General features: G+C 62.2%; 102 protein-coding genes and 19 pseudogenes (2 of these 121 cut by a window edge). 47 read left to right on the top strand and 74 right to left on the bottom strand.

What is annotated here, in order from left to right; all coding sequences use genetic code 11:
* Positions 1-68, top strand: a pseudogene (locus tag ACD578_RS29885) (transposase); its annotated part reaches 307 nt to the left of the window's first position; the annotation flags it as partial.
* 587 nt (positions 69-655) lie between these two features.
* Here the strand turns inward: ACD578_RS29885 and ACD578_RS29890 are convergent.
* From ACD578_RS29890 to ACD578_RS29930, 9 genes and pseudogenes are all read right to left on the bottom strand, one after another.
* Positions 656-996 (bottom strand): annotated as a pseudogene (locus ACD578_RS29890) (IS6 family transposase); the annotation flags it as partial.
* A 61-nt stretch (positions 997-1,057) separates the two neighbouring features.
* Positions 1,058-2,479 (bottom strand): mannose-1-phosphate guanylyltransferase/mannose-6-phosphate isomerase, encoded by a 1,422-nt coding sequence (locus ACD578_RS29895; RefSeq protein WP_404294579.1) that lies wholly within the window; start codon positions 2,477-2,479, stop codon positions 1,058-1,060.
* A 102-nt stretch (positions 2,480-2,581) separates the two neighbouring features.
* Positions 2,582-3,535 carry a GDP-L-fucose synthase family protein gene (locus ACD578_RS29900; RefSeq protein WP_404294581.1) on the bottom strand — a complete coding sequence of 318 codons (954 nt, stop codon included), beginning with the start codon at positions 3,533-3,535 and terminating at the stop codon, positions 2,582-2,584.
* Between the two features lie 62 nt (positions 3,536-3,597).
* Positions 3,598-4,722, bottom strand: a complete 1,125-nt coding sequence (nolL, locus tag ACD578_RS29905) for a nodulation factor fucose acetyltransferase NolL (RefSeq protein WP_404294583.1) — start codon at positions 4,720-4,722, stop codon at positions 3,598-3,600.
* A 171-nt stretch (positions 4,723-4,893) separates the two neighbouring features.
* Complete coding sequence (gene nodU, locus ACD578_RS29910; protein ID WP_404294584.1) at positions 4,894-6,624, bottom strand: nodulation protein NodU; 1,731 nt, start codon at positions 6,622-6,624, stop codon at positions 4,894-4,896.
* Between the two features lie 23 nt (positions 6,625-6,647).
* Positions 6,648-7,274, bottom strand: a complete 627-nt coding sequence (gene nodS, locus ACD578_RS29915; protein ID WP_404294586.1) for a nodulation methyltransferase NodS — start codon at positions 7,272-7,274, stop codon at positions 6,648-6,650.
* Positions 7,275-7,294: 20 nt separating this feature from the next.
* Positions 7,295-8,650 carry a chitooligosaccharide synthase NodC gene (gene nodC / locus ACD578_RS29920; protein ID WP_404294588.1) on the bottom strand — a complete coding sequence of 452 codons (1,356 nt, stop codon included), beginning with the start codon at positions 8,648-8,650 and terminating at the stop codon, positions 7,295-7,297.
* A 15-nt stretch (positions 8,651-8,665) separates the two neighbouring features.
* Entirely contained in the window at positions 8,666-9,325 is a 660-nt protein-coding gene (gene nodB / locus ACD578_RS29925) for a chitooligosaccharide deacetylase NodB (protein ID WP_404294589.1), read from the bottom strand.
* On the bottom strand, positions 9,322-9,912 hold the full coding sequence (locus ACD578_RS29930) for a NodA family N-acyltransferase (RefSeq protein ID WP_404294590.1): 591 nt from the start codon (positions 9,910-9,912) through the stop codon (positions 9,322-9,324). The genes nodB and ACD578_RS29930 overlap by 4 nt, the downstream gene beginning before the upstream one ends.
* 1,272 nt (positions 9,913-11,184) lie before the next feature.
* Between ACD578_RS29930 and ACD578_RS29935 the strand changes: the two genes are divergently transcribed.
* From ACD578_RS29935 to ACD578_RS29965, 7 genes are all read left to right on the top strand, one after another.
* Positions 11,185-11,649: a group II intron maturase-specific domain-containing protein gene (locus ACD578_RS29935; protein WP_404295555.1), complete on the top strand. Its 465-nt coding sequence runs from the start codon at positions 11,185-11,187 to the stop codon at positions 11,647-11,649.
* Between the two features lie 315 nt (positions 11,650-11,964).
* A complete protein-coding gene (locus tag ACD578_RS29940; RefSeq protein WP_404294591.1) occupies positions 11,965-12,231 on the top strand; it encodes a hypothetical protein in 267 nt (88 codons plus the stop codon).
* A 270-nt stretch (positions 12,232-12,501) separates the two neighbouring features.
* Positions 12,502-12,660: a hypothetical protein gene (locus ACD578_RS29945; RefSeq protein WP_404294592.1), complete on the top strand. Its 159-nt coding sequence runs from the start codon at positions 12,502-12,504 to the stop codon at positions 12,658-12,660.
* Between the two features lie 47 nt (positions 12,661-12,707).
* Positions 12,708-12,938 carry a hypothetical protein gene (locus ACD578_RS29950; RefSeq protein ID WP_404294594.1) on the top strand — a complete coding sequence of 77 codons (231 nt, stop codon included), beginning with the start codon at positions 12,708-12,710 and terminating at the stop codon, positions 12,936-12,938.
* Between the two features lie 18 nt (positions 12,939-12,956).
* Positions 12,957-13,619 carry a DUF6766 family protein gene (locus ACD578_RS29955; protein ID WP_404294595.1) on the top strand — a complete coding sequence of 221 codons (663 nt, stop codon included), beginning with the start codon at positions 12,957-12,959 and terminating at the stop codon, positions 13,617-13,619.
* A gap of 313 nt (positions 13,620-13,932) precedes the next feature.
* Positions 13,933-14,943, top strand: coding sequence for a patatin-like phospholipase family protein (locus ACD578_RS29960; protein WP_404294597.1), 1,011 nt, complete (start codon positions 13,933-13,935; stop codon positions 14,941-14,943).
* 282 nt (positions 14,944-15,225) lie between these two features.
* A complete protein-coding gene (locus ACD578_RS29965; protein WP_404294599.1) occupies positions 15,226-15,489 on the top strand; it encodes a hypothetical protein in 264 nt (87 codons plus the stop codon).
* A gap of 87 nt (positions 15,490-15,576) precedes the next feature.
* On the opposite strand, the gene ACD578_RS29970 is transcribed toward ACD578_RS29965, so the two are convergent.
* Complete coding sequence (locus tag ACD578_RS29970; protein WP_404294600.1) at positions 15,577-17,487, bottom strand: potassium transporter Kup; 1,911 nt, start codon at positions 17,485-17,487, stop codon at positions 15,577-15,579.
* A 346-nt stretch (positions 17,488-17,833) separates the two neighbouring features.
* On the opposite strand from ACD578_RS29970, the gene ACD578_RS29975 reads away from it, so the two are divergent.
* The 5 genes from ACD578_RS29975 to ACD578_RS29995 all read left to right on the top strand — a co-directional run bounded on the left by ACD578_RS29975 (position 17,834) and on the right by ACD578_RS29995 (position 22,532).
* Positions 17,834-18,349, top strand: coding sequence for a DUF4118 domain-containing protein (locus tag ACD578_RS29975; RefSeq protein ID WP_404295557.1), 516 nt, complete (start codon positions 17,834-17,836; stop codon positions 18,347-18,349).
* 10 nt (positions 18,350-18,359) lie between these two features.
* Entirely contained in the window at positions 18,360-19,319 is a 960-nt protein-coding gene (locus tag ACD578_RS29980; RefSeq protein WP_404295560.1) for an ATP-binding protein, read from the top strand.
* Positions 19,316-20,008 carry a response regulator gene (locus ACD578_RS29985; RefSeq protein ID WP_404294601.1) on the top strand — a complete coding sequence of 231 codons (693 nt, stop codon included), beginning with the start codon at positions 19,316-19,318 and terminating at the stop codon, positions 20,006-20,008. Before ACD578_RS29980 ends, ACD578_RS29985 begins: the two co-directional genes overlap by 4 nt.
* 81 nt (positions 20,009-20,089) lie before the next feature.
* Positions 20,090-20,611, top strand: a complete 522-nt coding sequence (locus ACD578_RS29990; RefSeq protein WP_404294603.1) for a hypothetical protein — start codon at positions 20,090-20,092, stop codon at positions 20,609-20,611.
* Between the two features lies 1 nt (position 20,612).
* Positions 20,613-22,532 (top strand): potassium transporter Kup, encoded by a 1,920-nt coding sequence (locus tag ACD578_RS29995; RefSeq protein WP_404294605.1) that lies wholly within the window; start codon positions 20,613-20,615, stop codon positions 22,530-22,532.
* A gap of 27 nt (positions 22,533-22,559) precedes the next feature.
* Here ACD578_RS29995 and ACD578_RS30000 read toward each other — a convergent pair whose 3' ends face one another.
* Complete coding sequence (locus ACD578_RS30000; RefSeq protein ID WP_404294607.1) at positions 22,560-22,751, bottom strand: hypothetical protein; 192 nt, start codon at positions 22,749-22,751, stop codon at positions 22,560-22,562.
* Positions 22,752-22,920: 169 nt separating this feature from the next.
* Here ACD578_RS30000 and ACD578_RS30005 point away from each other — a divergent pair, with 169 nt between their 5' ends.
* The 4 genes from ACD578_RS30005 to ACD578_RS30020 all read left to right on the top strand — a co-directional run bounded on the left by ACD578_RS30005 (position 22,921) and on the right by ACD578_RS30020 (position 26,299).
* Positions 22,921-23,934: a magnesium and cobalt transport protein CorA gene (locus ACD578_RS30005; RefSeq protein ID WP_404294608.1), complete on the top strand. Its 1,014-nt coding sequence runs from the start codon at positions 22,921-22,923 to the stop codon at positions 23,932-23,934.
* A 388-nt stretch (positions 23,935-24,322) separates the two neighbouring features.
* The gene (locus ACD578_RS30010; RefSeq protein WP_404294242.1) at positions 24,323-25,402 is read left to right on the top strand and encodes an IS630 family transposase; all 1,080 of its coding nucleotides are present in this window, start codon (positions 24,323-24,325) and stop codon (positions 25,400-25,402) included.
* Complete coding sequence (locus ACD578_RS30015; RefSeq protein ID WP_404294610.1) at positions 25,402-25,974, top strand: PRC-barrel domain-containing protein; 573 nt, start codon at positions 25,402-25,404, stop codon at positions 25,972-25,974. The genes ACD578_RS30010 and ACD578_RS30015 overlap by 1 nt, the downstream gene beginning before the upstream one ends.
* Before the next feature lie 112 nt (positions 25,975-26,086).
* Positions 26,087-26,299 (top strand): hypothetical protein, encoded by a 213-nt coding sequence (locus tag ACD578_RS30020; protein WP_404294612.1) that lies wholly within the window; start codon positions 26,087-26,089, stop codon positions 26,297-26,299.
* Here ACD578_RS30020 and ACD578_RS30025 read toward each other — a convergent pair.
* The 3 genes from ACD578_RS30025 to ACD578_RS30035 are packed head-to-tail and all read right to left on the bottom strand — an operon-like array spanning position 26,277 to position 31,140.
* Positions 26,277-27,074 (bottom strand): TerC family protein, encoded by a 798-nt coding sequence (locus tag ACD578_RS30025; RefSeq protein WP_404294613.1) that lies wholly within the window; start codon positions 27,072-27,074, stop codon positions 26,277-26,279. The two genes, ACD578_RS30020 and ACD578_RS30025, sit on opposite strands and share 23 nt — an antisense overlap.
* A 36-nt stretch (positions 27,075-27,110) precedes the next feature.
* A complete protein-coding gene (locus ACD578_RS30030) occupies positions 27,111-29,813 on the bottom strand; it encodes a CoA-binding protein (RefSeq protein WP_404294615.1) in 2,703 nt (900 codons plus the stop codon).
* A gap of 40 nt (positions 29,814-29,853) precedes the next feature.
* Complete coding sequence (locus ACD578_RS30035) at positions 29,854-31,140, bottom strand: ATP citrate lyase citrate-binding domain-containing protein (RefSeq protein ID WP_404294617.1); 1,287 nt, start codon at positions 31,138-31,140, stop codon at positions 29,854-29,856.
* A 221-nt stretch (positions 31,141-31,361) separates the two neighbouring features.
* On the opposite strand from ACD578_RS30035, the gene ACD578_RS30040 reads away from it, so the two are divergent.
* Genes ACD578_RS30040 through ACD578_RS30050 form a run of 3 tightly spaced genes read left to right on the top strand, consistent with a single transcriptional unit; the run spans position 31,362 to position 34,512 of the window.
* Positions 31,362-32,027, top strand: a complete 666-nt coding sequence (locus ACD578_RS30040) for a response regulator (protein WP_404294619.1) — start codon at positions 31,362-31,364, stop codon at positions 32,025-32,027.
* Positions 32,024-33,424 (top strand): sensor histidine kinase, encoded by a 1,401-nt coding sequence (locus ACD578_RS30045; protein ID WP_404294621.1) that lies wholly within the window; start codon positions 32,024-32,026, stop codon positions 33,422-33,424. Before ACD578_RS30040 ends, ACD578_RS30045 begins: the two co-directional genes overlap by 4 nt.
* On the top strand, positions 33,421-34,512 hold the full coding sequence (locus tag ACD578_RS30050) for an ABC transporter substrate-binding protein (protein WP_404294622.1): 1,092 nt from the start codon (positions 33,421-33,423) through the stop codon (positions 34,510-34,512). Before ACD578_RS30045 ends, ACD578_RS30050 begins: the two co-directional genes overlap by 4 nt.
* A gap of 19 nt (positions 34,513-34,531) precedes the next feature.
* On the opposite strand, the gene ACD578_RS30055 is transcribed toward ACD578_RS30050, so the two are convergent.
* From ACD578_RS30055 to ACD578_RS30075, 5 genes are all read right to left on the bottom strand, one after another.
* Positions 34,532-34,936 carry an acyl-CoA thioesterase gene (locus ACD578_RS30055; RefSeq protein ID WP_404294623.1) on the bottom strand — a complete coding sequence of 135 codons (405 nt, stop codon included), beginning with the start codon at positions 34,934-34,936 and terminating at the stop codon, positions 34,532-34,534.
* An 85-nt stretch (positions 34,937-35,021) separates the two neighbouring features.
* Positions 35,022-36,521 (bottom strand): tripartite tricarboxylate transporter permease, encoded by a 1,500-nt coding sequence (locus ACD578_RS30060; protein WP_404294624.1) that lies wholly within the window; start codon positions 36,519-36,521, stop codon positions 35,022-35,024.
* A gap of 10 nt (positions 36,522-36,531) precedes the next feature.
* Entirely contained in the window at positions 36,532-37,032 is a 501-nt protein-coding gene (locus tag ACD578_RS30065; RefSeq protein ID WP_404294625.1) for a tripartite tricarboxylate transporter TctB family protein, read from the bottom strand.
* A 63-nt stretch (positions 37,033-37,095) separates the two neighbouring features.
* On the bottom strand, positions 37,096-38,064 hold the full coding sequence (locus ACD578_RS30070; protein ID WP_404294626.1) for a Bug family tripartite tricarboxylate transporter substrate binding protein: 969 nt from the start codon (positions 38,062-38,064) through the stop codon (positions 37,096-37,098).
* Positions 38,065-38,299: 235 nt separating this feature from the next.
* Positions 38,300-38,566, bottom strand: a complete 267-nt coding sequence (locus ACD578_RS30075) for a hypothetical protein (protein WP_404294627.1) — start codon at positions 38,564-38,566, stop codon at positions 38,300-38,302.
* A gap of 334 nt (positions 38,567-38,900) precedes the next feature.
* On the opposite strand from ACD578_RS30075, the gene ACD578_RS30080 reads away from it, so the two are divergent.
* A complete protein-coding gene (locus tag ACD578_RS30080) occupies positions 38,901-39,227 on the top strand; it encodes a DUF1476 domain-containing protein (RefSeq protein ID WP_404294628.1) in 327 nt (108 codons plus the stop codon).
* A gap of 71 nt (positions 39,228-39,298) precedes the next feature.
* Here the strand turns inward: ACD578_RS30080 and ACD578_RS30085 are convergent, their stop codons facing one another.
* The 8 genes from ACD578_RS30085 to ACD578_RS30120 all read right to left on the bottom strand — a co-directional run bounded on the left by ACD578_RS30085 (position 39,299) and on the right by ACD578_RS30120 (position 46,109).
* On the bottom strand, positions 39,299-39,754 hold the full coding sequence (locus ACD578_RS30085) for a 4-aminobutyrate aminotransferase (protein ID WP_404294629.1): 456 nt from the start codon (positions 39,752-39,754) through the stop codon (positions 39,299-39,301).
* A gap of 71 nt (positions 39,755-39,825) precedes the next feature.
* A complete protein-coding gene (locus ACD578_RS30090) occupies positions 39,826-40,518 on the bottom strand; it encodes a TerC family protein (protein ID WP_404295563.1) in 693 nt (230 codons plus the stop codon).
* A 295-nt stretch (positions 40,519-40,813) separates the two neighbouring features.
* Positions 40,814-41,383, bottom strand: coding sequence for a DUF2076 domain-containing protein (locus ACD578_RS30095; protein ID WP_404294630.1), 570 nt, complete (start codon positions 41,381-41,383; stop codon positions 40,814-40,816).
* A gap of 42 nt (positions 41,384-41,425) precedes the next feature.
* On the bottom strand, positions 41,426-42,142 hold the full coding sequence (locus tag ACD578_RS30100) for a Bax inhibitor-1/YccA family protein (protein ID WP_404294631.1): 717 nt from the start codon (positions 42,140-42,142) through the stop codon (positions 41,426-41,428).
* 22 nt (positions 42,143-42,164) lie between these two features.
* Positions 42,165-42,926 (bottom strand): anti-sigma factor family protein, encoded by a 762-nt coding sequence (locus tag ACD578_RS30105; RefSeq protein ID WP_404294632.1) that lies wholly within the window; start codon positions 42,924-42,926, stop codon positions 42,165-42,167.
* Entirely contained in the window at positions 42,919-43,467 is a 549-nt protein-coding gene (locus ACD578_RS30110; RefSeq protein ID WP_404294633.1) for a sigma-70 family RNA polymerase sigma factor, read from the bottom strand. The genes ACD578_RS30105 and ACD578_RS30110 overlap by 8 nt, the downstream gene beginning before the upstream one ends.
* Before the next feature lie 620 nt (positions 43,468-44,087).
* Complete coding sequence (locus ACD578_RS30115; protein WP_404294634.1) at positions 44,088-45,368, bottom strand: hemolysin family protein; 1,281 nt, start codon at positions 45,366-45,368, stop codon at positions 44,088-44,090.
* Between the two features lie 72 nt (positions 45,369-45,440).
* Positions 45,441-46,109, bottom strand: a complete 669-nt coding sequence (locus ACD578_RS30120) for an exopolysaccharide biosynthesis protein (RefSeq protein WP_404294635.1) — start codon at positions 46,107-46,109, stop codon at positions 45,441-45,443.
* 282 nt (positions 46,110-46,391) lie between these two features.
* Here ACD578_RS30120 and ACD578_RS30125 point away from each other — a divergent pair, with 282 nt between their 5' ends.
* Positions 46,392-47,504, top strand: a complete 1,113-nt coding sequence (locus ACD578_RS30125; RefSeq protein WP_404294637.1) for an IS110 family transposase — start codon at positions 46,392-46,394, stop codon at positions 47,502-47,504.
* A 250-nt stretch (positions 47,505-47,754) separates the two neighbouring features.
* Here the strand turns inward: ACD578_RS30125 and ACD578_RS30130 are convergent, their stop codons facing one another.
* Positions 47,755-48,741 (bottom strand): transposase, encoded by a 987-nt coding sequence (locus ACD578_RS30130; protein ID WP_404294638.1) that lies wholly within the window; start codon positions 48,739-48,741, stop codon positions 47,755-47,757.
* Here ACD578_RS30130 and istA (ACD578_RS30135) point away from each other — a divergent pair.
* Both istA (ACD578_RS30135) and istB (ACD578_RS30140) read left to right on the top strand, forming a co-directional pair.
* Positions 48,711-50,000: an IS21 family transposase gene (istA, locus tag ACD578_RS30135; RefSeq protein ID WP_404294640.1), complete on the top strand. Its 1,290-nt coding sequence runs from the start codon at positions 48,711-48,713 to the stop codon at positions 49,998-50,000. The genes ACD578_RS30130 and istA (ACD578_RS30135) overlap by 31 nt on opposite strands.
* Positions 50,000-50,800, top strand: a complete 801-nt coding sequence (gene istB, locus ACD578_RS30140; protein ID WP_404292504.1) for an IS21-like element helper ATPase IstB — start codon at positions 50,000-50,002, stop codon at positions 50,798-50,800. Before istA (ACD578_RS30135) ends, istB (ACD578_RS30140) begins: the two co-directional genes overlap by 1 nt.
* Before the next feature lie 7 nt (positions 50,801-50,807).
* Here the strand turns inward: istB (ACD578_RS30140) and ACD578_RS30145 are convergent, their stop codons facing one another.
* The 5 genes from ACD578_RS30145 to ACD578_RS30165 form a co-directional block, all read right to left on the bottom strand.
* Positions 50,808-51,389, bottom strand: a complete 582-nt coding sequence (locus ACD578_RS30145) for a helix-turn-helix domain-containing protein (RefSeq protein WP_404294642.1) — start codon at positions 51,387-51,389, stop codon at positions 50,808-50,810.
* A 326-nt stretch (positions 51,390-51,715) separates the two neighbouring features.
* On the bottom strand, positions 51,716-51,895 hold the full coding sequence (locus ACD578_RS30150; protein WP_404294643.1) for a hypothetical protein: 180 nt from the start codon (positions 51,893-51,895) through the stop codon (positions 51,716-51,718).
* 54 nt (positions 51,896-51,949) lie between these two features.
* Positions 51,950-52,255 carry a hypothetical protein gene (locus ACD578_RS30155; protein ID WP_404294644.1) on the bottom strand — a complete coding sequence of 102 codons (306 nt, stop codon included), beginning with the start codon at positions 52,253-52,255 and terminating at the stop codon, positions 51,950-51,952.
* Positions 52,256-52,576: 321 nt separating this feature from the next.
* The gene (locus tag ACD578_RS30160; protein WP_404294646.1) at positions 52,577-53,605 is read right to left on the bottom strand and encodes an LLM class flavin-dependent oxidoreductase; all 1,029 of its coding nucleotides are present in this window, start codon (positions 53,603-53,605) and stop codon (positions 52,577-52,579) included.
* Positions 53,606-53,752: 147 nt separating this feature from the next.
* Positions 53,753-55,132 carry a dicarboxylate/amino acid:cation symporter gene (locus ACD578_RS30165; protein WP_404294648.1) on the bottom strand — a complete coding sequence of 460 codons (1,380 nt, stop codon included), beginning with the start codon at positions 55,130-55,132 and terminating at the stop codon, positions 53,753-53,755.
* A 230-nt stretch (positions 55,133-55,362) separates the two neighbouring features.
* On the opposite strand from ACD578_RS30165, the gene ACD578_RS30170 reads away from it, so the two are divergent.
* Positions 55,363-55,923 (top strand): hypothetical protein, encoded by a 561-nt coding sequence (locus tag ACD578_RS30170; RefSeq protein WP_404294650.1) that lies wholly within the window; start codon positions 55,363-55,365, stop codon positions 55,921-55,923.
* On the opposite strand, the gene ACD578_RS30175 is transcribed toward ACD578_RS30170, so the two are convergent.
* The 9 genes and pseudogenes from ACD578_RS30175 to ACD578_RS30215 form a co-directional block, all read right to left on the bottom strand.
* The gene (locus tag ACD578_RS30175; RefSeq protein ID WP_404295565.1) at positions 55,914-56,747 is read right to left on the bottom strand and encodes an IS4 family transposase; all 834 of its coding nucleotides are present in this window, start codon (positions 56,745-56,747) and stop codon (positions 55,914-55,916) included. The genes ACD578_RS30170 and ACD578_RS30175 overlap by 10 nt on opposite strands.
* 16 nt (positions 56,748-56,763) lie before the next feature.
* Entirely contained in the window at positions 56,764-58,443 is a 1,680-nt protein-coding gene (locus tag ACD578_RS30180; RefSeq protein ID WP_404294577.1) for an IS1182 family transposase, read from the bottom strand.
* A 55-nt stretch (positions 58,444-58,498) separates the two neighbouring features.
* Positions 58,499-58,750 (bottom strand): hypothetical protein, encoded by a 252-nt coding sequence (locus tag ACD578_RS30185; RefSeq protein ID WP_404294652.1) that lies wholly within the window; start codon positions 58,748-58,750, stop codon positions 58,499-58,501.
* A gap of 117 nt (positions 58,751-58,867) precedes the next feature.
* Positions 58,868-60,249 (bottom strand): annotated as a pseudogene (locus ACD578_RS30190) (sigma-54-dependent transcriptional regulator).
* A complete protein-coding gene (locus tag ACD578_RS30195) occupies positions 60,246-60,485 on the bottom strand; it encodes an ATP-binding protein (RefSeq protein ID WP_404295568.1) in 240 nt (79 codons plus the stop codon). Before ACD578_RS30195 ends, ACD578_RS30190 begins: the two are co-directional and overlap by 4 nt.
* Positions 60,486-60,917: 432 nt before the next feature.
* Complete coding sequence (locus ACD578_RS30200) at positions 60,918-61,877, bottom strand: LysR family transcriptional regulator (protein WP_404294654.1); 960 nt, start codon at positions 61,875-61,877, stop codon at positions 60,918-60,920.
* A gap of 13 nt (positions 61,878-61,890) precedes the next feature.
* The gene (locus tag ACD578_RS30205) at positions 61,891-62,484 is read right to left on the bottom strand and encodes a polysaccharide deacetylase family protein (protein ID WP_404294656.1); all 594 of its coding nucleotides are present in this window, start codon (positions 62,482-62,484) and stop codon (positions 61,891-61,893) included.
* Positions 62,481-63,113 carry a NodA family N-acyltransferase gene (locus ACD578_RS30210; RefSeq protein ID WP_404294657.1) on the bottom strand — a complete coding sequence of 211 codons (633 nt, stop codon included), beginning with the start codon at positions 63,111-63,113 and terminating at the stop codon, positions 62,481-62,483. Before ACD578_RS30210 ends, ACD578_RS30205 begins: the two co-directional genes overlap by 4 nt.
* A 1,042-nt stretch (positions 63,114-64,155) precedes the next feature.
* Positions 64,156-64,712 (bottom strand): annotated as a pseudogene (locus tag ACD578_RS30215) (IS5/IS1182 family transposase); the annotation flags it as partial.
* A gap of 84 nt (positions 64,713-64,796) precedes the next feature.
* Between ACD578_RS30215 and ACD578_RS30220 the strand changes: the two are divergent.
* Positions 64,797-65,744 (top strand): transposase, encoded by a 948-nt coding sequence (locus ACD578_RS30220; RefSeq protein WP_404294659.1) that lies wholly within the window; start codon positions 64,797-64,799, stop codon positions 65,742-65,744.
* A gap of 7 nt (positions 65,745-65,751) precedes the next feature.
* Here ACD578_RS30220 and ACD578_RS30225 read toward each other — a convergent pair whose 3' ends face one another.
* The 9 genes and pseudogenes from ACD578_RS30225 to nifA form a co-directional block, all read right to left on the bottom strand.
* Positions 65,752-67,125: an IS110 family transposase gene (locus ACD578_RS30225; RefSeq protein ID WP_404294661.1), complete on the bottom strand. Its 1,374-nt coding sequence runs from the start codon at positions 67,123-67,125 to the stop codon at positions 65,752-65,754.
* Positions 67,126-67,384: 259 nt separating this feature from the next.
* Positions 67,385-67,607: pseudogene (locus ACD578_RS30230) on the bottom strand (IS256 family transposase); the annotation flags it as partial.
* 200 nt (positions 67,608-67,807) lie between these two features.
* Positions 67,808-68,491, bottom strand: a complete 684-nt coding sequence (gene bluB / locus ACD578_RS30235; protein WP_404295571.1) for a 5,6-dimethylbenzimidazole synthase — start codon at positions 68,489-68,491, stop codon at positions 67,808-67,810.
* Between the two features lie 31 nt (positions 68,492-68,522).
* Positions 68,523-69,236 carry a 7-cyano-7-deazaguanine synthase QueC gene (gene queC, locus ACD578_RS30240; RefSeq protein ID WP_404294663.1) on the bottom strand — a complete coding sequence of 238 codons (714 nt, stop codon included), beginning with the start codon at positions 69,234-69,236 and terminating at the stop codon, positions 68,523-68,525.
* Positions 69,223-69,600 (bottom strand): 6-pyruvoyl trahydropterin synthase family protein, encoded by a 378-nt coding sequence (locus tag ACD578_RS30245; protein ID WP_404294665.1) that lies wholly within the window; start codon positions 69,598-69,600, stop codon positions 69,223-69,225. The genes queC and ACD578_RS30245 overlap by 14 nt, the downstream gene beginning before the upstream one ends.
* Positions 69,600-70,232, bottom strand: coding sequence for a 7-carboxy-7-deazaguanine synthase (gene queE / locus ACD578_RS30250; protein ID WP_404294667.1), 633 nt, complete (start codon positions 70,230-70,232; stop codon positions 69,600-69,602). The genes ACD578_RS30245 and queE overlap by 1 nt, the downstream gene beginning before the upstream one ends.
* A 41-nt stretch (positions 70,233-70,273) precedes the next feature.
* Positions 70,274-70,495: pseudogene (locus ACD578_RS30255) on the bottom strand (7-cyano-7-deazaguanine synthase); the annotation flags it as partial.
* Positions 70,496-70,817: 322 nt separating this feature from the next.
* A pseudogene (locus tag ACD578_RS30260) lies at positions 70,818-71,252 on the bottom strand (nitrogenase cofactor biosynthesis protein NifB); the annotation flags it as partial.
* Positions 71,253-71,494: 242 nt separating this feature from the next.
* On the bottom strand, positions 71,495-73,186 hold the full coding sequence (gene nifA / locus ACD578_RS30265) for a nif-specific transcriptional activator NifA (RefSeq protein WP_404295574.1): 1,692 nt from the start codon (positions 73,184-73,186) through the stop codon (positions 71,495-71,497).
* Positions 73,187-73,415: 229 nt separating this feature from the next.
* Between nifA and ACD578_RS30270 the strand changes: the two genes are divergently transcribed.
* Both ACD578_RS30270 and ACD578_RS30275 read left to right on the top strand, forming a co-directional pair.
* Positions 73,416-74,450, top strand: a complete 1,035-nt coding sequence (locus tag ACD578_RS30270; protein ID WP_404294668.1) for a LacI family DNA-binding transcriptional regulator — start codon at positions 73,416-73,418, stop codon at positions 74,448-74,450.
* Between the two features lie 35 nt (positions 74,451-74,485).
* Positions 74,486-74,593 (top strand): annotated as a pseudogene (locus ACD578_RS30275) (transposase); the annotation flags it as partial.
* 48 nt (positions 74,594-74,641) lie between these two features.
* Here the strand turns inward: ACD578_RS30275 and ACD578_RS30280 are convergent.
* A pseudogene (locus ACD578_RS30280) lies at positions 74,642-75,370 on the bottom strand (DDE-type integrase/transposase/recombinase); the annotation flags it as partial.
* Between ACD578_RS30280 and ACD578_RS30285 the strand changes: the two are divergent.
* Complete coding sequence (locus ACD578_RS30285; protein WP_404295577.1) at positions 75,335-76,585, top strand: IS701 family transposase; 1,251 nt, start codon at positions 75,335-75,337, stop codon at positions 76,583-76,585. The pseudogene ACD578_RS30280 and the gene ACD578_RS30285 overlap by 36 nt on opposite strands.
* Positions 76,586-76,951: 366 nt before the next feature.
* The gene (locus tag ACD578_RS30290; RefSeq protein ID WP_404294670.1) at positions 76,952-77,323 is read left to right on the top strand and encodes a response regulator transcription factor; all 372 of its coding nucleotides are present in this window, start codon (positions 76,952-76,954) and stop codon (positions 77,321-77,323) included.
* Positions 77,324-78,114: 791 nt separating this feature from the next.
* On the opposite strand, the gene ACD578_RS30295 is transcribed toward ACD578_RS30290, so the two are convergent.
* Together ACD578_RS30295 and ACD578_RS30300 are read right to left on the bottom strand one after the other, a co-directional pair.
* The gene (locus tag ACD578_RS30295) at positions 78,115-79,146 is read right to left on the bottom strand and encodes an IS110 family transposase (RefSeq protein WP_404294519.1); all 1,032 of its coding nucleotides are present in this window, start codon (positions 79,144-79,146) and stop codon (positions 78,115-78,117) included.
* A gap of 392 nt (positions 79,147-79,538) precedes the next feature.
* Positions 79,539-80,570 (bottom strand): IS110 family transposase, encoded by a 1,032-nt coding sequence (locus tag ACD578_RS30300; protein ID WP_404294519.1) that lies wholly within the window; start codon positions 80,568-80,570, stop codon positions 79,539-79,541.
* A 115-nt stretch (positions 80,571-80,685) separates the two neighbouring features.
* Between ACD578_RS30300 and ACD578_RS30305 the strand changes: the two genes are divergently transcribed.
* From ACD578_RS30305 to ACD578_RS30330, 6 genes and pseudogenes are all read left to right on the top strand, one after another.
* Positions 80,686-81,756: an IS110 family transposase gene (locus ACD578_RS30305; RefSeq protein ID WP_404295580.1), complete on the top strand. Its 1,071-nt coding sequence runs from the start codon at positions 80,686-80,688 to the stop codon at positions 81,754-81,756.
* A 322-nt stretch (positions 81,757-82,078) separates the two neighbouring features.
* Positions 82,079-83,109: pseudogene (locus ACD578_RS30310) on the top strand (IS3 family transposase); the annotation flags it as partial.
* Between the two features lie 153 nt (positions 83,110-83,262).
* On the top strand, positions 83,263-84,261 hold the full coding sequence (locus ACD578_RS30315; RefSeq protein ID WP_404295583.1) for an IS630 family transposase: 999 nt from the start codon (positions 83,263-83,265) through the stop codon (positions 84,259-84,261).
* 60 nt (positions 84,262-84,321) lie between these two features.
* Complete coding sequence (locus ACD578_RS30320; RefSeq protein WP_404294671.1) at positions 84,322-84,480, top strand: hypothetical protein; 159 nt, start codon at positions 84,322-84,324, stop codon at positions 84,478-84,480.
* 101 nt (positions 84,481-84,581) lie between these two features.
* Entirely contained in the window at positions 84,582-84,983 is a 402-nt protein-coding gene (locus ACD578_RS30325) for a helix-turn-helix domain-containing protein (protein ID WP_404287080.1), read from the top strand.
* Positions 84,967-85,542 carry an IS630 family transposase gene (locus tag ACD578_RS30330; protein ID WP_404293928.1) on the top strand — a complete coding sequence of 192 codons (576 nt, stop codon included), beginning with the start codon at positions 84,967-84,969 and terminating at the stop codon, positions 85,540-85,542. Before ACD578_RS30325 ends, ACD578_RS30330 begins: the two co-directional genes overlap by 17 nt.
* A gap of 290 nt (positions 85,543-85,832) precedes the next feature.
* Here ACD578_RS30330 and ACD578_RS30335 read toward each other — a convergent pair whose 3' ends face one another.
* Complete coding sequence (locus ACD578_RS30335; protein ID WP_404294673.1) at positions 85,833-86,597, bottom strand: IclR family transcriptional regulator; 765 nt, start codon at positions 86,595-86,597, stop codon at positions 85,833-85,835.
* 213 nt (positions 86,598-86,810) lie between these two features.
* On the opposite strand from ACD578_RS30335, the gene ACD578_RS30340 reads away from it, so the two are divergent.
* From ACD578_RS30340 to ACD578_RS30385, 10 genes and pseudogenes are all read left to right on the top strand, one after another.
* Entirely contained in the window at positions 86,811-87,791 is a 981-nt protein-coding gene (locus ACD578_RS30340) for a Bug family tripartite tricarboxylate transporter substrate binding protein (RefSeq protein WP_404294674.1), read from the top strand.
* A gap of 40 nt (positions 87,792-87,831) precedes the next feature.
* On the top strand, positions 87,832-88,341 hold the full coding sequence (locus ACD578_RS30345) for a tripartite tricarboxylate transporter TctB family protein (RefSeq protein WP_404294676.1): 510 nt from the start codon (positions 87,832-87,834) through the stop codon (positions 88,339-88,341).
* 3 nt (positions 88,342-88,344) lie between these two features.
* Positions 88,345-88,866, top strand: a pseudogene (locus ACD578_RS30350) (tripartite tricarboxylate transporter permease); the annotation flags it as partial.
* A 198-nt stretch (positions 88,867-89,064) separates the two neighbouring features.
* A pseudogene (locus ACD578_RS30355) lies at positions 89,065-89,130 on the top strand (transposase); the annotation flags it as partial.
* A gap of 106 nt (positions 89,131-89,236) precedes the next feature.
* Positions 89,237-89,419 carry a winged helix-turn-helix domain-containing protein gene (locus tag ACD578_RS30360; RefSeq protein WP_404294822.1) on the top strand — a complete coding sequence of 61 codons (183 nt, stop codon included), beginning with the start codon at positions 89,237-89,239 and terminating at the stop codon, positions 89,417-89,419.
* Between the two features lie 38 nt (positions 89,420-89,457).
* Positions 89,458-90,597 (top strand): IS110 family transposase, encoded by a 1,140-nt coding sequence (locus ACD578_RS30365; protein ID WP_404294966.1) that lies wholly within the window; start codon positions 89,458-89,460, stop codon positions 90,595-90,597.
* A gap of 282 nt (positions 90,598-90,879) precedes the next feature.
* Complete coding sequence (locus ACD578_RS30370) at positions 90,880-91,479, top strand: transposase (protein ID WP_404294678.1); 600 nt, start codon at positions 90,880-90,882, stop codon at positions 91,477-91,479.
* Positions 91,479-92,477 (top strand): annotated as a pseudogene (locus ACD578_RS30375) (tripartite tricarboxylate transporter permease); the annotation flags it as partial. The gene ACD578_RS30370 and the pseudogene ACD578_RS30375, both read left to right, overlap by 1 nt.
* A gap of 15 nt (positions 92,478-92,492) precedes the next feature.
* Positions 92,493-93,680: a CaiB/BaiF CoA transferase family protein gene (locus ACD578_RS30380; protein WP_404294679.1), complete on the top strand. Its 1,188-nt coding sequence runs from the start codon at positions 92,493-92,495 to the stop codon at positions 93,678-93,680.
* Positions 93,677-94,540, top strand: a complete 864-nt coding sequence (locus ACD578_RS30385) for a citryl-CoA lyase (protein WP_404294681.1) — start codon at positions 93,677-93,679, stop codon at positions 94,538-94,540. Before ACD578_RS30380 ends, ACD578_RS30385 begins: the two co-directional genes overlap by 4 nt.
* A 222-nt stretch (positions 94,541-94,762) precedes the next feature.
* Here the strand turns inward: ACD578_RS30385 and ACD578_RS30390 are convergent, their stop codons facing one another.
* From ACD578_RS30390 to ACD578_RS30465, 16 genes and pseudogenes are all read right to left on the bottom strand, one after another.
* Positions 94,763-94,906 (bottom strand): hypothetical protein, encoded by a 144-nt coding sequence (locus tag ACD578_RS30390; RefSeq protein WP_404294683.1) that lies wholly within the window; start codon positions 94,904-94,906, stop codon positions 94,763-94,765.
* 256 nt (positions 94,907-95,162) lie between these two features.
* Positions 95,163-95,906 carry an IS21-like element helper ATPase IstB gene (gene istB, locus ACD578_RS30395; protein WP_404294685.1) on the bottom strand — a complete coding sequence of 248 codons (744 nt, stop codon included), beginning with the start codon at positions 95,904-95,906 and terminating at the stop codon, positions 95,163-95,165.
* Positions 95,907-95,919: 13 nt separating this feature from the next.
* The gene (gene istA / locus ACD578_RS30400) at positions 95,920-97,458 is read right to left on the bottom strand and encodes an IS21 family transposase (RefSeq protein ID WP_404294687.1); all 1,539 of its coding nucleotides are present in this window, start codon (positions 97,456-97,458) and stop codon (positions 95,920-95,922) included.
* 269 nt (positions 97,459-97,727) lie between these two features.
* Positions 97,728-97,954 (bottom strand): annotated as a pseudogene (locus tag ACD578_RS30405) (hypothetical protein); the annotation flags it as partial.
* A gap of 13 nt (positions 97,955-97,967) precedes the next feature.
* Positions 97,968-98,210, bottom strand: coding sequence for a transposase (locus ACD578_RS30410; RefSeq protein ID WP_404295586.1), 243 nt, complete (start codon positions 98,208-98,210; stop codon positions 97,968-97,970).
* Between the two features lie 409 nt (positions 98,211-98,619).
* A pseudogene (locus ACD578_RS30415) lies at positions 98,620-99,768 on the bottom strand (recombinase family protein); the annotation flags it as partial.
* A complete protein-coding gene (locus ACD578_RS30420; RefSeq protein ID WP_404294688.1) occupies positions 99,761-99,955 on the bottom strand; it encodes a hypothetical protein in 195 nt (64 codons plus the stop codon). The pseudogene ACD578_RS30415 and the gene ACD578_RS30420, both read right to left, overlap by 8 nt.
* Positions 99,956-100,003: 48 nt before the next feature.
* Positions 100,004-100,801 (bottom strand): IS5 family transposase, encoded by a 798-nt coding sequence (locus ACD578_RS30425; protein ID WP_404294689.1) that lies wholly within the window; start codon positions 100,799-100,801, stop codon positions 100,004-100,006.
* A 90-nt stretch (positions 100,802-100,891) separates the two neighbouring features.
* Positions 100,892-101,222 (bottom strand): annotated as a pseudogene (locus ACD578_RS30430) (DDE-type integrase/transposase/recombinase); the annotation flags it as partial.
* A gap of 545 nt (positions 101,223-101,767) precedes the next feature.
* Positions 101,768-102,781, bottom strand: coding sequence for a nodulation protein NodZ (locus ACD578_RS30435; RefSeq protein ID WP_404294690.1), 1,014 nt, complete (start codon positions 102,779-102,781; stop codon positions 101,768-101,770).
* Positions 102,782-103,151: 370 nt separating this feature from the next.
* Positions 103,152-105,195 (bottom strand): annotated as a pseudogene (locus ACD578_RS30440) (carbamoyltransferase).
* 130 nt (positions 105,196-105,325) lie between these two features.
* Positions 105,326-106,114 (bottom strand): ABC transporter permease, encoded by a 789-nt coding sequence (locus ACD578_RS30445; RefSeq protein ID WP_404295589.1) that lies wholly within the window; start codon positions 106,112-106,114, stop codon positions 105,326-105,328.
* 5 nt (positions 106,115-106,119) lie between these two features.
* Positions 106,120-107,172, bottom strand: a complete 1,053-nt coding sequence (nodI, locus tag ACD578_RS30450; RefSeq protein WP_404294692.1) for a nodulation factor ABC transporter ATP-binding protein NodI — start codon at positions 107,170-107,172, stop codon at positions 106,120-106,122.
* Positions 107,173-107,192: 20 nt separating this feature from the next.
* Positions 107,193-108,548, bottom strand: coding sequence for a chitooligosaccharide synthase NodC (gene nodC, locus ACD578_RS30455; protein WP_404294588.1), 1,356 nt, complete (start codon positions 108,546-108,548; stop codon positions 107,193-107,195).
* A gap of 137 nt (positions 108,549-108,685) precedes the next feature.
* Entirely contained in the window at positions 108,686-108,991 is a 306-nt protein-coding gene (locus ACD578_RS30460) for a hypothetical protein (RefSeq protein ID WP_404294693.1), read from the bottom strand.
* Positions 108,991-109,071 (bottom strand): annotated as a pseudogene (locus tag ACD578_RS30465) (acyltransferase); the annotation flags it as partial. The pseudogene ACD578_RS30465 and the gene ACD578_RS30460, both read right to left, overlap by 1 nt.
* 419 nt (positions 109,072-109,490) lie before the next feature.
* Between ACD578_RS30465 and ACD578_RS30470 the strand changes: the two are divergent.
* Positions 109,491-111,170, top strand: a complete 1,680-nt coding sequence (locus tag ACD578_RS30470) for an IS1182 family transposase (protein WP_404294568.1) — start codon at positions 109,491-109,493, stop codon at positions 111,168-111,170.
* 7 nt (positions 111,171-111,177) lie between these two features.
* Here ACD578_RS30470 and ACD578_RS30475 read toward each other — a convergent pair whose 3' ends face one another.
* From ACD578_RS30475 to ACD578_RS30485, 3 genes and pseudogenes are all read right to left on the bottom strand, one after another.
* Positions 111,178-112,551, bottom strand: a complete 1,374-nt coding sequence (locus tag ACD578_RS30475; protein ID WP_404294694.1) for an IS110 family transposase — start codon at positions 112,549-112,551, stop codon at positions 111,178-111,180.
* A gap of 260 nt (positions 112,552-112,811) precedes the next feature.
* A pseudogene (locus ACD578_RS30480) lies at positions 112,812-113,306 on the bottom strand (transposase); the annotation flags it as partial.
* A gap of 370 nt (positions 113,307-113,676) precedes the next feature.
* A protein-coding gene (locus ACD578_RS30485) for an IS630 family transposase (protein ID WP_404295583.1) crosses the window boundary here: on the bottom strand, positions 113,677-114,161 show its final stretch. It continues 514 nt past the right edge of the window; 485 of the gene's 999 nt are visible here — the last part of the coding sequence; its start codon lies off the right edge, out of view; the stop codon is at positions 113,677-113,679.

Genomic DNA, 114,161 nt, shown 5'->3' on the forward strand with positions numbered 1-114,161 from the left:
CCAATGCGATCGAGCGGCTGCACGAGGAGTTCAAGCGGCGGATCAAGACCCAAACGGTGCTGCCCTCGGACCCGGCTGACCGTGTCCTTACCGACGGCTCCACCGAGAAAGGCGGCCAGCGCCCGGCGCACCCACCCGGGTGTTGGTGCCCGACGGATCAGCGGATGCGGCAGGGTATCGGCGGCTTGGGTGCGGCGCTGATAAGCCCGAAGGATTGCACTCCTCCTGGTGCGGCCATCCTCGGTATGCAGGCGGGCCCGTGGCACGGCGATCCTCGGTTGCGCCGAAGGTGCCGGTGAGCGTGCGTGACGGGCGGCCATGGCGATAGCCCCGCGCAGACCGCGGGCTCGTCGCCCGCCGCACGGCCCCATAGCGGGGCGGCCGAGGGCGGCATTCAGTTTGGCCTTGATGAGGGCCTCGACCCAGTCGCGGACCCGCTCGCGCACTCCGGTTTCGATCGGGTCGATCCAGTTGTCGAAAAGCCGGGCTTCAGGCTGCCCGGTTGGATGCACAGAATGTGACTTGCTGATAAGGTCCGTCATGGCGTGGTCTCCCGCTGGACCGCGGCGTTCCACCCCCGGATTCCGGTGTGTGGGTTGCAACACCCGGAGACTACGCCACCCTCTCAAAAGTCCACCACATCCCAGACGGCACCAAAGCGCTTGGCTGGAGCCAGATTGCGCCACGGACTGAACCAGAACTCGACCGTGTCGCCGGTGCTGTCGATGGCACGATACAGGGACATCCACCGCCTACGGACCTTCCAATACGTCTCATTCATATGCCATTTGCCCGTGCAGGCCGCTTGTGCCAGTTGACCCGCTCCAGCAGGAGCGGTGCGTAATGCACAGTCCAGCGGTGAACTGTGGTATGGTCGACCGAGATGCCTCGCTCGGCCATCATCCCCTCTCACGCTCGAAGGCTGAGATTGTAGGCGAGATACCACCACACGCCGAGCAGGATCACCGATTGATCAAAATGCCTGCCCTTGAACACGCCGCCCTCCGCCCACAGACGCAACGGCTAGCGAGGCACCAAGGGAGAATCGCCAACAAACTCAGCGGCCATACGAGTCCTCAAGCCGTACGATGTCGTCCTCCCCGGTGTAGCTACCCACTTGCACTTCGATGATTTCCAGCGGAATCCGGCCCGGATTGGCAAGCCGGTGCACTGAGCCAATCGGAATCTGAGCCGCCGCGTTCTCATGCAGAACCAGCACCTTTTCGTCGACAGTTACCTCGGCGGTTCCCTTCACGACGATCCAGTGTTCAGCCCGGTGGTAATGCTTCTGCAACGATAAGCATCCGCCGGGTTTGACGTAGATGCGCTTTACTTGAAAGCGCGGTCCAAAATCAATGCGTTGATACCAGCCCCACGGGCGATACATGCGGATGTGGTTGTCCGCTTCCGGCTGCTTCTTGGTTCGAAGCAGGGCAACAAGGTCCTTGACCTGCTCGGACTTCTCTCTGGAGGCCACCAGCACCGCATCTTGCTGAGCGATGACCACCACGTCGTCCAGACCAACGACCGCAGTCAACATCCCTTCGCTATGGACGACGCTGTTGCTGGCCTCGAGTATTTCAACGCGGCCTCGGAGCACATTCCCATCCACGTCCTTCTTGGCGGCCTGCCACAGGAGATCCCAGTTACCAACATCGGACCAAGCGAACGCAACCGGCAGTACACCTGCTTTGGATGTCCGTTCCATAACAGCATAATCGATTGACGTCTTTGGCGCTTGCTGGAAAGCCCCCATGTCGAGCCGCACAAAGTCGAGGTCAGTCTTTGCTCTCGCGAGGGCCGCACGGGCAGCCTCAACAATGTCAGGCTCGTATGTTTCGAGTTCTGCCAGCATCGCATCGGGTTGGAAGGCAATGTAACCGCTGTTCCAAAGATATCCTTCGTTAAGGTAGGTCACGGCAGTCTCCGCATCCGGCTTTTCGACAAAGCGGTCAAGACGAAAGGCATCGGTGCCTTGAATACACGTGCCCGCCTTGATGTAGCCGTAGCTGGTTGCCGGATGAGTCGGGCGAATCCCAATCGTCATGATTGCACCCGTTCGGGCAACTTCACCTGCCTTTTGGCACGCTTGCACAAACCCAAACTGGTCCTCAATGACGTGGTCGGCCGGCAACGTCACTACAACAGCATCTGGATATCGCTCAGCAGCATAACAAGCGGCAGCAGCAACTGCAGCCGCGGAATCACGCCTCACGGGTTCAAGTACAATGTGCGCCTCGACGCCGATCTCGGCTAACTGGTCGGCGACGATGAACCGAACATCGTTGCCGGCCAGGATGATCGGCCGGAGGAATACGCCTGGTGCACTCACGCGCAGGGCTGCTGCCTGGAAGGTCGACAGGTCTCCCAGCAGCTTGATGAATTGCTTGGGCATGCTCGTGCGCGACGCGGGCCAAAGCCTCGAGCCTGATCCCCCGCACATAATGACCGGGACGATGTAAGCACTCGGTGATATCATACACGCTCTCCTCGGGCTTCCTAGCCTGCCACGTCTACGGGTCCTTGACACGGAAAGTTGGGACCCTTGTCACCTGATGGTGAGCTCCCGTCCCAATTTCCTCTACCGGACACGGAGCGCCCCTAAATTGTTAAGAAACCATGTATAGGTTTGCTGAAGCCCTTCACGAAGCTTGACCTTCGGCTGCCAGCCAAGCGTGCGCAGGCGACTGATATCGGTCACCTTGCGGGGAGTACCGTCCGGCTTCGACTTGTCGAGGTCAAAGCGACCTCGGTACCCAACCACCTCGGCAATGGCCTCGGCCAGTTCAAGGATACTGATGTCGGTTCCGGTGCCCACGTTGACGTGTTGACGGTGGGAGTAGTTGTTCATTAGAAAAACCGCAGCGTCCGCAAGATCGTCCACGTGTAGAAACTCACGTCGCGGCTGGCCCGTACCCCAGATCGTTACGGCTGAGGCTCCCGCCATCTTGGCCTTATGAATGCGGCGCATTAACGCTGGCAGGACATGGCCGTTCGCGAGATCGAAGTTATCGTTGGGGCCATATAGATTGGTTGGCATGGCCGAAATGAAATCATGGCCGTGCTGGACACGATGTGCCTCTGCAAGCTTGAGCCCAGCGATCTTGGCAACGGCATACCACTCATTGGTGGGCTCTAGCGCTCCTGTAAGGAGCGCATCCTCCCTAATGGGCTGCTCCGCAAACTTGGGATAGGCACAGGTCGAACCGAGGAATAGCAGTTTCTCGACGTTGCCAATATGGGCAGCGTGGATAATGTTTGTTTCGATTGCTAGGTTGTCGTAGATAAAGTCAGCTGGATATGTCGCATTAGCCGAGATGCCACCGACCTTTGCGGCAGCCAGGATCACAGCTTGTGGACGTTTCCGCCCTACCCAATCCTCAACCTCCCTCTGGCGGCGCAAATCCACCTCGGCTCGATCGACCGTGAGAATTTCCACATCTCTCCCTGCCAGGGCTCGCACGACGGCAGATCCTACCATTCCACGATGCCCAGCAACCCAGACACGCTTATCCGCAAGCCGAAAGTTCGCCATTGATCTTCCCTCCACGCGCTAGGGCCTGCTTGACGCCTGCTCCGCTGGGCCTTCTATGACCACTACGAGTCCATAGGTAAGGATTGAGCTTTGAGCAGACCGGAGCGTGGTGGTGCTCCAAGAACAAACCGGGATATGTATTCTAGGTCGCGTACAATCCAGCGGACTGATGTCGCGATGACAACAATCGCCACGCCAAGCATACTCGCGACGGCGATTCTGGTCGTAAGATCCCAGCTTTCTCCGAACGAGATAAAATCCATGAGACGGAAGACGGTGCCCTGGAGCAGGTAGAGCAGCAGCGTGCTCTGACCCAACTCCACCGCGATAAAGCGAGTTATTCGACTTGCACAGCCCAATCTCCAGCATCGGACGACACATTCCATCGCGACTGCCGAGGTCGCTATAGAGCCAGCGAACATCAGCAATACTTGTTTAGCTGACTCTGCATCGTGAATCACAACAAGGTTGTTGTAGACATAAGTCTCCTTTCCCCAAGAAAGGAAGCATACGGAAGCTATTATAGCCAGTAAGACCAACAACGGAGGTTTGTGGCGTAGGATGATACTCGTCCACCGTTCGCGCGACTGGGCGAGCAAGAACCCCAAACAGAAGAACAGGTAGGTGTATCTTATCAAGGGTGCTATCGAAAATGTCACGGGCATGCATGCGACGCCGATTGCAGACATGCATATGATCCAATTCGATAAACGATTGCACATCGTAAGAACCTTAATGACTAGGAACGATACGAATGTTGCCCACAAGAACCAGTAAGTGCCAATGAATTCCTTCGACAAATCTATCAGTCCCGCCGTTGCACTGCTCACAGGCGAAAATACGGCCAACTTAGCGGTCTCTATAAACGTGCACCAAAACAGCATTGGAAGCAACAATTGTTTCGCACGGTCAGTGATGCTGCGAGTGAACGATTTTCGGAGGAGGGTACCCGAACAGAGATATCCGCTTATCGCCATAAAGAGAGGCATGTGAAACATGTAGATCGACTTGAAATATACTGAATACCAAAATTGGTTATCTCGGTAGATAATATATTGTAGTAGATGCCCGACGATGACCAAAATAATGAGTGTGCCCTTGGCAAAATCAAAGCTTAAGTCTCGGCTGTCTGCACCTGCTGAGTGCGAGCCGCGCCTCGTCGATGCAGTAGCTGTCTGACAGAGCATCAAAACCTCTAGACATCAATTTGCCCATACATGGCTTGCGAATGATCCGCTTCTTTGCCCGCCCCGTTCGGCCCCAGCAGGCTGAAGCACTCTCCCAGCGCGAGGGTGAGCGACAGCCCGTCAACAACGATCCTGTCGCCGTACTACTTCCTTACGCCGGCAAGGGCGATGCTACCGTGGGCATGCGCTCATCTTAGTGGTAAGGCTGCCATTGACCGCCGATCGCTCACTTGCAGGCGTTTTGGTGAACAGCCGGCCGTCGCTCCATATGTGTTCAACGCGTCCCCACTGGCCCGCCGCAGCGGCATCCGGGAAGAACCCACGTCCATGGTGGTTAGCGCTCGTATTGCAAAGCAGCGGAATGCCCGTGAGCTCTTCATATTCGACGAGAAGTTCAGCGACTTTGTGCTGAGAGGTTCTGGAAATGGTTTGCAATCGTGCAGATCCGTCGAGATGTACAACAGCGGGGATTCTGTCCCGCCACTCCGGCCGTGTCTGGTGGTCGAACAACATGTAAGGATCCGGCGTTCCAGGGCTGAATATGTCCGGCGCGCGGTCCTCAAGGCATATCGGCGCCACTGGCCGGAAGTATTCTCGAAGCTTGACGCTGTTGAGATGATCCTTCATTGCCGGCGATGTCGCAGCCGCGAGAATACTTCTACCACCCAATGCCCGTGGTCCGAGCTCGGCGCGCCCGGTGAGGAAAACCACCGGCCTGTTGCTGGCGAGGATGGTAGCAAGTTCTCGCATACTGCATGGCGCAGCCTCCCATTCGGGCGGCAGATGGCCACCATGCAGGGCCGGGCCACTGTAGACCGACCATTCCAGCGGCATGAAGCCTTTGTGCGCCGCCATTGCGCAGCAAGCGGCGCCGATTGCCGAGCCGCTGTCATTAGGAAAGGGCGGTACCCAGACAGCATCGAACAGGCCGGTTGCACGTAGTGCACTGTTCCATTTGATATTGAGACCACAGCCGCCGGTTACACATAAATTCCGCGGTCTGGGTAAATTCGAATGTCGCTGCAAAGCCATTGCCATTTTCTGGACGAGGAGCCGCTCGAGGAAAGAATGTAACGATGCAAGCACATCTTCCGGTGCCTTAGCCTTCAAGCGGAGCGCGCTGGCGTCGAAGAAGTCATGCACAGCCTCAAGCGAGGACTCCGCGCTGTTGATGTCCGCACGGTAGCGACAGGCAAATTCCGAGTCGTCCGCAAAGCGCTCCTCGTAGAGAGCCTGAAACACCGCCACGATGTCTTCGTTAATCGATCCCAGGGCGATATAGGCCATCTGCTTGCCGGCGACACCGAGATCCCAGCTGGCGCGGCTCGCCTGCTTATAGGGTCCGAAGTGATGGCCCGCGGCGGCATAAGCGTGACCTATGACGGGGAACAGGTATTCAAGAAACCGGGCGCCGTTGCGTTCTACATAGTAGAGGCGCGGAAAGATGCAACCGTCCCACACCAAGCAGAACGCGGGTTCGTCCGCCTTGGCAAAGGGGCTGGTGCAGTATGCGGAGGCCACATGGCCCGACACGTGCGGATAGCTTTTATAAGGAAAAAGCCGGCCATCGAGCATCAGGCCGGAGCCGTCGAGCGAAGCGAGAAGGCCCTCGGGATGTCGCTCAACATAAGGCGCACCTTTCAGAGTGACGGGAGCCACCCCACTGAGGACCTGAAACTTCGACTCGGCTTCACCGTCCCAGCCGTTGATAACAAATTGATCAACATCCCGCACAGTCAGACCGTGCTCCGCCAAAGCGGCGACAATTGCGTCGAGATTGTCGATGTTTTGATATCGCAGATTGTTGTCCCGCTTCTCCTGCTCAACGCAAAAGACGAGCCGTCCATCCTCGACAAGGGCGACTGCCCCGTCATGTGTCAGGTTGATGCCACAAATGCGCATAGTGTCTCCTATGTCTAAGGTCGTCAATTCGATGCCCCCGGGAGCCGAACCGGACTCCAAAAGCGGGCGATCACGCAGTCTTCGTTGACCGACTCGCCGTGGCACTGCAGGCGCTCGACCTCGACTAACATTTCGCTCAGCATGGCGATGACCGTCTCGGCACCAGCAGTGTGACCCCAGCGCTGGCAAGTGGCATCGCGCCCCGAACCGAGAATCAGATACCCCCCTGGCGCAAGCACTCGCACCAAGTTGCGGATCGCCCCGCGCATCTCGGCTATGCCCCCGACGTAGTACAGAACTTCCGCGACGACGATCAGATCGAAAATCTCGTCAGTCGAGAACTGTAGAACGTCAGAGACTATCCAGTTAATGTGCGGCGGCTCCTTCAGCCGTTGGCGCGTTCGAGTAATCGCATGCGGCACGACATCGATCACGGTGAGACGTCGACAGTGGGGCGCTAACTGTTCCGTGAATGCGCCGGCCGCGCACCCGACTTCGAGTGCATTCGCGATAGTACCTTCGGAGAGCGACAGCCGTAGCATATGCGTGTGACGCTCCTGCTCGAACGGATTGCTATCGAGCCGCCACGGATCGTCGGCGGCCAGTTCGCGATTCAACAACTGATACTTCCTGTCCTGCGTCAAAGCCATCCACCTAGGTTTCGTGACGTTCACTCGGCGCTGCAAATGCTGTCAGACGTCGCGAGCGGGGAAGACTCCGCGTGCGAACGAGCCTGCGAAACGCCGTCGCATGGCTGACGGTCCTGTGGTGCCTGATCCAGTGATCGGGCTTCGAATGCGGCTTGTTTCCCACCCGTGTTGGGTACATCGGCCACAGAACCGCGCGACAGCCAATCGCTATTGCTCAACGTGCACAACGCATAGGCTTTGACGGGGAGTAAGAGAAAGAGGTTGATGAGTGTGTGCAGAGAAAAGCCGACAAATCGCAGTTGGTGAGACCGAAACGCTGCCACGCTGCAGCGAGTGATGGTCATGGCTGCAACTACCAGGCCTGTCCACCAAGGCACTGTGGCTGTCAGGGCGAGCTGCGCGATCGCCGTTAGCACCGACAGAGCGAGTAAGAGCGGGCCAAGATTCTGGCCGATCACGTCCAACGTGAGATAGTGATTGAGGCCCGGCAGCAGACGCAGCGCAAGCAACGTGTCCCGGAAAGTGCTCCGTGCCCAGCGGAGTTGCTGGCGCAGATATGAGTCCAGCTTGTCCGGAACAACTGTTGCCGCGATGGCGTCCGGGACGTACTCGGTTCGGAAGCCTGCTTTCAGCATGAGGATCGTGAGATGGCGATCCTCACCGAAGTCACTCGGCCTTCCCCGGAACAGTTGCGTCTCGTACTGATCAAGCAGCAGAAGGAGCGCGGAACGGCGGTACATAGCACATGGGCCGCAGCAGCACATAACGGCCCCGAAACGAGCCTGCGCCGCGCGCTCCTCATTGCAAGCCAGCCAGTACTCCATGTCGATCAACCGGGTCAACCAAGTGTCGCTCCGGTTGCTCGCCGTCAACTGGCCCATGGCCGCGCCGATCATTGGATTGTTCATCTTCCGAGCAAGCTTGGTGATAACATCGGACGAAATTGTCGTGTCCGAGTCAACGTTGAGCACCAAATCTCCAGAGGAGCGGCGTATCGCGGAAATCTGCGCCTTGCGCTTTCCAATATTCTCGCGGAGCAGTATGAAGTTGAATCTCGGATCACGCGCATAGGTGGCGTGTACAGGTGAGACGGCGTCGCGATTTCCAGAACCGTCATCAACCACATAGACCCGCAGTGTTCCAGCGTATTCTTGCTGTGCAATGGAAGCCAGGCACTCCGAGAGCGTGCGCGGGTCCTCGTTAAAGCACGGGACGATGACATCCACGCTCGGCAGAAGGTCGGAGCCGACCAGCTCTTCCGACCGCAATGACACGTTTGTCGGCAGAGCATAAACGGTCTGCATGCCTTTATAAGCAGTCGAGAGCAGGGCATATGATGCGATGGCGGCTGTGCTGGCGATATCGAGCAGACTCATGGGATGTTGCTTGTCTCAGTGATGTCGAGGAAGCGAGCGGATTACAAATCCGCGCTCATGCAATGATGGAATCATGCGGCACAGTGCTGTGACGGTCTGGTCGCGCAGACCAGCGTCAGTGCCTGGTCTCAACTCGCCGGGAGGGCAGCCGTCGTGTAAAAGCACAATTGCGCCTGGCCGGACGGAGGCGAGCACCTCATCGACAATTGCGTCCTCACCGGGGCGGGACCAGTCTCGCGGGTCTACCGACCAGTGGAGGGCCGTTAATCCAGCGCTCGCTGATACAGTGAGCACTTCGTCGGTCCAGATCCCAAACGGCGCGCGCATGTGCCGCAGCGAGGCCTGGGGGCACGTCATTCTGACGACCCTATTTGCCTCAAGTATTTCACGTCGTACTTCGCTGGGGCCACAATTGGACAGATCCGGATGGGTCATCGTGTGGTTAGCGACCTCGTGCCCTTCTGTAATCATTCGTCGGATTAGTTGCGGCTGATCTAGTGCGTACGCGCCGATGACGAAGAAAGTCGCCGGCACCCGGTGTTCCGCCAGCACATCGAGGACTCCGGGTGTGCAATGCGGATTAGGGCCATCGTCAAACGTCAGATAAACGTTGCGAGTTGTGGTGCCATCAGCGCACTCACTGCGCACTTCGGATGAGAGATTGAGGTGCTTCATAGCTCCGGCCCGTTCCGCTCAATGATAGTACCGGTCGGCCAATCCGTTATCGGCCGTCCGATCGGTAAGACCACAGCGAGTACGTCCTCGACGCGCGTGGGGGGCAGCTCGAGATACACGTCTGGGAGGGTAGACCGCACGCGAACCTCCGAAATGATGGTCGCTAGACCGTTTCGGCAGAACCTCTCAACATGGTTCCGCAGCGCGTGCCGAACCGCGCCGAAAGCGAATGGAGCGCCAAGCTGATGCAGGACTGGATACATGACTCGGATCGAATGGCTGATTCCGAGCCCCTCAAGATCCGGACGTACCCCGTACAACCCTAGTTCGGCCACTAATAGGTCGACCGCGCCAACCTTGATGAAGCGGCGCAGCGCTCCAATATGAGCGGCTACACCGCTCGAGTCATAGCCGATTACACGGAGCTCCGGCCTCGCTCCGGCCCAGCTTCGGCTGCCTTCGAAAGGTTTTGCATTAAACGCCCCAGTCGGACCGTACGTCTTTCGAAAGAAGTCGGCGAGTTCGATATGGTCGGAGAGCTGCAGCTCATTTTCCCAACACAGTTTCCACCGCACCTGAGAGCGCATGTGAGGACCTCCTCTTTCCTGCGGTTATCTAAGGGACGCATCACACGGTCGAGGCGGCGCGATTGGTGCACGTCAGACGTTGTCGCCAGCGATCGTGGTGCTAGCCATGCGGTCTGATATAACCTTGGTAGCGCCGCATTCCAGAGCTGATGGGCTCTCTCACTGCTTCCTGCCCTTCCTGCGCCGTACGTAAATGCTGCCGCCGACGTCCTTGAGTTCGGGCAAGTGACACTGTCCTAATGCAGCATTCCGCAAGAGTGGTAAAATCGATTGTTTCGATGGCAGCTATCCACGTTATGGATCCAAGGGAAACATGCGGTTCAAGGGCCTTGATCTAAATCTCCTGGTCGCGCTCCACGCTCCCTGCTGGGCTGTTTGGTGGAGATCTTGCCGAAACCTGTGCGCACTACCTGCTTCTCGCTGGCACCGTCTTCCAGACGCGAGCCGAGGCCAAGGATGCAATTGGGGTTACATCGACGGCGTGCGCCATATCACCTGGCGCTGGATCCCTTTTCCAGAAAGGAGGGGTTTGGAAGAAATGACCCTTGGGCCAACGGCTTACCTGGCGGCGAAAGCCAAAGGGGACAGTAGCATGCCGATAAAGCAGACATGGTCCGAAGACGCTTACGGCCATGGTCTGCAAGGCCCGCGCGATAAGGTGAGAGCCGCATTGCTCGAACCTCAGCCTCCAGTGATGCAAATGTACATCCCTCGACACAGCGTCTGAGGTCGAGGCCATCGCGATAGAGCGATAAAGTCGTCGTCGCTCGAACCTTCCATGCGATGGGCGATGGGGAATAACCCCATTCAAGGAGACAGACGAGGCACCTACGTCGCGCTCGAGACGTCCAGCATCAAGGGAATATGGGATCGCCCGCCGCGCCGCGAGGCGCAGGGCGACGGAGCCACCGTAGTACTCCGAGGACGGGAAAGCCGTTCACATGGCGAAGGACCGCAGGTGTCTCGACGGCAATAGCTGGGAGGTAGCCGAAATGGCAACAGCCGAAACAGTGATGGCCGTCTACTCTGAAGAGCATGAGACACTGGAAAGCCGGATAAGACCGAAAGACTTATGTCCGGTTTGGAGAGAGGGATGGAGAAACCTGCCTCAGCAACGAGGCAAGGCGCTTCATCCCTACTCTACCGCACGCCCGGTTCGGGGAGGGGCGGTTGGAAAAGTGCCGGCGATGGCAACTCGCTAGCCGCCTACTCTACTTCGTCATCCTCAGCCGCGGTCGTGCGGTCGAGGCACTGACGTGGACAAAGGCCGTGATGACAAGGCTGGGACTGAGCCTCAACGAGGGCAAGACCTCGCTGAAGGATGCCCGCCAGGAGCGCTTCGACTTCCTCGGCTACTCGTTCGGGCCTCACTACTACAAAGCGAACGGCCGGCGGTATCTGGGCGCAAGCCCGTCCAAGAAGAGCGTGCACCGGCTCAAGGCGAAGGTCGCCAACTGGCTGACGCCCGGCCACACTGAACCATGGGAAGAAGTGCGCGATAGGCTGAACAGGTCCCTGCGCGGCTGGTCGAACGACTTCGCCTATGGGACATGTCGGCCGGCCTTCCGTGGGATGGACCAGTACGTCACGGAGCGCGTGCGCGCCTTCCTCGCCCGACGGCATAAGGTGCATGGGCGCGGCAACCGACAGTTCACCTTCGACGTGATCCATGGTGAACGCGGTGTGCTGGCTCTGGAGCGCTTGCCCCGAACGGCCCCGCCGTGGGCCTTGCGATGAAGCCGGTCGGAGAGCCGGATGCGGTAGCGCCGCACGTCCGGTTCGATGAGCGGGGATGGGAAACGGGGCGTTGCCGCATGGCCCAAGCTACCGCGCCCATCCTCGACTCTACCGGGGCTGACCTTAGCCGTACTTCTGCATCGCCGGGATGAGCGGACCTTCTTTCCCGCTTTAGCGGCACGCCCGAAGGCTTAGGAGTTCCTAAGCCTTGTCCCTCTCCATCCGTTTTAGTCAGCTCACACGGGCTGTGGCTGCTCAGAAACCAAAATTCGTATGTTATCTTCAGCCTGCGATCTCCCGACCTGAGGTGAGGTAATGCGGCAGCACGACATCGAAACTCTGTTTCCAAGACTCGGCCGCACCATTTACATGAACACAGCCTCGTTCGCCGTCGGCTGCGCACCGGCAGTCGATGCATTCAGATCTGCGGTCGAGACATGGAGTCAGGGCAGCTTCGATTATGTCGAAGCGGAGGCTGCCGGCGAAGAAGCAAGAGCAATCTTCTCGCGGCTGATCAATGCTCCCATTCAGAACGTTGCCCTCATTCCCACCGTGAGTGTGCGAAGCCGCACCGAAGGTTGACCCCTTGTGCGGGAGGTACAAAGCCTTGGTTTAGCGACACAAAGTGGAAATTCGGTGGGGTCACCATCGGCGCCGATGATGACCCCACCGACGCTCTGAGTTCGCCAGCAAAGTAATGCATTTAACGGCAGTCGGCTCGCGGGTGGTCATTCGATGCTGATTCACAGGGCAGGCTGCCTCCCGCCTTTGAGGTCCAAGCCCTGATCTGCTGGAAACTGGTCTTCGGTCTGTTCGTTGCCTATCGTGCGTGATTCTTGGCTTGGAGGGTTCATGATAGCCCCTAAGGATTGGTTTGCACGTTGCGGCTGCATCGCTCTCATTGTGGCCGCCTTCGCCTTCATCGGCGTCATTGTTGCCGAGCCCCTGCTGCGGCCGGTATGGTCGTCCCAGGTCACCATTGCCCAACTTGCTCCGGGAGGTTCGAGATAGGGAATTCCGCCGACGCGGAGCCGGATGGTCCGTCCCCCAAGCAAGCCTTGGAGGAGTTCGCCCGCAAAGAAAAGGTTCTCGCTTCCGAACTGGCATTGCTCGCCGCCGAGCTGGAGCGGCAGGGCCAGCCCGGGATCGCTGCCATGCTTCAACAGGCAAGCCGCCGCTACGGGATCTCCAGCGCACAGAACCGCGCCCTTGCGATGGCCTTGGATGAGGGGGCATGGCCCTCCGGAAACCAACATTCCTGTTCCGCGTTGCCGAAACGTAGCAGTTAGGAGCGTGAGGTCAGGCGAATGCGGCAGTTCGTGCGTAACAATGGGCTGTCGCTCACCTTGTTTGCCCTCTTCCTGATCTCCTTCATCGGCCAAGCCCTGACAGGCTGGAAGGCCGATGCCGAGGAGCTCCGCCTGCATGGGCTGCCCGAGATCGGGTTTCTCACCTATCTGACCAGCGGTCACTTCATCTCGGCGACCTTTGAGAACTGGGAAAGCGAATTCCTCCAGATGGCGACGTACGTGCTTCTGACGGTGTTCCTGTTCCAGAAGGGCTCGCCCGAGTCCAAGAAGCCCGATGAGGACAACCCCGAGGATGAAGCCCCGGCAACGAGGCGCCGCGAGCCGGATGCACCGGGTCCGGTTCACCGCGGCGGCCTGCTGCTGAAGCTCTACTCACACTCACTCAGCATCGCCCTGGTTGGGCTGTTTCTCGCCTCCTTCTGGCTGCACCTGGCGGGGAGCGCGCGCCGGATCAACGAGGAGGCAGTTCAGCATCATCAGCCCTCACAGACTATGATCGAGACACTCGCAGATCCGCAGTTCTGGTACGAGAGCTTCCAGAACTGGCAGAGCGAGTTCCTGTCCATCGCCGTGCTGCTGGTGCTCGGCATCTACCTGCGCGAACGTGGCTCGCCTGAGTCCAAGCCCGTGGCCGCCCCACACGCCATGACCGGGCATTGACCAAGCCAGCACCGTCGGCAGTCATGACCCTGCGGCCTCGGCCAGGACGGGCCGTGACCACGCGGGCAGTGCAAGGCTGAAGACGAGCCGTCGGGTTGCCTCCACCGACGGCACTCGATGGCCAGCGATGCAGGAAGTGTGATCAGGGACGATGCGGAACATCGGAATGTGCCTGCGAACTGCTCATTCCGAATGGGTGCAGGGCAAGGGCTTCCGCGAGGACAGACCTGCCCTGCACCGGGTTTTCGGAACGGTCACGGTGCACCCCCGTTGATGCCCGGCACCGGCATGGTGCACCGCACAACGAGGTTCCATGAAGTTCGCGCCCGACGATTACCTTGCCTTCTTCCCTCTCCACCATGAAGTCGAGGATCATTCTCCGCTTCGCCTCCAATCCCGAAGCCGGGCTGCTGCGAAGAAGAGGCGGATCTCTCTGGCTCTGCAGGGCGGCGGATCGTTCGGGGCCTTCACTTGGGGCGTGCTCGACCGCCTGCTGGAGGACGAGACCATCACCTTCGATGCCGTGAGCGGCGCCAGCGCCGGTGCCGTCAACGCCGTTCTGCTCGCCTCAGGGCTGGCGCAGGGCGGCCCCGAGGCGGCGAAGGAGTCCCTCGAACGCTTTTGGAAGCGCGCCAGCGAGGCAGCCCCCAGAGCCCACGCCGGTCTCGCCGTCGAAGTTGCTGTCCGCCATCTCTCGCCGTACCAGTTCAACCCGTTCAACCTGCATCCGCTGAAGACGCTTCTGGCCGAGGAGGTCGACTTCGAGGCCCTGCAGCAATCGAAACTCAAGTTGCTGGTCGCCACGACGCGGGTGCGCGACGGGCGCCTGCGGGTCTTTCGAGAGAAGGCCGTCACACTCGACGTGATCCTCGCCTCGACCTGCCTGCCGGTCCTGCACCATGCGGTGTCTATCGACGGCGAGGCATACTGGGACGGCGGGTACTCCGCCAACCCGCCCTTGCTCCCGCTCGTCTCCGCTTCACGGGCGACAGATGCACTGGTGGTGCAGATCATGCCCTCGGTCGGGGCCGAGATGCCAACGTCGGCGTCGGAGATCCGCAAGCGCATCGAGCAGATCACGTTCGCCAGCTCGCTGGCGCGAGACATGGACGCCTTGGCCGCCATGAAGGAACTTGCCGGTCCCCACGACCAAGGATCCCGCCTGGCCCGCAAGCTGCAAAAGCTGCGGCTCCATCACCTCTCGGCGGAGGCTGAGTATCCGGCCTTGGGCGAGGCCAGTGCGCTCAACCTGGATTGGACCTTCCTGCTGGCGCTCCGGGATGCAGGCCGCCGGGCAGCGGAGCGGTGGCTCGGCCACGGATAGTGATGCACGACGTGCCGAAGCGTGCCCCATCAACGGACGCCGCATCAGGAACAACGTCATCGAGGGTTTCCACTTCGGAACGACCTTCAGGATACCCTCGTCCTTCCACGCAAGGGGGCCTCATCTGATCCACTTCTCGGAACGGCCGACATGTTGACGCCGTCGACTGGGCCATAACCGTGCTCGCTACCGCGGGGCATTCGGCGCTCCCGGGGACTTTCCGGCGCCCGCCTGCGTTATCAGGAGGGCCGCGAGCTCAGGCTTGCCTCTCGAGGTTGCGACGTGGCGATCAAGGATTTGCAGAACCTGATGTGGAACGGAGCAATCCTCTCCGGCGGGTTGTCCGTCGTCGCTCGTGTGCATGCGAGGCAGGCATGGAAGAGGTTCGAGGCAGCCCTGGCGGATGCCCGCGCTCATGATGCAGGTAACAGGCTCTACCAGCGGGACTGGGATTTCAGGTACTGGCACGGGATCGGGCTATGGACGGCCGGGCTCTCGATCCTCTGCTCCATCCTGTGGCTCTTTTCCAGGCTGCTCTACCTGTGATCCGCCCCGTGCGGTCGGACGGGCAGGCGCACGACCGGAGTCTTGCTCGGGGCTGCGCCCTGCCGACTTGGTTCGTTCCTTCATCGGTCAGATCGTGATCCGCGAGCCCACCTCGACCGCCCGGTCCTCCGGGATGCAGAACTGGTCCGAAATGTCGCTCGCGGAGCGCGCCATCGGAATGAAGATGTAGTCCTGCCACAGCGGCAGTCCCGCCTGCGCCGACGCTTGCAGCGCCCGCCGAGACAGGAAGAACGACGCATTGTCGAGATCGAGCCCCGCCGCCCGGAGAGCCTTCGGGAGATTGGGGCTCTCCATAAAGCCGAACCGCACCGTCACCCGCGAAAACCGCTCCGAGAGCTTCTCCACCGTGACGCGGCCCTCATCCGGACGACGCGGGATCTCCTCGGTGACCACCGTCAGAATGATGTTGTGGTCATGCAGAACCTTGTTGTGCTTCATGTTGTGCAGCAGGGCAGCCGGCACATCCTGGGCGTTGCCGGTCGGGAAGATGGCCGTGCCGGGCACCCGCGGCACCGAGCTGCTTTCGGCCGTGCGCATGAACTCGGGCAGGGGTGGACGCCCCCGGTGCGAGATCTCGGCCAGCAGGCGTGTGCCTTTGCGCCAGGTCCGCATCAGGATGAACAGCCCCGTCCCGACCAGCAGCGGGAACCAGCCACCGTGTGGGATCTTGAGCGCGTTGGCACCCAGAAAGACGAGCTCAATGGCGAGGAACGGCGCAATCATCAGCCCGGCAACAGCTGGCGACCAGCGCCAGAACTTCCAGGCCACAATGAACAGCAGGGATGAGGTGATGACCATGTCGCCGGTCACAGCAAGTCCATAAGCTGCGGCCAGGGCGCTCGATGACTCGAACAGGACGACGACCAGAACCACCGCCGTGAGCAGGAGCCAGTTGATGGTGGGAACGTAGATCTGGCCCTTTTCCGTCTCGGAGGTGCGCATGACACGGAAACGCGGCAGTACCCCTAGGTTCATCGCCTGCTCCGAGATCGAGAACGCGCCGGTGATGACCGCCTGGCTGGCGATGATGGTGGCGACCGTGGCGAGGATCACCATCGGCAGCAACGCCCAGGAGGGGTAGAGCAGGAAAAACGGGTTCTCCAGCCCCTCCGGGTGCGCCAGCAGCATGGCGCCTTGGCCAAGATAGTTGAGCGCGAGCGCCGGCAGGACGAGGCCGACCCAGGCGGTGCGGATGGGCGAGCGTCCGAAGTGGCCCATGTCGGCATAGAGCGCCTCCGCCCCGGTCACGGAGAGGAACACCGCGCCCAGGGCAAGGAGACCGGCCGTGCCGTGGTTCACCAGGAAGCTGAGACCATGCACCGGGTTGATGGCGGCAAGGATGCTGAGATCGTCCCGGATGTGCATCAGGCCACCCACGGCCATGACCAGGAACCAGAAGGCCGTGATCGGGCCGAACCAGGTGGCCACGCTGGCCGTGCCGAACCGCTGGACGGCAAACAATGCGATCAGGATCGCGAGGCTGATCGGTACCACATAGGGATCGAAGGCCGGCGTGACCAGCTTGAGACCTTCGACTGCGGAAAGGACCGAGATGGCAGGGGTGATAATCGTGTCGCCGTAGAACAGGGAGGCTCCGACCATGCCGAGAACGATGGTGATCCCGGTGCTGTGGCCGAGAGCGCGCTGGGCGAGCGTCACGAGCGAGAGGGTGCCGCCCTCGCCATTGTTGTCAGCTCTCAGGACAAAGACCACGTACTTGATCGTCACGATGATGATCAGCGTCCACAGGATCAGAGAGACCACCCCGAGCACCATCTCGCGAGTGAGGACGCCCGAGCCGGCATGCCCCGTGGCGGCGGCGAGGCTTTCCTTGAGGGCGTAGAGCGGGCTGGTGCCGATGTCGCCGTAGACCACCCCGATGGTGCCAAGGGTCAGGGCCCAGAAGGAGGTCGGAGCCGCATGCCCGTGCTCGGCAGGGCTGACATCCACCCGTTCGCTGATACCGGTTGCGGCCATGAACCCTCTCACCTGTTCAGTGGGGAACAGGCTCCCCTCGGCTCAACGTGGCTGCGCGGTGGAGGGTTTCATTCTTAGCCTGCTTAGCCTGCGCCGGGAACTTCGTCCCCGACGGAATGCCGACTTGGGCGATCCCGGGACGGGGAACCCGGACCCTTGCGGCGCGTGCCGCGCCACGATCCAGGCCCTCCCGGCCTGACCCATGGCCACGGGCTGCGGCATGACATAGAACTTTCACCCGATGGTCGCTTTTGGTTTCCGCCTGCCTCGTGCCCTGCGATCCCCGTCCCGGACCGGACGCAGGGATCCCTCGACGCATGCCAGGAGCGGCCGGCGCCTTCTCGCGATGGTTGGGCCTTATCTTTGGTCCGCTGCAGCGGTGATCACCGCTGCGGGAATTGGCCTTGCACTGACGTCCCAGGTTCGCCTCCCGAACGTCTCAATGGTCTTCCTTCTGGCGGTCCTGTTTTCCGCAGCCCGGTTCGGCATCTGGCCCGCCCTGGTCTCATCGGGGCTGTCGTTCCTAGCTTACAACTTCTTCTTCATCGAGCCGCTGCATAGCTTTGGGGTCACCGAGCCTCATGAACTGCTCGCGCTGTTCGTGCTCTTGGCCGTTGCGGTCCTGACCTCGACCATCGCCGGCCATGCCCGGGAGCAGGCAAGACGCGCGGCCGAACGGGAGGTCGCATCGCGGCGCCTGTACAAGTTCGCCCGCCGTCTCTCGGCCTTGGCCGATCCCCAGTCCGTTGTGGATCACGCCGCCATCCAGGCCCATGGCGACCTGCGGTGCCCGTGCATGATCCTGCTGTCCGAGGGGGCGGGCTCGTGGTATCGGCAGCCTGGCCCCCAAAGATCAACTTGACCCGGAGGCTCTGGCGACAGCGAGCCACGCCCTCACGAGGGGAGAGGCGACCGGCATGGGGACCGCCCACTGCCCGACCGTGCCCTGGCTCTTCCTGCCCCTTCGGACACCGGAGGGGGCCGTCGGCGTCATCGGTGCCGCCCTTTCGGACGACGTCCTCGATCCGGAGGCCCGAACCCTGTTCGAGACGGTGGCCGAGCTCACGGCTACGGCTCTGGAGCGGGCGCGGCTCGGACAGGAAATTACCGCTGCGCGAACCACCGCCGAGACCGAGCGGGTCCGAAACACTCTGCTGGCCTCGGTCAGCCATGACTTCCGGACCCCGCTGGCCTCGATCTTGGGAGCCTCTACTAGCCTGATCGAATACGGCGCCCGGCTGCCGGAGCCGGCTCGGCGCGACCTGCTGGTCCAAGTGAAGGACGAGGCGGAACACCTGGATGGCATGGTCAAGAACCTGCTGGCCATGACGCGGTTGGAGGCCGGGGCACTGGAGCTCAACCGTGACTGGATCGATCTTCAGGAGATGTTCGACCGTGCCGTCGCCATGGTCAGGCGGCGCGGGGCGCCCCAGGCGTTCCGTGTTGTCGTGGAGGCGGGGCTCCCCTTCGTCTGGGCTGATCCGAACCTGCTGGATCAAGCCCTGGCGAACCTGGTCGGCAATGCCATCCAGCACACAGGCGCTGATGCCCATATCATCCTGGAAGCCAAGCGTGAGGCGGGCATGGTTGTGCTCTCAGTGACCGATGATGGGCCCGGGATCGCTCCGGATGTGTTCCCACACATCTTCGGGAAGTTCGTGCGGGCGTCAAGGTTAGGTGGCGATGCCGGAGAAGGGACCGGGCTCGGCCTCGCGATTGTCAAAGGGATCGTCGAGGCTCATGACGGGACCGTGGCTGCAGCAAGTCCTGTTGCGGGCCGGCGCGGTACGCGGATCGAGATCAGGCTGCCGCTCCCGAAGGAAGATCCATGACCCATCCACCCCGCGTCCTGGTCGTCGACGACGAACCGGCCATCCACCGCTTCCTCACGCCGGCGCTCCAGGCGAACGACTACGAGGTGCTCAGGGCGGACAAAGGCGGCGACGCCCTGCGGTGCATCGCGTCGGAAACGCCGGACCTTGTGATCCTGGACCTCGGTCTGCCCGACATGGACGGCAAGGACATCATCGCCCGGGTGCGCGAGTGGTCCGACGTGCCGATCATCGTGCTCTCCGCCCGCGACCGCGAGGCCGAGAAGGTAGCGGCCCTCGACCTTGGGGCCAATGATTTCGTCAACAAGCCCTTCGGCGTGGGCGAACTCATGGCCCGCCTGCGCACAGCCTTGCGCCATCGCATGCAGCGCCAGGGCGAGACGCCGGTCGTGAGCGTCGGCGGCCTGCTGATCGATATCCCGCGCCGACAGGTGACGTGGCAGGGCACCGAGGTGAGCCTCAGTCCAAAAGAGTTCGAGCTTCTGGCCTTCCTGGCCCGTCATGCCGGCAAGGTGGTGACCCACCGGCAGATCCTGACCGCCGTCTGGGGACCGGCCCACGAGCACGACACCCAGTACCTGCGGGTGTATGTCGGCCAGCTCCGGCAGAAGATCGAGCCGAACCCGTCCGACCCCCACTTCATCCTCACCGAACCGGGCATCGGCTATCGCCTGCTCGACATGGATTGAGGATCGGCTGGTCGGGCGTCTTTATACGGCCTTTATATCCCGCCCCGCACTTCCGCATCGAATTTTTATGCGAGCCACGTCATGTCTCACCCTGCTGGTCGGGACCCGGTCCCGACCCCCTGTGGGACAGCCGGCATGTGGTTCAAGCACAACCAGGAACGCGAACTCCGCTCGCTTCTGGCGAGGATCGAGGCAGCCGCCGAGCCTACGGGCGATTTGGTCGCGGAGCTTCTGCGCCATGCTTGTCCCCGGCTCCAGGGGGCGCACAAACCCAATGATTCCGTGCGGCGGTTCATTGAGGCGCAGGCCTGGGTTGAGCTTGGTTTCTGGCTGATCGGCTGGGAGCTGCCCGATTGGGTGATCCACCGCCTGTCCTGCGATGACAGCCGCTGGAACTGCGCGATCTGCGTCCGCGGCCTCGCCATCAACTGGGTCGAGGACGTGGCCGAGTTTCAGCACGACAACCCGGCCCTGGCGATCCTCGGCGCCCTGGTCCAGGCCCAGCTCCGTAAAATCCAGGGACCCACTCCCAGCAATGTCACGCCCTTCCGACGGATGGAGCGGGGCAAAGCTCATCACGTGAACAACGATGCAGAGAGATAACATGACAGCAACGGTTTCGGGCCAGGCTGGGCCTGCCGACCTCACGGCCCAGCCTGCGCCCCCGCATGCGTCCGGCTTCTGGACCTTGACGCTGGGCTCGCTCGGGGTCGTCTACGGCGACATCGGCACCAGCCCGCTCTACGCTCTGAAGGAGTCTCTTTCAGCCGCGGCCGCTGGCGGGACCGTTAGCCGTGAGATGGTGTTCGGGATCGTGTCGCTCATCCTGTGGGCGCTGATCTTCATCGTGACGATTAAGTACGTGCTCTTCATCCTGCGGGCCGACAACAACGGCGAGGGCGGCACGCTGACGCTGATGGCACTGGCGCAACGAGCCATGGGTCATAACGTCCTCACGATTACCCTGCTCGGCATGGTTGGGGCAGCCCTATTCTACGGCGACGCCATCATCACGCCGGCCATCTCGGTGCTGTCTGCGGTCGAAGGGCTCAAGCTGGTGACGCCGGCGTTCGATCCCTATGTGGTGCCTGTCAGCTTAGCGATCATGATTGGCCTCTTTGCTGTGCAGAGCCACGGCACGGCCCGCGTTGCGGCGTGGTTCGGCCCAATCACGGCCGTCTGGTTTGCCCTTATGGCCGTTGGCGGTCTTCGGCACATCGCCGACGATTCGAGCATCCTCGCCGCGATCAGCCCGACCTACGGGATTGCCTTTCTCGCCACGCACGGAAAGGCCGGCCTGTTGGCCCTCGGTGCCGTCTTCCTGGCGGTCACCGGCGCTGAGGCGCTCTATGCTGACATGGGTCATTTCGGGCGACGTCCGATCCAGGTTGCGTGGCTCGGTTTCGTCCTGCCGTGCCTGGCCCTGAACTATCTTGGCCAGGGCGCGCTGCTTCTCGATGATCCCGACAAGATCGAGAACCCCTTTTTCCTGCTCTATCCTGACTGGGCTCTCCTGCCGATGGTCGGGATGGCAACACTTGCCACGATTATCGCCAGCCAGGCGGTGATTACGGGGGCGTTCTCCTTGACCCAGCAGGCCATCCAGCTCGGGCTTCTGCCCCGCATGCAGATCCGCTGGACGTCTGAGACCGAGAAGGGGCAGATTTACGTGCCCCGGGTCAACTGGCTGTTGCTCGCGGCCGTCCTGTTCCTGGTCGTCATTTTCAGGAGCTCGAGCGCCCTGGCCCATGCCTACGGGATTGCCGTCACCGGCACGATGGTGGTCACAGCCGTCATGGCCTTTTTCGTGGCATGGCGATTCTGGAACTGGCCCTTCTGGCTTGCCGCGACAGTGATCACACCGTTCCTGCTGGTCGACACGATCTTCCTGGCGGCGAATGCCCTCAAGATCCCGCAGGGCGGCTGGATGCCTTTGCTGGTCGGTGCAGTGCTGGTCACCCTGATGATGACCTGGAGGCAGGGCACCCGCATCATCATCGACAAAACCCGCAAGGTCGACGTGCCGCTGTCCGAACTCGTCACCATGCTGGAAAAGAGCCCGCCGCATCGGGTCAAGGGCACGGCCGTGTTCCTGACGAGCGATCCCGAGACCGCACCGGCCGCCCTGCTGCACAACCTCAAGCACAACAAGATCCTGCACGAGCAGAACGCCGTGCTGACGGTCCAGACCGAGGATGCCCCTCGGATCAGCGATGAGGAGCGGGTCAAAATCGAGCCCATCGGCGACAGCTTCTGGCGTATCCGGCTGAGCTACGGTTACATGGAGACGCCTAACATTCCACGTGGCCTTGTCCTCCTGCGCAAGCAGGGCTTCAAGTTCGACATCATGGCAACATCGTTCTTCCTGTCGCGGCGTTCGATCCGTCCCTCTGCCCACTCAGGGATGCCGCTGTGGCAGGACAAGATCTTCATCAGCCTCGCCAAGTCCGCGGCCGATGCCACCGATTTCTTCCAGATACCAACGGGTCGGGTCGTGGAGGTCGGAACCCAGGTGACGGTCTAACAAGGCGAGAGCGAGAAACCGGGTCAGTCAGTCCGCGTCTGGCGGATCGGCGGGAACCGGGAGCCAATGAGATGGCTTCAGCACGACGCTCATGTCGATGTAGGCCAGCCATTTGCCCCGGAACCACACACCGGTGTGCCAGCCCCCCTGATCAGGGCAGAAGAGAAGGAGGGGCGTGTCATCCTCTTCCGGAGCAGTGGAGATCGGTCGAGGCGTCATGGGGCATCCTGCCGTAGCCGGACAGCCTGTGCCGTAGTCGCTCCCTCCCGGCAACACCTGGCTCAGTGCTACTGGGGATTGTCCCCAGGAGAGCGGCTGAGACACGGCGCCAAGGGCGGGTTGTTCCCCGGGCCTGACACCGGACGGGGCTGCCCTGCGTTGATCAATCATGTCGGACACTCTCAAGATCGTATCTAATCAGCCCAAGGATACCCCAGGCGTCGTCGCCTCGGCAGCTTACGCGGGTGGGCGGCGCGTGGCCGAGGTGCCCATCGAGGACGTCGGAGAGTGGTCACGCAAGCCCGGGCACGTGGTCTGGATTGGCCTGCACGAGCCCGGTCTCGACCTTCTGAGGAGGGTCCAGGCGGAGTTCGGCCTGCATGAGCTCGCCATCGAGGATGCCCTCAAGGCCCATCAGCGACCCAAGATCGAGCAATACGGCGACGCGCTGTTCGTCGTCGCCCGGACGGCTCAGATGGTGGAGGGGCGTATCGCCTTCGGCGAGACCCACCTGTTCGTCGGGCGCGGCTACGTGGTCTCCGTCCGCCATGGCGCCTCGACGACCTATACGCCGGTGCGGGAGCGCTGCGAGGCCGTGCCGAAGGCGCTCTCGGAGGGCGAGGACTTCATCCTCTATGCCATTCTCGACTTCATCGTCGACAACTACATTCCGGTCATCGAGACGATCCAGGAAGAGGTGGAGGAGATCGAGGACAGCATCCTGACCGCGAACCAGCCGCAGAGCCAGATCGTCCGGCTTTATCAGCTGCGCCGGGACCTCCTGCGCCTGCGCAACGCCGCGGTGCCGCTGGTGGAAGTGTGCCGGCGCCTCGAACAGCCGGGGATGCCGGGCGTGGACGCCGCGATGCAGCCGCTCTTCCGCGACGTCTCCGACCACATCCGCCGGGTGCAGGAGGAGATCGAGTCGCTGCGGGAGGTGCTGGCCTTTGCGTTTGAATCCAGCCTGATGACCGGCCAGTCGCAGCAGAACGAGATCACCCGCAAGCTGGCGGCCTGGGCGGCCATCCTGGCCGTGCCCACTGCGGCGGCCGGGCTCTATGGAATGAACTTCGATGTGCTGCCCGAGCTGCATTGGAAATACGGCTACCCGTTCGTGCTGACGATCATCGTGTTGACCTGTACGTGGCTGTATTGGCGGTTTCGCCAGAAGCAGTGGCTCTAGGCCGCAGTGTCAAAGCTACTCTCAACCGCTTTCGAAGGGCAGCAGCGAAGGGTTAGCCACACGGACGGATCCCAGGACTGTGGAGACCATGGAACACGGCTCACCCGAGTCGAATCCAGCTGCGGCTCCACACGCGATGACTGAGCACTGAGCCAGAAACAGGATCCTTGTCGGCGAGAGGCTTGGGGATGTTCCGCAAAGGCTCGATTGTGTCTCGCAAGATTTGCCGTTGTGGGCGCCAGATCGGACCTGAAGGGCGCGAGCCTGCGTTTCCATACTGATCATGAGGCAATGCCCCTGGGCTACCGTTCCCGATGAGAGGGAGGTGCTAATGTTCTGTCACTGACGGGTGATTCCGAAATCCAGTGCAACATGCGATCCTGCCAGGATGGGTAAGATCGAACGCATTGAGGTTCCGACGGCTGATCGGGATCGCCTGGAGAACCTGGTCCGGGATCGCAATACGCCCCAGAAGGTTGTCTGGCGGGCTCGGATTGTTCTGCTGACGGGCGAGGGCTTGCGCGCCACCGAGGTGGCCGCCCGCGTTGGCACGAGCACTCTGACCGTCCGGCGCTGGCGCCGTCGCTATGCGCAGGCTGGCGTGGAGGGGCTTCTCAAGGACGCCTCTCGCCCACCGGGGCGCAAGCCTCTTTCGACCGCTGTGATCCATCGGGTTGTCGACATGACCCTGCATGAGAAACCACCGCGAGCGACCCACTGGAGCGTGCGCTCGATGGCGGCTGCCGTGGGCCTGTCCCACACCAGCGTGCAGCGGATCTGGCACGCCCACGGCCTCAAGCCGCACTTGGTCAAGACGTTCAAGCTCTCCACTGACAAACGTTTCGTCGAGAAGGTTCAGGACGTGGTCGGCTTGTATCTCGATCCGCCGGACAGGGCCCTGGTTCTCTCGGTTGATGAGAAGTCTCAGATCCAGGCGCTTGACCGCACCCAGCCGGGCTTGCCGCTCAAGAAGGGGCGCGCCGGCACGATGACCCATGACTATAAACGGCATGGCACCACGACCTTGTTTGCCGCTCTCGATGTGGCGACCGGAACGGTCCTGGGCACCTGCATGAAGCGGCATCGCCATCAGGAGTTTCTCCGCTTCCTGCGCGTCATCCATCGCAACACCGACAAGCGCCTCGACCTGCACCTGATTGTCGATAATTACGCGACGCACAAGCACCCAAAGGTGAAAGCTTGGTTGGCGAAGCACCCTCGCTTCCACCTGCACTTCACGCCGACATCGGCCTCGTGGCTCAACCAGGTCGAGCGGTTCTTCGCCCTGATCACCCAAGAGAGCATCCGCCGCAACGCTTTCACCAGCGTTCCTGACTTGGAGGCCACGATCATGGAATACCTGGAGTACCACAATGCTGATCCGAAGCCCTTCGTCTGGACGGCTTCTGCCGCCACTATCCTCGAAAAGGTCTTTCGTGCGAAACAAGCGTTAGAGTCACAACACTAATGAGACGGACAATCTATTACGTGTTCCAATCGGCAAGTGCCCCTGACCTGCGCGGCATCACCGGCGATCCGGACGGGACAACGCTCCCTGCGAGCGGTGGACCTTGGACCTTGGAGCGGCAGATCGCGCCGGATGAGCCTTGGAATGTGGATATCAATCAAGCGGTCGTAGAGTTCGGGATCGTGGAGAATGGTTTTTACCTCTCGGGTCCGATCCTCCAGCACACCTCACCCAAGCCGGTCATCGAAAGCGATCGTGTCGAGGGCACGGCGGTGTTCGATCTCCAGGGGCATCGGATCGGCACCATCAAGCGGCTCCTGATCGAGAAGGTGAGTGGCCGAGTGACCTATGTCGATGTGACCTTCGGCGGCTTCCTGGGACTTGGGGTCCACCATCACACCGTCCCGTGGGAGAAGCTCACCTATGACACAGGGCTTCAAGGGTATCGTACCGAAATCACCGAAGAGCAGGTCCGGGGTGCTCCTGCATTCTACGGTGATGACAAAGTCTGGCCTGACAAGAAACGCGAGCAGGAGTTGTGGGACTACTGGCGTGATCGGCCCACGAGTTGAGCGTTGGTAACAGCCCTTCCTTATGCCGCCGTAGCTCGCCACAGAACGTGACGGGAAGCTAATCGGCCCGTCGGCGCTACCATCCTTGAGGAAGCATCGAAGCGGGCTGAACTTGGCCGTCCATTTGGATGCCCATGCCGACCGGGTTTTCACACTCGATGCGAAAGGCCATCCAACCAGACCAAGGATCATCCATACCGTGCTCAGCGGCTCGATACCCATGCCCGACCTCGACCGAGCTTGGGGCTATCCGTTCGGGTCGGCCCTGATCCTGGTCAGTGCCATCATTCCCCTGATCTGGTTCAAGTGGCGGGGCTGGTTCTAGCCTGCGGTTCATCACCATTCTCGACCGCAGCTTCCGGGTTGCCATAGGGATTATGAAGATGGACCACCTTTGCGGCCCGGCGCCGCGCGATCGTGTTGAGCGCCTCGACGGCAACCGAGAAGACCATCGAGACGTAGATGAAGGCGTGATTGAAATGAACGCCGAATCCGTCGGCTACAAGCGTGGTGCCGATCATCACCAGAAACGAGAGCGCCAACATCTTGGTGGTCGGATGGCGTTCAACGAACTCGCCCACCGGGCGTGCCGCCGCCATGAGCACGATCATGGACAGGATGACGGCGACCGCCATGACCCAGATCTCCGTCGCCAAACCAACCGCCGTGACAATCGAGTCGATTGAGAACACCAGATTGATGACCGCGATCTGAATCACGACCGTGGCCACCTTGCCATAAACCTTGGCCGTGGCCTCGCCTTCGACCCCTTCGAGATTGGCATGGATCTCCTGCACGGCCTTGTAGACGAGGAAGATGCCACCGGCGATCAGGATCAGGTCCTTGCCCGTGAAGCTCTGGCCAAAGGCTGAGAACAAGGGTTCGGTGAGGCTGAGAACCCACCCGATGGCAAAGAGCAGAACCAGGCGGGGCACCAGGGCCAAGGTCATTCCAAGCTTGCGGGCGAGCGGCTGCTGCGGGCTGGGCAGCTTGCCGACCAAGAGTGCGATGACCACCAAGTTGTCGACACTGAGCACCACCTCCAGGGCGGTCAGGGTGAGAAGGCTGAGCCACACCTGAGGGTCGAAGAGCGTGTTCATTGTCGTGATCTCCTCAATCGTTGAAGGCCCGCAGTTTTAAGACACAAACTGGCATTTGGACGCTGGGGTCCGCATGTCCATGTTCCGTCCACGATTGAGGTGGTCGTCGATCTCGGCGGCGCATCCGAGCATGCGGGCATAGAGGAAGATCGTGAACGCGCTCGTCTCGAGAGCCTCCTGGGTTAGAGCACCGTCGCGGTAGGGCTGCCACAGCATCTTGAGGAGCAGGGCCGCGATCACCGCATCGATGTTGACGCAGTAGACATTGCGCGACACGCCGGTCTCGTACAGCGCCCTGACGAGTTCCTGATAGTACGCATGGAAGACGTTGTATTCCTCGCGTTCCCCGAACAGCTCCCGCACGAAAACCTCACGCGGATCATGGTTCACGGGCCGGTCCTTGAAGACCGGGTGGTTCACGCCCGGGATCTTCTGGATATCGAGGCTGCCGGCCGTCTTCTTGTCCGCTTTGTACGTCGCGTACTCGGCCGCATAGTGGTGGGCCAGGGCTGGCAGGTCGATGCCGTGGTCCGGATCGCCTGGATCTGCCAGATCGATATCTTGGAGCTGCTCGATCAGGAAGGCGATGCCCTCGTAACCGTTGCCGCCATGGGCATAGCCGGAATGGGTCAGGAAGCCGATCAGTGCCTTGTTGAGCTGCACCCGCTCGGGCGTCTCGGGCCCGTCGGCCGAAACCGCGCCCTTGGCTCCTTGAGCCGAGATCGTGCCGGGCCCGTTCGAGAGCAGCAGACCGACGAGAGTCTGGAAGGAAAACAGGTTGTCGGGAGTGGGCTCGGTGCCGACCAGGGCCGCGAACGCGACTTCGGTCAAGGAGCGCGAGCCAATGACCTCCTCATTCGGAATGTCACAGAACGAGCCCTCCTGATGCCGGCTGGCGTCAGCCGACGCGCCGATCAGGACGCCGAACAGCCGTAGCCACCAGGGCAGAGTCTCGACGGTCAGCAGCGAGATGCGCTTGCGCATCAACGGCTCCCACGCCAGCGTCGCGGCTATGGCGGCCAGAACGGCATCGGCTGATGGATGACCGTTGAGGGTGCGCAGGTAGCGCACGAAGACGGACCGCACTCCACGGGCCTGCAACCCGTTCAGTAGGGCTTCTGCCTTAGCGTCGGGATGACCGGATACGAATAGGTCCGCCGCGCCATCGAACCGCAGTTGGCTCAAGTCGAAGCTCTCGTCCACGCCGCTGCGCAATCCAGCTTCCGTGAAGCCTTCCACGAGTGCGCGTACGACCCGCCGTGCCTGCTCCCCATGCCGAGGTCCGATGATGGTGCACGCCGCGGCCAGGACCGTGTTGGGGGCATTGCCTGCCTCCCGGGCCGCCTGTGCAGCGGCCAGGGCAGGCGTGCCGGACAGGTTGATCTCTGCCCCCACGGCGGCGTTAACCAGCTCCCGGTCGTTCTCGCTGCCCGGTCCTCGCAGGAGGGACAGGCAGATGTTTGACTCCACCGGGAACTGGGCCGCATCCAGCATCGACGTGCCATGCAGGGATGTGATCTGGGTCTTGGCGTCCATCTGCGAGGCGCCGGACGCATCCTTCATCGCCTGGCGCGGAAACACCGCCCCGATCTGCCGGTTCAGATGCTCGATCTGCTTGTCATATGGGCCAGCGGCAGCGACCACCGGCAGGTCGAGCTCCGGCGGCAGCACAATGCCCTGACTCGAGCCGAACCACGGCTTGAGGGCAAGGCTGCCCTCGGGTTCGAAGTCCGGACGCGCCGCATTGGCCTGCATCACCGCTGTCAGGGCCTGCGGGATGTGAGCGATGTTGGCGACCACCGCACCTTTGGGCGAAAACACGGGGTTTTCCGGCGTGAAGATGTCGTCGACCCCGAACTTGGCCATGAACCACTGTTCCTTGGCCTCGGCATCGTCATGGCCGCCGGCCATGGCGCCGGCATGGCCGACCGCCCGGGTGAGCTTCGACTTCCAGCGCCCGACGACGCAGGCCACCACCGGCTTGGTGAAGGTCGCGTCGAGTTCGTAGTAGCCACCTGGCTCCGCATAAAGAACCGCCGCCTTGGTGCGGGCGTCGTTGGCGAGCGCGAACGCGAACTCGGGGGCCGCGTAGTGGATGTACACGTCCTTGCCGCTCGAGATCAGCGTGGTCGTGCCCCAGCCCGCCATGCGGAGATACGTGGCAATGGTGGTGGTGAAGTTGCCGGAGTTCGAAAAGATGGCGATGGAGCCTTTCCGCAGGGCCTCGGCCGGATTGTCGCCCCCCAGAGCGCCGCCGATGCGGACCTGGTTCCAGGCGTCGGCCACGCCGAGGCTGTTGCCGCCAAAGATGTCGATCCCGTTCTGCTGGCCTATGGCGCGGATCTCGCGTGAGTCGTGCACGGACAGCTTCTCGGTGACGATGAAGATCTTCTTGAGCTCGGGATTGACCCGGATCAGCTCGGCGACACCGTCCCGGGCGCCGGAAGGCGGCAGGTAAACGACGCCGCAGTTGAAGCGATGCCCGGCCTCGAGACCCTCGCGGACGTTGTTGTAGACAGGAACGTTGCCAAGTGGCGTCTCCAGCACCTGGCCGCTGCGGCCGGGTGAGGTTCCGAACACCACGTTGCCGCCCGAGTAGGCATGACCTACAGGGGTGACGTCACTCGACTCACCGCCCAGGATGTTGAGCACGCAGACCCGATCTTCGCGGGTGGCAATCTGGTCGAGGGAACTGATGCCCACATGGTATTTGAAGCTGCCGACGCCCTGCTTGAACATTGTGTCTCCTCCAATCTGCTTATGGGTTTATGGGCTCGGCTCAGGCGGCGGCCGCCACCGGTATGCGGAGCTTCGCCGCGACCTCATCGCGTCCGCCCGCCTTCATCCAGGCATCGGCCGCCCGGGCGTGGTTGATGACTTCGCTCATGTCGGAGTCGAAGCCGAAGAGGCGATAGGGGACACCGAGCGCCTCGAGCGTGTCGCGCAGGACGCCCATGCCACGTATCAGATTAGGCCCGCCGCGGCCCGCCACGACGTACAGAGGCGAGGGGCCATGCTGGCCGAAGTGTTCCCGCAGGGCGTCCGCCATCGCCCGGAAGGTCTCGAAGATGTCGGTGTTGTTCGATTTGCCGCCGATGATGAACAGCACGTTCGACTGCTTGAGCCAGTGCTTGAAGCAGATGCGGGCCACTTCCTTCATCTTCGCGTAGGGCGGGTTGCCGCCGAAGTCGGAGGAGATGATCGCGTCGTCGCCCAACATCTGGGTCACCAGCGAGTTGGCGCCGCCACCGAAGGTCGGGGCCAGGATCGTGCCGTGCGGATTGATGACGTAGACATCGCTCTGTCCCTGGTAGGTGCGGAGCTGGTTGATCTCCAACTCGAAGTCCGAGTAGTCGACGGCAAACAGGTGGTTGGGCAGGTTGAGCCGCTCCCAGCGCGGATCGTCGCGGTCAAAGCCGCACTTGAAGTCGCAGGCGACCGGCGTCAGGCGCCCGTTGCGGTCCGGCCGCATGCGGATCGGGTTCAGCTCCAGGGCGGTCATGCCGAAGTTGTGGTAGAGTTCCCACAGCTTCGGGAGTTGCTGGACCAAGGGCGAGATGATCTGCTTGGGGGCGTTGAGCTCCGAGAGGGCATTGGCGACCACGAAGGCCTTGAGGCCGGTCAGCGCATCGAACGGGATCTGGGCCACGAGGTTCTTATCGATCTCCTCGATGTCCATACCGCCGTGGTGGGTAAGGGTCATGGTCGGAGCGCGAAAGCGGGTCGAGTCGGAGATCGAAAAGTAGACCTCGTGCTCGGCCGGCACCGCGCCTTCGAACGTGACCCCGTTGGCTTTGGCCACGATGTGTCCGACACGATGCTCGACGAAGTAGAGCCGTTCCTTCTCCTTCAGTGCGGTCTTCAAGTCCGACGCCCGGCCGAGCAGCCCAGCCTTGCCTTTCTTGCCGACGCCGCCCTTGAACACCGGCTTGATGAAGACGCTGCCGTGGCGGTCGATCAGCGCCCGGATCTCTTCCTCGCTGGCATCAGGGCCGAGCACCTCCGAGGTTGGGAACCCGGCGAACTGAAGCAGCTTGGCTCCGTGGAGCATGCCTGTGATCTGCATTTCATCTTCCCTTAGACGGTTGCTCTTGCTCATGGAGGGTCGTCACCGATGGGGCCGGTTCCCTCGTTAGCCTGCTACAGCCCCGCTTGATGGCTCATCGTTGGAGCACTTCGGGCGGCCTGTCGGGCGGAACGCACACGCCTCTTGGCGGCCTCATGGGAGTTGCGTACCCTGTGAACCTGTCATCAACCTGACAGCCCGGTGTTGGCGAGGGGCGAACAATGCGCATCCTGCTCGTGGAAGATACCGAGGACGTTGGGGAAGCCATCGTCGCCCGGTTCGAGCGGATCGGCCACACGGTCGACTGGGAGAAGGACGGGAGCGTGGCCGACGAGGTCCTAGAGGTCCAGGCCTACGATCTTCTGATCCTCGACGTGAACCTGCCAGCACTCGACGGCTTCTCGATCCTCAAACGCCTGAGGCGGCGAAAATCGAAAACTCCTGTTCTTGTCCTCACGGCCCGGTCACAGGTTGACGATCGGGTCGATGCTCTCGATCTCGGGGCGGACGATTACCTGGTGAAGCCGTTTGACTACCGCGAACTGGAGGCCCGAGCCCGGGCGCTGCTCCGACGCAGTGCCGGCGAATCCACCAATCAACTGGTCTGCGGGCAGATGACCATAGACCGGGGCTCACGAGCCGTGAGGATCAACGGCACTCCCATCGATTTGACCCGTCGGGAACTGACACTGCTCGAGATCCTGGCGACGCGGCCGGGCCGGATTTTCGGCAAGGACGAACTTGTCGATCAATTGTTCGGCTTCGATGACGAGCCCAGCCCGAATGCCGTGGAACAGTATGTCGCCCGACTGCGAAAGAAACTGGTGGGGTCCGGCGCCGAGATCCGGACGCTTCGGGGGCTTGGCTATCAGATCGTGTGCCCATGATCAGGCCGGGCCGCTCCCTCTACTCACGCATTATCCTGATCATTGCCATCATCTTCGGCGCCGGGTCCGTCGGTCTGGGAACGGCAGCCTGGTTCTACGCACGCATTGCCGCCGATGATGCCTATGACCGTCTTCTTGTCGGAGCTGCCCTCCAGATCGCAGAGAGCATCTATGCCCAGGAAGGGACGATATCTGTCGATCCGCCCGTCTCTGCATTCGAAACTCTCTCGCTATCGGCCAACGACCGCATCTTTTACAAGGTTGTCGACCCACGTGGGGAGGTTCTCACGGGATACAATGATCTGGCTCCTGCCGGATCCTTTGCTGAAGCCCGCGAACCCCTGATCTCTGACGGTGAATACCGCGGCTTTCCAGTGCGTGTCGCCGTCGTGGGCCGGCTCGTCTCAGATCCAGTGGCGCCTGGATGGGCCCACGTTGTCGTGGCCCAAACGCGTGAGGCTCGTACCAGTCTGGCACGGGATCTGACGCTCAAGGCCCTGCTGCTGGTGTTCGCCATGACCAGCCTTGCTTTCATGGGTGTCCTGTTCGCGGTCCGACGGGCTCTGGCTCCGCTGACCCGTGTGGAGCGTGAACTGCGGTCACGGGATCCGAAGGACCTGACCCCGCTCGATCTCGAGATCCCTCGCGAGATCCAGACGCTCGTGTCTACCATCAATCGCTTCATGGATCGCCTGTCCGGACGCATTGCCCTGATGCAACGGTTTATTGCCGATGCCGCTCACCAGATCCGGACCCCTCTGGCAGGACTGGCATCCCAGGTCGATCTCCTCACGGAGGAGTCCAGGCCGGAGCGGCGGGAGCAACAACTGACACGGGTCAGGGAGCGAACCGCCGAATTAGGACGCCTGACGAACCAGCTTCTCAACCACGCCATGATCATCCATCGGGCCGAGGTCGCGGAATTCGACACCGTCGATCTCGCCGCCCTCGCACGGCAAATCCTGATTAATGCGGTTCCCTCGCTCGCCCGTGAAGTCGACGTCGCCTTCTATGATCCGCCTGAACCTGTCCTCATGCGAGGAGATGGCGTTAGTCTGCGTGAGGCCCTGTCGAACCTGATCCACAATGCCTTGAAGCACGGGGCAAAGACACGCCTTGAGGTTCGTGTCTTTGCGGAGGATGATGCCGCCGTTGTGGAAGTCGTCGACGACGGGCCCGGGATTCCCATCTCCGAATGGCAGCGGGTACGGGAGCCGTTCCATACCCAGAGCGCCACCGGCTCCGGCCTGGGTCTTGCCATCGCGGGCGATGTTGTTCGGGCGCACGGGGGCGAACTTCGCTTTCGTGAACGCTCAGAAGAGGGATTTGCGGTCATCCTGCGCTTCAAGAGATTGCAGGAGGTTCCTGAGCTACCTGAACGTGGAGATGCGTTGTGATCCCGCAGTGGAAGGCTGCTCTGGTAGCAGCCGTCGTCCTCATGAATTGCGAGGTCACTGCAGGGATGGCTGCCGAGAAGACGGTGTTTCCAGCTCCCGGCGGGCAGCAAACAACCCTGTCGATTCATGGCGCGACGGATCTTGCTGCCATGGAGCCCTTGATCCGGGACTTTCAGGAGCTCTCGCCGACCGTGACGGTCGAATATAACGAGTACCTCACCAACGATCTATTCAATCAGGCCTCAACGGAGTGTGACGCGAAGCAGGGAACGATGGACCTGGTTCTGTCATCATCGGCCGACCATCTGGTCAAACTTGTCAACGACGGCTGTGCATTGAACTACCGGTCTGTCATGACGCATCGGCTGCCGTCCTGGACGCGATGGCGCGACGAGGTGTTCGGCTTCACATTCGAGCCTGCGGTCATCGTGTACAACCGGGATCTCGTCCCACCCGAAGACGTGCGGCGGACCCGAGCGGAACTCATCGATCTCCTTCGGACCAAGCCCGAGCAGTACAACGGAAAGATCGGCTCCTTCGATATTTCTCAATCCGGCGTCGGGTATCTCTTTGCCTCCTACGACGCGCTTGGCACGACGACGTTTGGGCGGCTTCTCGAGGCGTTCGGGCGAGCGGGCCTCGTCGCAAGTTGTTGTACGACAGATCTCGTGTCGGACCTGGCTTCCGGGCGCCTCGCCATTGGATACAACCTGATCGGATCCTACGCCGTTGGGGCGGTCAGGCGTGGCGCCCATCTGGCGATCGTTATTCCACGGGACTACACGGTTGTCCTCAGCCGCGCGGTTTTCATCCCACGGTTCTCCAGGAATCCGGTGAGTGCCTTCCGGTTTCTGGATTACCTGCTTTCAGAGCGGGGTCAGAAGAAGAGCCGCGAGGCCTCGTTCTTCTTCAGCTTCGAGGGAACGCTTCCGGAAGAGGTGGACGGTCCGCTCTGGCTCGCCTCATCGGGGCTCCTGCGGCCGATTACGATTGGGCCTGAGCTGTTGGCGGTGCAGGATCGCGCCAAGCGCCAGCGGTTCCTGAGCGAGTGGCGCCGCTCCACTCATATTGAGCCAGAGGATCGATAGACTCACGCTACCGGCCAAGTCAGCTTGGCGGAATCGGGCGCGGGCGGGCGCCGCTGTCGATCGCTACGAACGTAAAGACTGCTTCCGTCACCTTGACCTGCTCGTCCCCGTCGCGCGATCGGCGCCAAGCCTCGACCTTGAACTTCATCGAGGTGCGGCCAACCGACACCAGGTCCGCATACACGGAAACCTCGTCACCGACATGCACCGGGCTGTGGAAGGCCATGCCGTCGACCGCGACGGTGACGCAGCGGCCGCGTGCCCGTCGTGCTGCGGCGTTGCCGGCGGCAAGATCCATCTGCGACATCAGCCAGCCGCCGAAGACATCGCCGGCCGGGTTCGTGTCGGAGGGCATTGCAATCGTCCGGATCACGGCCTCGCGGACTGTCGACGTCGGATCTTCCACGGACTTGACCTCCTGCATTTCAGAGGATCGGAGGGACGGTCCCGATCTTCACACCGCTCAAACAGACCCCCGGCTCGTGGGGAGCCGAGGTGTGACGTTCAGATCAGTCTTCGACCGCCCTGAAGCGCCCGAGGCCCTTGAGCACGAAGGGGGCAATGAGGGCGATCACGGCGATGCCGAGCAGGGTCGCCGAGATCGGGCTCTGCAGCAGCACCATCGGATCGCCCAGGCTGATCGAGAGCGCCCGCCGCAGCTGGCTCTCCGCGATCGGACCGAGGATCAGGCCCACGACGACCGGGGCAATGGGGAAGTCGAAGCGCCGCATCAGGAAGCCGAGCACGCCGAACACCGTCAGCATGATGAGTTCAACCGGCGACGGATTGGCCGCGATCGTGCCCATGGTGGCGAAGACCAGGATGCCGGCATAGAGCCAGGGTTGCGGAATCGCGAGCAGCTTTACCCAGAGCCCTACGAGCGGGAGGTTCAGCACCAGCAGCATCGCGTTGGCGATGAACAGGCTGGCGATCAGGCCCCACACCAGATTGGGCTGCTCCGCAAAAAGCAGGGGGCCGGGATTGAGGCCGTATTGCTGAAAGCCCGCCAGCATCATGGCCGCGGTGGCCGAGGTCGGCAGGCCCAGGGTCAGCAGAGGCACGAGGGTGCCCGCGGCGGACGCGTTGTTGGCGGCTTCCGGACCGGCGACGCCTTCAATGGCGCCCTTGCCGAAATCCTCCGGGTACTTGGTCAGGCGCTTCTCGGTGGCGTAGGACAGGAACGTCGGAATTTCCGCGCCGCCGGCCGGAAGGGCGCCGATGGGGAACCCATAGAGCGTCCCGCGCAGCCAGGGCTTCCAGGAGCGTTTCCAGTCCTCCTTGGTCATCCAGAGGGAGCCGCGCACGGGCTCGAGCTTCTCCTCGTGGATATGCCGGCGGGATGCCACGTAGAGCGCTTCGCCGACCGCGAAGAGACCGACGGCCAGGGTTGTCACCTCGATGTTGTCGTAGAGTTCCGGGATCCCGAAGCTCAGGCGGGACTGGCCGGAGAGAATGTCGATACCGACGAGGCCGAGCAGCAGGCCGATGAACAGGCTCGTGAGGCCGCGAACCGGGGAATCACCGAAGGTGGCCGAGACCGTCACGAAAGCCACGACCATCAGGGCGAAGTAATCCTCGGGACCGAAGCTTACGGCGATTTCCACGAGATAGGGGGCCAGCAGCGTGAGCCCCAACGTGGCGATCGTGCCGGCCACGAAGGAGCCGATGGCGGAGGTCGCAAGCGCCGGGCCGCCGCGGCCCGCCTTGGCCATCAGGTTGCCTTCCAGAGCGGTCGCCATGGAGGCGCTTTCACCTGGCGTGTTGATCAGGATCGCGGTGGTCGAGCCGCCATACATGCCGCCGTAATAGATGCCGGCGAACATGATGATCGATCCCGCCGGATCGAGTTTGAAGGTGATCGGCAGGAGCAGCGCCACGGTCAGCGCCGGGCCGATGCCGGGCAGCACGCCGACCGCAGTGCCGAGAAGAACGCCGATGAGCGCAAACAGCAGGTTCATCGGCTGAATGGCGACGGCGAGGCCGCTTGCGAGAGAGGTGAAGGCTTCCATTGGCGCGGCCTCAGAACAGGTGCTCGAGCGGCCCGGCCGGCAGGGACAGGGTCAAAAGCTTGGCGAAGAGCACATAGACGAACACGGCGATGACCGCGCCGATCAGGAGATCCGTCAGGAATGCGCGGCGCCCGAAGGCTGCCGATGTGGTCGCGAACAGAATGGCCGTGCCGATCATGAAGCCGCCGCCGACAGCGATCAAGGCAATGAGGCAGGCGAGCCCGCCGAGGATCAGGATGATCGGCTTCCAGTCGAGGCTGTCACGGGCCGGGAGATCGCCGCGCAAGGCTCCGATGGCGTTGCCGATGGCGAGCAGGGTCAGGCCGACCGAGACGACGATGGGCATGACCTTCGGGCCGAGGTCATAGGGAGAGAGGATCTGGAGCTTGGTCATGTCCCACCAGACCAAGCCGGCAAAGACAAGAAGAAGGAGTGCGATGACAAGGCCTGCCACGTCGATGTGTGTGCGGGGTTGTACCCTGGACATTGGTACCGGTTGTGCGTTGGACATTGGTGTCTCCTGGATTCACGCGATCTAAGCGGGCGCACAACTGCGCCCGCCAGTGGCTGGCGATCAGGACTTCACAAGGCCGATCGAGCTGAGAACCTCATGAACCCGAGCGTTCTCCGCCTTCAGGAAAGCTGCGAACTCATCGCCTGAGAGGTAGGCGTCGTCCCAGCCCTTCTGCTTCAGCACTTCCTGCCACGCGGGGGACTTCACCATCTTGTCGATAGTCTCGGTCAGCGTCTTGCGCTGCTCCGGGCTGATGCCGGGAGGAGCCACCACAGAACGCCAGTTGGTGATCTCGAGATCAACGCCCTGATCCTTCAGGGTCGGCGTTGCCATACCCTCGCGCTGGGTTGGCGCGGTGACCGCGATCAGGCGCAGCTTGCCGGCCTTGATCTGGCTTTCGAACTCCCCAAGCCCAGAGATGCCGGCTGTGACCTTGCCGCCGAGAATGGCCGCCAGGGCTTCGCCGCCACCCGAGAAGGGAATGTAGTTGATCTTGGTCGGGTCGGCTCCGGCCGTCTTGGCGAAAAGACCCGCGGCGATGTGGTCGACGCCGCCGGCCGAACCGCCGGCCCACCGGACCTTGCTCGGGTCGGCTTTGATGGCGGCCACGAGGTCTTGGACCGACTTGATCGGCGAGCTAGGCGGAACGACGATGGCCTCGGCCTCAGCAGTGAGGCGGGCAATCGGCGTCACCTGTTCCAGGGTCACCGGCGACTTGTTGGTCAGCAGGGCGCCCATCATGACGAAGCCGTTGACCATGAGCTGGTTGCCATCGCCCTTGGAGTTGTTGACGAGCTGAGCGATGCCGATGGAGCCGCCGGCCCCCGGTACGTTGGTGACCTGCACGCTCTTGGCCATGCCGGATTGCATCAGAACCTGCTGCATCGAGCGGGCGGTCTGGTCCCAGCCGCCGCCCGGCGCCGCCGGAGCCAGGAGTTTCAGTTCCGATTGAGCAAAGGCAGAGGTGGCGAACAAGGCCGTTGCAGCAACGATCAGTGTCCGTGACAGGCTTGGGCGAAAGTGGATCATGGGTCATCCTCCCAGGATGGCTGAAGTTCTCTCCGGCTGCTTTGTGCAGTCGCAAGGAACGGCCTAAGGGATGAACCTGACAGCAACCTGACTAACTTCGGGAGTAAATACGAGTTTGGAAGCGTAGGCGAACCATGGCTTGGGAGGGCTCTTCGAGATGCTGCCCCACTGCCTAGGCAGGAGGAGTGCTCTTGCCCGGCACGATACTCAACAATGTTTATGGTCTGGTGAGGAGCTATCCGCTCCGCCGAAAGTGGCGGACAGCACGAGCGACACGTTGTAGGCTCAGATTTCTCTTCAGGAAGAAGTTGCGAGCTTCCAAGAGCTTGCCCAAGCCGAGAAGGTCAAGCTTTGATGAACCGATTAGCTTTCTGTTCTGCTGGCTTGTGGTCTCCTCGAGCCGTGCCGCGGCGACCGAGTCAAAGAAGCGTTTGATTGGGGCGGCTGTCTTCCGCCTGATATGGGCGAGGGCTTCGTCCGCCTCGTGATCGGTCTGCTTCATCGGTTCACCTGACAATTCTGGATCTGGATGGGTGCCCGAGCGCTTCCTTGATCATCCGACCCGTTGTTCGGATTCTTCTTCATGAATGACCGAGGTTCAGCTTGATCACCAAAAGCTTGGTGATCGTACCGGAGCTTTGTCTGTCGTCAGATACGACATATGCGACCTGTCACGGGACGCAAGCCTGGAAGAGTTACGTCCATGCATAGCTCACCTGCGGAAATCCCTTCCGTTTGTCAGGTTCGTGTCAGGTGAGGCGTCTACAGGCTCATCGCATGACATGCCGGTGGTCAAATCCAACAGGCTACTGCTGAACCTTTGAGGGAGAGCTTCGATGAACGTGACAGGCACAAAGACTTTCAATCAGAGTTCACCATCCTGGTGCATTGATAACGATACTCGTGACAGCGTGATCGCGCGCCGGAACGTTCTCGCCGGTCTCTGGGCTGGCCGCCTCCTCGGCCTGTCGAACGCTGACCTTTCCTCCTATGCCACCGATGTTCACCAGGCTGACTTCGAAATCGACGGCAATGATGACATGGTCGGAAAGATCACCCGTGATCTTTCGGGTTGCGGCCTGCCTTTCTCCGAACGGCAAGTCCGGGACAAACTCCGCGCCTATCACCGTGAAGCGTTCCGTCAGGTGGCAGTTACCGACTGACCATCGGGTGCGATGGCCCTTCAAGATCCCTGCGGCATGGACCGATAGAGGTCCTCGCACCTGCTTCGTCCTCACAGCTCGGTGTCGGTATCCGGGTTGGGCTTGGCGTCTGCGGCCGTCGCCTCTTTCACCGTGATCCTGACGGTGTGGTTCTCCACCTTGCCGCTGGCCGATTTGACCTCGTAGCTGACCTCGTCCGTGCCCTTGTACGTAGGGTTAGGCTTGTAGAAGACCCCCTGGGCTGTCGCCTCCAGCTTTGGACAGCGGGAGATCCGGCCAGCTTTGAGCTTCCCGCTGCGCACGTTCAGCTCGCCATGCTTGGGCGGTGTCACCACCCGGACTGTCGGCAGCGTCCCCGACGTGCAGTCCTTTTGGACGTTGCCGTAGACGCCTAAGCGATGCGGCTTGCCAGCAACCACATCCGTGCTCCTGTAGGCGCTGTTGGTCTGGGCCAATGCGGCGGTTGCAGGCAGGACAAGGGAGCACGCGATGACGAGAGCTGCGGCAGGAGGCTGCAAACGGTGCATTCTTAAATTCCTTTTTGAGTAATGAGTGCTGCGGAGGAGGAGGCACTGCCGAAGGCAACGCCTGCCTGTCGTCAATCTCTGGGATCGGCCGGAGTTGCCTTGCGCCGGGCAGCCCGCCTGGAAAGCATGTTGAGGCCTTCGATCAGGGCCGAGAACGCCATGGCGGCGTAGATGTAGCCCTTTGGAACGTGCGCCCCGAACCCTTCCGCGATCAGGGTCATACCGATCATCAGCAGGAAGCCCAAGGCCAGCATCACCACCGTCGGGTTGTTGTTGATGAACTGGGCCAGCGGATTGGCCGCGAGCAGCATGACCGTCACGGCGGCGACCACGGCGATGACCATGATCATCACGATATCGGTCATGCCGACTGCCGTGATGATGCTATCCAGCGAGAACACGAGGTCGAGCAGCAGGATCTGAGTGATGGCTGCGCCGAACGTCATTGTGGCTTTAGCGGTGTCAAAGACGTCGTCATTCGGCGTAGGATCCACATTGTGGTGGATCTCCTTGGTAGCCTTCCAGACTAGGAACAGGCCGCCGCCGATCAGGATCAGGTCGCGCCACGAGAAGGCATGCCCGAATAGGGTGAAGATCGGCTCTGTCAGGGTGACGATGATCGCGATGGTGCCGAGTAGTCCCAGGCGCAAAATCAGGGCAAGGCCAATGCCGATGCGCCGCGCCTTGGAACGTTGGTGCTCAGGGAGCTTGTTGGTCAGGATCGAGATGAAGATCAGGTTGTCGATGCCGAGCACCACCTCCATCACGACCAGGGTCGCCAACGCCACCAGGGCCTTCGGATCGGAGAGCCAGGAAAAGTCCACTCGATGTTCCTTATTTTAACCCTGACCGGGCGAGGGCACTCCCCAGGCGGCCGTCGGCAACGATGTTGATCGGCCCGGTGTTCCGTCATGGATGCTTGGGGAGGCGTGAAGATCCCGGTGAGGTCAGACGGCACCTGCGAGCCCGGGATGCGCCGGGATAGCGGCTCTCAGATCAGGTGGCTTGAGGTTGTGGGGCGGCCCTGGTCCGCACGGGCCACCCCATTGTTGATTGGACTTAGATGTCCTCTTCGAAGCTGAAGTCATCGCCGCCAGAATCCTCGGCAGTCGCTTGCTGCGACTCCGCCTGTCCGGCATCGGCGGCTTTCGCCTCGTCTCCACCCCCAAAAGCATCGGCGATCATGTTGCCGAGGAACACACCACCGGCCACCCCCATGGCGGTCTGGGCCGCGCCAGCCAGAAAGCCGCCGCCTCCACGCTGTTGAGCCATGCCACCCATGCCGGGAGCCATGTGGGGCGGCATGCCGTGCATGGGCTGCGGCTGATAGGGATGATGCGGCTGCGGACGAGACTGACCGCCGCCGAACAGGCCGGAGAGGAAACCGCCTCCGCCGGCGGGACGGCTGGCGAGTTCGTACTCCAGCTGCTGGATCCGGCCCTGGGCGGCATTCAGCGCCTGCTCCTGCACCACGACGGTCTGGGGCATGTAATACGGTGCGTTCGGCTGCCGGTTGATCTGCGAGCGGATGAAGTCCGCCGCCTGCGCGTCTGGGGTTCCGGATTGGCCCTCGACGTGCGCAATCTTACCGAAGAGCTGTTCGATGGCCTGACGATCCTGATGATCCATACAAGTCAATCCTTTCAAAGAATTGAAGTTAAGTTTCGGGGGTTACTCTTCCCGCTGCCCGGTGAGGCTCAGCAGCAGCTGGAAGAGATTGATGAAGTTCAGGTAGAGGGAGAGGGCACCAAACACGGCCATCTTGCTGTTCGCCTCATGGCCATAGCCCTCGGCATACTGCTCCTTGATCGACTGCGTGTCGTAGGCGGTGAGACCCGTGAACACGAGCACGCCGATGATCGAGATCGCGAACTGCAGGGCGCTCGATGCGAGAAAGATGTTGACCAGCGAGGCGATGATGATGCCGATCAGGCCCATGACCAGGAACGAGCCGAACTTCGAGAGATCGCGCTTGGTGGTGTAGCCGTAAAGGCTGGTGGCGCCGAACATCGCCGCGGTGATGAAGAAGGTGCGGGCGATGCTGGCGCCGGTGAACACCAGGAACACGGAGGCCAATGAGAGGCCCATCACCGCCGAGAAGGCGAAGAAGGCTGTGCGGGCGGAGGCCGCCGTCATCCGGTCCATGCGGAACGAGAAGAAGAAGATGAAGGCGAGCGGCGCCAGCATCACCACCCACTTGAGCGGCGTCTGGAAGATCGGCACGTAGAGAGCCGGTGTCGAGGCGACGAAGAAGGCCACAAGTCCTGTCACCACAAGGCCGATGCCCATGGTGTTGTAGACCCGCAGCATGTGCTGACGCAGGCCCTCATCAAAGACAGCGCCGCTCGCGCGGGCCGTGGTGGTTTGCCAAGCATAGGGAGTATTCATCCAAGGTCCTCCTGTTTTGGGATTACTGAAGTTTGCGGGACAGCCGGACGGCGGCCCGTTCGATGGCCTTGTCGCTGCCTGTTCCAGTCAGCGCGTAGGCGAGTTGGCCCGTCTGCCAGTAGACGGTCTTCGCTTCGCCGGATCGGGCAACCGTCGGGTCGATGACGTTGAAGACCGGCACATGAGCGGCAAACAGGGACACCCGGCCGAGATCCCCGGTATCGACAGTGATCTCGGCGCTGTGGCCGTCGCGGGACGGGAAGATCTGAGCATCCCGCACCTGCCAGCCCTCCGGCAGGGGCGGCAGCCGGATCCCTGTTGCGGCCAGGATCTCGGCCGGGTCGTAGGCGGCGGTTCCATGCTGCGAAACCATGCGGGCTCGCACCAGGGCCGTCTCGTGCGAGTGCAGAGCGTCCTCGACGAAGGCTGGCGGCTTCGGGGACGCCTCGCTGTCGGTGATGCCCAGTCCGACCTGCCCGTGGGCAACCCAGCCGAATCCGATGAGCGCCACCACGGCGGCGATCCGGCGGAGCTTCAGACTCAGCTCCCGCCAGGCCAGAGCACGCTCGAGCCGGACCGTTGCCGCCAACATAGGCTCGGCTGGGCGGGGCAGGGGCGCCGCGTGGATCAGCCGGAGGGTGTCCCGATCCTTCAGATCGGCCATGACCCGCGTGGCGGCATCCGGATTATGAGCAAGATGCTCCTCGACCTCGATCCGCCGGGCCGGGTCGAGCTGATCGTCAACATAGGCGAGGAGGTCGGCCTCGGTAATGGGGTCAGACATCGGATCCTCCGACGATACGCAGACGCGGATGGTGGCCCTCGGACGGCGGCGCCAGATGCATACCCGCCTCGAACCCACGCAGGGTGGCGCGAGCACGGCCGAGGCGGGACATGAGTGTGCCGACCGGGATGCCCAAGGCTTCCGCGGCCTCCTGATAAGGCAGTCCCTCAATCGCCACGAGATGCAGGGCGGCGCGTTGCTCGTCCGGCAGGCGCAGGAAGGCGGCCTGGACCTGCTGAAACCTGACCTGGCTTTCCTGTGCAGGCGGAGCCGCCGTCTCGATCATGGCAGCAGCCTGCTCCAGGCGGCGGGCCTCCGCTGTGTCGCGGCGCCGGCCGTCGATGAAGGTGTTGTGCAAGATGGAGAGCAGCCAGCCACGCAAATTGCCGCCGGAACGGAAGGAGCCATGCCGCTCATAGGCGCGGACAAGCGTGTCCTGCACCAGATCCTCGGCTTGGGTCTCGTCGCGGGTGAGGGATCGGGCGTAGCGCCGCAAGGGGCCGAGCAGACCGATCACATCCATGCGCTTGGGGTCGTTCATGTCAGGTGTACGAAGCTGCCGGCGGGCTTAATCCGGGCCGCAGTCGAATTTCTTGGTTTCGTGTGCGACGCAGATCCTGCGCGAACGGTCCCAGCCACCCGCGCCGGTTCGAAGGCCTTGGCGAGCATCCTCATGACAAAGGGCTTGCGCAGGAAGACACCCTTGCGCAATGGACCCGGCGGCACGGAGATCGCGGAGGCATAGACCACCGGACGGTCAGGCCAGATGAAGCTGAAGGTGGTGCCGACCTCCCAACCGTCGGCCCGGCCGGGGAGCTCATGGTGCAGTACAGGCCGTCGAACTCGGCGGTGGCCATGAGGTCGAGCGCGGCCTCTCCGGAGGACGCCTGAACAGCCTCGTAGCCGGCCTGTGTCAGGATGTGGATGATGGCCTCGCGCGCTTGCGCGTCATCCTCGACGACGAGAATGGATGGTGCGGCAGACGAAGGTAAGATGGAATCCAAAATCGGATCCTCCAGTTGCGGTCGCGCTCGTGGGCGCAAGAGCAAGAGAAGGAGTCCGACATCGCGAGCGGCGACCCGCTCGCCAGAGGGGCCCGGACCCTAAGGCTACGCTAAGCTGGGGAGTGGGCGAACCGAAAGCAAGAGCCGCACTTGGTCGTCAGTGGATTGACGCTGTTTCAGCCTGGGAAGTCTCGTTGTCGGTGATGCGCTGGGCCAGCACCTTGTCGATCCGGCGCCCGTCCATGTCGACCACCTCGAAGCGCCATCCCAACGTCTCGACGGCTTCGCCTGCATTCGGAAGATGCTGGAGCTCGCCGATTACCAGACCGGCCACTGTCTCGTAGTTGCGCCGCTCCGGCAAGGCGATCCCGAGCTGCTCGGCCATCTCGTCGGCCGGCATCCAGCCGGCCAGGAGCCAAGAGCCATCTTCCCGCCTCACCGCCTCGGGCTCGGCTTCGCCTTCATCCGAGCGGAAGGCACCGGCGATCGCATCGAGGATGTCGGCTGGTGTGACCACGCCATCGAAGTGGCCGTACTCGTCATGCACCAGCGCCATCGGCACCTCGGCCTGCCGCAGCACCTCCAATGCATCCAGCGCATCGAGGGTGTCAGGGATGATCGGCGCCTTGCGAATGTGCTTGCGGATATCGAGGGGTTCGTCCCTGAGCGAGGCGGCGAGAAGCTCCCGCGCCTGTACCACCCCAAGCATGTTGTCGGGATGTCCTTCGGCCACAGGAAGGCGGGAGTGAGGCGTGTTGATCAGGATCTCGCGGATGTCGAACTCGTCATCGTCGAGATCAATCCAGTCGACGTCAGTGCGTGGCGTCATGACCCCGCGCACCGCCCGGTCGCCGAGACGCAGCACGCCCGAGATCATCTTGCGCTCGTCGGTCTCGATCACGCCGGCGGTCTCGGCCTCTGCCACGATGGTGCGGATTTCCTCTTCCGTCACCGCGCTGTCCGAGCCGGTGCTGCGCCCGAGCAGGCGGAAGACCAACCGGGTTGAGGCATCGAGCAGCCAGACCACGGGAGCCGCGATCTTCGACACCAGTGCCATCATCGGGGCCACGGCGCAGGCGATGGCTTCGGTGTTGCTGAGGGCCAGGTTCTTGGGCACGAGCTCGCCGATGACCACGGACAGGTAGGTGATGATGGCCACGACAAGGCCGTAGCCGATCAGGATGTCGGCCAGACGGTCGCCGAGGGCCGCACCCGAATATGCACCGGCCAGGATACCGACCAACGTGATGCCGATCTGGACCGTGGACAGGAAGCGGCCAGGATCCTCGGCCAGGGCCAAGGCAGTATTGGCACCGGCCCGACCCGCTTCCGCCATGGTCTTCAGACGGGCCTTGCGGGACGAGACGATGGCGAGCTCGGACAGGGAAAACAGCCCGTTGAGCACGATCAGGAAGGCGACGATGGCCAGTTCAAACACGGGGGTTCCGGTACGCGAGGCACCGCTCCAGGATTGTTGGAAGGTAAGTGATGGGACTCTGGTTGGGATCCGTCAGCCGATCAGAACCCATGGCTGGTCGATGAAAGCGCGGACGCCAGCGATGAGTGCCGAGGACACCGCCGCCAGGATCAAGACACTGCCGATGGTGCCGAACCAGCCGACGAGCGTGGCCAGGCCATCCCGCTCCAGGAGGCCGAGCGCAAAGGCGGCGATAGCCCAGGCGGGCGGAATGTTGCCGAACGGGATCGGCAGGAGAAGGATGATCGCGAGCAGCAGCCAGGCGGCACCGACGATCCGCTCGTTGACCGGATGGAGCAGCACGGAAAGCCGGGGCCGCAGGTTGCGCTCCGCCCGCTGAAGGACTGGGCTGAGCTTCGTCGTCAGACGGACAAAGAAGTCGCGGGAGATCGACTGTCGGCGAATGAAACGCGGCATCCACAGGGCAGGGCGGCCCAGCATCAACTGGGCGGTCACGAACAGGAGCGGAGCTCCCAGGACCACCGACAGGCCCGGCGGCAGCGGCAGCATGTTGGGGACGGCGAACACGAGCATCAGGGCGCCGAAGGCCCGGTCGCCGAAGGCATCCAGCACGTCGCCGAGACTGACGGCCGCGGCAGGCCGGCTCGCGAGCTCGGTTAAAATCTCGGAAAATCGTCGTCGGGGTTCAGCGTCCGCGTCGGGGGAGACGACGGGCGCGAGGGTACTCGAAGGGTCGGGCATGATCTCGTCTGAATGAGCTTGCACATATGAGGGCGTGAGGTTGTCCTGTCAAATACGTCAACCGTGGGACCATTTTGCCCGGGCCGGCTGATCCGTTCGGCGCCGTCAGAACCTGCTCCCGGGGTGTACAGGCACTCACACGCATTCACCTCCCGCGGTGGTCAGCGCCGGTGAGCCCCACTAGTCCCTATGATTGCAGGGCGTGAGGGCGGCCCGTCATCCGATATGCAACGGTACGAGGGTTAAGCCGGCACAGAGCCTCATGCATAGGAGACGGGCCTGATGAAGCATACCAGATTTGTGGGCTTGGATGTCCACAAGGATCAAATCGCGGTCGCGGTGGCCGAAAGCGGGCGTGGCGGCGCCGTGGAATACCTCGGCCAGATCGCCAACGATCCAGCGACCATCAGCAAGCTGTGCACCCGGCTCTCTCGACCTGGCGCCACCCTGTCGTTCTGCTACGAGGCCGGTCCCTGCGGCTATGGTCTTCATCGCCAACTGACCAGCCTCGGCCATCGCTGCGAGGTGGTGGCGCCGTCCTTGATCCCCAGCAAACCGGGCGACCGCGTCAAGACCGACCGCCGCGACGCCACCCTGCTGGCCCGTCTCCATCGAGCTGGTGAGTTGACTCCGGTCTGGGTGCCCGATGAGGCCCATGAGGCCATGCGTGACCTGATCCGCCTGCGCAGCACCGTGCGCCACGTGCTGACGCGGGCCCGTCAGCACCTGCAGGGTTTCCTGCTGCGACACGGACGCTCACAAGGGGCTGCGAGAGCCTGGAGCGTGGCCTACCGCCGCTGGCTGTCGACCCTGGCCTTCGATCATCCCGCCCAGCAGATCGCCTTTCAGGATTATGTCGATGCCGTCAGCGATGCGGAACGACGGCTCCAGCGGGTCGAGGAGCAGATTCACGCTCTTCTGAGCGAGTGGACCTTGCGTCCGGTTGTTGATGCCCTGCAGGCTCTGCGTGGCATCGCGCTGATCAATGCCGTGGTGCTGGTCAGCGAGGTCGGCGACTTCACGCGCTTTGCCAACCCGCGCCAGCTGATGGCGTATTTCGGCATGGTGCCGGGGGAGCGCTCGACAGGCCGGACGGTCCGGCGGGGCGGCATTACCAAGACCGGCAACAGCCATGCCCGACGAGCGCTGGTCGAAGGCGCCTGGGCCTACCGCATGAAGGCGCGGATCGGCCGTCATAAGGTCGACCAGATCGAGGCCTTGCCCAAGCCGGTGCGCGAGATCGCCTGGAAGGCCCAGGTGCGGTTGTGTGCCCGCTATCGACGGCTGACCGCCCTGGGCAAGACCGCCAATGTGGTCACCGTCGCCATCGTGCGGGAGATGGTCGGATTTGTCTGGGCGATTGCCTGCATGGTCCAGTCCCCCAAGGCCGCGTGAGCGATCGTCCGCAACCTTCCAGCAGAGGAGGATGACCGAACGTGTAGCAGACCCTCGGCGTGGTCCATGGCGCTGGGGGTGGGACAATGCCGGGGAGCCCTCGTCTCCACTATGAGCCTGTGATGCTCGCCCTCTAGACCGAGGCAGCCCCAAACGAAGCAAGGTCATGCGGTCCAACCCGCGGATGAGAGTTTGTTGACCGACGTTGGCGTCCCACCTCCTGCACCCTGGATCCGCCGTACACAGTCCTCTACCGTTGCTTCCACGCGACGGGCCGACATTTCACGTCTAAACCCCCTTGTCCGCAATCATGAGAGTGGGTCGTCTGCTGTAGGACTTGGCATTTTGCTGGCTCCTTTGGCTTGGGCTGAGGGAGTGGCTGGCGCGTACAAGCTCCGGAGCCGCCGAGCCGGTGGAGCGGGTCCTGGGACGCGCGCCGTCGTCGCTGCCGGCGTTTGCCGTTCCAGACAAACGGCGTCGGCTGGGCATTCCAGCTTCGCGCCGTCTGCTTGAACCAGCGGCCGATCTCCCCAGGGCTGTGCGGATGGTGCCCGGCGAGCGCGCGGCGTTTGAGGACGCGCTGGATCGACTCGGCCATGTTGAGCCAACTGCCACCCACGGGGGTGTACAACGGCATCACGCCATGGGCGCACAACCACAGCACCAGCTCGGGCGTCTTGTGGCCGGTGAGATTGTCCCACACCAGCAGAAGCCGCAGCGGCGGCAACTCCTCCGGCAAGGTAAACGGCAGCGTCAATCCTGCTTGCCACATCTCCCAGGCGGCGCGCGTAGCGGCGGGATCTTGTACGGGAGCCGGCGCCGGCAACTCCGCGAGAACTGCGCTCAGGTGCTCCCGCAGCCACGGATGCAGCACCGCATTCGTACATCGCTCAGCCGATTGCAGGCGCACCTGGCCTGAGGCGGGATGGAACAGCGTCAGGATCTTGGTCGTGCCGCCGCGGACATACTCGTGCGGCTGGGTGGCAGGGTGGCCCTGCGGCTGCCACGACACACCAGGATGGGGAATGGCCTGGAACGGACCGGCCTCATCCTCACACCAGACGGATAGCCTCTGTTGGGCAGCCTGCGTGTAGGCCTGCTCGATCAGCTTTTTTTGGCAGACGCATCCGGATTGTCGGCCGAACTGAGAAACTGCCCCCCTGACGAAACGAAGAACTGACCCCCTCCTTGGCAAAGGAGGAATAGATGTCGACTGGGGTTTCAGTGGATCCTGCATTGTCGCGGACGATGCGGGGAGAGGAGATGCTTCAGGCTGAGGAGGTGGCCGCGATGCTGCGGCTTCATGAGCTTGGCTGGGGTGCCAAGCGGCTGGCCAAGGAATTCGGCTGCGCCCGCAACACAGTGCGGCGGTATTTGCGCGAGGGCGGGGCTGTGGCGTTCCGCAAGCCCGTGCGCCGGACCGCGTTCGACGGCTTGGATGACTGGCTGCGGGAGCGCTTCTTCCGGCATGGCGGCAATGCCGACGTGGTCCGCCAGGAACTGGCGAGCGAGCACGGGATCGTCATCGGGCTGCGCTCGGTGGAGTTGCGGGTGCAACGCTGGCGCCGCGAGCTGAAGGCGCAGATGCGCGCAACCGTGCGGTTTGAGACGGCACCGGGTCAGCAGATGCAGATCGACTTCGGCGACACGCGGGTGTGGATCGGTGGCGAGCGGGTGCGGGTGCACCTGTTTGTGGCCACCCTGGGCTACTCGCGCCGGCTGCATATCCGTCCCTCGCTGCGGGAACGCCAGGCGGACTGGTTCGAGGGTATGGAAGGCGCCTTTCTGCGCTTTGGCGGGGTTCCGGCCGAAGTGCTGTTCGACAATGCCAAGGCGCTGGTCGAGCATCACGATGCGGCAACACGGGAGGTGCGCTTCAATGGACGGCTTCACGCCTTTGCCCGCTACTGGGGATTTACCCCGCGCGTCTGTGCGCCCTACCGGGCGCGCACCAAGGGAAAGGACGAGCGTGGGGTCGGCTACGTCAAGAAGAACGCCATTGCCGGCCGCTGCTTCGAGAGCTGGGCGGCCCTCGAGGCCCATCTGGACCGGTGGACGCGCGAGATCGCCGATCAGCGGGTGCATGGCACGACAGGCGTGGCTCCGGCGGAGCGCTTTGCGTCCGAGGCCGGGGCGCTTCGCCCCCTCGGCGGACGAGCCCCGTTTGGGCAGTTGCGGGATCTGGTGCGCAAGGTTCAGGCGGACTGCGCCATCGACCTGGACACGAACAGCTACTCGGTGCCCTGGCGGCTGATCGGGGAGAGCGTCCAGGTGGTGGTGCTGGGTGGGCGGGTGATCGTGCGCCATGCCGGTGAGGTGGTGGCCGACCATGCCTTGTGCCGGGGGCGCCGGCAACGGATTGTCGAGCGGGCGCACCTGACCGGCGTGGTCGGCGCGGCCGGGCCGGTGCGATCGGCGTCGGCGGACCTCGATCCGCCTCCCGCCCTGTTGCGGCCGCTGGCCGAGTATGAGGCGCTTGTGGGAGGAGGCTGGTGATGACGGGTGTCGATCACGAGGGGCTGGTGACGATGCTCGACCGGCTCAAGCTGACGGCGATCCGCGACCAGCTCGACACGCTGCTGGACGAAGCAGCCCGTTCCGACATGACCTTGCGCGAGGCCCTGGCGTTCCTGGTTAGGCGCGAGATCGCACGGCGCGACGAGCGGCGGATTGCCATGGCGAGCAAGATCGCGCAGTTCCCGTTTGTGCGGGAACTCGACGGCTTTGAGTTCGACGCGCAGCCGTCGCTGGATCCGCGGCAGATCCGGGAGTTGGCGACCTGCCGCTGGATTGCGCATGGTGACGCGGTTTTGCTTTTAGGACCTCCAGGCACCGGCAAGACCCATTTAGCGGTGGCGCTCGGGCGGGAGGCGATCCGGCAGACCTGCAGCGTGCAGTTCGTCACGGCTGCCACGCTGGTGGCGATGCTGGCCAAGGCCCATGACGATGGCGTGCTCGACAAGCAGCTGACGATCCTAGCACGGCCGAAGCTGCTGATCATCGACGAGCTCGGCTACCTGCCGTTCGAAGCCAATGCAGCGCATCTGTTCTTCCAGCTGGTATCGCGCCGCTACGAGCGCGGCTCGATCCTGATCACCTCCAACCGCTCCGTGGGCGAATGGGGATCGGTGTTTGGCGACGCCGTTGTGGCGACGGCGATTCTGGATCGCCTGCTGCATCATTCGACGGTGATCACCATCCGCGGTGACAGCTACCGGCTGCGCGAAAAGCGCCGTTCCGGCCTACTGCAAAAGGCTGGAGCGGCATTCGAAACCGAGGGAGCCACAAAGCAATGAGAGGGGGTTAGATCTTCAATTCGCTCAAGGGGTCAATTCTTCGGTTCGCTTGACACGGATCGCTGACGCGCACCAAGCCGTCCTGGCGCCGACGCAGCGCCGCGCCGGTCTCGCACCAGGTGCGGCTCTTCTGCCAGCTCAGGCCCGCCTCGTGCAGGATCCGGGCGATGGTGAACCGGCTCACCCGCGGCAGGCCATCAGGGGCTTGGCGCAAGGCCTTCTGCAGCAGGCTCAGCGACCAAGTGGCGGTGCCATCCTGCTCCCGCTGCGGCGCTCGCGCCCACTCAGCCAGGATGCGCTGCTGCTCGTGAACCCCGTAGCGGAGGCGCGGCCCGCCGCCATGGTGCGGGCGCACAGCCGCCAGCCCTTCGCGGTTGAAGCGGCTGACCCAGGCCGAGATGGTCTCGTTGTGGCCGCGCCCGACCAGATCGGCGGCGGCGGTGTAACTGGCTCCATCGGCAATCGCCAGCAGGGCGCGAGCCCGGTCGACTTCAGCGGCGGGGGCGCTCGGTGAGCGGCTCAGGCGAGTGAGTTCTTTGCGCTCGGCCGCGGTGAGTGGGCGCAGCGGATCTTTCTGGTGGCGCGACATGGGGCACCTCGCAGCACGAGGATCACCACACCACTATACCAGATCCCACGGCAGACGACCCACTAGCACTCGACGCCCGCGCTATCGCCGCCCGACATGCGGGGATGCTTGGATAGCAAGGTGAAGACGCGATCCACTTTGCTGTCTGGGGTCTTCATGAAGTTGCCGTCCTAGTCGGCCTTGTCGCAGCCGCCCAGCCTTGTTCCGCGAATGACAGGATCTCCGAATCTTCAGCCTCGGCGAACCAGGGATAGACGTTAAAGCTGATATCAAAGACGCGATCCTCGGAACGGGTTCGAGCGCAGATCTTGGGCGTGTCGCGGGCGTTAAACATCGGCATCGGTCCCTTCGATAATCTTGCGGGTTTCCTCGACGCCGAGTTGGCTGATCAGGAATGCAATCTGACCGGGCAGGCCGTCGTTACTGGCGGCGGAGGCTGCCGATACGGCTGCCGCACGAACCGCTTCATCAAGGCTGCTGTCAGAAAGCCCGCGGGATTCGGCCATTGCCATCAGCTCCCATGTGTGCGTAGACATCCTGTGCTCCATTCCTTTGAGCGATTAGACAGGAATTTCAAGAAGCCTCTTAGTCGAGAGGCTCATCGAAGGTGAGTCGATGTTCGTCATGAGTACGCCGAGGGCGCTGATCTCATTGACGAAGCGGCTGACGTCAGCGGTGAGGTTGTCCGACACCAGGGCTAGGTACGGGGCCTCGGCGACGATCACCCGCCACGGGCCACGGTTGACGCGGCATTTCTTCGTGGCCACGTCGACTGCATCGACCAGGTTGATGACGTGAGCGCTCTCGTCATCGATCTCGGGCACATCGCCGGGACGAGCAATGTCGCGGCAGGTATTTGCGAACAAGATACCAAGGTCGCAGACAAGACGCTGACGGACGTAGCAAGCGAAAGGTGTCTGGCAGCCGAAGCCGGGGCGAGGTCCTCGATGCGACCCAAAACAGTGGCGAACTGCTCGAGCTGATCCATGGCGTCTCCTTTTCGGGGTTTGAGAGTGATTGATGGTCGCCCGGATACCTGCCAAAGGTACGGCTGCGAACGGGAGCATTCAAATGGCACATCAATCCCGCCATAAAACAACATGGTCATCCTCGGTGGCTGCTTGGAGAATATCGATAAGCTTTTCCACCATGACTTGATCTCCAACGGCGGATAGCGAACTTCATCGTCAGCCAAGTCGATCCATAATCTCGTCATGAATCGCCTTTGCGGTATATAGAGAGGCATCTAGTTGCAGGTTCCCAAATGCGAGTTGACAAAGAAGGTAGTTGGCACCTGCCGCTTCCACGTGACTGAGAAGAGTTTGTCGCACAGAAGCTGCCGTTCCTGCTACACACAATTCACTTTCGACTGCTGCATCGAAGGTCAGCGGCAGGTTTGGGGGAGTCGGGACGGCATTAAGGTCGTAAAGGTATTTAAAACTCTGCAGCCATTGTTCGTAAGCAGGTGCCGCGAGCGAATAGGCGTGTGTGTCAGAGTTCCCGATCACGACCATACGGAGCAATCCAAGAAATGGCGCTTGATGGTCCGCGTCAGTGCTGTGCCCTCGGTAAGCGCGGAAGGCATCAGTAATTCTTCGAACCGAAGAGCAAGGTCCTACGCAGGCGATATTTGCGCCATTCGCAGCGGCCCAGCCTGCGGTCTCGGGTTGATTGGCGGTAATCCATATCGGCGGATGTGGTCGCTGATGCGGGCCTAGCGTCAAAGGAACGCCGTTCAGCTCAAAATGGTCGCCTTGATAGGACAGTCTGCCGCCTTTCATCGCCTCAATAAGGATATCACTTGCTTCCGCATAACGGCCTGGCGCGTCGTCGACGCCAATCTCGAAGTAACCTAGTTCGATCGGGAGTGAGCCGCGTCCGATACCCAGCTCGAGCCTACCACCGCTCAGTTGGTCCAGCATACAGATCTCTTCAAACGCCCGCAGCGGATGAGAAAGAACAAGCAGCATTACTAACGGGCCGATACGAAGTCGCCGTGTCCGCTGTGCAACACTCGATAGGAAGAGGTTCGGAGATGGACCTCTCCCATGCGGGGTACAGTGGTGCTCTGCGAGATGGTATGCATAGAAACCGAGGTGATCGCACGCCTCTGCTAAGGCCAGACGATCTGCGTACTGTCGGGCGATGTCGCCGCCGTCATCATCCAGATGGTCGAAAATGCCGCAAGTTAACTTTGAAGAATAGTCGTGTCTCACTCAGTTATCCCCATGTTTGCAAGGGAAGTTGACATTGCGCTTGTGCGCGGGCGCAAATGGTTTTTGCGCTCGTCGCATTAAGCGCTTCCGATCTCATTGACCCACGGGCCATTGTTTGGTGTCTGCGGGGCTATTGTGCAATGCTTGTCACGAGCCGGCCGATTTAGTGGGTTGCGATGCAGCGACCTTACTCGGCGGGTGCGTAATCGGTGGTTGCCCGGTTACTGTCTCAGCGAGCCGATGGCCGAGAAGTGCAGCTTTCAGCTGCGCTTGGTCCAACTCACCTTCCCAACGGGCGACCACGAGGGATGCCACTGCGTTACCTACGCAATTCGTCATTGCCCGGCATTCTGACATGAAGCGGTCGATGCCAAGGATCAAAGCCATACCGGCAACGGGAACACTCGGGACTACAGAGAGCGTGGCGGCCAGGGTGATGAAGCCCGCCCCTGTAACGCCTGCTGCACCTTTCGACGAAAGCATCGCAACGAGCAGCAGGAGGACCTGATCGTGAATCGACAGATCCGTATTTGTCGCCTGCGCGATAAACAGGGCCGCCAGCGTCATGTAGATGTTGGTGCCATCCAGATTGAAGGAATATCCAGTCGGGATGACAAGGCCCACCACCGAACGCTTGGCGCCGGCCTTCTCCATTTTCTCCATAAGAGAGGGCAGCGCAGCCTCCGAGGACGACGTTCCGAGGACCAGCAGCAATTCTTCCTTGATGTAGCGGATGAGAGAAAAGATCGAGAAGCCGTTGTAACGGCAGACCGCGCCGAGAACCACGAACACGAAGAGGGAGGCCGTGATATAGAACGTCCCGACCAACATTGCGAGATTGATCAATGTGCCAATGCCATACCTGGCGATTGTGAAGGCCACCGCGCCGAAAGCGCCGATCGGCGCAGCCTTCATCAGGATGCTGACCAGCTTGAAGATTGGGGCGGTAAGTGCCTCGAGAAAGCAAATGACCGGCCTTCCTTTCTCCCCTACCAGCGCGAGCGAGACGCCGAAGAGGATGGAGAAGAACAGCACTTGCAGGATGTCGCCTTCTGCAAATGCGCCGACAATCGTGACCGGGATGATATCCATCAGGAATCCTGTCACGGACTGCTTGTGGACCTGCGCGGCATAGGCATTCACGGCGTGAGAGTCGAGCGAGGTCGGATCGATGTTGAGGCCTGCGCCCGGCTGAATGACATTGGCGGCGACGAGGCCGACGATCAGGGCGAGCGTCGAGAAGGTAAGGAAATAGACCATAGCCTTGCAGATGACCCGGCCGACCTTCTGCAGATCACTCATGCCCGCAATCCCTGTTGCAACTGTCAGAAATATAACGGGCGCGATGATCATCTTGACGAGCTTGATGAAGGCATCGCCTAGCGGTTTCAGGTTTTCACCAATTTCCGGATAGAAATGGCCGAGTGCGACCCCGAGAGCAATTGCGGCAAGCACCTGCACGTAAAGCTGGGCATAAAGGCGCTTTTGGGGCGCAAAGTTTGCGCTTTGGGCTTGTGGCGTCAGCATTTGCTTCTCTCCTTGGCCGGATCGGGGCGGGCTCCTGCTCGCTCTTGGAGCTTCTCCGGACGTCGCTCCTGTCGAATGCTACTGCGACCTTGATCGCAAGAATCATGCCAAACCAAGAACGGGCGAATCGCGCGGATTTCAGGTATCTTGAAACCTTTGTGCAGCAAGCCTGTGCGAATTGCCGCGTTGGCGGTCGTCCCTCTGGCGGGATCCCGCACTAAGATTCGTCAATGATCAGTCTGGAGAATGCGGTAGCAGAAGACGACGTCGACAAAGGCACCTTCCAGCAAACGCCATGGACCTTCCGGGGCAGATCGGCCAATGGCCGATCTTTCTGGCTTGCGGTCTTGCTTGCACTTCTTGGTGCGGCACTCTCGTTTGTCGTCCTTGCAAAGGGCCGCATCGCCAGCACCAGAGCGGAGTACGCCCTACGGGACCGTGCTCTTGCCGCGCTCCCACTCGCAGCCGACGCTTTGGAAGGAAACGTCGAGAAGCAGAAACTGATTCCGCTGATCTTGGCACGCGATGGTGCGGTTCAGGAGATGTTTCGCAGCCCGGACCATGCCAAGGATTCTGGGCTCGACGACAAGCTTTGTGGTATTGCCCGGGACGCCATGGCTTCCGTGGTCTATGTCATCAACACAGGGGGCATAGCGGTCGCCGCGAGCAACGCCGGCGAGCGGACCAGATTTGTCGGTAATGACTACCGTTTCCGCCACTACTTCACCGAGGCGATAGCGAAGGGCAGGGCCACGCAGTATGCGCTTGGCGCGGCTTTCAATTACCCATAGATTTGTGCTCCAATCCTAGCGCCGAGTTCGATATCCATCAGGCGCGAGAGCCCTCTCCACATGACGGTGTTTCCTGGCGGAGGATCATGGCCACGGGCGAGATAGCCCATGCAGGCGATCTTGGTTAAGTAGTAGGAGAGCGTCTTGCTCCGCAGCAACACCTGACCCTTGTCTCGCACCAACTCGTCGAGCAGGCCCGTCAAGGCCAGATGTGGCGACACGTCCGGAACGACACGATTGAGCATCGCCAGCCAGAAGATCCGCCAGCTCACGATGCAGTAGATGCTGAGCAGGTTCACCAGCCACTCAGCCGTTCTGAGCTTGCTTTCCTCCGCCCGGCACCCGGATTTGAGGATCTTGTGGAACAGCTCGACCTTCCAGCGCAGGGCGTACCAGTCGAGAATCTGGATCGCGTCGGCGCGGGATTGTACCGGCAGATCTGTGATCAACTTCCAGTCGATCTGCGCCCGATCGCGCGGCTTATCACGTTCCTGCGCGTGGATGACCGTCAGGGTGAGAGCCGGATAGCGCTTCCGCTTGCCGATCGGGAGCAGGACGTGGATCCGGCGGTATTTGAGCTCCACGGTCGCAAGGCTCACATGGCCTTTTGGGCCGCGAACCTCAACCTGCTGCAGCCCTTTGACCCTCACCTCCTGCATCTCGTCCGCGATGGTGTGCTGGCCATCGCCCGCCGGCCGATCCACACAGGTCCGGACCAGAAAGTGCGTGCCCAGAGCGCGAGCCGTGCAGAAGAATTCGTAGATGTCGTTCTCGCGGTCGCCGATATGGATGCAGCGCTCCGGTGGACTTGCTCCGAAAAGGATACTGCTGGCGAATTGATCATGCTGGGATGGGAGCCATCATGAGCTTGGTAAAGGCGGATTGCCGGGTTCGTGCGAGCGGCGTGCCCGCAAACCAAGCCCCGAGTCGGATGAGGTTCATGGCGGCCGCCGTCAGCACGTGTTGAAGGTGCGTTTTGGCGAGACCGATATAGCGCGAGCGCCGCAGATGCATGACCCGGACGCCTGCCGAAATCGTTCCCTCGATGCCAGCGCGCCGTCGATACTCTTTTGAGAAGGCAAGCTGCCCCTCGCGCTGGCGAGCCGCCTCCAGCGTCTCGTGTTCCTCGCGTGGTCGTAGCGTGAGCAGTCGCCGCCCGCTTCGGGTACACTGTGTCTTCAGGGGACAAGGTCGACAATCTGTTGTCGAGAAACGAACCTTGAAGGCGGTCCGTCCCTGATGGTCGTCGGGACTCCAGCTCTTGCTCTGATGCCCGGCCGGGCAGGTCGCCACTTCCCGCTCCCAATCGAGGCGGAAGTCCTGCACCGTGAAGCCCTCGCCTGAACGGGCCTGCCATTGATCATCCTTGGGAGCCGGGCCTAACAGCGCGACACCCTTCCTCCGGCTGGCGACAAGCTGGTCGGCCGCAACATAACCGGCATCGGCCAGATGAGTACCGGGCAGCAGGCCCTTGGCTTCGAGCGCTGCATGGATGTCTTCGAGCGCGTCGCGATCAACGACAGGTGCCGGCGTAGTCTCCACATGCGTGATCAGGTGTGGTCCGCCCTCATCGCACGTCTCGGTCAGATGCACCTTGTAGCCGATCCAGATCGTGGACTGCTTCCTGGCGTAGTGCACCTCCGGATCGTAGGGCGAGGCGAGCATCAACAGCGAGGGTGGAAATCCCTCCTGTTCGGTCCGCCATCGCACCAGGGGAGTGGCCTTAGATCCGGCGGCCGGGACATCGCCAATGATGGAGAAATTCTGGAGCCAGGCCTGCCGCAGCAACTCAACGGCCGGGATCTGACGCAGCCATATCGGAGCGCCAGGAGCCATGATGGCCGCAAGCAACTGATGACCATCGCGGCCGATCTGCTCGGCATGAGCACGCCGCTTCGTCTCGCCTTGCGGCACGTCATGATCGCCAGCCCGCCGGTCATATCGCTCCAGCCAAGCAGGATCCGCCTCAGCGCGCAGCCACTCGGGGGCCGCTATCGCCAAGGCATTCAGGGCCGCGCGCAGGGTTTCGGTCACGCATTCGAGACGGTTCAGGGAACGGACGGTTCCGAGCACATGGGTCGAGTCGGTGCGCTGCCGGCCCCGGGCACTGAGCAGCTTCAGGTCACGGCACAGCGCCAACAGCGTGTCGAGCAGATGCTCCTCCGCGCCGCCGGCCACGAGACGGCCGCGGAACTCGCTCAGAACCGAAGCGTCGAAGCCAGGGTCGGTCAGCTCCAGGCCGAGCAGATACTTCCAGTCGATGCGACCGCGGACCGCATCGGCCGCGCGCCGGTCGGGCAGGTTCTCGGCGAACTGGAGCAGGGTCACCAGCGCCAGCCGCCACGGGCATTCCGCCGGTTGCCCGCAAGGGGCGAAGAGGGGTGCGAACTGGGCGTCGGTAAAAATCGTCCCGAGGTGGTCACGCAAGCGCAGATAGGGATTGCCACGGGGAAAGGCCGCACGGGCAACGGTTGCGGTTGACGCTGGGACATTCCCACTCAAAGTCGGGCGGAGCGACATGAGAACCCTCCAGGTCTGAACCCAAGCCCCCTACAGCCTGAACGCCGAGCCTGCCTCAATCGCTCCACCCCGTTCGCCAGCAGTATCTTAAGCGAAGCAAGACCAGGAAGCGCTTGCGCGCAAGAATGCCGAACTCGAGTACCGCGTCAACCTGAGTACGGCGAATCTCCGTCGCAAGAACGAAGTGCTCGCTGACGAGATCGCCGAACGCGAGAATGCCGAGGCCAGGGCCCATCGCCTGCGCGATGAACTCGCGTAGGCGAACCGGCTGATTATTCTTGGGCAGAACGCGGCCAGGGTCGTCCATGAGATCAACCACGATGCGGATTAGGGCAAAGAAGCGTGGCAATCGGCACAAGCGTGCTCTAACTCTTCCGAGCGCTGGCGCCAACACATCATCGCGGTCCTTCCACGATGCGAAAGTTCACGAAGCTTTCGAAGCGTCGCGATCCTTTCGATAATCGGCCGATTTTATCCCGTGACGTTTCAGCTTATCGTAAAAGGTCTTGCGGGGCATTCTAAGCGATTCTATTACTTGTTGGACATCGCCGCAATGTTCCTGCAAGGCTTCGTGAATTACAGTTGCTTCATAACGGCGCACCTTTTCAGCAAGGCTTATGCTGGGTGAAGCCCAGCATTTTTGAGTCGAAGCAACCGAAGTTTCCAATACCGGTTCGAGCCCTAGGGCGACGCGGTCGGCAAAATGAATGAGTTCGCGAACATTGCCGGGCCACTTGTGGCTCATGAGATGGTTGCGCACGGCCGCGGTCAATTCCTGCACCGGCTGGTCAAAGCGTTTGGATGCCCGCTCCAGAAAATGGCCGAAAAGTACCGGAATGTCTTCGTGGCGCTCGCGAAGGGGGGGATGCGTAGCGTCACTACGTTCAGTCGGAAATAGAGGTCTTCCCGGAAATCCCTGCGGATCGTTGGATCACCGAGATCGACCTTCGTCGCAGCGACGACACGAAGGTCGATGCTTCTGGTTTCGTTGGTGCCGAGCGGCGTGATCTGCCGGGTTTCGAGCACCCTCAGCAGCTTCACCTGAAGCGGGGGCGGCATAGACTCGATTTCGTCGAGGAAGAGCGTCCCACCGTTCGAATGCTCAATCCGCCCGATCCGGCGCCTCTGCGCTCCCGAGAAGGCGCCTGCCTCATGTCCGAAAAGCTCGCTCTCGATGAGGCTTTCCGGTAGCGCACCGCAATTCAGTGCAACGAAGGGCTTCGTGCGCCGCTTGCTCCACTGGTGCAGCAGCTCAGCGACTACCTCCTTGCCGGTGCCAGTTTCGCCTTCCACGAGGACGTCCACATTAGTATCGGCGATTTGGCGGAGCGTTTTGCGCAGCCGCATCATGGCTGGCGCCTCGCCGATGAGCGGCAAATCGCCAGCGGAACGAGTGACCGTGTCCTTTAAACGTCTATTTTCCAGAGCCAAGCGCCGTTTCCCCGAAGCACGATGCAGCGTCTCCAGAAGCCGCTCCGTCGCATATGGCTTTGGGATGAAATCGTAGGCACCGCCCTGGATGGCGGCGACGGCCAACTCGACGTCACCATGCCCGGTGATGAGGACGACTGGAATATCTGGGTCGATCGCCTTTACTCGCTCGAAGAGCTGGAGTCCGTCCATTCCAGGCATGCGAATGTTGCTCACGACGGGACCCTCGAAATCCTTATCAATCCTGGAGAGCGCGGTCTCGGCCGAGCGGAAGAGGATCGGACAGAAGCGGGCAAGCTCCAGCATCTGCTTAGTTGCCCGTAGCAGATCTTCGTCATTATCCACAAATATAACCGGTCGTTCTTCAGCACTCATGCTGCACGTCTCAGCTCGATAGTGAAGGAAGACCCTTTCTCATGGATCATATCGAGCCGCAATGACCCGCCGAGCTCCCATGAGATATCTTCTGAGATAATCAGGCTAAGACCGAGGCCTTTTTCCTTATTGGTGGTAAACGGCATGAAAAGGTTCCGGCGAATTTCGGGGGCAAGGCGGGGACCGTTATCTCGAACGGAAATGGCGACCATTTCTCCCATCTCGGCAAGCGCGATTTCGACCCGAGATTCCGGGTGGTCCTTCGAGGCGTCGAGTGCATTCTGAAAAAGGGTTGACGAGAATCTGCTCCAATCGGATGCGGCTTGCCACTACAGTTGGAGACGAGTGGCTCCGTTTTCGTTCGATCATCACCCCGGAATCACAAATTCGGCCCGAAAGGAGCGACAGAGCACCATTGATCGCCTCTTCAGCTGGGATCGGCCCCATCGATCCGGTTGCGCGGAGGGAGAAGGAATGTAGTGTTGCTGCAATTGGCCCGATCCTTCCGGTCATGGCGATGATCGAGCTCAAATTCCCAGCAGTGTCTTGTGTCCGGTCGCTCTGAAGAAGGCGCACAGCACTTTCAGCATAGGTTCGGATCGCTGCTACAGGCGCTGCGATGTCGAAGGGAAGATTGCCTTCCGTCGCAAGATCACGCGGAGTGGCAATCATGCTGAGGTAGTATTGGAGCGCCTGAGGTGTTCAATGGGTTCACACGAGGAGGCCATGAGCGACGCCTGGTGCAATAACACCTCGCGCATCCAGATGCTTGCTGGATCAGTATTGTGAAAGGCAGGCCATTGGACGGCTTCGGTAAAAGGGGGAAGTGGCAAAGGAGATTCGACGATCCGTAGGGGCATCGTCTTTGCGAAATGCTTGGCCAGGCGCAACGGGATCGTCGCTATACGGTCGGTGCCTGATAGCACGGGCGGGATCATGGTGAAGGCGTCTACGATGATCTCGAGCCGTCTCTTGAAACCGTGCTCGAGCAAAAACCAATCCTCAACAGAGGGCCTTCGCGTCCGTCCGAACTTGACCGCAACGTGCCCCATTGACATGTATTTCTCGAATGTAAGCTGCCGTGGGAGCTGCTTGTTCATGCCGCAGCCTACACATACGAGTGTCTCGTCGAACAGTGCCTCTCTCGGATGCATGTCCGACATAAACAATTCGGGAAGGATTAGAAAGTCAATGTCACCGCGCCGGAGAAGTTCATCGGGGTCGTCGTCGAGTGGCAACAATTCGAGGCTGACGGCGGGAGCTTGCTGGGCAATGCGCTCTACGACTTTTCTGAAAAATACGAGTGTCATGAAGTCGGAAAGGATGATCCGGAAGCGGCGATCCGATTGGGCTGGGTTGAACCGGTCACAGGACATAATGGAGAGCTGGATATGCAGCAGAGTCTCGCGGACTGCGGACGCGAGCCCTTCCGCACGCGGTGTGAGGACAAGTTCGCGCCCTACCATGGTGAATAGCTCATCACAGAAATAAGCCCGTAACCGGCCGACGGCCGCGCTCATGGCCGGCTGGCTCAGGTTGATGCTGCGTGCCGCCGCCGTGAGGTTACGCTTGGTCATCAGAGCGTCGAGCGCGACGAGGAGATTTAGATCAAGGCCCTTGAAACGCATGTTTTCCCTGGATTCATAGCGTGGATGGGTGCCATCGAAACGATCGTTTTTTCCACTCTTGCGGAACGATTCGATGCGTCCCTCTAGATACGGTAGGAGGGAGGAGGCTTTTGCCGGCGCTCTCAGGTTCGGTAGTGGCTGTTCTGGAGAAAAGTTGCAGCTCCCCGACCATATCGAACGCGGCGAGCTCCTTCGAAAGACCTATGGTCGACGCCATTGTCGACGCAGAGACTACTTCTTCGGTCCAAGTCCCATACTGCGCGCGGCTATAGCGCACCGAGGCCGGCGAGCAGGCCATCCCGATGGCCCCGTCCGCCGCAAGTATTTCACGTTGCACTCGGACGGACCCGCGCACGGGATAGGTCATCGTGTGATTGCCTACCGCAGGCATTTCTGCGATTAGTCGACGGACTAGCTCGAGGTTCTTTGCGGCGTAGGCATCGATGACGAAGAAGGTCGCTGGCGCACGGTGTTTCGCCAGCATATCGAGGATCTGCGGTGTGAAGATCGGATTGGGGTCGTCATCGAAAGTTAAATGAACGCTGCGACTGCCGGTACCATCAGCGCACTCACAGGACATCTTGGATATGTAATTGAGGTGTTTCATAGCTCCGATCCGTTCCGATCTATGATCGTACCTGTCGGCCAATCGCTCATCGGTCGCAAAATCGGTAAAACTACAACGAGTACGTCCTCCACGTGCGTGGGCGGCAGGTCGAGATACACATCTGGCTGGGTGGAGCGCACGCGAACCCCCGGCACGATCGTCGCGAGAGCCGGCCGCCCGAGCAACCTTGCGATGTGGTTCTGGAGCGCGGGCCGAACTGTGCCGAAAGCGAATGGAACGCCAAGCACTTGCAGCACTGGATACATGACGCGAATTGAGTGGCTGACTCCGAGCCCCTCGAGATCCGCGCGTACCCCGTACAGTCCCAGTTCAGCTACCAGCAGATCGACTCCGCCAACTTTGATGAAACGGCGCAGTAAACCCAAATGAGCAGCGACACCACGTGCATCGTAGCCGATTGCACGAAGCTCAGGCCTCGCTCTGGCCCAACTTCGATTGCCTTCGAATAGCTGCCCATTAAAGGCGCCGGTCGGTTCATAGGTCTTTCGAAAGAAGTCGGCGAGTTCGAGATGGTCGGCCAGCTGCAACTCATTCTCCCAGCACAGCCTCCACTGCAGTTGAGAGCGCCTTGAGAGAACTCCCCTAGCGCTTGATGTCGCGATATTCATCGGGGCCTCCTCCGCGCCGGCCGGCATTTGGGAGTAGATTTGATGTACGAGAGCAGCTCGCTGCCGCTGAATGGCATGCTCAGGTAGTAGGACACGCCGGCTCGCAGCACCCGCGCCCGGTGGCCGTCGCCGTGTCGGCCGGTGAGCAGAATCGTGGGATCGGCCTTTCGGGATGCGACCCGATGCTCGTGTAGATCGAGCCCCGTCACCCCGGGCACCTGTAGTTCGCAATCGAGCAGGATGCGGTCCGAACGCGGCTGGGTTCCAGGAACCCGTCTGCAGTCTGATACAGTTCTGGGATGAAGGCCGCCGAGAAAAGCATGTCCATCAACGCCTCACGGACCGATTGATTGTGGCCCACGATCAAGATTACATCGAGTGCATGTGCCATTCGTACGAGGTCTACCATTGGCCTTCCCTGCACCTTCTGCTCGATTTCATTGCGATGGATATAAGGCCATTTGGCCGTATCCGGGAGCATCTGGCGCCTGCGATCGGCGACCTGCCAATCTTCACGAAGCTAAGGCAAAGTCGAAGGTTGACTCAATTATACGGGGGTAATCGGCCGATATAAAAAGGGGTGAGAAAGCTATACGAAGGTTTATAGTTAGCAAGCGCCTAGGCCCTTTAGGCTACCTTGTCGTATCAAGCTGGCGCGATGCAGTTTGGGCAGACCGGAGAAAGTGGTCGTATTAGACATGTGCCTCTGATGATGATTGGCGTCTCGCTGAGAATTCTTCACAGAGGCAGAGCAAAGATCGATAGTCATCCTGATACCCGAGTTCTATTCCCCTAAGCTGACGGTTGCTATCCGTCATTCGGTGGAACTGGTAAAATCCATTGTTTAAATGGCACCCATCCACGCTGTGGATACGGTGCCAAAATTGACCGAGAAAATGAAGGCGGGCGGATGAGCGTCGCGGCAGCCATAGCCACCATCCTGGATTAGCGGTTGGAGGCGCGGCATCCATTCACTGTGCGGCCCGATTACGACACGGTGGCACAACACGTAGTCGTCCGGAAGATATTGTTCCGGCTTGAGTCACGCCCGTTGAGGCGATAGACCATAGCCCACCAGCATCGGGACGAGAACACACAATAGTGCCGCCAACCAGCGCAGCAAGAGTGAGAGTTTGTAGCCGATGGCGATCAGGAGGACGTTGATGCGGTCGCCGTCACGTCCGTTCGAATGACTGTGCCACGTGCGGTGCTCGGCTTTCAGATACCCGACCACCGGCTCGCTCGCCGCTTCATCCCGCGCCTCAGGGCTGTCGTGCGCCGCACCTGGCCCGAGATCCAGACCCCGAGATCCAGACCTGGAAAAGGTTTGGGTGATCGTGGCCGTGATAACCCTTTATCGACATGCGTGCGCTTGACTTCAACCCTGGTCATTGCGGCGATATCGGTTGCCAGCGTGTGACCGTCATACGGATTGCCGTGCAAGGCTCGGGCCTGCGGCACGAGCTGGCCGCCCTTAGGCTTTGTGGCCGGAGTGACGACGCTCCCCTTGCACCCAAACTCATACGGCGTGCGGGCTTTGCCATCGCCGATACACTCCACCTTGGGTGCATGCAGGGCGTTGGTCTTGCTCCGGTTTTGGTACTACTGGCGAACGGGTTGGAGCCCTTGAGGCGAGGTCAGCGTTCTGGGTTTGTGGGAATTGTCACAATCCTGGAAGGTTCCATGTCGCTCCGCCCGACTTTGAGTGGGGATGTCCCAGCTTCGACCGCAAGCGTTGCTCGCGCGGCCTTTCTCCATGGTAATCCCTATCTGTGCCTGCGCGACCGGCTCGGAACGATCTTCACCGACGCCCAGTTCGCCGAGAACCTGCCCGACCGGCGGGCGGCCGATGCTGTCCGCAGCCGCGTCGACTGGAAGTATCTGCTGGGTTTGGAACTGACCGATCCTGGCCTCGACGCTTCGGTTCTTGTGGAGACAACGCCGGCGCCCGTCGTTGATCGCGACGCTCCCGAAGACATCCATGCAGCGCTCGAAGCCAAGGGCCTGCTGCCCGGTACTCATCTGGCCGATGCCGGTTATGTTGCGGCCGACCAGCTTGTCGCCAGCCGGAGGAAGGGTGTCGCGCTGTTAGGCCCGGCTCCCAAGGACTACCAGTGGCAGGCCCGTTCAGGCGAGGGCTTCACGGTGCAGGACTTCCGCCTCGATTGGGAGCGGGAAGTGGCGACCTGCCCGGCCGGGCATCAGAGCAAGAGCTGGAGTCCCGACGACCATCAGGGACGGACCGCCTTCAAGGTTCGTTTCTCGACAACAGATTGTCGACCTTGTCCCCTGAAGACACAGTGTACCCGAAGCGGGCGGCGACTGCTCACGCTACGACCACGCGAGGAACACGAGACGCTGGAGGCGGCTCGCCAGCGCGAGGGGCAGCTTGCCTTCTCAAAAGAGTATCGACGGCGCGCTGGCATCGAGGGAACGATTTCGGCAGGCGTCCGGGTCATGCATCTGCGGCGCTCCCGCTATATCGGTCTCGCCAAAACGCACCTTCAACACGTGCTGACGGCGGCCGCCATGAACCTCATCCGACTCGGGGCTTGGTTTGCGGGCACGCCGCTCGCACGAACCCGGCAATCCGCCTTTACCAAGCTCATGATGGCTCCCATCCCAGCATGATGAATTCCTAAGAAACAACTACTGCGGTTGAGGCGGGCTCTGCCTTTTCCAGGACATAGCCGAGTGACTTGGCGCGGCGGCGGAGATTGCTCAGCACCCGCTGCCGGTAGCGTTCCTCGTAGTAGGACGCCCCGGGATCGGCATAGGTCATGCCGTGGCTCAGCGTGTTGTAGACCAGCACCGCGATCTTGCGCGCCGTCGCGGTAATCGCCTTGGCCTTGCCCACCCGCGCGGCGAGCCGCCGGTAGAAGGCGCCCAGCGCCGTCTGGGTGCGCCCGACCGCGCCCGCGGCCAGCCGCAACAGCGCCGCGACCCGGCTGCCGGAGCGGCGCGTGCGGCTCGACAGCACCTTGCCCCCGGAGATCTTGTTGTGCGGCGCGAGGCCGAGCCAGGAGGTGAAGTGCTGGGCGCTCGGCCAGGCCGCGAGATCCGTGCCGCACTCGCTGACCAGCTTGAGCGCCAGGTCGGGTCCAATCCCATCGATCTGGGTCAGGTCGACCCCGAGGATCGCATGCAGGGCCGCGCGCACCGGTACGGCCGGCTCATTGGCCTGCGGCTGCGCGCGACGGGGCAGCGGCAGCGCCGCCGCCGGAGGCGGGTTCTGGGCTTGCAGGCGCTCCAGTACGGCCGCAATGCGCTCGTCGCAGGCGGCCACCTTGGTCTGGTAGATCTCATACAGCTCCAGCGCCTGGGCCAGGGCGAAGACGTGCTCCTCCCGATCGTTGCCGACCAGCGCGGCGCGCAGAGTCGCAAGCGGGGTCTTGCAGCGCCCGTCGCGCAAGGCGGCCAGGCGGTCGGGATCGCGCTCGCCGGCGACAAGGGCCCGGATGATGCGCAGCCCCGTCTGGCCGGTGATGTCGGCCACGGCGTGCTGGAGCTGCAGGTTCATCTGGGTCAGCGCCTTCTGCATGGGCTGGATGTGGGCGGCGGCAGCTTCCAGGAGGCGCTCGCGCTGGCGCAGATAAGAGCGCAGCGTGGCGATCTCGCCTTGCGGGTGGAAGCTGGCCCGCAGAAGCCCGTACTCATGCAGACGCTGCAGCCACTGGGCGTCGCACACGTCCGTCTTGCGGCCCGGCACCTGCTTGACCTCGCGGGCATTGACCACCACCACGGCAAAGCCGCGCTGGGTGAGGATCTCGTAGAGCGGGATCCAGGAGACCCCGGTCGACTCCAGGGCCACCGTGGCGACCCTGCATTGCTCAAACCAGTCGGCGAGGCGCTGCAGGTCGCCCGTGAATGTGCCGAAGGTGCGCACCGGCTCGGGATCACAGCGGAGCAAGACGGCCGCCACATGCATCCGGGCGCCGATATCAACGGCGGCCGCATGGGGGTGGACCGGGGCGAGATCCCGCTGCAGGCGGGATGGCGACTTGCGCGTCATGGCAGGCTCCTCCTCGAGACATCAACGGAGGGCGGGGCTGTGCGAGATCATCACATTCCTAACCGGGATCGCCTGGGCGTCACCACTCTCAAGTGCGCAGCAGCCCGTGGACCATGTTCGCCATCGGGGTTGGGACCACCACATTCACATCGGCCGCTCCCCTCCACGGTCGATCATAGGGCGCCCTGTTTCTCCCGCCACAGGCGGATTGAAAATCCGCGCCCGTTCGCCAGCAGTATCTTTCGCGATGCAAGTCCACTAGGTCGATCTTGCCCGTGTCGGCGAGCACGCTCCAGCGGCCATAGCCGTTGCGGGTATTGCCGGCCTCGCCGTCCTGATCGAGATACTGGTCCATCTCCGCGAGAGCCTTCTTCAGCTCGTCAAGAAGGCCGTCCTTTGCGAACACAGATCGGGCGTCAACGCCAGCCAACAGCTGATCGAGCAGATGGTCAGGTATCCGGGGATTCCTGGCGGCGTGCCATGCGATGTCTCCCTCATGATCATCGTAATGGCCCCACACGAAATTCCCGATAGTTCCGAGGCACACATGAGAGATGAGGAACGCCCGTCACCCTATGTCTGATCGTCTCTAAGCCGCAATGCTTTGGTCGCTTTTCAGATCTTCGTCCGGGGGCATGGTTGCCTGCTGAATGAGGGTCAAGCGCCGTGCCGGTTCATATGCTCAGCGTTCCAAGCGGCACGCGCGCGACATAACCCTCCGCTCCCAGCCTGCTCGTTCAAGAGCTGGCATATCCTGCTCACTCTCTGGGTATCCAAGACAGAAGTATCCAACAAAGGTCAAGGCTTCCGGCACGTCTAAGGCCGCAACAACTTCCTTTGGATCGAGAATTGACAGCCATCCAAGGCCCACACCTTCAGCCCGGGCGAGGAGCCAGAGTGTGTAGACGGCCATCACCGTCGAGTACTCGATCGTCGCAGGCATGGTGCGCCGGCCCAAGCCATGCCCCTGTGCCGTCGAGCCATCCGCGAATACGGCGATGTGACAGGGTGCTTCGTCGAGTCCTGCCAATTTCAATCGGGCGTACTGTCCCGCGCGTTCTGGCGGCTGAGCCGCCAGGGCCTCGGCATTGCAACGTTCAAAATTGGCCCGGATTCTGGCCCGGCGCTCGAAACTGTTCACAGTGACAAACCGCCATGGCTGGCTGAGCCCGACGGATGGGGCAAGACACGCAAGATCGAGCAGATGCTCGATCAAGCCTTCCGGCAAAGGGTCAGGCCGGAAGCGCCGCACGTCGCGCCGCCAGATGAGCAGATCCTTGAGTTTTGCCCTGAACGACGCATCAAACGATGGAACCCTGCGCGGCGCACTAGGATCGCAGAGGTCAACCAAGCTTGCCTCCGCCACAATCTCCACCCATGATCGCGCTCCCAACCCGTCAGCTCCGCACCTCGGTGTAACGCTGCCACCCGGCTGACCGCAGCTGACAGGCATCACATTCACCACAGCCAAAACCCCAGGCGTGCCGGGTGCGACGATCCCCGTTGTAGCAGGTGTGCGTCTCCTGCACGATCATATCGACAAGCGAGGTCCCGCCCAAGGTCTCGGCCAAGGCCCAGGTTCCAGCCTTGTCGGTCCACATCAGCGGCGTCTCGAGCACCAGCCGCGCATTCATGCCGAGGTTGAGCGCGGCCTGGAGCGCCTTGATCGTGTCGTCGCGGCAATCGGGATAACCGCTGAAGTCCGTCTCGCAGACGCCCGTCACCACGTGCTTGAGGCCGCGTTGGAAAGCGACGATCGCTGCAAAGCTGAGAAACACCAGATTGCGCCCGGGCACGAAGGTCGCCGGCAGCCCATCCGTGCGGCTGCTGGCCACCGGCAGGTCCGCCGTCAGCGCGCTCACACTCACCTCGCCCAGCACGTCGAGCGGGATCACCCGGTCCGGTCCGAGGCGGCTGGCCCAGAGCGGTGACAGACTGGCAAGCGCCTGCGGGATTGGCTCCCGGCACTCCATTTCGACGGCGTGGCGCTGACCATACGAGAATCCGATCGTCTCAACCCGCTCGTAGCGCGACAGCGCCCAAGCCAGACAGGTGGTCGAGTCCTGCCCGCCCGAGAAGACCACGAGAGCGGAGGAATCAGCGGCGTTCATGGTTGACCGGCGCGGAGTAGGTGCAGGTTTCGCCGCAGCTACCGCGGTAGACCGTCACCCTGGCGATCGGCCCGACATGTTTGACCCCATCGAAGATGAACCGGGTGATGTTCTCCAAGGTTGGCCGCTCCAGGCCCTCGATGCGGTTGAGGAACTTGTGATCGAGCGTCCGGCGCATCTCTGCAAGCTTGCATTCCAGCAGGCCAAGATCAATCAGCATGCCCGTTTCGGGATCGGGCAGCCCGCGCACGGCGACCTCTGCCCGGAAGGAATGGCCATGGATCTCCTCGCTCGCTGGCCCGAGCGTGGTGCCAGTCAGTGTATGGGCGGCTTCGAAGTTAAACGACTTAGTGAGTTCCCACATCAGCGGATCCCTGAATACTTATGGGTTTGGAGGCTCAGCCGCCATTGTGGCTGAGCCAGGCAATACTCGACCGCCCGCGCCGTGTTCGCGACCTGATCCGGCCCGTCCATCGGCTGAAGCGAGAACCGCTCGAATGGCAAGGAGGCAAACCGCTCAGGCGGCGCATCCTCCTGCGGATAGACGAGTTTCAGCTCGTGGCCGGCACGGATCCTGAGCGCGGTGCTGCCCTTTGGGCTGACGCAGGTCCAATCGAGGCCCGGCGGCGGCTCCACCGTGCCGTTCGTCTCGACCGCAATCGAGAAGGAGCGGCGGTGCAGCTCATCGATGAGAGCGGCATCGACCTGGAGCAGCGGCTCACCTCCCGTCAGCACGACGAGCCGGTGATCGGTCCCGGGTCCCCAAAGCTCCTCAATGCGGTGGCACAGGTCGGCGGCGGTGCCATAGCGTCCGCCGAAGGTGCCATCGGTGCCCACGAAGTCCGTGTCGCAGAACCGGCATGCCGCCGCGGCCCGGTCACTCTCCCGTCCTGACCAGAGGTTGCAGCCGGCGAAGCGGCAAAAGACGGCGGTTCGGCCAGCCTGGGCACCTTCGCCTTGAAGCGTCAGGAAGATCTCTTTGACTGCATAAGTCATTCTGGTCTCGTTGGTGAGCCTGTGCCTGACAGGTGGCTGCTGGTCAGCGCCGATCCAGTCAGGAGGCGCCCGACGGCGGAGATGTCGACGATGGCGTGCGGTATGTCGAGGCGCGTGGCAAAGGCGCGTACGGCGTCCAATTCTTTCGTGTGGCGCTGACCGTAATCGAAGGACACAAGGCGCGTGAGGGTTTGCTCACCGGCAACCTTGTGCACGAGCGTAACGGAGGCCAATCCGCCGGAACAGATGACGAGGGATTTCACCAGGGCTCCTTGTTTTGACCGGGTAGGCTCCGACCGGTTCGGCTGACGGGCCGACGAATGTGCGGCAGACGGCGAGGGGCATTGTTGATGCGCTCACCCGTCAGCGCATCAAGGACTACATCGGAGTGGGTGTCAACACAGTCGCTATGGCACAGGACAGTGATTGCAACTCTCATCCCGAGGTCGGCACCGGTACCAGTGCCCTCTACGGAATCTGTACCGCCAGGGCGGGTGACCGAGTTCGCGCCCGCCTGCCCGGCCGGATGCCATGACAGCTGTGGGGCATTCACGGTGTCATAGACTTGGTGTTCGATTCAAGTTCTTGTTCGAAGGTTGCCTTTGTCTTCTTCCAGTCGTAACAGGCATCGCCCGGTCCGGCGATGCCGAGCACGGAAAGCTGCGGCACTTCGTTGGCGACCGCCATCACCTTGCGCAGCGCCTGCTCGGGCGTCAGCTTTTCCGAGACAGCCCCAGGTCGGCTTTCGTTGGCGCAGTCATATTTGCGATTGCAATAGTTACACTGGATGTTGCAGGCTGGGGCGACCGCGACGTGCATGCGCGCAAAATAGTGGTGCGCTTCCTCTGAAAAGCAGGGGTGATCCTTGATCTTCTCCCAGATAGCCGAGTCCATGTCGTCCGGCTTTGCGGACGAGCCGCAGGATGAAGACGCGCAGCCACCGGATTTCGCGGTCGCCAGCAACTGGTCGAAGGATTTCGTGCTGGTCAGGCTCTCGAGCGAAATCATCGGTTCGGACATCGAGCGGCTCCATTGCTGGGTGAGCGTCGCAGTTCAAAACGCAAGAGCGATGCCACCCCTAAAAAACGGTTCAATTCAATGTGTTGGCTTTTCGTGTCCGATTCTGTCGGGTTGCTCCGACACAATTTTGTCAGGCTTCCGACAATGGTCAAACGAACTGCGTCGCGAGAGGCGACGCGTCTCAGGCACACAGAGCGCGACGAGGGGCAGCTCCAGCCTGACGTTTGATGTCCTCAGGACGTTTAGAATTTTCTCAGCTTGATACCATGGCGGCGCAGAGCATAGCCGACCTGCCGCGGCGTGAGGCCCAGGATACGAGCCGCCTTGGCCTGAACCCAGCCGGCTGTCTCCATCGCGTCGATCAGCCGGTGGCGTTCCGTCAGACGCGGGCCCATTGCGCGCCAAGCGGGTTCGTTCGGATCGCCGACCTTGGCGGGCGATGCCGTGCCTTCCGAGGCGCCGATGCGCCTGGCCGGCGGCGGCGATCCAACCGGCATCATGTTGCCCCGGGCGAGCTCGCCGGTGGCATTGCCGCCATGCGAACGGTTGGCGCCTTTCCAGAGGAGAGAAGAAAGGCACTGGCTGTTCTTGCAGGCGAAATCCGACGGAGCGATCATTCTTGAACGCGCAAGTGTAGCCGTCCTTCGCACGCAGTTTTCCAGCTCACGGACGTTACCAGGGAAGTCGCATTGCGAGAGCACATCAAGCGCCGACGGCGCAAAGGTGAACTGGCGCTCGTTCTCCCTGTTGAACCGGTCGAGGAAGGCTTTCGCAAGGCGTGGAATATCGCCAGGTCGTTCTCTGAGCGGGGGCAGGATAATTGGCACCACACTGATGCGATAATAGAGGTCGGCCCTGAACTCCCCGTTCAGGACAGCCGTCTCGAGGTCCTTGTTGGTGGCGCATACGAGCCGGACGTCGACTTTTAGCGTCCTGGTGCCGCCGACGCGCTCCAGTTCGCCTTCCTGCAAGACGCGCAACAGCTTGGCTTGAAAGCTTGGCGAAATCTCGCCGATTTCATCAAGGAGCAGGGTTCCGCCATTCGCCAATTCGAATCTGCCAGCGCGCTGCGCGATTGCCCCGGTGAAGGCGCCCTTTTCATGCCCAAACAGCTCTGACTCGAGAACGCTTTCAGGCAGTGCGGCGCAGTTCAATTTGACGAACGGCTTCTTGCTCCGGGGTGAAAGCTTATGGATGGCCTGTGCAAAGACTTCCTTGCCGGTGCCGCTTTCACCCCGCAGAAGCACGGTGGTATTCGTCCGTGCCACGATCTCGATGGTCTCGAGCACCTGCTTGACTGCGGGACTTTCCCCGACAATCCCATCGATTTTGGCATGCAGATGCCGGGCGGGGCCGGTCCTCTCCTCGTCGAGCACTTTCTCCGGCCTCCGTTGCTCCTCGATAGGCCACTGACCATCCATGCTCAGGATGCGATGGAGGCGGATGGTCTGGCCGACAAGGTTGGCGACCATGGTCAGGAAGCGTACGTCCTCGTCGCAGCAGAAGCTGGCGGCATCGTCCCCGACGCGGTCGATCGACAATGTTCCAACGATTTGATGCTCAGCCTTGACCGCGACACCAACAAAGGTAATTGGGATGGTGCCGCTACTCGAAGATGTGTGAAGGTCAACCTGAAACAGTTCGGACTTGCTGATATCCGGTATGACGAGCGTCCCTTCAGCGACGATTTGGTCGATCACGGCTTGCGGGATGACGCGGCGAAAGCCTGATTGAGGTGGGTGGGTGTTGCCGCCATTTGCGGTAATCTGCGGCTCTCCTTCAGCGTCCAGGACGACGATTGCTCCATGACCTCCTTGCAGAAACGGGGAGAGGATGTTCACGACATTGGCAAGCGTGGCCTCCAGCTGGGCAGGCGTGGCCAGGACCTCAGATATCTCGTAAATAATGCTGAGCAAAATTTCCGCCTTGCGCATGGTTTTGGTGGGTGGTTCGGGCCGGGTGTTCCGAGGTCCGACGTCATCGACCCGATCCCGCCGCATGGTCTTCCTTCTGTTTCGTGGGCGCTCTTGAGCACCCTCATTGACGAGGTTTGAAATCGCTACCAATATGAAAGAAATCTTGCAACGAAAGTTGACAGTTTTCTTTCAAGAACTTTCATGACTCCACTGGGAAAGAATGAAAGAATCTGTCAAGGAGGGTCAGGTGAGCCGCTCTACCATCGCCGATGTGGCCAAGGCCGCCAATGTCAGCGTGTCAACGGTCGATCGTGTCCTGAGCGGCCGCCATCGCGTGCGGGAGGCAACCTCTCAACAGGTGCTACGTGCTGCGGAGGCCATTGGCTTTTATGGTACCGGGATGATCCGTCACCGCCTCGGACAGGATCGGCCTGCCCGCTCCCTGGGCTTCCTCCTCCAGCAGCCGCAACGCTCGTTTTACAAAATGCTCGGGCAGGACCTGAAGGAGGCGACGGATGCCTCGACGACCATCAGGGGCCGGGCGGTGGTGAGGTTCCGGGACGACCTGACGCCAGAGGTCGCCGCGGAACGCCTCCTCCAGCTTGGGCGGGAATGCGATGCCGTGGCGGTCGTCGCCGCAGATCACCCCAAGGTGACGCAGGCGATCGACACTCTGCACGGGGAGGGCGTGCCTGTGTTCGCGCTCATCTCCGACCTCCCGGCCGCGAACCGTGCCGGCTATGTAGGGCTGGACAACTGGAAGGTCGGCGGCACCGCGGCTTGGTTCATCTCCAACATGTGCAGGACGCCGGGAAAGATCGGCGTCTATGTGGGGAGCCATCGCTTCCTGAGCCAAGATGTCAGCGAAATGCGCTTCCGTTCGTACTTCCGCGAACATGCGCCGGAGTTTCAGTTGCTCGATTCCGTGGCAACCCTCGAGGACTCGCGCTATGCCTATGAAATCACCCTGGATTTGTTGCGGCGGGCACCGGATCTGGTTGGCATTTACGTCGCCGGTGGCGGCATCACCGGCGTCATCCGAGCCTTGCGTGAGGACCCGAGCGCCTTATCCCGAAACCTCGTGGTTATCGGACGGGAACTGATAACTGAGACCATTGCCGGCCTCGTCGATGGTGTGATCAATGTTGTCCTGTCGCATCCGAGGCGTTTGTTGGCCGCCACGCTGGTCGAGGCGATGGCGCAATCAACGATCAGCACCCAAGGCGGCAGTATCGTGCAACGTGTCATTCCCTTCGAGATCTACACAGTCGAAAATCTTTGAGCCGGGGCTGCCAAGGCGGCCTGAACACCGCGATCGATAGCAGGCTGTTCGTGGAAGCGGTGCTCTGGCTGGCTCGAATTGGGTCGCCCTGGCGAGATCTGCCGGCACTCTTCGGCAACTGGAACAGCGTGTTGAGTCCATACGCAACCGACAAAACGGCTCGCGCTCCCCCTTGGGGCCAGTTGGTAAGTGTCTGGATGCGAGACCTCCTTGGCTCGAGCGACGACCTGGAGGGCTGGCGGCAACGCGTCTGCATCGGGCGGCTTGAAGCGGCGGTTGGCGAGCTTGGGCTCGGCCGCCAGGCGGCTGTGCACGACCTGCTCGGGGGATCGCCCCTTGAGCACGCGCTGGCGCCTCCTGTTGTAAGCCTGATTGAAGCCCTTGAGCAGCGTCTCGAGGTCGTGATGGCTGTAGATCGTGATGCCCAGCACCTCGCGTTGCACCCGCCCGTTGAAGCGCTCCACGAGACCATTCGTCTGTGGCGTGTAGGGCTTGGTTTTTCGATGCTCCAGCTTCAGCTGGCGGCAGGCGTCTTCAAAGCCATCGGCGGTGAAGCAGGATCCTCTCTCCGTCAGAACGTGCGTGATCTTAAAGGGGAAGGCGCGCACCGCCTCTTTGAGGAAGGCGACCGCGCTGGTGGCCAGCTCGTCGTCCTTGACGGCCAGGTGCACCCAGCGCGAGCAGCGGTCGATGGCCACATACAGGAAGCGCTTGCGGCGCTCGCCATCGGCAGTCTGCAGCTTGGGCAGGTGCTTGATGTCGATGTGGATGAAGCCGAGATCATAGTCCTTGAACGTGCCGCTCTTGCGCTGGCGCTGCTGCGCCGGGGGCAGGCGGCCGAGCCCCTCGGCCTTGAGGATGCGGTAGACGGCATCGCGGTTGAGATGCGGCAGGAAATGCGTGTGGAGTTGCGTCAGGTCAAAGCCGATCTTCAATCCCTGTTTGCTCATCCCAGTGTCGGCGCCTCGGCGGCGGCTTTCCTCGATGGGGTGCTCGGGCCCGAGCGGCGCAAGTCCGGCTGGATGCGGGCCGAGGCCGCTGGCGACTCGGGGCCGTGGCGCCAGCAGGCGGTGCTCGGCCGCAGCCACTGGGACGCGGATGCCCTGCGGGACCTGGTGCGCGACTATGCGCTCGAGACGCTCGCCTCGCCCGGTGCGGTGCTCGTCCTCGACGAGACCGGCTTTCTCAAGCAGGGTACGCACTCGTGTGGCGTCGGTCGGCAGTACACCGGATCAGCGGGCAAGATCACCAGCTGCCAGATTGGTGTGTTTGCGGCCTATGTGTCGGACAAGGGCTGCGCCTTCATCGACCGCCAGCTGTATCTGCCGAAGGACTGGACGAACAAGCCGGAGCGTCGGACCGCCGCTCATGTGCCCGACAGCCTTCACTTCGTTACCAAACCCGAGATCGCCGCACAGATGATCGCACGGGCTCTTGCAGCGGGCGTGCCGTTCGACTGGGTCGCTGCCGACACGATCTATGGTGTGGGAGCCATCGAGATGCAGTTGCGCCGGGCCGGCAAGGGCTACGTGCTGGGCGCGCATGCCACGGACCGGTTCACCTCCTGGATCGATAAGCCCGAGGTCGCCGGCACGGCCGAGCAGATCGCCAAGGCTCTGGCGCCTGAGACCTGGCAGCGCCTGTCGGCGGGCGACGGCACCAAGGGAGCGCGCTTGTCTGACTGGGCCTATGTCGCGTTGGCCGATCTTGAGGCGGCGGAATACAACGAGGCGCTCACCGGCCTGTGGACGCGCGGCCTGCTGATCCGCCGCACCCTCTCTGATGGGGCCCTGGCGTTCTTCTCGACCTGGTGCCCGGCCGGCACGCCGATCGACACCCTGGTGCGGGTGGAAGGCCGGCGCTGGGCGATCGAGGATGCGTTCGAGACCGCCAAGACGGAGTTGGGGCTGACCCACAACGAAACCCGCTCGTGGCACGGCTGGCATCGGCATGTGTCGCTGGTGATGCTGGCCTTTGCCATGATGGCGGTGGTGCGCGAGCGCGCCAACAGCTTCACCTCACCCCAAAAAAGTCGAGACGAAGCCAGGCTGCAGCGTTGGTACGCTGGTCTGTCCAGGAAATCCGCCGCGTGGCCACACGCCTCCAGCAACGCCGGATCGAGCCTGCCTTTGTAATCGCCTGGTCTGCTTGGCGACGCGCGCATCAGGCGATGGCGCAAACCTCACATCGCAAGCGGAGGGCGCAACTGTAATGCTAAGTTCATCTCCTGATAGGTGTCAGAACTAAGGCCGGATCCGACAGTGGACCCCCCTTTGGAATCCTACCTGTGCTTCCTTTCTCGAAGGACCTCATTCTGTGTGAACCGGAGGGCCACGCCAACGAAAAACTAGGGTCACATTTTAGGCATGATGAGCTAATGCACAGCCATACTCACGTATGATTTCCTTCTTCGTGACCGAGTCGTATTTATCTTGGCGAGGTCTATGATCCTAAGTTTCTTGTTTCTCGCACGCAGAAGGACACGCAGAAGGACGAGCCGCGTGCAAAAATCCCCGATTATCACAATCATTGACGATGATGAATCCGTCCGAGCCGCGATCGCGTGGCTTCTAAGGGCGATTGGATACACGGCATACACATTTTCATCCGCCGAAGATTACCTGGGCTCGCCTCGTGTGAACGACACGTCGTGTCTTATCACGGATGTTCAGATGCCGAGCATGAATGGATTCGAGCTGCAACGCCACTTGGTAGGCAAAGGTCAGCGCACGCCCATCATTTTCATAACGGCTTTCCCCGAGGAGCCAATCCGGGCGCGTACACTGGATACCGGAGCTATCTGTTTCCTGAGCAAACCTTTCGATCCACAAGTCTTGATTAACTGTCTTGATCGAGCTCTGAAAGAAACCTGATAGTGCTACTGAGGGCCAGTTCCAAACATAGGCTGGACAGGGATGGATAGGCTCAGCCAGGCGGCGAGCCACTATCCACCCAAGGTCGATTGTTTCCGCCGCCGGAATCGCCAGCTACCCGGTTCGATTTTGCTGACGATACAGCCGAGCTTAATTATGCCAGGATACCCCGGCCACGGGCATTCCCAGAGCTGGCTCGGGAAATTTGAACAGCGGGACAAGTGGAGTTTCTGCCTGAGAGCGGCCAGAATGGCTGCCGAACAGGAGAAACGATGAGCAAGAGACCCCGCCGCAATCACTCACCGGCTTTCAAGGCCAAAGTGGCCCTGGTCGCTTTGAGAGGCGAGAAGACCCTGGCCGAGTTGGCGCAACAGACCGTATGTTCGTTGCCAGCGGAGGTGGCTCGTCCACACTATGCGGCGAGCGAGGGTTGCGCCGGATGGGCCGGCGCCGAGCCTCCCGCACAGGGGACGAGCCATGCAGCAGAAGAGCAAAGTGTTTGTCGGTCTGGATACCTTCTTTATTCGGCTAGTTCCAGTCAAGCGTCTTTAAATCCATCGCGGCGTTCGGTGCAGTGGCCCCCTGCAGGCTCTCGCTTCTTTCCGGAATCGGCATCAAAGCCCTTCCATAATGGGATCAGAAGAATGAAGTGGAACAATCTCTAAAGCGTTCTCTCGCAACTTGCGAAGGAGACCAGGTATCCAGCGAACTCACTTCATTCGTCGTCCCGCGAGGGAGACCGCTCCGCCAGCCGGCGAAGTTCCGAGACTTTCTTGAATCGTGATCGTGTGTCAGGCGGCCGATGCCGCCTTCGCCCACCGGAACTCGGTTCCGTCGCTCCACACGCGATGCAGGATGACAGCCAGGCGCCGGGCCAGCGCAATGATTGCTTTTCTCGCTCCGCGCCGCTTGGCCACGTTCATCGCCCATGCTTTCAACCACGACCATCTCGTCACTCGCGTGAGCAGCGTCTGAGCGGCTTCAAACAGCAGCGTTCGCATCATGCCATCACCACACAGCGAAATCCTGCCAACCCGCTTGCTTTCGCCGGACTGATGCTGCACGGGCGTGAGGCCCAGAGCCGGCCCCACCGCTTTGGAATTCCGAAACCGGGCTGGGATGTCGATGGTGGCGACGAAGGCCAGAGCGACCACAGGCCCTACTCCAGGGACGGTCATGAGCCGGCGGCAGACCTCGTCGCCACGCACAATCTCCAGAAGCTTGCGATGCAGGCTGGCAAAGTGCTCGCGCAGGGTCCGGCGAGCATCCAGAAGCGGCTTGGTGATCTCGGCCAGGTCCGGCAGGCCAGCCACCAGTTCGTGAATACGCTCCTCGAACTTGAGCGCACCGACAACTCCGACCTTGAGGCCAAAGTTGCGGAGCAGACCGCGTAAATCATTCTCGATGGCAATGGCCTTTTCCTGCAGGAGCTTACGGGCGGTCAGCAGCGCACGGCGCTTCTGGCTCGCCAGCGTCTTGACGTGAACCGGTCGGAACAGGTTGACCCGCATCATCTGGGCGATGCCGCGGGCATCATTCCGGTCGGTCTTGTTGACCTGGGCCTTGAGGAAGGCCTTGGTGTGCCGGGTCTCGATACACACGACGGGCAAGCCTGCCCTGGCGAGCCCATCGAAGAGCCATTGGGAGAGCGGGCCCGCCTCAAGGCCGATCCGCTCCATCCGCCAGGCAGGATCTTGTAGGACCTGAAGAAGGTCCTCCGGATGGCTGGGAGCCTTCAACTCGCGACAGATCCTCCCTGTCTCATCGACAATGCACACCGATGTCTCCTTGACCGAAACATCCAGACCCACGTAGTGCTTCATGCTGCGCTTCCTCTACTAAGACCCGAAGTCGTTCTCAACTGCTCTCGTTGTATCATTGGCCTGACGCACTGCCCCCATCAACCAGTGGAGGGCTCCGCAGCCGGCCGAATATCCCATCTCTTTATTCGGCTAGTTCCAGTCAAGCGTCTTTAAATCCATCGCGGCGTTCGGTGCAGTGGCCCCCTGCAGGCTCTCGCTTCTTTCCGGAATCGGCATCAAAGCCCTTCCATAATGGGATCAGAAGAATGAAGTGGAACAATCTCTAAAGCGTTCTCTCGCAACTTGCGAAGGAGACCAGGTATCCAGCGAACTCACTTCATTCGTCGTCCCGCGAGGGAGACCGCTCCGCCAGCCGGCGAAGTTCCGAGACTTTCTTGAATCGTGATCGTGTGTCAGGCGGCCGATGCCGCCTTCGCCCACCGGAACTCGGTTCCGTCGCTCCACACGCGATGCAGGATGACAGCCAGGCGCCGGGCCAGCGCAATGATTGCTTTTCTCGCTCCGCGCCGCTTGGCCACGTTCATCGCCCATGCTTTCAACCACGACCATCTCGTCACTCGCGTGAGCAGCGTCTGAGCGGCTTCAAACAGCAGCGTTCGCATCATGCCATCACCACACAGCGAAATCCTGCCAACCCGCTTGCTTTCGCCGGACTGATGCTGCACGGGCGTGAGGCCCAGAGCCGGCCCCACCGCTTTGGAATTCCGAAACCGGGCTGGGATGTCGATGGTGGCGACGAAGGCCAGAGCGACCACAGGCCCTACTCCAGGGACGGTCATGAGCCGGCGGCAGACCTCGTCGCCACGCACAATCTCCAGAAGCTTGCGATGCAGGCTGGCAAAGTGCTCGCGCAGGGTCCGGCGAGCATCCAGAAGCGGCTTGGTGATCTCGGCCAGGTCCGGCAGGCCAGCCACCAGTTCGTGAATACGCTCCTCGAACTTGAGCGCACCGACAACTCCGACCTTGAGGCCAAAGTTGCGGAGCAGACCGCGTAAATCATTCTCGATGGCAATGGCCTTTTCCTGCAGGAGCTTACGGGCGGTCAGCAGCGCACGGCGCTTCTGGCTCGCCAGCGTCTTGACGTGAACCGGTCGGAACAGGTTGACCCGCATCATCTGGGCGATGCCGCGGGCATCATTCCGGTCGGTCTTGTTGACCTGGGCCTTGAGGAAGGCCTTGGTGTGCCGGGTCTCGATACACACGACGGGCAAGCCTGCCCTGGCGAGCCCATCGAAGAGCCATTGGGAGAGCGGGCCCGCCTCAAGGCCGATCCGCTCCATCCGCCAGGCAGGATCTTGTAGGACCTGAAGAAGGTCCTCCGGATGGCTGGGAGCCTTCAACTCGCGACAGATCCTCCCTGTCTCATCGACAATGCACACCGATGTCTCCTTGACCGAAACATCCAGACCCACGTAGTGCTTCATGCTGCGCTTCCTCTACTAAGACCCGAAGTCGTTCTCAACTGCTCTCGTTGTATCATTGGCCTGACGCACTGCCCCCATCAACCAGTGGAGGGCTCCGCAGCCGGCCGAATATCCCATCTCGAAACTGAAGATCTCGGGCGCCGTGGCCGAGGACGGCCGTCAGGGCGAAGTCCGCTTTCTCGGCGAGATCGACAATACCCCCGAGGCGGTGCGGCGTCTGGTCCACAAGCTGGCGAGCCGACACAGCGAATTGTTGTTCTGCTATGAGGCGGGGCCGACCGGCTATGGCCTGCAGCGCCAGATCAGCGCGTTCGGATACGATTGTGCGGTCATCGCCCCGTCCCTGATCCCCAAACGCCCGGGCGAACGGGTCAAGACCAACCGGCGCGATGCCTTGACCCTGGCCCGGCTGCACCGGGCCGGCGAGCTGACCGCCATCTGGGTGCCGGATCCGGGGCATGAGGCGGTGCGGGCGCGCGAAGCGGCCATGGCGGATTTGCGCGAGAAGCGCCAGTACCTGCAATCCTTCCTCCTGCGCCATGGGCGGATCTTCTCCGGCCGCAAGCCTTGGACCCGGGCGCATGCCCGCTGGCTTGCGGAGCTCGTCTTCGAGCATCCGGCTCAGTACTTGGTCTTGGGCGAATACCGGCAGGCGATTGCGGATGCCGAGGCGCGGTTGGAGCGGCTGACCCAGCAAGTCGCCGAGATAGTCGCGACCTGGTCGATGGCGCCGGTGGTCGAGGCCTATCAGGCCCTGCGCGGGGTAGCGCTTCTGACTGCAGTAACCTTTGTGGCAGAGATTGGTGATGTGCGCCGCTTCGAGAGCCCACGGCAGCTGATGGCCTTTCTCGGCCTGGTGCCGTGTGAGAGCTCGACCGGTGAGCGGGTGCGGCGGGGCGGCATCACCAAGGCCGGTAACACAAGGGTCCGTCGGGTGCTGATCGAGGGGGCTTGGACCTATCGCTTTCCGGCCCGGATGAGCCGTTTCCTGCAGGAGCGCCAGGAGGGCTTACCAGCGATCGTGCGGGCGATTGCCTGGAAGGCGCAGGTGCGGCTGTGCGCGCGTTATCGCCGGCTGATGGCGGCCGGCAAGCGCCAGACCGTGGTAGTAACCGCGATTGCGCGGGAGATGGCGGCGTTCCTGTGGGCGATCGGGCGCGAGATCCAACCCCGTTTGGCCGCCTAAAGGTGCACAAAGACAAGATCTCACAAAGACCTGGATCACGTTCGCCTGACATCTGTGATTGCGCAGCACCGGAGGCAGGGCCTCGGTGGGGAACCCTCGTTCGAATTGTGTGGCCGATGGGACACCATTGACGCCCGTCAACAGATCGAGGCAGCCCCGGACGAACACACGGAAATGCGGTCACCAACCCGCGCATCAGAGTCTGCTCAACCGTCGTCTTGCGGCTCTGCCTCCGGCCCTGCGCAATTGCTTCATCCTTGTATGCCCTGATCGTTGCAGAGGAGCGCACACCCACGTCCGACATCATTGACAACGAACATCAGAGTTCGATGTCCATCCCAACCAGATCACCCAGTGGAAGGCGCAGCTCCTCGACGGAGCGGTCGGCGTGTTCGGGGCCGAGAAGGCAGCGACGCCACCTGTGGACGTGAAGACGCTGCATGCCAAGATCGGCGAGCTGACCCTGGCCAATGATTTTTTAGAACACGCGCTCGCCAAAGTCGGAACGTGGCCGAGCGCAAAGCGATGATCGATCGCTCGCATGACCTGCCGCTGACCCGGCAAGCCGAGGAACTCGGGATCAGCCGGGGCAGCCTCTATTACCAGCCGCAGCCGGTCTCGGCGACTGATCTGGCCCTCATGCGGCGCATGGACGAACTGCATCTTGCCTATCCGTTCGCGGGCAGTCGGATGCTGCGCGATCTGCTGGTCGCGGAGGGCTTTACGGTCGGACGCCTGCATGTTTCCACGCTGATGAAGCGGATGGGCATGGAGGCGATCTACCGCAAGCCCAACACCTCCAAGCCAGCGTCCGGGCATCAGATCTATCCCTATCTGCTGCGCAAGCTGCCGATCACCCGCTCCAATCAGGTCTGGGCCATGGATATTACCTACATCCCCATGGCGCGCGGCTTCGTTTATCTGGCGGCGGTAGTCGACTGGTTCAGCCGGCGGGTTCTGGCCTGGCGGCTGTCGATCACCTTGGAGGCTGCGTTTTGCATTGAGGCCCTGGAGGAAGCGCTGGCCCGCTATGGCCGGCCGGGGATCTTCAACACGGATCAAGGAAGTCAGTTCACCAGCCACGACTTTACCAGCGTGCTGCTCAAGAACGAGATCGCGATCAGCATGGATGGCAAGGGCGCCTGGCGCGACAACGTCTTTGTCGAGCGGCTCTGGCGGTCCATCAAATACGAGGAGGTCTATCTGAAAGCCTACGACAGCGTATCCGAGGCCCGCGCCTCAATCGGCCGATATCTGACTTTTTACAACAGCCGGAGGCCTCATTCGAGCCTTGACCGGCAGACACCCGATCAGGCCTACTTTACCCCGCTGCCGCAACTCGTGGCAGCTTAACACGGCAGAGCCTCCACTTATCCGTCCGAAAACCCTGTTCAGACAAACCGAGCCTCCTCAGTGCATCGTTCCCCTCAGCCGCTTGAAACCGTTGGTTATTGATCCGAGCCTCATTGTCTTGAAAGGGTCTTGGTTGGCTCCAGCTTGATCGGCATGAAGCACGTGGACATGCGCAAGCTGCCGGCCGCGGCTCAAGAGGAGCGCCGGCGGCAAGTCATCGGGCTCCGGCAGTGCGGGCTGACTGACCGGGCGATCGCGGCCCAGGTTGGGCTGTCGCCAACCGGGGTGTTCGACATTTGCCGGCGGTTTGCGACCGAGGGCGCGCCGGGGCTGGTGAGCAAGCCCCGCGGGCGCAAGCCGGATGAGCAGCGCCTGCTGGATGCCGCTCAGGAGGCCGAGATTCGGCGCCTGATCTGCCGGCACACCCCGGACGAACTGGACCTGCCGTTCGCCCTGTGGAGCCGAATGGCGGTGCGTGCGGTGATCTGGCAGCGCTGTGGGATTGCGCTGGCCGTGCGATCCGTGGGCAAGGATCTGGCGCGCTGGGACTTCACCGCGCAGAAGCCGCTCCGGCGTGCGTACGAGCAGAACCCGGCCGCGGTGCGGCACTGGCTGCGGCGGGAGTATCCGGCCATCGTCGCGGCGGCCCGGCAGGCGCGGGGCACCATCTTCTGGGGTGACGAAACCGGTCTGCGCGCGGACGATGTGCGCGGCCTCGGCTCTGCGCCCCGGGGCCGGACGCCGGTGATCCGGGTCTGCCACCGGCGCGCCGGGCTGAGCCTGATTGTGGCGGTGAGCAATCGCGGCGCATTGCGCTGGATGATTGTCGACGCGGCGGTGACCGCCGCAAGCTTGATCCGCTTCCTGCACCGCCTGATCCGCGATGCAAAGCGCAAGGGGCTCCTGATCCTGGACCGGCTGCGGGTGCATTGGGCGAAGATCGAGGTTTTCTACCTGCCCGCCTACAGTCCGGAACTGAACCCCGTGGAGGGCCTGAACGCCGACCTGAAGCAGGTTGTCACCCGCCAGTCGCCCGCGCGCAGCAAACAGCAGCTCAAGCGGGCAACTGTCCGCCACATGCGCCGACTGTCGAACACGCCCGCCCGCGTCCGAAGCTATTTCAGCCACAAGGCCGTCCGCTATGCCGCATGATCAAGTCAATGAAGACCGGATCAATAACCATTAAAGTGCATGCTTTCATGCTGCCCGAACATGTTATCCCGCAGCGTCCATGAGGAGGCTCGCGATCACACTCGACAGCTTGCCGGAACGCCGCAGTTCGGGTGCTCGCGCAACGAGCCGAAGAAGGTCGAGATGTTCGCCCATCTCAAGACCACCATGTGTTTTGAGCGCATGCGCCTGCGGGGCTGACTGGCGCCAGGGACGAACTCTACCTAAAGCGCTTTTGATCTGGACTTGAATCCCTTCGGGTGGGCTGTGCGTTGACTGGGATATGGCCCGGGAGGCAAGCCATGCCCCAGCCCTATTCTCCTGATCTGCGTGAGCGTGTTCTGGTCGCCTGCGAGCGGGGCGATCTTCCTCAGGTTGAGATTGCCCGCCGCTTCCAGGTCTGCCCCGCTACCGTGTCAAACTGGCGCCGCCAAGAGCGTGAGGACGGCCGACGCTGCCCCAAGCCGCACAGCGGCGGCGTGCCCTCGCGCCTGGATGCAGCAGCTCTGGAGGTGCTGCGTCAGCTCGTGTCCGAGGACAATGATGCGCTGCTGCGCGAGTATCGCGAGCGCCTGGCCGAGAGAACGGGCGTGACGGTGTGTCTGGCGGTGATCTGCGAGGCGCTCAAGCGCCTCAAGCTGCGTCCGAAAAAAGACCCTTCGGGCGGCCGAGCAGGAGCGGCCCGAGATTGCCGCCGAGCGTGAGGCTTACCGCCAGCAGATGAGCGAGCTGCCCGTAGAACGCTTGGTGTTCCTGGATGAAAGCGGCGTGACGACCAAGATGGCTCGCACCCAGGCAAGAGCTCCACGCGGGCAACGCGCCTATGGGTCGATCCCGCTCGGCTCATGGCAGCGGCTGACGGTCTTAGGCGCACTCGCCTGTGAGGGCCTGGTGGCCACGATGAGCATCGAGGCGTCGACCTCGACCTCCGTGCTGCTGGCTTATCTCGAGCAGGTGCTGGTGCCGAAACTCCGGCTGGTGAAACCCGATGCCATTCTGGTGTTGGACAACCTGCGCCCGCATCGGGCCACAGAAGTGCGAAACCTGCTCGCGCAGGCCGGGATCGGGCTTTTGTACTTGCCGCGCTACTCGCCCGAGTTCAACCCGATCGAGCCCGCCTGGGCCAAGATGAAAGAGCGGCTCAAGGCGAAAGCGCCTCGCACTCTTGAAGCTTTGGAAGCGGAACTCAAACCAGCCCTCGACACCATCACCGCAAAGGATGCCCGAGGCTGGATCAGGCACGCCGGCTATGCCCTACACTGATCCCAAAAGCGCTTTAGCTGCGATTACCCAAAACTGAGACCTAGGGCGCGGCTGGCAGTGGCAGCGCTCGTCTGAGCGGGCCGCCAAGCTGAGGTCTGCGGCCCTGCTTCCGGCCACGTCCACTCCAGCCGCCAAAAACAGAGAGCTGAGGAGCCCAACGCCTCAACCAGCGGAGTTTTTCAACGGTATCGACCCGTTGCTGTCATTCAGGCGGCACGAGGTAACGATCCACTCGCTGTGCGGAGACCGAAGCTTCTGCCACATGTGTTTATGTTCGAGTCCTTCTCGATTTATGCTTGGTTCTGATACGCTACGCGCTCCAAGGTCAATGGATCGCCACCGAAGGCGCGTGTTGCCCGAGCCGCGGCCGTCAGGAGTGGGCGCTTCATCTGTCCAATGAAGTCGTCGCTGATACGCATCCGCGGTCCCGCCAGCGTGATTGCTCCCACGAGGGCAGCGCCGGGGCCGAACACGGGCACGGACAGTCCGGCCGTATCGGGGTCGCGGTCCCCGAGGGACACGAAGTAGTAATTTCGCCGGATCGTCTCGTAAGGCTCGCCCGCCTTGCCCGAGAAGGCCGCGAGAACACGTCCACCCGAGCCTACGTGCAGCGGCAGCACGTCGCCCTCACGTACATGATAGCGAATGGGGTGCTTGGACTCGATGCGGTAGAGACAGGTCCGCAGGTTCCCGGCCGGAGCATAGAACGCAACGCTCTCTCCGCTCTCCTCGGCCAGATCGTACATAATCGGCAGGAGGATGTCGGCCGTGGCGACCGATCTCTGGTAAATAGCCCCGAGCCGGAAGGCCCCTGACCCGATCCGGTAAAGGCCATCGGGCAGGCGCTCAAGCAGGTGGCCGCGGATCAGTGAACCCGCCAATCGCAGAATGGTGCTCTTGTAGAGCCCTGTTCTAGCCGAGATCTCAGCCAGGGACAGCGAGCGATCCTGCGGCTTGAAGGCGTTGAGGATCGCAATGGCCCGATCCAACGCTGCAACGCCATCCGACGATGCTGGCAGGGACGTCTCGCGATCCTGGCTCGTCTTGGGTGCCACCTTGATCCTCCTGGTCACCCCCAGATCGATACCGGATTGGGGCCGCTTCGTCCCGTTTGTTCTGTCAGGCAGAATATCATTCTGCCTGACAGAACAATGAGAAACTGGCAAGAGCGTGCTCGGACAAGCCCTACGAAGAAAAACAATCAAAGCGACCCCGGTCCTGTCCATGGAAGGTGCCGGTGGTTCGGCACCAACCCTCGGAGGAAACCAATGTTTGATCGCCGTACCGTTTTGTTAGGTTCGCTTGCCGCTAGAGCCATTGCACTGTCGCATTGGCCGCTGGATAAGGCCTTCGCACAGACCGCTGTCCCGCTTCAGATGTTCGTGCCGACCGCGCCTGGCGGCGGGTGGGACCAGACTGCCCGCACCATGGAGCAGGTGCTCCGGGCGGAGAAGCTCATCACCAGCGCCCAGATTACCAATGTCGGTGGTGCCGGCGGCACCGTGGGCCTGCCGCAGTTCATCAATCAATGGAAGGGCCGTCCGAAGGCCCTGATGGTCTCCGGCATGGTCATGGTCGGCGCCATCATCGCCAACAAGGCGCCTGTGAAACTGACCCAGACCACGCCCGTGGCTCGCCTGACGGGCGAGTTCCTCGCTCTCGTGGTGCCGGCGAACTCACCCTTCAAGACCACGAAGGACTTCGTTGATGCCCTCAAGGCCGATCCGGCCAAGGTCCCGGTCAGCGGCGGCTCGGCTGGCGGCTCCGATCACATCCTGCTGGGACTGATCGCAAAGTCCGTGGGCGTCGAACCCACCAAGCTCTCGTACGTCCCCTATGCCGGTGGTGGCCAGGCGGTGGCCTCGCTCCTCGGCAACCAGGTCGCGGCGGGCATCTCAGGCTATGGCGAGTTCTCGGAGCAGGTGAAGGTCGGCAAGCTGCGTCTCCTCGCCATCTCGGCCGAAAAGCGTCATCCCGGCATCGACGCGCCGACGCTTAAGGAGCAGGGGATCGACGTCGAGCTTTTCAACTGGCGTGGGGTCTTCGCTCCGCCCAACATCAACAATGATCAGCGCGCTGCGATGGTCGCCCTGAACGAGAAGATGGCCAACAGCCCGGGCTGGGCCGAGGAGGTGAAGAAGCGGGAGTGGACACCCATCCTGCTCACGGGCGACGCCTACGCCAGATTCCTCCAGGAGGAAACGGCCCGCATCGAGGCGATCCTGAAGGATCTCGGCCTGGCGACGTGACGTCGCCAGGTCCCAGCCGTCAACATGCTCAAGGAGATCCATGATGAATGACCTTCATCCGCGGCACCGATCGCTCGCGCGTATCGCTCCGGCAGAAGCCCTGATCGGGCTCGGGCTTCTGCTCCTCGCCGGACTTGTCCTCTGGCAGACGCTGTCAATCCCGGTCTCGCCCATGTACGACCAAGTTGGGCCGACGGTCTTCCCTTACATCATGACCGCCGGCCTCACCGTGTTCGCCGTCCTTCTCCTCGCGCCGGCCGCCCGTGGCGGCTGGCAGCAGCCTGACGAGAAGGAGGTGGCCGTGGATTGGAAAGCGGTCGTCTTTGTCACCGCTGGACTCATCGCCAATGTCGCCTTGATCGGACCTCTCGGCTTCTCGGCCGTGTCGACGATCATGTTCGCGCTCGTCGCCTACGGCTTCGGCAGCCGACGGCCGCTCCGGGACGCCGCGATCGGACTGGTTCTCGCACTCGCCGCCTACGTCGGCTTCGCCAAGGCACTCGGCGTCAATATCGGCGCGGGCGTCATCGAAAACCTGCTCGGAGACTGAGCCATGGGAACGCTCTCCCAGCTCGCGCACGGCTTCGCCGTTGCCTTCACGCCGTACAACCTGCTCTGGTGCCTTGTCGGAACCACGCTCGGCACAGCCATCGGCGTGCTGCCGGGCCTGGGGCCGGCACTCACCATCGCACTTCTCCTGCCGATCACCTTTCAGGTGCCGCCGGAGGCCGCGTTCATCCTCTTCGCCGGCATCTACTACGGCGCAATGTACGGTGGTTCGACGACGTCGATCCTGCTCAACACGCCCGGCGAGAGTGCCACGATCGTGACGGCGCTTGAGGGGAACAAGATGGCCCGTTCCGGCCGGGCCGGCGCGGCTCTTGCGACTTCGGCCATCGGCTCGTTCGTGGCGGGCACGGTCGGCACTATAGGCGTGACGTTCCTGGCCCCGATTGTTGTCAGCCTCGCCCTGCTGTTCGGCCCTGCCGAATACTTCTCGCTGATGGTCCTTGCCTTCGTCACCGTGTCGGCCGTGCTCGGCTCGTCCGCCGTGCGTGGCCTTACCAGCCTGTTCCTAAGTAGGTCATCATAAGTCTTGCAACGCGAGCACTGCGGGTGTTTCCTGGGGAGCATGCAACGACATGATCACTCTCCCGAGACGTGGCTCGACGAGGCGGATCGCAAGCGGCTTGCCGCAGCGCTTGCTGGCGCCCGTGAGGCCCGTGTTTATCGCCGCCTCGAGGCGCTGCTGCTGGTGGCCGAGGGGCATTCCATGGCCGAGGCGGCTCGCCGCTGCCGGGTCAATCGCTCCAGCGTGCATCGCTGGCTGGCGCAGTACCGGGCCGAGCATGAGGCCACTGCACTGATCGACCGGCCACGCAGCGGGCGGCCTCGCCGTCACCCGAGGCTTACGCCGCTGCGGCTACCAGGCTACGAGCTGGACGGTGCCGCTGCTGGCGCACGACCTAGCCGCGAAGGGCCTCGCCGTCAGCCCCCAGACGCTGCGGCGGCGGCTGCACGAGGCCGGCTATCGCTGGAAGCGGCCGCGCTATGTCTATGTCGAGCGCGCAGCTCATCTGCCGCAGAAAAAAGATCCTATGAGGCGACGGACAGCGGAACTCGGGTAGGGTTTCGGGGTCCGACATCCGAACCCTGGAGACGCCTCATGGACCTCTCAACCGTTGCTCTGCCGCCCGTCAGCGAGAAGCCTGCCACACTTTTTGTGGCCCTGGAATTGAGCAAGGCGACTTGGCTTGTCGCGCTCCACTCGCCAGCGGCCGACAAGGTCAGCCTGCATCGCCTGGCTGGGGGCGACACGCAGGAGTTGCTCACGCTGATCGCCCGCAAGCGCGATCAGGCGCAAACCGCCCTGGCGCGTCCGGTGCACGTGATGTCGTGCTACGAGGCAGGCTATGACGGGTTCTGGCTGCATCGTCTCTTGTGCGCGTCCGGTCTCGACAACCGGGTGCTGGACGCGGCCAGTATCCTGGTCGACCGCCGGTCACGCCGGGCCAAAACAGATCGGCTCGATGCTGCGGCGCTGCTGCGCACCCTGATGGCCCTCGACCGCGGGGAGCCGCGGGTCTGCCGCGTGGTGCGGGTTCCCAGTCCGGAGCACGAGGATGAGCGCCGGCGCAGCCGGGAGCGAGCCCGGCTTGTCAACGAGCGGGGTCAGCATGCGAGCCGGATCAAGGGATTGCTGATGACCCAGGGCATCCGCGACTTTGCGCCCACGCGGCGCAATTGGCGCGAGCGGCTTGCAGAGCTGCGCACGGCTGATGGGCGGGCTCTCGCCGCCTGCCTGACGGCCGAGATCGAGCGGGAGTGCCGCCGCTTGTGGCAGGTGATCGGCATGATTGCAGAGGTTGAGGCCGAACAGGTTCACGCCGCTGAGAAAGCGGCCACCGGGGCCGTCCAGCTAAGCCGGCTGCGCGGCATTGGCCTGACCAGCGCCAGCATCCTGGCCGACGAGGTCTTCTTTCGCAGCTTTCAGAACCGGCGCGAGATCGCCGGTTATCTCGGCCTGGCCTCCAGCCCCTGGAACAGCGGCGCGGTCAGCCGCGATCAAGGCCTTCAGCGATCCGGCAACCCCCGCGCGCGCCGCACCGCGATTGAGCTGGCCTGGCTGTGGCTGCGGCACCAACCCGAGAGCGATCTGGCCCGCTGGTTCCAGGAGCGCGTCGGCGCCGGCAAGGGGCGCATCCGCCGCACAATGATCGTAGCTCTGGCCCGCAAGTTGATGGTCGCCCTGTGGCGGTATGTGACGCAAGGGCTGGTGCCGGAAGGAGCGGTCATCAAGGGCTAGCTCAGAGTTCGACGCGTAGTGACCAGCGTTGCTCGCGACGAAGCAGGATGGATGTGGACCGTATGCCCCCCAGGGCTTTGATGCCGTCAAAAAGATGGGTTCCATCCCTCCTGGCCTCGCAGACTGACCCGTGCATGCGGGATATGGGTGCAGGCTCCTGGTGAGCCGACCGGATATGAGGTGATGTGGACTTTTGCTCCACAGCTGACCGCGAGGCCGATCCTGATGTCGTCTGCAAGCGATCCCGTCGCTGCGCACCACCCTTGACGCGATAGGCCTCATATGAGGGGGATCACCCGACGTCTGAAGGCGGGCTGGCACAGAGGCGATCGGCTGCTGTGCCTCGATTGGACGCTGTTGCGGCTGTTCCCGCCGCTGCGGGCGACCTGGGCGCTCAAGGGCACTCAGGCGGTCGTGCCGGTCACCGGCCGCAATGCCAAGCGGGTTCTGTTTGGGGCGATCGACCTGCAAAGCGCGCGCCGGGTGGTGCTGATCTGCTCCCACGCCGGTCAGGCCGATGCCCAGGCGTTCCTGCGTGCGCTGCGGCGCTGCTACCGCGGCGCCGGCTGGCTCTGGCTGCTGACTGATCGGGCGAGCGCCCACACCGCGCCGCAGACCCAGGCGCTGGCGACCCGGTTGCGCATCCACTTCGTGTGGCTGCCCCGGCAGACGCCCGAACTGAGCGCGATGGATCAGCTTTGGCGCGACCTCAAGCGGCTGATTGCAGCCAATCGGCAGGCGGCCTCAATCGATGCCCTCGCCGCCAATGCCGCAGCCTGGGTGCTGACGCTGACGCCGCAACAGGCATGTCGCAAGGCCGGCATGGCATCCAAACACTTCTGGCTCAGAAAGCTGTTGCAGAACTTTTGGCGACCTACTTAGGCTTCTACCTCGGGATGATCGGCATCGATCTCCAGACTGGGCAGCCGCGGTTCACCTTCGGCCTCACCGAACTGCTCGACGGCACCAACGTCATCGTGGTGGCAGTCGGCCTGTTTGCCGTCGGAGAGACGCTCTACGTGGCCGCCCGTCGCTACGTGGGCAAGGACGAGATCATTCCCCTGCGCGGGTCGCTCTACATGGCGGGGGAGGAATGGGCGCGCTCCTGGAAGCCCTGGTTGCGGGGCACGGCCATCGGGTTCCCGATCGGAGCCATGCCGGCTGGCGGCGCCGAGATCCCGACGTTCCTCTCGTACGTTCTCGAGAAGCGCCTGTCGAGGAAACCCGAGGAGTTCGGCACGACGGGCGCCATCGAGGGGGTTGCCGGACCCGAGGCCGCCAACAATGCCTCCGCGGCAGGTGTCCTCGTACCGATGCTGACGCTGGGCCTGCCGACCTCGGCCACGGCTGCCATCATGCTCTCGGCTTTCCAGAGCTACGGCATCCAGCCCGGGCCGCTGCTGCTGGACACCCAGCCCGCGCTGGTCTGGGGCCTCATCGCGAGTCTTTACGTCGCCAACGTGGTGCTCGTCGTCCTGAATCTGCCGCTCGTCGGACTGTGGGTCCGGATCCTGAAGATTCCCGCCCCGCAACTTTATGCCGGGATCCTCGTGTTCGCCACAGTCGGCACCTACGGCATCTCGCAATCGCCGATCGACCTCATCCTACTGTATGTCCTCGGCGGCGTCGGCTTCCTCATGCACCGCTTCGCCTTCCCGACCGCGCCGGTCGTGATCGGGATGATCCTGGGGCCGATGGCCGAGACTGAGTTCCGCCGCGCGATGACGATCTCCAACGGCGACTGGACGATCCTGTTCACCCACCCGCTCTCCGGCGGGTTTCTGATCCTCTCCGTCATCGCGCTGTTCGGCCCGCGGCTCTACGACCTCATCCGGTCCTGGCGTGGTCCGCGCCCGGAGCACGTCCCTGGCGATGCATAGAAAGAGGATAATCGAATGACACCACTCCTTCACGGCATTCGCGTCCTTGATCTCACCAACATCCTTGCGGGGCCATACTGCAGCTACCAGTTGGCGCTCCTCGGAGCGGACGTGATCAAGCTCGAGGCCCCGAACGGCGGCGATCCTGCCCGCCAGCTCGGCGCCTCGCCCGACCTCAACAAGGCCGCCATGGGCACGTCGTTCCTGGCCCAGAACGCCGGCAAGCGATCCATCGTCGTCAATCTCAAGAGCGCCGAGGGCAAGGCACAGTTCCTCGACCTGGTTGCGACGGCCGATGCCCTCGTCGAGAACTTCCGCCCCGGCGTCATGGACCGCCTCGGGCTCGGCTACGAGCGGCTGCGGAGCGTCCGCGGGGACTTGGTCTACTGCGCGATTTCCGGCTTTGGCCAGACCGGGCCGATGCGGGACAATCCCGCCTACGACCAGATCATCCAGGGGCTGTCCGGGGTGATGAGCATCACGGGCACGCCGGACACTGCGCCGCTGCGGGTCGGCTATCCGGTCTGCGACACGCTCGGCGGCCTCTTCGGCGCCTTCGCGGTGGTTTCCGCGCTCCTGCGCCGCTCGCGCACCGGCGAGGGCGCCTTCCTCGATGTCTCGATGCTCGAGTGCACGCTCAGCGCGTTGGGCTGGCCGGTGTCGAACTATCTGACGGCCGGCGTCGAGCCCTGGCCCATGGGCAACGAGAACATGACGGCCGCCCCCTCGGGCGCCTTCGAGACGGTCGAGGGGCTGCTTAACATCGCAGCAAACAAGCAGGAGCAGTTCGTCACCCTGTGCGGCCTCATCGGGCGGCCGGAGTTGGCGACCGACCCTCGCTTCAGCGAGCGCGAAACCCGCAAGCGCCATCGCGCCGAGCTGAAAACGCTGATCGAGGAGGCCCTGGCCTTGACCGTGAAATCCGCGGCGGTCTGGGAAGATCGGCTCAATCGGGCGGGTGTTCCGGCCGGACGGGTGCTGACGATCCCGCAGGTTCTCCAGGAGCCACAGGTGACGTCGCGGAACATGACGACGCACTTCGAGTCCGTCGCTGGTGACCGTCCGCTGACGGTGATCCGCGGCGGCTTCCTCGTCGACGGCGAGGCGCCCCGGCCGCTTCAACCACCGCCGAAGCACGGCGAGCACACGGACGACATCCTGGCGGACGCCCGCCGGCAGCGAGAGACGAGGAGGCAGGCATGACCGAGCGGACGCGCAAGGAAGGCCGCGAGCGCGGCGAGGAATGGTGGTCAACGGAGATCATCGAAATGCAGCCCGGCATGATCCGGCTGCGGGGCTACCCGATCGAGGATCTCATCGGCCGGGTCAGCTTGCCGGCCATGATCTGGCTCATGCTCCGGGGGGAACTGCCGACCGAGGCTCAGGCCGAGCTCCTCGGCACGGCTTTGGGGGCGGCCGTCGATCATGGTCCGCAAGCACCCTCGATCGCGATCGCCCGCATGGCCGCGACCTGCGGCGTCGGCATCAACAGCGCCATGGCGTCCGCCATCAACGTGCTCGGGGACGTGCATGGCGGAGCCGGCGAGCAGGCGCTCGGCTTCTTCGGTGACATCGCCGCCGCGACGGATGCGGGCCGGCCCCTGAAGGGCGCCGTGGCGGACCGGGTCGACCGCTTCTTTGCCGAGAACGGCTATGTGCCGGGCCTCGGCCACCGATTCCATCCAATTGATCCCCGTGCGCCACGGCTGCTTGCGCTGGTGCGCGAGGCTGCCCGCCAGGGCACGGTGTCAGGACGCTTTGCCCATATCGCGGAGGCGGTCGAGGCGGCTGTCGAGCGCCGCAAGTGCAAGCGGATCCCGCTCAACATCGATGGCGCCACGGCCGTCATCTACGGGGAACTCGGCTTCCCGCCCCCGCTGACGCGCGGCCTCTTCGTCCTGTCGCGCTCGGTCGGGATCCTCGCTCATGCCTGGGAGCAATCCCAAAGGCCGGACCGCAACAAGGGCCCGCTACCACGCGAATGGCTGTGGTCTTACCAGGGCACCCCGGAGCGCAGGCTTCCGGAGACCCAAACCTCGCAGCCGTCATCGGCAAACACATGAACACCGGCTCATTCTGAGGAAGCCATGACACGCCTGACCCGCCGCTCATTCCTGCACGCTTCGCTCGGCGCATCCGTCGTATCCCTCAGCAGTACCCAGCTGTCCGCCCTGCATGGGCTCAGACCTACCCGTCGCCCAACGTCAGGATGGTCGTACCCTACGCAGCTGATGCGGATACGGGCCGCCTCGGGATCTGGGAGCCCGCGCCATGGATGCCTATCTCTACGCCAGCGATTTGAGGGATGCGGAATGGGCGCTGATGGAGCCGCTGGTGCCCGCAGCCCCCAGGATCTCGTCCTTCTGCCAACCTGTAATATGCTCGGCTCCCATGTTCCAGGTCGTGACGTAGTCCTGCGGGTCGAGCATGCAGATCGCTTAATCAGCCACGGCATCCTCGAGTGCTCGAAATTCGTATCCGGGCATGATAAGTGCGCATTCCAGGGATGGTGATCGGTGGCTCGACACGATCGTGATCACTCATTCCGGTGATCGTGATCACCGTCAGCGTTGACCTGGCGGTGCGCTGATCGGAGTGAAGCGGTCCGTACCGCTGGCAGTTGTAAGGTGGTCTGGAAACAGGCGTCAGGTCAAGCCCGGCGCCAATCATCAAAGGTCTCTCGGATCATGCCACACTCCTGTCGCCGGCCCGGCGGCGCAGACTGTCGCCCTTGAGTTCAATCCGATGCGCATTGTGAATGACGCGATCCAATATCGCATCTCCAAGAGTCGGATCCCCAATCACATCGTGCCAGTGTGACACGGGAACCTGACTGGTGATCAGCAGCGAGCCCTTGTCGTAGCGGTCATCGGCGATCTCCAGCAGATCCCGGCGCTGCTCGGCGGTGAGCGGCTCTGGGCCCCAGTCGTCGATGATGAGCAGATCCGTGCGCTCCAGGGCGCTCATCAGCCGGGCCAGACGGCCTTCGCCGCGGGCCTGGGCCAGATCAGCAAACAGGCGCGGCGCCCGGCGATACAGAACCGAGAAACCGTCGCGGCAGGCCTTGTGGCCGAGCGCACAGGCGAGCCAGCTCTTCCCCGTTCCGGTCGGGCCGACAATCGCCAGGTGATTGTGATCGCGCACCCATTGGCTGGTGGCCAGCGCCTGGAACAAGGCCCGGTCAAGGCCGCGCGAGCTGCGGTAGTCGACATTTTCGACAGTGGCGCTCTGGCGCAGTTTGGCCGCGCTCAGGCGGCGTGCCAGACGACGGTTGTCGCGGAACGTCGCTTCCCGATCGACGAGAAGACCGAGCCAGTCGGCATGGGGCATCGCGGCCGCGTCGGGGTTGGTCTGCAACTCGAGCAGCGTGTCGGCCATGGCGCTCAGGCCAAGGGCGCGCAGGCGTTCGACGGTAGGATGAAGCAGCATGAGGATCTCCTGATCAGTGATAGTAGCCGGGGCCGCGGATGTTGGCGTGGACGAGCACCGGCGCGTCCTGCGCCGGCTCAGAGGCCTTGGGCGTGCCGCTCTTCAGAATGGTGGCAACCGAGGTGTAGGACCGGGTGTTGATCGCCAGAGCCTGCGCGCAGGCCGCATCGACCCGCTCGGCCCCATAGCGCTTGACCAGCCCGAGAATGCCGATCGCCGAGCGGAAGCCCTGCTCGGGATGCGGCCGGGAGCGCAAGATGACGTCGATCAAGGTGGCCGCGTCGGCTCCGACCTTGCCCGCCTCGCGGCGGATGCGCTCATGCGTCCAGTCGCGGTAGCGCCGATGCGAACTCGGCATGTGCTCGGCCACCGTGCTCGGCCGATGCGGACGATGGGACCGCACATGCGAGGCCACGCGCTTGCCGCGCCAGAAGACTTCGACGCTGGTCGCCGTGATCCGCGCCTCGACCTCCTGCCGAACGAGGCTGTGCGGCACGCTGTAGTAATGCTTGGCGATCTCGATGTGATAATCGAGACCGACGCGGCAGCGCTTCCATTCCGCATACTCGTACGGTTCGGCCGGCAGCGGCAGGAGCGCCGGGCGGTCGAGCGTCTCGAACAGCTCGCGCCGGCTGCGGCCCCAGCCGCGCAAGGGCCGCTCATTCAGGTCGCGCAGCAGATCCTGGATGGCCGCGTTGAGCGCCGGCAGCGAGAAGAAGCGGCGGTTGCGCAGGCGGGCCAGGATCCAGCGCCCGACCACCTGAACGCCGACCTCGACCTTCGCCTTGTCGCGCGGCTTGTAGGGCCGGGCCGGCACGATGGCGGTGCCGTAGTGGCGTGCCGCGTCGGCATAGGTGCGATTGACCATCGGCTCGTGGAAACACGCCTTGGTGATCCCGGCCTTGAGATTGTCGCTGACCGTCTGGCGGGTGGCGCCGCCCAGGAAGGCGAAGGTGCGCACATGCGAGCCGATCCAGTCCGGCAGGCTCTGGGTGAAGCTGGCCTCGGCATAGGTGTAGTTGGAGGCCCCGAGCACGGCGACGAAGATCTGGACCGGGCGGACCTCGCCGGTGAGCCCGTCGATCACCTCCATGGTGTGGCCGGAATAGTCGACGAACAGCCTCTCGCCGGCGACGTGGACCTGCCGCAGGGTGGGCTTGAGCCGGCCCGCCCAGTCCTTGTAGTGCTCGCAGAACCAGGAATAGCTGAAGGCCTCGGGCGTGCTGTCGCAGTATTCCTCCCACAGGAGCATGAGGGTGACGCCCGGCCGGCGCAGTTCGCGATGGACCAGGGTCCAATCGGGCTGGCTGCGCTGCTCAGCGGGCAGGTCAGAAGCGGGCGGATAAAGCCGGTTCTCCAGCAGGACATCATCATCGAACTCGGGCGGCAGCGGCCAGGTCAGGCCGGCGCGTCGGGCGCGGTTGATGTACTTGCTGATGGTGCCCTGGGCCAGACCCAGGCTGGCAGCGGTGGCGCGCTGGGAGAGCCCGACACCGTGGTGCAGGCGTAAGACTTCACGGATGTGGCGCATCGACAGTCTCTCGGTGGGCATCTTGGACCTCGGCTGGAAAGCAAAAGCCAAGATTACCGTGGGTTGCGGACTGCCGGCGGCAAGCACCTCTTCACGATCTCAGAAGGCTGATCACGATCGCTGGAACGGGCGATCACGGCCCTCTGGAAACCATGATCACGCCACCCTGGAATGGATGATCACGATCATCTGGAAACCATGATCACGATCGTCTCGAACGCGCAATAAGGAAGCACGGGGCATAGCTGCAGCAGTCAAACAGGATCCCCTATCCGGAACAGGCGTCCGGCTCATCGGGTGCGAAGTAGTGTCGTTGCCCCTTGAGGAGCGGACATGGCTTCATTGGTTTGACGGGCTGCGATGAACTCGCGGCGTGAACGATAGCCGCGAGCCCGGTGCGGATGAAGCTGGTTGTCATGAGCAACCCAGCCCGGCAGCGCGGCCATCACGGATCTGGCATCCGGGCAGAACTCACGCGGGCGTAATCGCGCTTGGTCGTACGCACGAAGGCCTCAGAGGCTGGTGAGCAATTATCTTTCCTTTCGCGTGAGGCGACGCAGCAGGATGCGGCTCATGGCGAGATAGAGCAACATCTCGCCGGTCTCGACCAAGCGTTCGTAGTCCTTGGCCAAGCGGCGGTTGCGCACGAGCCACGCGAACGTGCGCTCCACGCTCCCCTGTACAATGGTGCTTGGATTTGAACTTTGGATCTCCGCCCGTGCCTCCTGATGGCGGAGGTGGAATGCGGAACACAATCTCGACTTGGCCTTCATCAATCTCGATGCGGCGGACCATCAGCCGGATGATGTCGCGTCTGGCAGACCAGTCGAGCAGGTCGAGGTTCTCACGGACTGTCATCGAGAAGTCCTCTAAGCGACCGATCACCAGGGTCAGGTCGCGTCTGGCCTCACTGGCAGCTGCCAAGGCATTGCGATGCTCCTCCAACTGGGTGATCCGGGCCCTCAGGTCGGCGACCCGCGGCTCAAACTCCACACGGTCAATCACGCCGTCAGCATACCCGTCGATCAGCCGCCCGACCCCGCGCCGCAGGGCGCCAATGCGGCGCTCAACCTCCCCGACGTCGGCATCGGGTTGACTCTCCGATGCGAGGTCCGTGAGGCGGCGCCGGTACTCGTGAGCGATCCGCTGTGGATCATTGAGAACCGCCTCGATCTGGGCCCACACGACGCGCTCGAGACGATCACTGCGCACCGGGCGGTTGGTGCACACCGCCTTTCCGTCGAACCGGTGTCCATCACTGCCGATGCAGCGATAGGCGCCGTAACCGAAGGCATCGGGGCGATGACACTCAGCAAGCCCAGGTGTGGCTTTACCGTAATAGGCATAGCCACACCGCCGACACACAACCAGCCCCTGGAGCAGCCACCCTGGCCCTCGGCTCTGCTCCCGCTTACGCCGTCGGTTCTCCTCAAGCTGCGCTCTGGCGGCCTCGGCGACCGCGGGATCGACAAGGGCTGGCACCGGCACCGCCACCCAATCCTCGCTTGGGACCGGCACGCGTGTGGTCGGGCGTGAGGAATGAGTCGGGTGATTGCGGATCGGACGCAGCCGCGGCTTTGGCTCGATCGCGCGAAAGCGGCCATACATGGCTGTGCCGGTGTAGGCGGGATTCTCGACCATGCCATGAAGGGTGGAGGCCCACCACCGTGTCGTGCCCGAACGGGTTCGGCATCCCGCCTGTTGGAGCCTGCGACAGACCTCGCGCAGGCTGAGGCGGTCGAGCCCGATCCAGGCAAAGATCAGGCGGACAAATCGCGCCTCCTCGGGCACGATCTCGAGCCGAGCAACCCCATCTCCTCGCTCGCGGGTGATGTAGCGATACCCGTAAGGTGCGCCTGCGAGAGCGCTGACTGAACCCATCCGCGCGGCATGGCGCCGTCCCCGTCGTCCCCGCTCCAGGATCTGGGCGCGCTCGTACTCGGCAATGACGCCTTGGATCTGGAGCAGGAGGTCGTCCTCAGGGCTGGCGCCAATGGGCCGGTTGAGGAAGGCGACCTCAACGCCGGCGCGCCGGAACTCCTCCATCAGCAGGGCCTGGTGCGCATGACGCCTGGCGAGCCGGTCGGGTGCGAGGACGTAGACACGGTCGATGTCCCCGGCGAACGCTGCATCGCGCAGACGCTCCAAGGCCGGACGCACCAGAGAGGATCCGCTGTGGCCCTCGTCAATGTAGGCGGCATCCGGGAGCATTGTGACGCCATCGGCCGCGATCCGCTCGCGTAGGGCGGCGACTTGGCTGGCAATGGTCTTGTCACGGGCCTGAGCCTCGCTGGACACCCGTGCGTAGAACGCAGCCCGACATTCAGCCATGCTCAGCCCTCCTCTTTGCGGCCGGCCGGGTGATGGCCTCTGGCGCGGCTCTGGCGCCGGCCCTGATGACCTTGCGGGTGATGGGGACGATTCGGGCGTATGTCTCGGCCACGCACTGCGGGCTGAGCCTCGTGCTCTCGAAGGAGATCCGCGCCACCACGATTGGCTTTTGTGTCGACTGGACCATGGGCATCTCCGCCGGTGCCGGTCCTGGGACCGGGTGGTGGATGCTGCCTCAACTGGGCCAAGGAGCCCGTGTTCCGGAGGGGCCTGGGCAGAGACTCGCGAGCGACCACGGCTGACCACTCGAAGCCGAAACTGGCAAGATTGTACGGGGGAGCACCACCCACCTTCGCGCGAGCACTTGAAAGCCACTCGGGCGAGTCGGCGGCTCTGCGTCAGCCCGCATCCAGGTGCCGCCGCTCCACCAGTGCTGCGGAATGGACAATTGCCAGCCCAGCGCATTGCGCAACCAGTCCTTCAGCCCACGATATGCCGTGTCAGCCCACATCCGCTCGATCACCGGAAAGAGATGCTGCAGACCCTCCAGCAGAAACTCGGCCCCGGCGCGATCATGGATGTCCGCTGGATGCACCCGGTTCTTCAGCAGATTGCCTTGCGTATCAACGAGAAGATGGCGCTTGCGGCCCTTGATCTTCTTGCCGCCACCGTATCCGCGTGGTCCGCCCATCTCAGTGGTCTTGACCGATTGGCTGTCGATGATTGCCGCTGTCGGTTGGGGCGAACGGCCCATTGTGCGGCGGTAGCTCTCGCGCAGTACCTGAGTGACGTGCTCCCAGGTGCCGTCCTCGCGCCACTGGGCGTAGTGGTAGAAGACGGTGCACCGCGGAGGATACTCGTGCGGCAGCAGCCGCCATTGGACTCCGGTGCGCAGCAGATAGAAGATCGCATCGACGATACGCCGTAACGGATAGGTCTGCCGCCGCCCGGCCGGATGGCTGCGGGGGACAAGCGGCGCGAGCAGCGCCCATTCGGCATCAGTAAGATCGCTGGCGTAGGAACAGACATCCATGGCGGGGCTCCTGGATCTTCAAACAGCCCGCATCCGCTTCAGCGGCCCAGCGTAGAACCTATTCTGAATCAACGGCTTTCCCCGAGCAATAAAATTGCTCACCAGCCTCTCAGCCATGCCATTCGATTGCGGGCCCCCAGCGGCGTGGTGCGTAGCTCCCGTCCAAGCTCCCGGGCAAACGACTGGGTTGGCCCCGCCCCATAGCAACTTCCGTTGTCGGTCAGCCACTCGATCGTATGCGGCAGCTGGTTCACCGGACCGAAGCGATGCTCGACCGCGCTGAGATCAGATCATAGACATCCTCGCCGTTGATCCCTTCTGTGGTGGCGACATAGCCCAGGGCCTCGCGGTCACAACCGTCGAGGGCAAACACTCCCCGCACCGTCTCGCCATTGTCACAGCCGAGCTCAAACCTGTCCGAGCCCTAACCCCAGCGGACGCTCCACTAAGCGAGCCGAAAACGCTGTTCAAACAAACCGAGCTGCCTCAGCCGTAATGCGCCCCTGGTTTGTCGCAAATGTTTAAGTGCGGTCGGACGGAGGTCCGTCAGCCATCTTTGGAACATCGGATCCACATGCGAGTTCTTTCAGCTTGGTCGTAGTTCGATCAATGCGCGGGGAAGGAGTTATTGCGGCTTAGCGATCCGCGCGTGCAGAGAATCAAGCTACAGCCCACCTCATTCCAATTTACCCTCTCCTGATCGAGTTGGGTCCGCACAACCGGGTGAGCCGGCGGATGGAATCCGACGAATCGTGCGCCTTCTTGGAGCAAGAATAGTACGTTAGAAAGGACAGCACGCCGCATTGTCGCATCCGCACGTTAGCAACTCAGACATCACCGACCCCACACACAAATTTCAACTGCGAACTGGCGCCGTGAATATGACCCTCTGCATCGCTTGGTCCCGCGATGCTACGTGAATGCAAGCGCCGCCTATATGCTCGCCTAGGGTGCGGGCTACAAGTTTCATAGAGGCGGGTACTCATCAATCACAATCAATCGACCTGGATCCTTCAAATCGAACTCAATAATGCGCGGCACGAAGAGGCGGGCGTAGCGCGTGAAGGCGCTAGTCGGCGGGAAGCGGATTACGGTATCGCAACGCCCAAGGAGATACATCTCGATAAGAGCGGAAACTCCGCCGTCGATACCGAGCGCTGCGCTATGTAACGGCCCGGCCTGATCCACCTGGAACCTCTTTGGGATTGTCAAAAGGTCCGGAAACACACCCGCCACATGATCACGCACCTGCGCGCTGTCCGTACATAAGAAGACCATCACTGGTCTCGGATGCGGTAGCGCTTTAGCCTTACGAATGGCGGCGCATACCTGTTGCAAGGCGAGTTCCGGATGGGCCCAGTACGGCGTGTGCTCCATAATATCCTCGCCGTTTCCATGCCGAACATGAACTCCGATTACGCTGTGTCCCTTAAAGTGCTCCCGATAGATGGCGTCAATCTGAGCTTGAATTTCAGATTTCGGCTTGATGCTCCGAAATATCTGGCGCTCGGCACCCTGATCGCAACGCCACATCAAACATGCATCACACACAACGGTGTTGGCTTCACTATCGCCTTCGGCTTGGAAGAGCAGACTTAGGTCATCACGCTCACGAAAAACTTGCTCATCTGGGCGGTAAATCCCGTCGATGGATGGCTTATTCCACCATGGCGGAAAGAAAGGACCTGGGAATAAGATCTGGTTGATCGAGTCATCGCAGATGACCGGTACGCCAGCGATTTCTTCAATTCTTTCGAAAAAAACGGGAAAAGCGTTCGTGAAGGGTTGATCGAGATAACAGGAGCCACGCCAATCGATGGCTAGCACTCGCCCGGTCCGCTGCGCGTAACTCCAAGCTGCTGCCAGCGACCACAGGCAATCACCAAAACCAGTACGCCGTCGAGAAACAACGAACCGATCCTTCATCAAGCCACTAAAAAGCATTTTCCTTGCCTCGTTCCGGGAAGTCGCATGGGTCATGACGTTACGAAGACCTTATTATGGCCTCACCCGATGCTGTCATTTGCGATCGTGATCCTAGCCAAAGGACTGGTGAGACCTTCTTTGCATCGCACTGGAGGTGATAGACTCTCGACGCCGTTACTTCTTCTCGCGGAAGGTTTACCGTCGACGTGCTTGATTTCAGTCGGAGGGCATCCTAATTTCCTCAATAATGTACTATGCTGACCAAAAGTTCTGGTGCAGGGGCGTGTTGTCCTGCGGGCCGGCTTCTGCTGGGCACCTGTTCACGACTACATCCACGAGCGTGGCGGCCGGATACGCCGGCGTCAGGTGCCCAGCTACCTGTCGTATGTGGAGATATGGGGAGGACAATATTCACGAGTGCCTGTTATGCATCGTGGATCCCTTCTTGACCCAAGCGAGCAGCGTGCGGGGGATGTAGCCGGACGTGGCGCTGCTCCCACAATCCCCGCAACTCACTGACGAGATCCTCACGCCTAGCCTGATCAAACGAACTTGTATCGAGGAGCTCCTTGAGCACCGCTTCGCCCTCAATGCGCATCAGCAGATCAAACAGGTCGTGTGAAATTCGCACACTGTCACTGCTGGAGTGGTTAGCACGGATCTCGCAGGCGGTCTCTTGGCAATCTGACGCTGTGAATGCGCGGGTTCGATGCAGCGATATGTAAGGCGGCAATGAAATCGCGAGCGCAATCCAATCCTCAAGCGTCGGAGTCCGCTTTTTTAACCAGGAAGGGCCCAACCACAAGTCCATCCAGTTCTGTCGTCAGAAATGTAGCAACCGCGTCTGCAACCGAATCCACGATCGGTTCGGCATTGTTGTTAAAGGACGTATTGAGCAGAATTGGGGTGCCTGTCCGCTTCTTGAACGCATTGATGACCTCCCAGTAAACGGGATTGGCGTAGCGCGATACAGTTTGCAGGCGAGCCGTACCGTCGACGTGCGTAATGGCGCCGAGCAAGGCGCGCTTTGAGTCACGCACGCGAACGACGAAATTCATGAAAGGAAATTCATGCCTACCGTCCGGGAGGTCGAAGAATTCGCTCGCATCCTCCTCCAGCACAGACGGCGCGAACGGTCGATAGCCCTCGCGCTTTTTGACCATCGCGTTGATCCGGTCCTTGTTTGCAGCAGGTCGCGGGTCAGCAAGAATGCTGCGGTTACCAAGGGCGCGTGGCCCGAACTCCGAGCGACCCTGCACCCAGCCGATCACGGCCCCGGTAGCGATCCAGTCGGCTGCACTACTTGCCACGTCGTCAGAGCTCTCAACCTCGAGATGTCCGGCCCATGCATCCAGTTCCTGTTGCACGGCGCGGGCGTTGCCGAGATCAGGACCCCAATAGACCTGCTGCAATCGCTCACGCGGCGCGCGGCGGCCCATCCCGTTAGACACTATCAGCGCAGCGCCCAACGCGCAGCCAGCGTCATGAGACGCGGGTTGCACGAAGATGTCTTCAAAAAGCCCGGAATACAACAGCTTACCGTTCATCGTGCAGTTATGGGCAACCCCCCCAGCCAGGCACAACCGCTTCATACCGGCAGCCTCACGGTGATGCCGGAGAATGTGGAACACGATCCGCTCAAGCGCTTCCTGCACTGACGCACTCACATCTCGATGCTGCTGGGTGAAGGGCATTCCCTTTCGCCTGACCTCGATGTTGCGGAGCAACGCCGGACCGATGCGGTCGAGGTGAACACGGTAGCCACCGCCGCTGGCGGAGAGCTCGTAGAACTGCTCAAAGAGCTCGCGATAGCGAGCGGGATCCCCATAGGGGGCGAGTCCCATTACCTTATACTCGTCGAACAGGCCGTAGCCGAGATACCGGATCGTCTCGAGATAAAATAGTCCAAGAGAATTGTTCTCGGGAAAAGCCTCGAGTTGGGTAATTCCTGTGCCAGACCCTACCGCCACGAGGCCGGACAGGAAATCACCACAGCCATCAATCGCCAGAATAAGACTTTCCTCGAAGCCCGACATTGCAAAAGCGCTCACGGCGTGCGCCTGATGATGACTTACAAATGAAATGCGCGAACTGTCTAACTCAGTACCGAATTCACGCGCTAACAGGTTCTGCACCAGCGCTTTAGCACCCGACGGAAAGGAGCGAATGTCCGGGTAGGAAGTTGACATACCTTCAAGCATAGCGTTGGCATAGGGCTCGCTAGCGTAGACCGCGACACGATCAAGGTCGCTGAGCTGAACCCCCGCCGCTGAAAGACAGTATTGAATTGAGTGACTTGGGAACTTGTTGGAGTGTTTGATCCGATTGAGGCGTTCCTCTTCTACGGCGGCTATCACCTGCCCGTCTCGGACGAGCACTGCGGCGCCATCGTGCATAAAGGCGTTCGGAAGCTCGAATCGGTTTTCATGAACCTGGTCAATTCCGCCGCTAATTCCTAGACACAGCATTTCTTTCTCCATCCATCGTAACAGGCCGGCACTATTGCCCTGGCTCAAGACCATTCCACATAGCTAAGTTGCATTGTCACAGGCAGCCGCGAAGGCCAGTCGGGCGTCACCAACATCAAGAAATCTTGCGTCAACGCATCAGGCGTCGATGAAGCACCGCGGTTGAAAGCAAGAACGGCAAGACGGCGTAGATGCAGAGTGCAGAAATGTGCAGGGCGATGCTGTCGACCGGGCGACCAAGCATCGCCGGGCGAATGATGTCGAGTGAATGTGTCAGTGGCAAGTAGGACGCTATTTGCTGAAAAGATCTGGGAAGTTGACTGACCGGAACGACCACGCCGGACAGAAAAACCATAGGTGTGAGAACAAGCGTCTGGTAGAATACGAAGTAGTCATAACTGGGCGCGAGCGCCATGACGACCATCGCTAGACTCGCAAAGGCAAGACCAGTGAGGGCGATGACCGGCAGCGAGTAGAAGACGGGTGGCCACGCTGCGTAGCCCAGCGCGGCGGCAAGAAACGCAATTGCCGTTCCGGCCAGAAGGGCTTTGGTGGCGGCCCACGCCAATTCACCGAGTACGATGTCGCCGAGCGTGAGCTTTGTGCACAGCATTGCTTCCCAGGTGCGCTGGGCACCCATTCGGGCGAAGGCCGCATAAATGGTTTCGAAGCTCGCGGCGGTCATCGCGCTTGTTGCGACTATGCCAGCCGCCAAAAACGCGATGTATGAGGTGCCATCGACGCGACCTACGACCATTCCGAGACCAAAGCCAAGGCCAAACAGGTTGGTCATCGGATCGGCAAGGTTCCCGAGAACTGATGCGAGCGCGACTTTCTTCCATGCCAGATAGTTTCGGCACCAAACTGCGACCCAGTTCCAACTATTGGCGGGCAGAACCGCCACAAAGTACTGGCCCATCGCGTTCATTGCTCCATCTCGCGCCCGGTCAGCCGTAAGAAGACATCCTCGAGGTTCGGGGGACGCTGCAGAACCCGTAGACCCGCGTGCCCGCGCAGCTGCACGCGTATCTGCTCTGGATCTAGCGCATAGCAAAGGAGTGTCTCCCCGCGCACCTCAATGTGCCGCGCGTACGGCCTGATCAGCGCAGACAGCTCGTGTGGATTGCTGCCATAGATCTCGAGCACGTGGCAGCCGATCTGCTCATCGATTAACGTTTGGGGCGCTCCTTCAACGATCTTGCGCCCTTCTTCCAGCACGCTCAACCGGTCACATAGCCGCTCCGCCTCTTCCATGAAGTGGGTGGTCAACAGAATCGTCTTGCCCCGCGCCAGAAGCGAGCGCATGCGCTCCCAGATTAGGTGGCGCGACCGCGGATCGAGGCCGGTGGTAGGCTCGTCCATCACCAGAAGTTGCGGGTCGTTGATAAGCGCACGCGCTAGCGTTAGGCGCCGCCTCATGCCGCCAGACAGTTCGGAGACGCGCGCATTTGCCTTGTTCTCGAGCGCGGTGAATTCGAGCAGTGACGGCATTGCCCCTTCGATCTCGCGTGCGCTCATGCTGAAATAGCGTCCGAAAACCAGCAGGTTCTCGCGCACTGTGAACTGGAGATCCAGGTTGTCGAACTGTGGGACCACGCCGATGCGCGCGCGCGCTAAGCGAACCCGTGCCGGCACTGGCATGCCGAGCACCGTGATCTTGCCCGCGTCAGGCGACGTCATGCCGAGAACCATTCGTGCGATCGTGCTCTTGCCCGCGCCGTTCGGGCCCAGCAGGCCAAAGCACTCTCCCGGTGCGACGGAGAACGACAGCCCGTCGACAACGATCTTGCCACCGTATGACTTCCTTACGCCGACAAAGTCGATTGCCAGCGTCGGCTTGGAGCCTAGGAGAGAACAATTCTGGTTGATTTGCGTGTGACGCTCCTGCTCGAACGGATTGCTATCGAGCCGCCACGGATCGTCGGCGGCCAGTTCGCGATTCAACAACTGATACTTCCTGTCCTGCGTCAAAGCCATCCACCTAGGTTTCGTGACGTTCACTCGGCGCTGCAAATGCTGTCAGACGTCGCGAGCGGGGAAGACTCCGCGTGCGAACGAGCCTGCGAAACGCCGTCGCATGGCTGACGGTCCTGTGGTGCCTGATCCAGTGATCGGGCTTCGAATGCGGCTTGTTTCCCACCCGTGTTGGGTACATCGGCCACAGAACCGCGCGACAGCCAATCGCTATTGCTCAACGTGCACAACGCATAGGCTTTGACGGGGAGTAAGAGAAAGAGGTTGATGAGTGTGTGCAGAGAAAAGCCGACAAATCGCAGTTGGTGAGACCGAAACGCTGCCACGCTGCAGCGAGTGATGGTCATGGCTGCAACTACCAGGCCTGTCCACCAAGGCACTGTGGCTGTCAGGGCGAGCTGCGCGATCGCCGTTAGCACCGACAGAGCGAGTAAGAGCGGGCCAAGATTCTGGCCGATCACGTCCAACGTGAGATAGTGATTGAGGCCCGGCAGCAGACGCAGCGCAAGCAACGTGTCCCGGAAAGTGCTCCGTGCCCAGCGGAGTTGCTGGCGCAGATATGAGTCCAGCTTGTCCGGAACAACTGTTGCCGCGATGGCGTCCGGGACGTACTCGGTTCGGAAGCCTGCTTTCAGCATGAGGATCGTGAGATGGCGATCCTCACCGAAGTCACTCGGCCTTCCCCGGAACAGTTGCGTCTCGTACTGATCAAGCAGCAGAAGGAGCGCGGAACGGCGGTACATAGCACATGGGCCGCAGCAGCACATAACGGCCCCGAAACGAGCCTGCGCCGCGCGCTCCTCATTGCAAGCCAGCCAGTACTCCATGTCGATCAACCGGGTCAACCAAGTGTCGCTCCGGTTGCTCGCCGTCAACTGGCCCATGGCCGCGCCGATCATTGGATTGTTCATCTTCCGAGCAAGCTTGGTGATAACATCGGACGAAATTGTCGTGTCCGAGTCAACGTTGAGCACCAAATCTCCAGAGGAGCGGCGTATCGCGGAAATCTGCGCCTTGCGCTTTCCAATATTCTCGCGGAGCAGTATGAAGTTGAATCTCGGATCACGCGCATAGGTGGCGTGTACAGGTGAGACGGCGTCGCGATTTCCAGAACCGTCATCAACCACATAGACCCGCAGTGTTCCAGCGTATTCTTGCTGTGCAATGGAAGCCAGGCACTCCGAGAGCGTGCGCGGGTCCTCGTTAAAGCACGGGACGATGACATCCACGCTCGGCAGAAGGTCGGAGCCGACCAGCTCTTCCGACCGCAATGACACGTTTGTCGGCAGAGCATAAACGGTCTGCATGCCTTTATAAGCAGTCGAGAGCAGGGCATATGATGCGATGGCGGCTGTGCTGGCGATATCGAGCAGACTCATGGGATGTTGCTTGTCTCAGTGATGTCGAGGAAGCGAGCGGATTACAAATCCGCGCTCATGCAATGATGGAATCATGCGGCACAGTGCTGTGACGGTCTGGTCGCGCAGACCAGCGTCAGTGCCCGGTCTCAATCGGCTCATAGGCTTAGTCCCCCTGCCAAGATTTCCTGAACTAGCTCTATGTAAACAACGAGATTGCCAACGGAATCCTCGATCGCGTCTCTGCTGATTCCAGCTTTGTCGGCCTCTACCCAGCAAGCTCTGGCGAGCCGTTCAGCTTCAGAGGCATCGGCTACGGGGGTATACCCAGTTGGATCGATGTTTTCATCAATCCACCGATCCACAAATTGCTTTGCGTCTTTTGTCATATCGATTCCTTTGAAGGGAACGGATTTTGCGGAAGGTAAGCTATCCTGCTCAATAAGCTCAGTGATCAAATTCAAAAGACGTTCGCGAGTTCGATATGGTCGGAGAGCTGCAGCTCATTTTCCCAACACAGTCTCCACCGCACCTGAGAGCGCATGTGAGGACCTCCTCTTTCCTGCGGTTATCTAAGGGACGCATCACACGGTCGAGGCGGCGCGATTGGTGCACGTCAGACGTTGTCGCCAGCGATCGTGGTGCTAGCCATGCGGTCTGATATAACCTTGGTAGCGCCGCATTCCAGAGCTGATGGGCTCTCTCACTGCTTCCTGCCCTTCCTGCGCCGTACGTAAATGCTGCCGCCGACGTCCTTGAGTTCGGGCAAGTGACACTGTCCTAATGCAGCATTCCGCAAGAGTGGTAAAATCGATTGTTTCGATGGCAGCTATCCACGCTATGGATCCAAGGGAAACATGGATTTGCTTCGGTTAAGATACTGCTGGCGAACGGGGTGGAGCGATTGAGGCAGGCTCGGCGTTCAGGCTGTAGGGGGCTTGGGTTCAGACCTGGAGGGTTCTCATGTCGCTCCGCCCGACTTTGAGTGGGAATGTCCCAGCGTCAACCGCAACCGTTGCCCGTGCGGCCTTTCCCCGTGGCAATCCCTATCTGCGCTTGCGTGACCACCTCGGGACGATTTTTACCGACGCCCAGTTCGCACCCCTCTTCGCCCCTTGCGGGCAACCGGCGGAATGCCCGTGGCGGCTGGCGCTGGTGACCCTGCTCCAGTTCGCCGAGAACCTGCCCGACCGGCGCGCGGCCGATGCGGTCCGCGGTCGCATCGACTGGAAGTATCTGCTCGGCCTGGAGCTGACCGACCCTGGCTTCGACGCTTCGGTTCTGAGCGAGTTCCGCGGCCGTCTCGTGGCCGGCGGCGCGGAGGAGCATCTGCTCGACACGCTGTTGGCGCTGTGCCGTGACCTGAAGCTGCTCAGTGCCCGGGGCCGGCAGCGCACCGACTCGACCCATGTGCTCGGAACCGTCCGTTCCCTGAACCGTCTCGAATGCGTGACCGAAACCCTGCGCGCGGCCCTGAATGCCTTGGCGATAGCGGCCCCCGAGTGGCTGCGCGCTGAGGCGGATCCTGCTTGGCTGGAGCGATATGACCGGCGGGCTGGCGATCATGACGTGCCGCAAGGCGAGACGAAGCGGCGTGCTCATGCCGAGCAGATCGGCCGCGATGGTCATCAGTTGCTTGCGGCCATCATGGCTCCTGGCGCTCCGATATGGCTGCGTCAGATCCCGGCCGTTGAGTTGCTGCGGCAGGCCTGGCTCCAGAATTTCTCCATCATTGGCGATGTCCCGGCCGCCGGATCTAAGGCCACTCCCCTGGTGCGATGGCGGACCGAACAGGAGGGATTTCCACCCTCGCTGTTGATGCTCGCCTCGCCCTACGATCCGGAGGTGCACTACGCCAGGAAGCAGTCCACGATCTGGATCGGCTACAAGGTGCATCTGACCGAGACGTGCGATGAGGGCGGACCACACCTGATCACGCATGTGGAGACTACGCCGGCACCTGTCGTTGATCGCGACGCGCTCGAAGACATCCATGCAGCGCTCGAAGCCAAGGGCCTGCTGCCCGGTACTCATCTGGCCGATGCCGGTTATGTTGCGGCCGACCAGCTTGTCGCCAGCCGGAGGAAGGGTGTCGCGCTGTTAGGCCCGGCTCCCAAGGACTACCAGTGGCAGGCCCGTTCAGGCGAGGGCTTCACGGTGCAGGACTTCCGCCTCGATTGGGAGCGGGAAGTGGCGACCTGCCCGGCCGGGCATCAGAGCAAGAGCTGGAGTCCCGACGACCATCAGGGACGGACCGCCTTCAAGGTTCGTTTCTCGACAACAGATTGTCGACCTTGTCCCCTGAAGACACAGTGTACCCGAAGCGGGCGGCGACTGCTCACGCTACGACCACGCGAGGAACACGAGACGCTGGAGGCGGCTCGCCAGCGCGAGGGGCAGCTTGCCTTCTCAAAAGAGTATCGACGGCGCGCTGGCATCGAGGGAACGATTTCGGCAGGCGTCCGGGTCATGCATCTGCGGCGCTCGCGCTATATCGGTCTCGCCAAAACGCACCTTCAACACGTGCTGACGGCAGCCGCCATGAACCTCATCCGACTCGGGGCTTGGTTTGCGGGCACGCCGCTCGCACGAACCCGGCAATCCGCCTTTACCAAGCTCATGATGGCTCCCATCCCAGCATGATGAATTCCTAAGAAACAACTACTGCGGTTGAGGCGGGCTCTGCCTTTTCCAGGACATAGCCGAGTGACTTGGCGCGGCGGCGGAGATTGCTCAGCACCCGCTGCCGGTAGCGTTCCTCGTAGTAGGACGCCCCGGGATCGGCATAGGTCATGCCGTGGCTCAGCGTGTTGTAGACCAGCACCGCGATCTTGCGCGCCGTCGCGGTGATCGCCTTGGCCTTGCCCACCCGCGCGGCGAGCCGCCGGTAGAAGGCGCCCAGCGCCGTCTGGGTGCGCCCGACCGCGCCCGCGGCCAGCCGCAACAGCGCCGCGACCCGGCTGCCGGAGCGGCGCGTGCGGCTCGACAGCACCTTGCCCCCGGAGATCTTGTTGTGCGGCGCGAGGCCGAGCCAGGAGGTGAAGTGCTGGGCGCTCGGCCAGGCCGCGAGATCCGTGCCGCACTCGCTGACCAGCTTGAGCGCCAGGTCGGGTCCAATCCCATCGATCTGGGTCAGGTCGACCCCGAGGATCGCATGCAGGGCCGCGCGCACCGGTACGGCCGGCTCATTGGCCTGCGGCTGCGCGCGACGGGGCAGCGGCAGCGCCGCCGCCGGAGGCGGGTTCTGGGCTTGCAGGCGCTCCAGTACGGCCGCAATGCGCTCGTCGCAGGCGGCCACCTTGGTCTGGTAGACCTCATACAGCTCCAGCGCCTGGGCCAGGGCGAAGACGTGCTCCTCCCGATCGTTGCCGACCAGCGCGGCGCGCAGAGTCGCAAGCGGGGTCTTGCAGCGCCCGTCGCGCAAGGCGGCCAGGCGGTCCGGATCGCGCTCGCCGGCGACAAGGGCCCGGATGATGCGCAGCCCCGTCTGGCCAGTGATGTCAGCCACCACGTGCTGGAGCTGCAGGTTCATCTGGATCAGCGCCTTCTGCATGGGCTGGATGTGGGCGGCGGCGGCTTCCAGGAGGCGCTCGCGCTGGCGCAGATAAGAGCGCAGCGTGGCGATCTCGCCTTGCGGGTGGAAGCTGGCCCGCAGAAGCCCGTACTCATGCAGACGCTGCAGCCACTGGGCGTCGCACACGTCCGTCTTGCGGCCCGGCACCTGCTTGACCTCGCGGGCATTGACCACCACCACCGCGAAGCCGCGCTGGGTGAGGATCTCATAGAGCGGGATCCAGGAGACCCCGGTCGACTCCAGGGCCACCGTGGCGACCCTGCATTGCTCAAACCAGTCGGCGAGGCGCTGCAGGTCGCCCGTGAAGGTGCCGAAGGTGCGCACCGGCTCGGGATCACAGCGGAGCAAGACGGCCGCCACATGCATCCGGGCGCCGATATCAACGGCGGCCGCATGGGGGTGGACCGGGGCGAGATCCCGCTGCAGGCGGGATGGCGACTTGCGCGTCATGGCAGGCTCCTCCTCGAGACATCAACGGAGGGCGGGGCTGTGCGAGATCATCACATTCCTAACCGGGATCGCCTGGGCGTCACCACTCTCAAGTGCGCAGCAGCCCGTGGACCATGTTCGCCATCGGGGTTGGGACCACCACATTCACATCGGCCGCTCCCCTCCACGGTCGATCATAGGGCGCCCTGTTTCTCCCGCCACAGGCGGATTGAAAATCCGCGCCCGTTCGCCAGCAGTATCAAAAGCGGAGCAAATCCAGCCTGCACCTTGCGCCAGACCCGGCTGACCGTGTCCTTGCCGACGGCTCCGCCGAACAAGGCGGAAAGCGCCCGGCGCACCCGCCGGGTGTTGGTGCCCGACAGATAAGCGGACGCGATCAGCGCATCCGCCGCCTTGGTGCGGCGCTGATAAGCCCGGAGCGCCCCGCTGCGCCACTCGGTGGCGGTGCCATCCTCGGCGTGCAGGCGGGCCCGTGGCACGGCAATCTCGGTCTGACCAAAGGTGCCGGTCAGGCTGCGGCAGCGACTGCCATGACGGTAGCCGTGAGTGGGGGCGGGTTGTTCGTGGGATCCCTTGCGGCCATAGCGCGGCCGGCCCAGAGCTGTCTCGAGTTCCGCCTGAATGAGGGCTTCGATCCAGTCCCGCACCCGCTCGCGCACACCCGTCTCGATCGGGTCGATCCAATCGTCGAAAAGCCGGGCCTCAGGCTGCCCGGTTGAATGCACAGAATGTGACTTGCTGATAAGGTCTGTCATGGCGTGGTCTCCCACGGGACCGGAGCGCTCCAACGCCCGAATCCCGCTGTGTGGGTTGCAACACCCGGAGACTACGCCACCCTCAAAAGTCTACCACCTCCCGGACGGCACCTACACCGGAACCCAAAGATTTCTCTTGCGTCACCTGGGGCGTCCATACATGTTGCACGGATCGGTTGGTGAGCGCACTGAGCCCACCCCATGCCTTTCGTTTAGGCGACGCGGACGGTGTTACTGAGCACTTTGGCGTGAGACGAGCGATCTAATAATTTCAGTGACTTAGCCTGCGCTCTGAGACGAAAGTCTGGGCACCTAACCTGAGATTCTCGTTGGCTTTGGGCATTTATTGATCCGGTCTTCATTGACTTGATCATGCGGCATAGCGGACGGCCTTGTGGCTGAAATAGCTTCGGACGCGGGCGGGCGTGTTCGACAGTCGGCGCATGTGGCGGACAGTTGCCCGCTTGAGCTGCTGTTTGCTGCGCGCGGGCGACTGGCGGGTGACAACCTGCTTCAGGTCGGCGTTCAGGCCCTCCACGGGGTTCAGTTCCGGACTGTAGGCGGGCAGGTAGAAAACCTCGATCTTCGCCCAATGCACCCGCAGCCGGTCCAGGATCAGGAGCCCCTTGCGCTTTGCATCGCGGATCAGGCGGTGCAGGAAGCGGATCAAGCTTGCGGCGGTCACCGCCGCGTCGACAATCATCCAGCGCAATGCGCCGCGATTGCTCACCGCCACAATCAGGCTCAGCCCGGCGCGCCGGTGGCAGACCCGGATCACCGGCGTCCGGCCCCGGGGCGCAGAGCCGAGGCCGCGCACATCGTCCGCGCGCAGACCGGTTTCGTCACCCCAGAAGA

Origin of the sequence: Microvirga sp. RSM25 (genome assembly GCF_044784385.1) — a bacterium.
GTDB classification, from domain to species: Bacteria; Pseudomonadota; Alphaproteobacteria; order Rhizobiales; family Beijerinckiaceae; genus Microvirga; species Microvirga tunisiensis.

Coding starts and splice junctions, on each gene's coding strand:
- ACD578_RS29895 (WP_404294579.1), bottom strand. CDS start 2,479: ATGATATCACCGAGTGCTTACATCGTCCCGGTCATTATGTGCGGGGGA.
- ACD578_RS29900 (WP_404294581.1), bottom strand. CDS start 3,535: ATGGCGAACTTTCGGCTTGCGGATAAGCGTGTCTGGGTTGCTGGGCAT.
- nolL (WP_404294583.1), bottom strand. CDS start 4,722: ATGCTCTGTCAGACAGCTACTGCATCGACGAGGCGCGGCTCGCACTCA.
- nodU (WP_404294584.1), bottom strand. CDS start 6,624: ATGCGCATTTGTGGCATCAACCTGACACATGACGGGGCAGTCGCCCTT.
- nodS (WP_404294586.1), bottom strand. CDS start 7,274: ATGGCTTTGACGCAGGACAGGAAGTATCAGTTGTTGAATCGCGAACTG.
- nodC (WP_404294588.1), bottom strand. CDS start 8,650: ATGAGTCTGCTCGATATCGCCAGCACAGCCGCCATCGCATCATATGCC.
- nodB (WP_404294589.1), bottom strand. CDS start 9,325: ATGAAGCACCTCAATCTCTCATCCGAAGTGCGCAGTGAGTGCGCTGAT.
- ACD578_RS29930 (WP_404294590.1), bottom strand. CDS start 9,912: ATGCGCTCTCAGGTGCGGTGGAAACTGTGTTGGGAAAATGAGCTGCAG.
- ACD578_RS29935 (WP_404295555.1), top strand. CDS start 11,185: ATGACAAGGCTGGGACTGAGCCTCAACGAGGGCAAGACCTCGCTGAAG.
- ACD578_RS29940 (WP_404294591.1), top strand. CDS start 11,965: ATGCGGCAGCACGACATCGAAACTCTGTTTCCAAGACTCGGCCGCACC.
- ACD578_RS29945 (WP_404294592.1), top strand. CDS start 12,502: ATGATAGCCCCTAAGGATTGGTTTGCACGTTGCGGCTGCATCGCTCTC.
- ACD578_RS29955 (WP_404294595.1), top strand. CDS start 12,957: ATGCGGCAGTTCGTGCGTAACAATGGGCTGTCGCTCACCTTGTTTGCC.
- ACD578_RS29960 (WP_404294597.1), top strand. CDS start 13,933: ATGAAGTTCGCGCCCGACGATTACCTTGCCTTCTTCCCTCTCCACCAT.
- ACD578_RS29970 (WP_404294600.1), bottom strand. CDS start 17,487: ATGGCCGCAACCGGTATCAGCGAACGGGTGGATGTCAGCCCTGCCGAG.
- ACD578_RS29975 (WP_404295557.1), top strand. CDS start 17,834: ATGGTTGGGCCTTATCTTTGGTCCGCTGCAGCGGTGATCACCGCTGCG.
- ACD578_RS29985 (WP_404294601.1), top strand. CDS start 19,316: ATGACCCATCCACCCCGCGTCCTGGTCGTCGACGACGAACCGGCCATC.
- ACD578_RS29990 (WP_404294603.1), top strand. CDS start 20,090: ATGTCTCACCCTGCTGGTCGGGACCCGGTCCCGACCCCCTGTGGGACA.
- ACD578_RS29995 (WP_404294605.1), top strand. CDS start 20,613: ATGACAGCAACGGTTTCGGGCCAGGCTGGGCCTGCCGACCTCACGGCC.
- ACD578_RS30000 (WP_404294607.1), bottom strand. CDS start 22,751: ATGACGCCTCGACCGATCTCCACTGCTCCGGAAGAGGATGACACGCCC.
- ACD578_RS30005 (WP_404294608.1), top strand. CDS start 22,921: ATGTCGGACACTCTCAAGATCGTATCTAATCAGCCCAAGGATACCCCA.
- ACD578_RS30010 (WP_404294242.1), top strand. CDS start 24,323: ATGGGTAAGATCGAACGCATTGAGGTTCCGACGGCTGATCGGGATCGC.
- ACD578_RS30015 (WP_404294610.1), top strand. CDS start 25,402: ATGAGACGGACAATCTATTACGTGTTCCAATCGGCAAGTGCCCCTGAC.
- ACD578_RS30025 (WP_404294613.1), bottom strand. CDS start 27,074: ATGAACACGCTCTTCGACCCTCAGGTGTGGCTCAGCCTTCTCACCCTG.
- ACD578_RS30030 (WP_404294615.1), bottom strand. CDS start 29,813: ATGTTCAAGCAGGGCGTCGGCAGCTTCAAATACCATGTGGGCATCAGT.
- ACD578_RS30035 (WP_404294617.1), bottom strand. CDS start 31,140: ATGCAGATCACAGGCATGCTCCACGGAGCCAAGCTGCTTCAGTTCGCC.
- ACD578_RS30040 (WP_404294619.1), top strand. CDS start 31,362: ATGCGCATCCTGCTCGTGGAAGATACCGAGGACGTTGGGGAAGCCATC.
- ACD578_RS30045 (WP_404294621.1), top strand. CDS start 32,024: ATGATCAGGCCGGGCCGCTCCCTCTACTCACGCATTATCCTGATCATT.
- ACD578_RS30055 (WP_404294623.1), bottom strand. CDS start 34,936: ATGCAGGAGGTCAAGTCCGTGGAAGATCCGACGTCGACAGTCCGCGAG.
- ACD578_RS30060 (WP_404294624.1), bottom strand. CDS start 36,521: ATGGAAGCCTTCACCTCTCTCGCAAGCGGCCTCGCCGTCGCCATTCAG.
- ACD578_RS30065 (WP_404294625.1), bottom strand. CDS start 37,032: ATGTCCAACGCACAACCGGTACCAATGTCCAGGGTACAACCCCGCACA.
- ACD578_RS30070 (WP_404294626.1), bottom strand. CDS start 38,064: ATGATCCACTTTCGCCCAAGCCTGTCACGGACACTGATCGTTGCTGCA.
- ACD578_RS30075 (WP_404294627.1), bottom strand. CDS start 38,566: ATGAAGCAGACCGATCACGAGGCGGACGAAGCCCTCGCCCATATCAGG.
- ACD578_RS30080 (WP_404294628.1), top strand. CDS start 38,901: ATGAACGTGACAGGCACAAAGACTTTCAATCAGAGTTCACCATCCTGG.
- ACD578_RS30085 (WP_404294629.1), bottom strand. CDS start 39,754: ATGCACCGTTTGCAGCCTCCTGCCGCAGCTCTCGTCATCGCGTGCTCC.
- ACD578_RS30090 (WP_404295563.1), bottom strand. CDS start 40,518: ATGGAGGTGGTGCTCGGCATCGACAACCTGATCTTCATCTCGATCCTG.
- ACD578_RS30095 (WP_404294630.1), bottom strand. CDS start 41,383: ATGGATCATCAGGATCGTCAGGCCATCGAACAGCTCTTCGGTAAGATT.
- ACD578_RS30100 (WP_404294631.1), bottom strand. CDS start 42,142: ATGAATACTCCCTATGCTTGGCAAACCACCACGGCCCGCGCGAGCGGC.
- ACD578_RS30105 (WP_404294632.1), bottom strand. CDS start 42,926: ATGTCTGACCCCATTACCGAGGCCGACCTCCTCGCCTATGTTGACGAT.
- ACD578_RS30110 (WP_404294633.1), bottom strand. CDS start 43,467: ATGAACGACCCCAAGCGCATGGATGTGATCGGTCTGCTCGGCCCCTTG.
- ACD578_RS30120 (WP_404294635.1), bottom strand. CDS start 46,109: ATGCCCGACCCTTCGAGTACCCTCGCGCCCGTCGTCTCCCCCGACGCG.
- ACD578_RS30125 (WP_404294637.1), top strand. CDS start 46,392: ATGAAGCATACCAGATTTGTGGGCTTGGATGTCCACAAGGATCAAATC.
- istA (WP_404294640.1), top strand. CDS start 48,711: ATGTCGACTGGGGTTTCAGTGGATCCTGCATTGTCGCGGACGATGCGG.
- ACD578_RS30130 (WP_404294638.1), bottom strand. CDS start 48,741: ATGCAGGATCCACTGAAACCCCAGTCGACATCTATTCCTCCTTTGCCA.
- istB (WP_404292504.1), top strand. CDS start 50,000: ATGACGGGTGTCGATCACGAGGGGCTGGTGACGATGCTCGACCGGCTC.
- ACD578_RS30145 (WP_404294642.1), bottom strand. CDS start 51,389: ATGTCGCGCCACCAGAAAGATCCGCTGCGCCCACTCACCGCGGCCGAG.
- ACD578_RS30150 (WP_404294643.1), bottom strand. CDS start 51,895: ATGGCCGAATCCCGCGGGCTTTCTGACAGCAGCCTTGATGAAGCGGTT.
- ACD578_RS30165 (WP_404294648.1), bottom strand. CDS start 55,132: ATGCTGACGCCACAAGCCCAAAGCGCAAACTTTGCGCCCCAAAAGCGC.
- ACD578_RS30170 (WP_404294650.1), top strand. CDS start 55,363: ATGATCAGTCTGGAGAATGCGGTAGCAGAAGACGACGTCGACAAAGGC.
- ACD578_RS30180 (WP_404294577.1), bottom strand. CDS start 58,443: ATGTCGCTCCGCCCGACTTTGAGTGGGAATGTCCCAGCGTCAACCGCA.
- ACD578_RS30185 (WP_404294652.1), bottom strand. CDS start 58,750: ATGGACGACCCTGGCCGCGTTCTGCCCAAGAATAATCAGCCGGTTCGC.
- ACD578_RS30200 (WP_404294654.1), bottom strand. CDS start 61,877: ATGCGTTTCAAGGGCCTTGATCTAAATCTCCTCGTCGCGCTCGACGCT.
- ACD578_RS30205 (WP_404294656.1), bottom strand. CDS start 62,484: ATGAAACACCTCAATTACATATCCAAGATGTCCTGTGAGTGCGCTGAT.
- ACD578_RS30210 (WP_404294657.1), bottom strand. CDS start 63,113: ATGAATATCGCGACATCAAGCGCTAGGGGAGTTCTCTCAAGGCGCTCT.
- ACD578_RS30220 (WP_404294659.1), top strand. CDS start 64,797: ATGTCGCTCCGCCCGACTTTGAGTGGGGATGTCCCAGCTTCGACCGCA.
- ACD578_RS30225 (WP_404294661.1), bottom strand. CDS start 67,125: ATGACGCGCAAGTCGCCATCCCGCCTGCAGCGGGATCTCGCCCCGGTC.
- queC (WP_404294663.1), bottom strand. CDS start 69,236: ATGAACGCCGCTGATTCCTCCGCTCTCGTGGTCTTCTCGGGCGGGCAG.
- ACD578_RS30245 (WP_404294665.1), bottom strand. CDS start 69,600: ATGTGGGAACTCACTAAGTCGTTTAACTTCGAAGCCGCCCATACACTG.
- queE (WP_404294667.1), bottom strand. CDS start 70,232: ATGACTTATGCAGTCAAAGAGATCTTCCTGACGCTTCAAGGCGAAGGT.
- nifA (WP_404295574.1), bottom strand. CDS start 73,186: ATGCGCAAGGCGGAAATTTTGCTCAGCATTATTTACGAGATATCTGAG.
- ACD578_RS30285 (WP_404295577.1), top strand. CDS start 75,335: ATGCGGCAGGAAATGCGTGTGGAGTTGCGTCAGGTCAAAGCCGATCTT.
- ACD578_RS30295 (WP_404294519.1), bottom strand. CDS start 79,146: ATGAAGCACTACGTGGGTCTGGATGTTTCGGTCAAGGAGACATCGGTG.
- ACD578_RS30300 (WP_404294519.1), bottom strand. CDS start 80,570: ATGAAGCACTACGTGGGTCTGGATGTTTCGGTCAAGGAGACATCGGTG.
- ACD578_RS30315 (WP_404295583.1), top strand. CDS start 83,263: ATGAAGCACGTGGACATGCGCAAGCTGCCGGCCGCGGCTCAAGAGGAG.
- ACD578_RS30320 (WP_404294671.1), top strand. CDS start 84,322: ATGTTATCCCGCAGCGTCCATGAGGAGGCTCGCGATCACACTCGACAG.
- ACD578_RS30325 (WP_404287080.1), top strand. CDS start 84,582: ATGCCCCAGCCCTATTCTCCTGATCTGCGTGAGCGTGTTCTGGTCGCC.
- ACD578_RS30340 (WP_404294674.1), top strand. CDS start 86,811: ATGTTTGATCGCCGTACCGTTTTGTTAGGTTCGCTTGCCGCTAGAGCC.
- ACD578_RS30345 (WP_404294676.1), top strand. CDS start 87,832: ATGATGAATGACCTTCATCCGCGGCACCGATCGCTCGCGCGTATCGCT.
- ACD578_RS30365 (WP_404294966.1), top strand. CDS start 89,458: ATGGACCTCTCAACCGTTGCTCTGCCGCCCGTCAGCGAGAAGCCTGCC.
- ACD578_RS30370 (WP_404294678.1), top strand. CDS start 90,880: ATGAGGGGGATCACCCGACGTCTGAAGGCGGGCTGGCACAGAGGCGAT.
- ACD578_RS30380 (WP_404294679.1), top strand. CDS start 92,493: ATGACACCACTCCTTCACGGCATTCGCGTCCTTGATCTCACCAACATC.
- ACD578_RS30385 (WP_404294681.1), top strand. CDS start 93,677: ATGACCGAGCGGACGCGCAAGGAAGGCCGCGAGCGCGGCGAGGAATGG.
- ACD578_RS30390 (WP_404294683.1), bottom strand. CDS start 94,906: ATGCTCGACCCGCAGGACTACGTCACGACCTGGAACATGGGAGCCGAG.
- istB (WP_404294685.1), bottom strand. CDS start 95,906: ATGCTGCTTCATCCTACCGTCGAACGCCTGCGCGCCCTTGGCCTGAGC.
- istA (WP_404294687.1), bottom strand. CDS start 97,458: ATGCCCACCGAGAGACTGTCGATGCGCCACATCCGTGAAGTCTTACGC.
- ACD578_RS30410 (WP_404295586.1), bottom strand. CDS start 98,210: ATGAAGGCCAAGTCGAGATTGTGTTCCGCATTCCACCTCCGCCATCAG.
- ACD578_RS30420 (WP_404294688.1), bottom strand. CDS start 99,955: ATGGTCCAGTCGACACAAAAGCCAATCGTGGTGGCGCGGATCTCCTTC.
- ACD578_RS30425 (WP_404294689.1), bottom strand. CDS start 100,801: ATGGATGTCTGTTCCTACGCCAGCGATCTTACTGATGCCGAATGGGCG.
- ACD578_RS30435 (WP_404294690.1), bottom strand. CDS start 102,781: ATGACCCATGCGACTTCCCGGAACGAGGCAAGGAAAATGCTTTTTAGT.
- ACD578_RS30445 (WP_404295589.1), bottom strand. CDS start 106,114: ATGGGCCAGTACTTTGTGGCGGTTCTGCCCGCCAATAGTTGGAACTGG.
- nodI (WP_404294692.1), bottom strand. CDS start 107,172: ATGGCTTTGACGCAGGACAGGAAGTATCAGTTGTTGAATCGCGAACTG.
- nodC (WP_404294588.1), bottom strand. CDS start 108,548: ATGAGTCTGCTCGATATCGCCAGCACAGCCGCCATCGCATCATATGCC.
- ACD578_RS30470 (WP_404294568.1), top strand. CDS start 109,491: ATGTCGCTCCGCCCGACTTTGAGTGGGAATGTCCCAGCGTCAACCGCA.
- ACD578_RS30475 (WP_404294694.1), bottom strand. CDS start 112,551: ATGACGCGCAAGTCGCCATCCCGCCTGCAGCGGGATCTCGCCCCGGTC.